The organism is Ruegeria sp. AL1, assembly GCF_056540905.1.
On sequence record NZ_JBQFXP010000002.1, the window covers coordinates 389774 to 479616 of the forward strand.

The 89843-nt window shown below is 57.8% G+C and carries 79 protein-coding genes, 1 tRNA gene and 2 pseudogenes (1 of these 82 cut by a window edge); 42 read left to right on the top strand and 40 right to left on the bottom strand.

Annotated elements, in window-relative coordinates:
- Positions 1-1251 carry the 5' portion of a hypothetical protein gene (locus ACRZ9X_RS05005; RefSeq protein WP_480516413.1) on the bottom strand. Its footprint begins 273 nt before the window's first position, so only the first 1251 of its 1524 coding nucleotides appear in the window; it begins with the start codon at positions 1249-1251; its stop codon lies off the left edge, out of view.
- Between the two features lie 218 nt (positions 1252-1469).
- Between ACRZ9X_RS05005 and ACRZ9X_RS05010 the strand changes: the two genes are divergently transcribed.
- A complete protein-coding gene (locus ACRZ9X_RS05010) occupies positions 1470-2057 on the top strand; it encodes a shikimate kinase (RefSeq protein ID WP_480516415.1) in 588 nt (195 codons plus the stop codon).
- The gene (gene aroB, locus ACRZ9X_RS05015) at positions 2058-3170 is read left to right on the top strand and encodes a 3-dehydroquinate synthase (protein WP_480516417.1); all 1113 of its coding nucleotides are present in this window, start codon (positions 2058-2060) and stop codon (positions 3168-3170) included.
- 5 nt (positions 3171-3175) lie between these two features.
- Here aroB and ACRZ9X_RS05020 read toward each other — a convergent pair whose 3' ends face one another.
- Positions 3176-4246 carry a site-2 protease family protein gene (locus ACRZ9X_RS05020; RefSeq protein ID WP_480516418.1) on the bottom strand — a complete coding sequence of 357 codons (1071 nt, stop codon included), beginning with the start codon at positions 4244-4246 and terminating at the stop codon, positions 3176-3178.
- Positions 4247-4264: 18 nt separating this feature from the next.
- Positions 4265-4753 carry a single-stranded DNA-binding protein gene (ssb, locus tag ACRZ9X_RS05025; protein ID WP_480516420.1) on the bottom strand — a complete coding sequence of 163 codons (489 nt, stop codon included), beginning with the start codon at positions 4751-4753 and terminating at the stop codon, positions 4265-4267.
- A gap of 209 nt (positions 4754-4962) precedes the next feature.
- On the opposite strand from ssb, the gene ACRZ9X_RS05030 reads away from it, so the two are divergent.
- The 3 genes from ACRZ9X_RS05030 to ACRZ9X_RS05040 all read left to right on the top strand — a co-directional run bounded on the left by ACRZ9X_RS05030 (position 4963) and on the right by ACRZ9X_RS05040 (position 7718).
- A complete protein-coding gene (locus ACRZ9X_RS05030) occupies positions 4963-5541 on the top strand; it encodes a lytic transglycosylase domain-containing protein (RefSeq protein WP_480516422.1) in 579 nt (192 codons plus the stop codon).
- A 97-nt stretch (positions 5542-5638) separates the two neighbouring features.
- On the top strand, positions 5639-6601 hold the full coding sequence (locus tag ACRZ9X_RS05035) for a LuxR C-terminal-related transcriptional regulator (protein ID WP_480516424.1): 963 nt from the start codon (positions 5639-5641) through the stop codon (positions 6599-6601).
- A gap of 85 nt (positions 6602-6686) precedes the next feature.
- On the top strand, positions 6687-7718 hold the full coding sequence (locus ACRZ9X_RS05040) for an MBL fold metallo-hydrolase (RefSeq protein WP_480516426.1): 1032 nt from the start codon (positions 6687-6689) through the stop codon (positions 7716-7718).
- Positions 7719-7833: 115 nt separating this feature from the next.
- Here ACRZ9X_RS05040 and ACRZ9X_RS05045 read toward each other — a convergent pair whose 3' ends face one another.
- The 5 genes from ACRZ9X_RS05045 to miaA form a co-directional block, all read right to left on the bottom strand.
- Positions 7834-9921 carry a dipeptide ABC transporter ATP-binding protein gene (locus ACRZ9X_RS05045; protein WP_480516428.1) on the bottom strand — a complete coding sequence of 696 codons (2088 nt, stop codon included), beginning with the start codon at positions 9919-9921 and terminating at the stop codon, positions 7834-7836.
- 91 nt (positions 9922-10012) lie between these two features.
- Complete coding sequence (locus ACRZ9X_RS05050) at positions 10013-11476, bottom strand: ABC transporter permease (protein WP_480516430.1); 1464 nt, start codon at positions 11474-11476, stop codon at positions 10013-10015.
- A gap of 14 nt (positions 11477-11490) precedes the next feature.
- A complete protein-coding gene (locus ACRZ9X_RS05055) occupies positions 11491-12537 on the bottom strand; it encodes an ABC transporter permease (RefSeq protein ID WP_480516432.1) in 1047 nt (348 codons plus the stop codon).
- Between the two features lie 121 nt (positions 12538-12658).
- Positions 12659-14329, bottom strand: a complete 1671-nt coding sequence (locus ACRZ9X_RS05060) for an ABC transporter substrate-binding protein (protein ID WP_480516434.1) — start codon at positions 14327-14329, stop codon at positions 12659-12661.
- Between the two features lie 349 nt (positions 14330-14678).
- Positions 14679-15572, bottom strand: coding sequence for a tRNA (adenosine(37)-N6)-dimethylallyltransferase MiaA (miaA, locus tag ACRZ9X_RS05065; protein WP_480516436.1), 894 nt, complete (start codon positions 15570-15572; stop codon positions 14679-14681).
- Positions 15573-15682: 110 nt separating this feature from the next.
- Between miaA and pyrH the strand changes: the two genes are divergently transcribed.
- The 10 genes from pyrH (at position 15683) to ACRZ9X_RS05115 (ending at position 27654) form a co-directional block, all read left to right on the top strand.
- Entirely contained in the window at positions 15683-16420 is a 738-nt protein-coding gene (pyrH, locus tag ACRZ9X_RS05070; protein ID WP_480516591.1) for a UMP kinase, read from the top strand.
- Positions 16421-16642: 222 nt separating this feature from the next.
- On the top strand, positions 16643-18229 hold the full coding sequence (locus ACRZ9X_RS05075) for a BCCT family transporter (protein ID WP_480516438.1): 1587 nt from the start codon (positions 16643-16645) through the stop codon (positions 18227-18229).
- Positions 18230-18359: 130 nt separating this feature from the next.
- Positions 18360-19586: an aminotransferase class V-fold PLP-dependent enzyme gene (locus tag ACRZ9X_RS05080; RefSeq protein ID WP_480516440.1), complete on the top strand. Its 1227-nt coding sequence runs from the start codon at positions 18360-18362 to the stop codon at positions 19584-19586.
- 48 nt (positions 19587-19634) lie between these two features.
- Complete coding sequence (locus ACRZ9X_RS05085; RefSeq protein WP_480516442.1) at positions 19635-21068, top strand: cryptochrome/photolyase family protein; 1434 nt, start codon at positions 19635-19637, stop codon at positions 21066-21068.
- A gap of 61 nt (positions 21069-21129) precedes the next feature.
- Positions 21130-22338 (top strand): class I SAM-dependent methyltransferase, encoded by a 1209-nt coding sequence (locus ACRZ9X_RS05090; protein WP_480516444.1) that lies wholly within the window; start codon positions 21130-21132, stop codon positions 22336-22338.
- 16 nt (positions 22339-22354) lie between these two features.
- The gene (locus ACRZ9X_RS05095) at positions 22355-22795 is read left to right on the top strand and encodes a TrgA family protein (protein WP_480516446.1); all 441 of its coding nucleotides are present in this window, start codon (positions 22355-22357) and stop codon (positions 22793-22795) included.
- 31 nt (positions 22796-22826) lie between these two features.
- The gene (locus tag ACRZ9X_RS05100) at positions 22827-23945 is read left to right on the top strand and encodes an NUDIX domain-containing protein (RefSeq protein ID WP_480516448.1); all 1119 of its coding nucleotides are present in this window, start codon (positions 22827-22829) and stop codon (positions 23943-23945) included.
- 66 nt (positions 23946-24011) lie between these two features.
- Positions 24012-25046: a cysteine synthase A gene (locus tag ACRZ9X_RS05105; protein WP_480516450.1), complete on the top strand. Its 1035-nt coding sequence runs from the start codon at positions 24012-24014 to the stop codon at positions 25044-25046.
- A complete protein-coding gene (locus ACRZ9X_RS05110) occupies positions 25046-27475 on the top strand; it encodes a DUF3772 domain-containing protein (RefSeq protein ID WP_480516452.1) in 2430 nt (809 codons plus the stop codon). The genes ACRZ9X_RS05105 and ACRZ9X_RS05110 overlap by 1 nt, the downstream gene beginning before the upstream one ends.
- An 89-nt stretch (positions 27476-27564) precedes the next feature.
- Positions 27565-27654: transfer RNA gene (locus tag ACRZ9X_RS05115), tRNA-Ser, on the top strand.
- Positions 27655-27752: 98 nt separating this feature from the next.
- Here ACRZ9X_RS05115 and ACRZ9X_RS05120 read toward each other — a convergent pair.
- The 6 genes from ACRZ9X_RS05120 to ACRZ9X_RS05145 all read right to left on the bottom strand — a co-directional run bounded on the left by ACRZ9X_RS05120 (position 27753) and on the right by ACRZ9X_RS05145 (position 33978).
- The gene (locus ACRZ9X_RS05120; RefSeq protein ID WP_480516454.1) at positions 27753-28616 is read right to left on the bottom strand and encodes a sugar phosphate isomerase/epimerase family protein; all 864 of its coding nucleotides are present in this window, start codon (positions 28614-28616) and stop codon (positions 27753-27755) included.
- A 16-nt stretch (positions 28617-28632) separates the two neighbouring features.
- A complete protein-coding gene (locus ACRZ9X_RS05125; protein WP_480516456.1) occupies positions 28633-29523 on the bottom strand; it encodes an NAD(P)-dependent oxidoreductase in 891 nt (296 codons plus the stop codon).
- A gap of 213 nt (positions 29524-29736) precedes the next feature.
- On the bottom strand, positions 29737-30918 hold the full coding sequence (gene uxuA / locus ACRZ9X_RS05130; protein ID WP_480516458.1) for a mannonate dehydratase: 1182 nt from the start codon (positions 30916-30918) through the stop codon (positions 29737-29739).
- Complete coding sequence (locus ACRZ9X_RS05135) at positions 30915-31967, bottom strand: Gfo/Idh/MocA family protein (RefSeq protein ID WP_480516460.1); 1053 nt, start codon at positions 31965-31967, stop codon at positions 30915-30917. The genes uxuA and ACRZ9X_RS05135 overlap by 4 nt, the downstream gene beginning before the upstream one ends.
- Entirely contained in the window at positions 31964-32965 is a 1002-nt protein-coding gene (locus ACRZ9X_RS05140) for a Gfo/Idh/MocA family protein (protein WP_480516462.1), read from the bottom strand. Before ACRZ9X_RS05140 ends, ACRZ9X_RS05135 begins: the two co-directional genes overlap by 4 nt.
- Positions 32962-33978 (bottom strand): Gfo/Idh/MocA family protein, encoded by a 1017-nt coding sequence (locus tag ACRZ9X_RS05145; protein ID WP_480516464.1) that lies wholly within the window; start codon positions 33976-33978, stop codon positions 32962-32964. Before ACRZ9X_RS05145 ends, ACRZ9X_RS05140 begins: the two co-directional genes overlap by 4 nt.
- A gap of 102 nt (positions 33979-34080) precedes the next feature.
- Between ACRZ9X_RS05145 and uxaC the strand changes: the two genes are divergently transcribed.
- Positions 34081-35445, top strand: coding sequence for a glucuronate isomerase (gene uxaC, locus ACRZ9X_RS05150; protein ID WP_480516466.1), 1365 nt, complete (start codon positions 34081-34083; stop codon positions 35443-35445).
- The gene (locus ACRZ9X_RS05155; protein WP_480516468.1) at positions 35446-36654 is read left to right on the top strand and encodes a mannitol dehydrogenase family protein; all 1209 of its coding nucleotides are present in this window, start codon (positions 35446-35448) and stop codon (positions 36652-36654) included. It begins immediately after the preceding gene.
- A 24-nt stretch (positions 36655-36678) separates the two neighbouring features.
- Here ACRZ9X_RS05155 and ACRZ9X_RS05160 read toward each other — a convergent pair whose 3' ends face one another.
- The 8 genes from ACRZ9X_RS05160 to ACRZ9X_RS05195 all read right to left on the bottom strand — a co-directional run bounded on the left by ACRZ9X_RS05160 (position 36679) and on the right by ACRZ9X_RS05195 (position 45288).
- Complete coding sequence (locus ACRZ9X_RS05160) at positions 36679-37560, bottom strand: DMT family transporter (RefSeq protein WP_480516470.1); 882 nt, start codon at positions 37558-37560, stop codon at positions 36679-36681.
- Between the two features lie 2 nt (positions 37561-37562).
- Complete coding sequence (locus tag ACRZ9X_RS05165) at positions 37563-38477, bottom strand: NAD(P)-dependent oxidoreductase (protein ID WP_480516472.1); 915 nt, start codon at positions 38475-38477, stop codon at positions 37563-37565.
- A gap of 50 nt (positions 38478-38527) precedes the next feature.
- Positions 38528-39538 (bottom strand): Gfo/Idh/MocA family protein, encoded by a 1011-nt coding sequence (locus ACRZ9X_RS05170; RefSeq protein WP_480516474.1) that lies wholly within the window; start codon positions 39536-39538, stop codon positions 38528-38530.
- 49 nt (positions 39539-39587) lie between these two features.
- Positions 39588-40535, bottom strand: coding sequence for a phytanoyl-CoA dioxygenase family protein (locus ACRZ9X_RS05175; RefSeq protein ID WP_480516476.1), 948 nt, complete (start codon positions 40533-40535; stop codon positions 39588-39590).
- A 10-nt stretch (positions 40536-40545) separates the two neighbouring features.
- The gene (locus tag ACRZ9X_RS05180; protein ID WP_480516478.1) at positions 40546-42168 is read right to left on the bottom strand and encodes a TRAP transporter large permease; all 1623 of its coding nucleotides are present in this window, start codon (positions 42166-42168) and stop codon (positions 40546-40548) included.
- On the bottom strand, positions 42168-43010 hold the full coding sequence (locus ACRZ9X_RS05185; RefSeq protein WP_480516480.1) for a TRAP transporter small permease subunit: 843 nt from the start codon (positions 43008-43010) through the stop codon (positions 42168-42170). The genes ACRZ9X_RS05180 and ACRZ9X_RS05185 overlap by 1 nt, the downstream gene beginning before the upstream one ends.
- A gap of 16 nt (positions 43011-43026) precedes the next feature.
- A complete protein-coding gene (locus tag ACRZ9X_RS05190) occupies positions 43027-44196 on the bottom strand; it encodes a mandelate racemase/muconate lactonizing enzyme family protein (RefSeq protein ID WP_480516482.1) in 1170 nt (389 codons plus the stop codon).
- Between the two features lie 78 nt (positions 44197-44274).
- Entirely contained in the window at positions 44275-45288 is a 1014-nt protein-coding gene (locus tag ACRZ9X_RS05195) for a TRAP transporter substrate-binding protein (protein WP_480516484.1), read from the bottom strand.
- 172 nt (positions 45289-45460) lie between these two features.
- Here ACRZ9X_RS05195 and ACRZ9X_RS05200 point away from each other — a divergent pair, with 172 nt between their 5' ends.
- Entirely contained in the window at positions 45461-46165 is a 705-nt protein-coding gene (locus tag ACRZ9X_RS05200; RefSeq protein ID WP_480516486.1) for a GntR family transcriptional regulator, read from the top strand.
- Here the strand turns inward: ACRZ9X_RS05200 and denD are convergent.
- Entirely contained in the window at positions 46128-47096 is a 969-nt protein-coding gene (gene denD / locus ACRZ9X_RS05205; RefSeq protein ID WP_480516488.1) for a D-erythronate dehydrogenase, read from the bottom strand. The two genes, ACRZ9X_RS05200 and denD, sit on opposite strands and share 38 nt — an antisense overlap.
- The gene (locus ACRZ9X_RS05210; protein WP_480516490.1) at positions 47093-47977 is read right to left on the bottom strand and encodes an NAD(P)-dependent oxidoreductase; all 885 of its coding nucleotides are present in this window, start codon (positions 47975-47977) and stop codon (positions 47093-47095) included. Before ACRZ9X_RS05210 ends, denD begins: the two co-directional genes overlap by 4 nt.
- A gap of 234 nt (positions 47978-48211) precedes the next feature.
- Here ACRZ9X_RS05210 and ACRZ9X_RS05215 point away from each other — a divergent pair, with 234 nt between their 5' ends.
- Genes ACRZ9X_RS05215 through ACRZ9X_RS05230 form a run of 4 tightly spaced genes read left to right on the top strand, consistent with a single transcriptional unit; the run spans position 48212 to position 52391 of the window.
- Positions 48212-50011: an IlvD/Edd family dehydratase gene (locus ACRZ9X_RS05215; RefSeq protein WP_480516492.1), complete on the top strand. Its 1800-nt coding sequence runs from the start codon at positions 48212-48214 to the stop codon at positions 50009-50011.
- Between the two features lie 12 nt (positions 50012-50023).
- Positions 50024-50872, top strand: a complete 849-nt coding sequence (locus ACRZ9X_RS05220; protein ID WP_480516494.1) for a fumarylacetoacetate hydrolase family protein — start codon at positions 50024-50026, stop codon at positions 50870-50872.
- Positions 50865-51788 (top strand): 2-hydroxyacid dehydrogenase, encoded by a 924-nt coding sequence (locus ACRZ9X_RS05225; RefSeq protein ID WP_480516496.1) that lies wholly within the window; start codon positions 50865-50867, stop codon positions 51786-51788. The genes ACRZ9X_RS05220 and ACRZ9X_RS05225 overlap by 8 nt, the downstream gene beginning before the upstream one ends.
- Before the next feature lie 12 nt (positions 51789-51800).
- Entirely contained in the window at positions 51801-52391 is a 591-nt protein-coding gene (locus ACRZ9X_RS05230; RefSeq protein WP_480516498.1) for a LysE family translocator, read from the top strand.
- Positions 52392-52429: 38 nt separating this feature from the next.
- Here ACRZ9X_RS05230 and ACRZ9X_RS05235 read toward each other — a convergent pair.
- A pseudogene (locus tag ACRZ9X_RS05235) lies at positions 52430-52609 on the bottom strand (SDR family oxidoreductase); the annotation flags it as partial.
- Positions 52610-52769: 160 nt separating this feature from the next.
- On the opposite strand from ACRZ9X_RS05235, the gene ACRZ9X_RS05240 reads away from it, so the two are divergent.
- From ACRZ9X_RS05240 to ACRZ9X_RS05265, 6 genes are all read left to right on the top strand, one after another.
- Positions 52770-53828 (top strand): L-idonate 5-dehydrogenase, encoded by a 1059-nt coding sequence (locus tag ACRZ9X_RS05240; RefSeq protein ID WP_480516500.1) that lies wholly within the window; start codon positions 52770-52772, stop codon positions 53826-53828.
- 18 nt (positions 53829-53846) lie between these two features.
- A complete protein-coding gene (locus ACRZ9X_RS05245) occupies positions 53847-54362 on the top strand; it encodes a redoxin domain-containing protein (RefSeq protein ID WP_480516502.1) in 516 nt (171 codons plus the stop codon).
- 10 nt (positions 54363-54372) lie between these two features.
- A complete protein-coding gene (locus ACRZ9X_RS05250) occupies positions 54373-55470 on the top strand; it encodes a mandelate racemase/muconate lactonizing enzyme family protein (RefSeq protein ID WP_480516504.1) in 1098 nt (365 codons plus the stop codon).
- A 188-nt stretch (positions 55471-55658) separates the two neighbouring features.
- Positions 55659-56693, top strand: a complete 1035-nt coding sequence (locus ACRZ9X_RS05255; RefSeq protein ID WP_480516506.1) for a catalase — start codon at positions 55659-55661, stop codon at positions 56691-56693.
- Positions 56690-57406, top strand: coding sequence for a hypothetical protein (locus tag ACRZ9X_RS05260; protein ID WP_480516508.1), 717 nt, complete (start codon positions 56690-56692; stop codon positions 57404-57406). Before ACRZ9X_RS05255 ends, ACRZ9X_RS05260 begins: the two co-directional genes overlap by 4 nt.
- On the top strand, positions 57403-58842 hold the full coding sequence (locus ACRZ9X_RS05265) for a hypothetical protein (RefSeq protein WP_480516510.1): 1440 nt from the start codon (positions 57403-57405) through the stop codon (positions 58840-58842). Before ACRZ9X_RS05260 ends, ACRZ9X_RS05265 begins: the two co-directional genes overlap by 4 nt.
- On the opposite strand, the gene ACRZ9X_RS05270 is transcribed toward ACRZ9X_RS05265, so the two are convergent.
- A complete protein-coding gene (locus tag ACRZ9X_RS05270; RefSeq protein WP_480516512.1) occupies positions 58831-62019 on the bottom strand; it encodes an ATP-binding protein in 3189 nt (1062 codons plus the stop codon). The genes ACRZ9X_RS05265 and ACRZ9X_RS05270 overlap by 12 nt on opposite strands.
- A gap of 136 nt (positions 62020-62155) precedes the next feature.
- Positions 62156-63079, bottom strand: coding sequence for an SMP-30/gluconolactonase/LRE family protein (locus tag ACRZ9X_RS05275; RefSeq protein WP_480516514.1), 924 nt, complete (start codon positions 63077-63079; stop codon positions 62156-62158).
- Between the two features lie 328 nt (positions 63080-63407).
- On the opposite strand from ACRZ9X_RS05275, the gene ACRZ9X_RS05280 reads away from it, so the two are divergent.
- Positions 63408-64457: a patatin-like phospholipase family protein gene (locus tag ACRZ9X_RS05280; protein ID WP_480516516.1), complete on the top strand. Its 1050-nt coding sequence runs from the start codon at positions 63408-63410 to the stop codon at positions 64455-64457.
- Between the two features lie 59 nt (positions 64458-64516).
- Here ACRZ9X_RS05280 and ACRZ9X_RS05285 read toward each other — a convergent pair whose 3' ends face one another.
- The 9 genes from ACRZ9X_RS05285 to guaA form a co-directional block, all read right to left on the bottom strand.
- Complete coding sequence (locus ACRZ9X_RS05285) at positions 64517-65131, bottom strand: TetR/AcrR family transcriptional regulator (RefSeq protein WP_480516518.1); 615 nt, start codon at positions 65129-65131, stop codon at positions 64517-64519.
- 63 nt (positions 65132-65194) lie between these two features.
- A complete protein-coding gene (ppk2, locus tag ACRZ9X_RS05290) occupies positions 65195-66064 on the bottom strand; it encodes a polyphosphate kinase 2 (protein WP_480516519.1) in 870 nt (289 codons plus the stop codon).
- Positions 66065-66113: 49 nt separating this feature from the next.
- Entirely contained in the window at positions 66114-67067 is a 954-nt protein-coding gene (locus ACRZ9X_RS05295; RefSeq protein WP_480516521.1) for an alpha/beta fold hydrolase, read from the bottom strand.
- The gene (gene metA, locus ACRZ9X_RS05300) at positions 67057-67974 is read right to left on the bottom strand and encodes a homoserine O-acetyltransferase MetA (protein ID WP_480516523.1); all 918 of its coding nucleotides are present in this window, start codon (positions 67972-67974) and stop codon (positions 67057-67059) included. The genes ACRZ9X_RS05295 and metA overlap by 11 nt, the downstream gene beginning before the upstream one ends.
- Before the next feature lie 38 nt (positions 67975-68012).
- Positions 68013-68885, bottom strand: coding sequence for an ATPase (locus ACRZ9X_RS05305; RefSeq protein ID WP_480516525.1), 873 nt, complete (start codon positions 68883-68885; stop codon positions 68013-68015).
- Positions 68886-68936: 51 nt separating this feature from the next.
- Positions 68937-69833: a DMT family transporter gene (locus ACRZ9X_RS05310; RefSeq protein ID WP_480516527.1), complete on the bottom strand. Its 897-nt coding sequence runs from the start codon at positions 69831-69833 to the stop codon at positions 68937-68939.
- A 103-nt stretch (positions 69834-69936) separates the two neighbouring features.
- Positions 69937-71094, bottom strand: coding sequence for an OmpP1/FadL family transporter (locus ACRZ9X_RS05315; protein ID WP_480516529.1), 1158 nt, complete (start codon positions 71092-71094; stop codon positions 69937-69939).
- Between the two features lie 116 nt (positions 71095-71210).
- Positions 71211-72116 carry a DMT family transporter gene (locus ACRZ9X_RS05320; protein WP_480516531.1) on the bottom strand — a complete coding sequence of 302 codons (906 nt, stop codon included), beginning with the start codon at positions 72114-72116 and terminating at the stop codon, positions 71211-71213.
- Positions 72117-72212: 96 nt separating this feature from the next.
- Positions 72213-73772 (bottom strand): glutamine-hydrolyzing GMP synthase, encoded by a 1560-nt coding sequence (gene guaA / locus ACRZ9X_RS05325; RefSeq protein ID WP_480516533.1) that lies wholly within the window; start codon positions 73770-73772, stop codon positions 72213-72215.
- A 90-nt stretch (positions 73773-73862) separates the two neighbouring features.
- Here guaA and ACRZ9X_RS05330 point away from each other — a divergent pair, with 90 nt between their 5' ends.
- Together ACRZ9X_RS05330 and ACRZ9X_RS05335 are read left to right on the top strand one after the other, a co-directional pair.
- A complete protein-coding gene (locus ACRZ9X_RS05330; protein ID WP_480516535.1) occupies positions 73863-74303 on the top strand; it encodes a GNAT family N-acetyltransferase in 441 nt (146 codons plus the stop codon).
- A 112-nt stretch (positions 74304-74415) separates the two neighbouring features.
- Positions 74416-75960, top strand: coding sequence for a trimethylamine methyltransferase family protein (locus ACRZ9X_RS05335; RefSeq protein ID WP_480516537.1), 1545 nt, complete (start codon positions 74416-74418; stop codon positions 75958-75960).
- On the opposite strand, the gene ACRZ9X_RS05340 is transcribed toward ACRZ9X_RS05335, so the two are convergent.
- Positions 75961-76260 (bottom strand): DUF6477 family protein, encoded by a 300-nt coding sequence (locus tag ACRZ9X_RS05340; RefSeq protein WP_480516539.1) that lies wholly within the window; start codon positions 76258-76260, stop codon positions 75961-75963. It lies immediately after the preceding gene.
- A 240-nt stretch (positions 76261-76500) separates the two neighbouring features.
- Here ACRZ9X_RS05340 and ACRZ9X_RS05345 point away from each other — a divergent pair, with 240 nt between their 5' ends.
- From ACRZ9X_RS05345 to ACRZ9X_RS05360, 4 genes are all read left to right on the top strand, one after another.
- The gene (locus ACRZ9X_RS05345) at positions 76501-77616 is read left to right on the top strand and encodes a DUF6456 domain-containing protein (protein WP_480516542.1); all 1116 of its coding nucleotides are present in this window, start codon (positions 76501-76503) and stop codon (positions 77614-77616) included.
- 48 nt (positions 77617-77664) lie between these two features.
- Complete coding sequence (locus ACRZ9X_RS05350; RefSeq protein WP_480516544.1) at positions 77665-78600, top strand: LysR substrate-binding domain-containing protein; 936 nt, start codon at positions 77665-77667, stop codon at positions 78598-78600.
- Positions 78601-78873: 273 nt separating this feature from the next.
- A complete protein-coding gene (gene lipA, locus ACRZ9X_RS05355; RefSeq protein WP_480516546.1) occupies positions 78874-79824 on the top strand; it encodes a lipoyl synthase in 951 nt (316 codons plus the stop codon).
- Entirely contained in the window at positions 79821-80969 is a 1149-nt protein-coding gene (locus tag ACRZ9X_RS05360; RefSeq protein ID WP_480516548.1) for an amidohydrolase, read from the top strand. The genes lipA and ACRZ9X_RS05360 overlap by 4 nt, the downstream gene beginning before the upstream one ends.
- Positions 80970-81132: 163 nt before the next feature.
- On the opposite strand, the gene hpt is transcribed toward ACRZ9X_RS05360, so the two are convergent.
- A complete protein-coding gene (hpt, locus tag ACRZ9X_RS05365; RefSeq protein WP_480516550.1) occupies positions 81133-81675 on the bottom strand; it encodes a hypoxanthine phosphoribosyltransferase in 543 nt (180 codons plus the stop codon).
- Positions 81676-81749: 74 nt separating this feature from the next.
- Between hpt and ACRZ9X_RS05370 the strand changes: the two genes are divergently transcribed.
- Complete coding sequence (locus ACRZ9X_RS05370) at positions 81750-82196, top strand: type II toxin-antitoxin system RatA family toxin (protein ID WP_480516593.1); 447 nt, start codon at positions 81750-81752, stop codon at positions 82194-82196.
- 37 nt (positions 82197-82233) lie between these two features.
- The gene (locus ACRZ9X_RS05375; protein ID WP_480516552.1) at positions 82234-83529 is read left to right on the top strand and encodes an MmgE/PrpD family protein; all 1296 of its coding nucleotides are present in this window, start codon (positions 82234-82236) and stop codon (positions 83527-83529) included.
- On the opposite strand, the gene pyrC is transcribed toward ACRZ9X_RS05375, so the two are convergent.
- Positions 83526-84563: a dihydroorotase gene (pyrC, locus tag ACRZ9X_RS05380; RefSeq protein WP_480516554.1), complete on the bottom strand. Its 1038-nt coding sequence runs from the start codon at positions 84561-84563 to the stop codon at positions 83526-83528. The two genes, ACRZ9X_RS05375 and pyrC, sit on opposite strands and share 4 nt — an antisense overlap.
- A 153-nt stretch (positions 84564-84716) precedes the next feature.
- On the opposite strand from pyrC, the gene ACRZ9X_RS05385 reads away from it, so the two are divergent.
- Both ACRZ9X_RS05385 and ACRZ9X_RS05390 read left to right on the top strand, forming a co-directional pair.
- Positions 84717-85625, top strand: a complete 909-nt coding sequence (locus tag ACRZ9X_RS05385; protein ID WP_480516557.1) for an AAA family ATPase — start codon at positions 84717-84719, stop codon at positions 85623-85625.
- 58 nt (positions 85626-85683) lie between these two features.
- Positions 85684-86943 carry a vWA domain-containing protein gene (locus ACRZ9X_RS05390; protein WP_480516559.1) on the top strand — a complete coding sequence of 420 codons (1260 nt, stop codon included), beginning with the start codon at positions 85684-85686 and terminating at the stop codon, positions 86941-86943.
- On the opposite strand, the gene ACRZ9X_RS05395 is transcribed toward ACRZ9X_RS05390, so the two are convergent.
- On the bottom strand, positions 86944-87444 hold the full coding sequence (locus ACRZ9X_RS05395) for a hypothetical protein (RefSeq protein WP_480516561.1): 501 nt from the start codon (positions 87442-87444) through the stop codon (positions 86944-86946).
- A 208-nt stretch (positions 87445-87652) separates the two neighbouring features.
- Between ACRZ9X_RS05395 and ACRZ9X_RS05400 the strand changes: the two genes are divergently transcribed.
- From ACRZ9X_RS05400 to ACRZ9X_RS05410, 3 genes and pseudogenes are all read left to right on the top strand, one after another.
- Positions 87653-88621 (top strand): XdhC family protein, encoded by a 969-nt coding sequence (locus ACRZ9X_RS05400; RefSeq protein WP_480516563.1) that lies wholly within the window; start codon positions 87653-87655, stop codon positions 88619-88621.
- Positions 88618-89622, top strand: coding sequence for a molybdopterin-binding protein (locus ACRZ9X_RS05405; RefSeq protein WP_480516565.1), 1005 nt, complete (start codon positions 88618-88620; stop codon positions 89620-89622). The genes ACRZ9X_RS05400 and ACRZ9X_RS05405 overlap by 4 nt, the downstream gene beginning before the upstream one ends.
- Before the next feature lie 118 nt (positions 89623-89740).
- Positions 89741-89843: pseudogene (locus ACRZ9X_RS05410) on the top strand ((2Fe-2S)-binding protein); the annotation flags it as partial.

The window sequence follows — 89843 nt, forward strand, 5'->3', positions numbered from 1 at the left end:
AGCGGACAACGCGGCAAGATAGGCATTTGCGCTGGACTGCCCGGGTGTGTCCTTCGCCGCGTCCTCGTAAAGCTCAGACAAGAGCAAAATACGCCATCGTAAATCTTCGGCCTCGGGTGTCGGTAGGCTGAGCGACGCCAGGCGCGGAGCAAAAAGTTCGGCAAAGGGTACCTCGAGGCTGACCCGGGTCATCTGGTCCCAAACTGTCATCAGTGACTTTGCAATGCGATCAGGGTCGCCCGCTTCCAGGTCACTTTCAAAGTTCTGGATTGCCGCCACCCTGTCCCACACCGCGCCGGATGCCGCGGGTTTGCGTTCCGTATACAATCCCAGCAACTGGTTTGACGTCAGTGCACCGATCCGCGTCAGCCGTTCGGCGGCTTCGATCTGGGCTTTCCAGCCGGCAACATCCCGCAAATCCGCATTGGCAAAGGCGCGCGGCAAGGAGGCCGAGGGCAGACGTTCACCAATGGCCTCGAACAGGCGAAAGGTCAGTGGATCAGGATGATCCGGCTGCGGCAGATATGCGGCGTCTTCAAACAGTTCAGGGCTGAGGAAGCGATCCAGCAGCGCCAGCTCCTCGTCGGGCAAAAGCTGCAGGGCGTGCGCGGCCTCAAGTGTCAGGGCGGCCGATGTCCAATCCCCCCGACGGGCCTTGCAGAATATCTGAGCCGCGTAGTCGCGTGACAAATGCGGCTGCGCAATCAACGCGGTGCAACTGCGATCTTCGTCACCGGTCAGCAAGGTGGCATCGAACCAGCGCTGAAACCGGTCTTGGGAATCTGTGGGGCCCGCCAGTTGTACCAGAGATTGCGCCGGGTCCGCAGCCCCCAGCTGTATCAGGCGATCCAATCGCGCCAACAGCAATTCATCCCGCACAGATGCATCCGCAGGAGCGCGCGCCTCGGACAGCAATAGCGTGAACAAAAGCCGCTGCATGGCGGGGTTCGATTTCACCGGAACGCGCGCAATCAGGTCTGCAAGGCGCATCGGATCGCTGGCCTGCCACATGTCAACTGGAAGACCGGTCACCGAAGACGAAACCAACCCAAGCGGCGGTGACAGGGTTTCCAATGGCGTAACCTGCACTTCGGGCAGTACCCCGGTTTGGGAGATTGGCGGTTCCAGCAGCACCGTTCCGGGCAAGTGTTCGGGTGGATCGCTGAGCCAGTCGATGACCGAAAGCGGTTCTTCTGCCTGAACCTGCACCGCACTGAAAACAAGTGCCAGCAGAGTGGCTTTAGTCTGCATTCAGAATTACCGGTTCGCGAATTTCATCTTGCGGTGCCGAAAAATCAGCACCAAAGTAAGGCCCGACATAGGCATATCCAACCAGCCCGATAAAACACAGGCAGATCAAGTACACGAGAAATTTGATCAGACGACCCATAGGTGAACGCTGCCTCATTTTTTGCTTTTGTCCAAGTTATAGCTAGCATTTTTGCCAAGATCACGTCATTCACGACGAAATGAGCGAAATTAAGCATAACGAGTCCCGGACAAGCACTGCGCAGAAATTAATTCTGCACAAAACGGTCGTTATGGTGGGTATGATGGGTGCGGGTAAGACAGCCGTGGGCCGTGCGTTGGCCGCGCGGCTCGGGGTGCCATTCCTGGACAGCGATGCCGAGATCGAATCGGCGGCCAACATGACCATCCCCGAGATTTTCGCCCGCGACGGTGAGCCGTTTTTCCGGACCAAAGAAAGTCAGGTGATCGGACGCCTTCTGGACAATGAAAAGGGCATTCTTTCGACCGGTGGCGGAGCGTTCTTGTCGGAACATAATCGCCGGATGATCTCGGCCAAAGGGGTATCGGTCTGGCTTCGGGCCGACCTGCAAGTTTTGTGGAACCGGGTTCGCCACAAGGACACACGCCCCTTGCTGCGCACGTCGGACCCTTTTGCGACACTGCGTGTTCTCTATGAGACCCGCGTGCCGGTTTATGGTCAGGCTGACCTGGTGGCTCAGTCGGACGGCGAGACCGCGATCGAGGATATGGTGGACCGGGTTGTTGCAGCGCTGCTGACACGTCCGGACGTATTGGAACAGAAGTAAATGCATCAAACAGTACATGTGGATTTGGCCGAGCGCTCTTATGACGTTGAAATCGGTCCTGATCTTCTGGCGCAGGCCGGGGCGCGCATTGCACCGTTGTTGCCCCGTCGGCGCGTTGCGGTTCTGACGGATGAAACGGTTGCTGATTTGCATCTGGACGAGCTGCGCGATGGCCTGGGGGCCGCCGGGATCGAGATGAGCGCTCTGGCGCTGCCACCGGGCGAGGCCACCAAAAGCTGGCCCCATTTCGAACGTGCAGTCGAATGGCTGCTGTCAGAAAAGGTCGAACGGCGCGATGTCGTGGTCGCCCTGGGCGGGGGGGTCATCGGCGATCTGGCCGGGTTTGCGGCGGCTGTGCTGCGACGTGGGGTGCGGTTTGTTCAGATCCCGACCTCATTGCTGGCTCAGGTGGACAGTTCGGTTGGCGGTAAAACGGGGATCAACGCGCCCCATGGCAAAAACCTGATCGGTGCTTTTCACCAACCATCACTGGTTCTGGCCGATACCTCGGTTCTCGGCACGCTTACAGCACGCGATTTTCTGGCCGGGTATGGGGAAGTCGTCAAATACGGTCTATTGGGCGATGCTGCGTTCTTTGAGTGGTTAGAAGAGAATGGCCCGTCCCTGTCTGCTGGTGACATGGCCGCACGGGTGCAGGCCGTAACCCGCTCGGTTCAGATGAAAGCCGATATTGTCGCCCGCGACGAAACGGAACAGGGCGACCGGGCGCTATTGAATCTTGGCCATACCTTTTGTCATGCGCTCGAAGCCGCGACAGGATATTCCGACCGATTGCTGCATGGAGAAGGTGTGGCCATAGGGTGTGCGCTTGCGTTCGAGCTGTCCTCGCGCCTTGGTCTGTGTTCTCAGGAAGACCCAAGTCGCGTGCGCGCGCATCTGCGGGCCATGGGAATGAAGACCGATCTGGCCGACATCCCCGGAGATCTGCCGGACGCACCTGCCTTGTTTGATTTGATGGGGCAGGACAAGAAGGTCATCGACGGCCAGTTGCGGTTTATTCTGGCCCGCGGAATCGGCGACGCGTTTGTGACTGCCGAGGTGCCGCGTGATGCAGTTCTGACTGTGTTGGAAGATGCCTTGAACACGCGCTAAGCCCATCAGCGTCCCTGTATCACCATCAACTCGCCGATGTTTTCACGCGTGATATAGCCCACCATCTGACCCGTCTTCGTGCAAACGGCAATTGCGGGTGCGCCCTGATGCAGCCCTTCGAGCACTTTGTTCAGACCTGTGGTCAAGCTAACCCGGGGGATATCCGTGTCCATGACCGACGTCACCGGATCCGAGCGGGGATGATCACTTGCCAAAGCGGCAAGCAGCCGGTTTCGGGGGACAAAGCCCAACAGTGTGCCATCCTGATCCAGCACCGGAAACTCGTGCTGCGTCGTGTGAATGACGGCATGGGCCGCAATCGCAAGCGTATCCAAAGGCGACAGGACGTGAAACTCGGTGATCATGGCATCGCGGGCCAGGACACGCCGGGCGACCGACTGCATGGCCACATCCTGACTTTCCGCATTGGCCGCGACAAAGACAAACACAGCGATCAGCACCAGAATTGGATTTCCTGATGTCAGTCCAAAAAAGCCCAGACCAACGGCAACGATCTGCCCGGCGATGGCGGCAAACCGAGTGGCCTTCACGCGATCCATTTTCAGACAAAGCAACGCCCGGAACACACGCCCGCCATCCATTGGAAAGGCAGGGATCATGTTGAACGCGGCCAGCAACAGATTGATGTAGGCAAGGCGGTTCAGCAGGTCGAGCCGGGGGGAGTCGATCTGGCTCAGCGTGTCCGGCTGAATGCGTGCGCCGAGGATCATCAGAACAAGCCAGATCGCCACGTTGACCGCCGGGCCAGCCAAGGCCACCCACACTTCCTGCATGGGTTTTTCCGGCATCCGTTCCAACCGGGCCAAACCACCAATGGGTAGCAGGGTGATGTCGGGCGTTCGGATACCAAACCGTCGTGCCATCAGCGCGTGCCCGAATTCATGCGCGACGACGCAGGCAAACAGGGTCAGGACAAATAGCAGGTTGTTAATGGCAGCGGGCCATCCACCACTGCTGTAAGCTGCGAACCCGACCCATGCGAGCAGCAGAAAAAAGGTGACATGGACCCTCAGTTCCGAACCGAGTAACCGGCCGAGTGAGAAGGACCATGCCATGTTGTATCTCCGTTTCGATTAGAACGGAATCTCGTCGTCATCGATTCCGCCCGATGCCGGTGCGGGCGCGCTGGACTGGCCCCCATATGGGTCGCCATAGCCGCCGCCGGCCTGTCCGCCACCATAGCCGCCGCCCTGACCGCCGCCGCCTTCGCCACGGCTGTCAAGCAGTGTCAGCTCTCCGCGATAGGGGCGCAGAACGACCTCAGTCGAATAGCGGTCCTGACCGGACTGATCCTGCCACTTGCGGGTTTCCAACTGGCCCTCGATATAGACCTTGCTGCCCTTGCGCAGATATTGCTCGGCAATACGGGCCAGTGGCTCCGAGAAGATCGCGACCGAGTGCCACTCGGTCCGTTCGCGCCGTTCACCCGTGTTCCGGTCTTTCCAGTTTTCCGAGGTGGCGATGCGCAGATTGCACACTTTGCCCCCGTTCTGGAACGACCGCACTTCGGGGTCTCGGCCCAGATTGCCGACCAGAATGACCTTGTTGACTGAACCCGCCATATATTCCCTCGTTCTTTTCTGACTGGATCGCGCCCGAATCTGACGCCTGTGTTCTCGTGCCGACCCTATACGGCCTGCGTCATGGTTAAAACATGGTTGATCGACGCAACGGGTCCGATCAAATTTTTTCGAACCCGTTTACCAAGCTTTCATTTCCATCTGGAATACCTATAATCCGTCTGGTTGTTGAGCGGGCAGGATAGGCATCTATGCGCTTTCTGGTTGGTGGTATCTCGGTTTTGGGACTGTGTCTTGTGTCTGTTGCAGCACAAGCGGAAACGCTGTCGACGAAGAACCGACAGGCTATATTTCTCAAGCAATCCAAGGTGCTTGATGGACGCGCTGCCAGTCAATATCGCGGCTCAGAACGGCTGAAGCCGAAAACAAAGCACACCGGATTTAACAAACGCTATACCGGAAACTACCGAGGCCAGTATCTGGATCACGCCCGCCGTGTGGCCCGTCAGCATAACGTCCCGGAAGAGCTTTTTCTGCGTCTGGTGCAACAGGAAAGTGGCTGGAACCCTCAGGCCAAATCCCACAAGGGCGCGCTCGGCTTGGCCCAGCTCATGCCGCAAACGGCAAGGGCCTTGGGTGTGAACCCGCATGATCCGATACAGAACCTTGAAGGCGGCGCGCGGTATCTGTCGACGCAATACCGGAAATTCAAATCCTGGCCCCTTGCATTGGCCGCTTATAATGCGGGCCCGGGTGCTGTTGAGAAATACGGCGGAATCCCGCCCTACGCCGAAACCCAGAACTACGTGAAGGTGATCTGGGGCGGGTAATCCGCCGGTGCCGCGTTGCGGCAGGACGGATTGTTGATCGCTGCTGGACCGGCATAGTAAGCTCAAGCGGTCGAAACCGCAAAAGGCGCCCCGCCAAGTGACCGTTGATCGTCCGGAAATTCCACAGGAAACCATCGAAAACTGGCAAAGCCTGGTTGATCTTGTTGCGCAACTTGCCGATGTGCCAGCCAGCCTGATCATGAAGACTGACGCACCGCAACACGCCGTTCTTGTCACTTCTGATCACCCCGAAAATCCGTATCCGGAGGGGATGACCTTTCATCTCCATCCAAAGCTATACTGTCAGGGCGTTCTTGAGCGCGACGATGAGCTTGTGGTCGAGGACGCTGATTGTGATCCGCTGTGGATGGATAATGAGGATATGGAACACGGCATGTCCTTTTACATCGGTCTACCGTTGAAATGGCCGGATGGCAGGGTCTTTGGCACGATCTGTGTATTGGACCGCAATCGCAATCGCCAAGCTTTGTTGTTCCGTAAGGGCCTTGCTCAGTTCGCACGAATGGTCGAAGCCGATTTGGCATTGTTGCAAGAGGTTTACCTGAGACGCGCACTGGAGCAGAAACTGACCGAAACGCTGTCGCATCTTGAAATCCGCGTGCAACAAAGGACCCGTGAGTTACGCGAAACAAATACCGCGCTGCGGGTTTTACTCAGCAACGTGGACGCAGACCGCCAGTCGCGAGACCAGGAAATTGTGGACCAGGTGCGTGGTATGGTCTTGCCGTATCTTGACAAGCTTCGGGACCATGTCAGCGGTAATGAAGCATCTCAAATCTACCTGGATCTTGCGGATAAGAACCTAAAGCAGATTACTTCAACCTTGTCTGATAAGCTGACGGATGCCTTTGCGATCATGACGCCGACCGAGATTGAAATTGCGCAGTTGGTCATGTCTGGAAAAACTACCAAGGACATCGCCAGGGCCTTGTCCCGAGAGACATCGACGATCGATTTCCACCGCAACAACATTCGCAAAAAGCTTGGGCTGGAAGGGCGCGACCAGAACTTGCGCAGCCATCTCCTCACGATTTCGTGAGCGGGTTATATGGGGAAAGCCCCCATATTCCCCCCGTGTTTTTCCCGTCTGAGGTTCCCCAAACGCAATTGCTAGGCTTGCCGCATTGGCCGGTAAACGCCGGTGTTGCGAATTCAAGGGAGGAACCAGAATGGATCGGAAAGATCTCAAGCCAACATTGATGAATGGAAAAAAGGACCAGCTGGCCACAGGAGTGTCGCGGCGTTCATTTTTTATGGCAGCCGGTGCTGCCGGAGTTGGGGCAGGGGCGTCACTATTGACGTCTAAACCAGCCGATGCCCAATCACAGGCGTGGCTGCAGCCGGGCAACAACAATCATGTCATCGATTTGCAGGGTTCGACCGGTACTGCCAGCAGCGGCGCAGTCGGTATCGACTATTTTGGTCACTGTGCGATCAGGATTACCTCACCCAACGGTGCTACGGTTCTGTTTGACCCATGGCGTGATGACCCATCTGGCGCCTGGGGTTTATGGTTCAGAAACGAGTTTCCGCAAATTCCGGTTGATATTACATTGTCCACACATGCGCATTTCGACCATGACGCGATTGAGCGGCCAAATTCGACAATGGTTCTGGACAGGATGGTCGGTAAATTCGAGTTCGCGGATGTGAAAATCACCGGATTTGCGGACAAGCACGCTTGTGTGGCTCCCGGTTGGTATGACTGGACGAACGCACTTGCAGAGTTTGGGGTCGAGGCATGCCCGCCGAATAATGTCGGTCATATGGATATGGTAGTTTATCTGGTCGAGACCGGGGGTATTCGGACACTGATCTGGGGTGATAACCGCCACAACCCACCGCAGGAGTTTTGGGATGCCATTGGTCAGGTTGATGTGTTGACACTACCTGTCGACGGCTCAGAGCACATCCTGAGCTATGATCAGGGCAATGACATCGTTTCTAAACTGAAGCCCAAGATTATTATTCCGACCCACTATTTGAACGAAGTCACGTCTTATACGCTAACGACGCTGCAATCTGCCGATGAATGGGTCAAGGGACAGAAAAGCCATAAGATGCTGGACAGTGCCAGCCTGTCGCTGGAAGCCGCTGAGATATCGGGCATGAACCAAGAGTTCATGCATTTCGGAAACAATGTCTTGACGGGTTGAGGTTCAGGAATGGGCTGCCTCTTGCGCGTATCCAATATTCCGCGTGTTTCCGTTACAACGCCCATCGAACGTCATAGGGCCGGTCTTGAACCGGCCCCTTTCAGTACGCTGAGCATTACTCAGCCGCGATTTTGATAACGGGCTCCATCCGGGCGAGAATATCTTCTGACAGGTGGCACTTGACCTGATGCCCATCCGCCAGCGTCTGAACTGGCGGCACATGGGACTCGCAGCGCCCGTCCGGCACTTCGGACTTCCAGCGGCATCGGGTCTGGAACGGACAGCCCGGCGGCGGGTTCATGGCCGAGGGGATATCGCCTTCCAGCACGATATGCTGCTTTTCAACGGATGTGTCCGCGATGGGCACGGCGCTCAGCAATGCCTCGGTATAGGGGTGATAGGGCGGGGCAAAGACCTGATCTGTGGTGCCCAGTTCGACCACATGACCCAGATACATCACCATCACCCGGTCGCTGAGATAACGGACAATGGACAGATCGTGGCTGATGAACAGCAGGGTCGTCTTGTGCTCGCGCTGAATTTCCATCAACAGATCAGTCACCGCCGCCTGCACTGATACATCCAACGCCGAGACGGGCTCATCCGCAACCACAATTCGGGCGTCCCCGGCAAAGGCGCGGGCGATACCCACGCGCTGTTTTTGTCCGCCTGACAATTGTCGTGGCATCCGGTCGGCAAACGCGCGCGGCAGTTTGACCAGATCAAGCAGTTCCAGCATTCGCTTCTTGCGGTCTGCCTCGGAATTCCCAACGCCGAAGATCTCCAGCGCCCGGATGATCTGACGACCTACGGTCATCGACGGGTTCAGCGTATCGAACGGGTTTTGGAACACCATCTGAACCTCGCCAACGGTTTTGGCGTCACGTTCCTCAATCGGCACATCTTCGATATTGCGATTGTCCAGCAATATCTGCCCGTCGGTTGCCGTCTCAAGACCCATCAACACCTTGGCGAAGGTAGACTTGCCGCAACCGGATTCCCCGACAATGGCCAGGGTCTCGGATTCGTGGGCCTCAAAACTCAACGTTTCATTGGCCTTCACAACCTTCTTCTCACCCCCGCCGAATAATGCATTCGCCGCGACCTCGTAATACTTTTTGAGGTTGTCCATTTTCAGAACGGCCCGGCCAATCTCACCCTTGTCTTTCCGCTCGCCCACGGTGATCGGTGCATTCCAGTCGATCTCCTGGAACTTCAGACAGCGTGTGTGATGCCGGTCATTCCCCGGCACAGCCTCCATCAGAATGTCCTTGGCGTCGCACCGACCTTCTTCGAAATAATCGCAGCGCGGGCCAAAATTACATCCCGGCGGGCGCTCATGCGGCAACGGAAAGTTTCCCGGAATGGCCACCAGCGGGCGCGCGTTCTTGTCGGCCCCCGGCAGAGGGATCGACCGGAACAGCGCCTGCGTATAAGGGTGCTGCATCTCGTCAAACACATCCTTGATCGAGCCACGTTCGACCGCCTCACCTGAATACATCACACAAAGCCGGTCACAGGTCTCCAGCACCAGCCCAAGATTGTGCGAGATAAACAGCATCGAAGTGCCGTATTTCTTGCCCAGATCCTTGACCAGCCCAACCACCGCGGCCTCAACCGTCACATCCAAAGCAGTTGTTGGTTCATCCAAGATCAACAGGGAGGGTTTAGACATCAACGCCATCGCAATCACGATCCGCTGCTGCTGACCACCTGACAGCTGATGCGGGAAGGAATTCAGCATCCGCTCTGGATCGGGCAGACGCACATCAGTGACCACCTCTAGCGCACGGGCATAGGCCTCCTCCGCGCCCACGCCTTCGTGGATCATCGGCACTTCCATCAGCTGCTTGCCGATTTTCATCGCCGGGTTCAGCGAGGCCATCGGCTCCTGATAGATCATCGCGATCTCATTGCCGCGAATATCGCGTAACTCCTCGGTGCTCATTTCACCCAGATCACGCCCTTTGAACTTGATCGAGCCGCCAACGATGCGTCCGTTCTTGCCCAAATCCTGCATGACACCCAGCGCCACAGTGGACTTCCCACAGCCGGATTCGCCGACCAGACCCACAGCCTCCCCGGGCTGCACGCTGACCGAGAAATCCATAACGGCGGGAATTTCCCTCAGCCGGGTGAAAAAAGAAATCGAAAGCTTGTCGATCTCCAGAATAGGCCCGTCATAATCCGCCAGTTTGTTCATCTTGCTTGCTCCTCACCAAATGCGGGATCCCCTTCATCTGGCTAAAAATATCCCGGGGGGTCCGGGGGGCTGGCCCCCCGGCCGCTCTCAATCAGTCCTTCAGACTTTCTTCGCGCAGACCATCGGCCAGCAGGTTCAAACCAAGAACCAGCGACAACAGGGCCAGAGCAGGCGGAAGGGCAGGGTGCAGATAGATCGACAAAAGCTTGCGCCCCTCATTGATCGTGGACCCCCAATCCGGGCTTTCCGGCGGCAGGCCCAACCCGAAGAAACCCAAAGTCCCCAGAAGGATGGTGGTATAGCCGATGCGCAAACAGAAATCGACGATCAGCGGACCCCGCGCGTTGGGCAGGATTTCCCAAAGCATGATGTACCACGGACCCTCGCCGCGTGTTTGCGCCGCCGCCACATAGTCACGGGTTTTGATGTCCAGCGCCAGCCCGCGCACGATGCGGAACACCGTGGGCGAGTTCACGAAGACCACCGAGACAAAAACAACCAGAATGCCGCCCGGAATGTCGAACAGGTCCAGATAGGTCGGAAGGCCCCAGATGCGGTAGCTGTCGGTGTTGATGATGTAGCCTCCGGTCGAGATCAGCGACAGATAGAACCAAAGCGCCACACCCAGAACCCCGATCAGCAGCGGCGTGCGGAAACTCGGGCGCGTGTAGAAGCGCGAATTCAGCAGAACGCCCAGGAAGATGATCGGGAAGATGAACAGGATCGCCGCCATATAGTTCGGCACCCCGGTCGCTACGATCTCGGGCGTGACCAGCAGGTAGAACAGCAAGATCACCGGGAAGGCCAGGATCAGGTTCGCCAGGAAGGACAGCAGCGTATCCAGACGACCGCCATAATACCCGGCGGGCAGGCCCAGCGTGATCCCGACCATGAAGGCAAACATCGTCGCCAGCGGTGCGATCTGCACCACGATCCACGCGCCTTTGACCATGCGGCTAAAGACGTCGCGGGCAAGGTTATCGCCACCCAGCAGATACCAGGAATAGACGCCTTCCTCCGCGCCTGCCAGCGGGGTGCCGGGCACCTTGTTCTTCATGCCGGAAACCTGCGACAGCGGGTCATGCGTGACGATCAGGTCCATTGCGCCGAAAATGCCGGTAAAGACCCAGAACATCACCAGACCAAAGCCGATCATGCCGATGGGGCTGTCGAACAATTTGCCATAAAGACCCAGCTTGCGTTTGAACGCGATCGACATGGCATAGAGGATGACCAGCGACAGCCAGACGGGCAGGAATTGCTGTGAAATCGCACCGATGATCCCGGCGCTTGTTCCCATCAGGATACCGAGCACGACATAGGCGACGGCAATCCCCACGCTGGCCAGAAAGCTATAGCGCAGCGCGGCCTGTATCATGTTCCGCAGGCCCGAGCTTGAGGTGAGCGTGCCATCGGGGTTCACGGTCATCTGGTCCTCGGGCAGCACGATGCTGGCCAGCATCCAGACGACGATGGACAAGGCCATCAGCGCCAATGCCAGAGCGAATAGCGGGTTGAGGAAGGCGATAGAGCCGGTCCAGGTAAGTGGTTCCATGATCTGACCCTCCCTTAAGAAATGCGAATGCGCGGGTTGAGGTAGACATAGCCGATATCCGAGATCAGCTGCGTCACCAGCACCACAAAGACCGACACGACCGAGATCGCCAATAACAGCTGGATGTCATTGTTCCCCGCCGCCTGTACCAGCGCCCAGCCGAACCCTTTGTAGTTGAATAGGGTCTCGACGATCACCACACCATTCAGCAGCCATGGGAACTGCAGCATGATGACGGTGAACGGCGCGATCAGCGCGTTGCGCAGCGCGTGTTTCATGACGATATTCGGGAACGAGACGCCTTTCAGGCGCGCGGTTCGGATATATTGCGCCGTCATCACCTCGGTCATCGAGGCGCGGGTCATCCGGGCGATGTAGCCCATGCCATAAAGCGCGATTGTCAACACAGGCAGGAAGAAGTTTTCAAATGTCGGGTTCTCCATCGCCTGCGTGGCTGTGCCCTTGAACCATTTCAGCCCTACGGCAGAGGACGTGAAGATCGCAATGAAGATCACGCCTGATACGTATTCCGGTGTCGCGGTGGTTGTGATGGCAAAGGTCGACAGCGTGCGGTCCGTGGCCGAACCTTCTTTCATCCCCGCCAGAATGCCAAGGATCAGGGCCGAGGGGACCATCAGCAGCATCACCCAGAACATCAGCCTGCCCGTCAAAGCTAGCCGGGTGCCGACGACGGTTCCGACTTCCTCTTTGAAGACGGTCGAATAACCCCAGTAGCCCTGAAGGATGCCGCAGAAATTAGGAGACTCTTCGGCGGTTTTGCCCGGTAGAATGCATCGGCCCTGAACAGTGCCGTCCTCATTCGTGTGCCGGTATGAGGGCAGAACGCCCAGCCATTCGCCGTATTTGATCGGCGTTGACTGTAGATACCCGCCTTTTTCCAGAAAACTCTCGACCTGTTCATCCGACATCCGGAAATTGCCCTGCGTTTTCGCAAGCTTTTCCAGGTTCGGGTAGAGATTGGTGAGAAAGAAGACCAGGAATGTCAGGCACAATGCTGTGATCAGCATGATCCCGACGCGCCTTAGAATGAAAAGTCCCATGTTAGCCCCTGTTGGTCGGCTGGCGTTGGGCGCAACTTGCCCGACGCGTTGCTATTCTGCTGGTCGCCGTATTGAGGACGAAGGGCCGCGCCTGTGTGGCGCGGCCCTTATTTGTTGCGGCTCAGGATGTCAGGCCGAACTTGTAAAGCTGCGGCAGGTCCGCGATATGCTTTTCAACACCGACCATGTTGTCGCGATGGTGACGCATTGCCGTCCGCCAATAGGGCTGGATGACCACACCTTCTTCGATCATGATCGCTTGTATCTTGCCCATCACTTCACGGCGCTGGTCCACATCCGAAAGTGAATTTGCTTCGGCCAGTAATGTGTCGAATTCTTCGTTCGAGAAAGCAGACTCATTCCAAGCCGCGCCCGACTTGTAGGCCAGGGCCAGGATCTGCGTACCCAGCGGACGGTGGTTCCAGTTGGTCGACGAATACGGGTACTTGGTCCAGTCGTTCCAGAAGGTCGAGCCCGGCAGAACCGTGTGCTTGGCCTTGATACCCGCGTCATTCAGCTGGGCCACAACGGCGGCGGTGGTGTTCCGGCGCCAGTCATCGTCGATGGACTGCACTTCGTGCTCGAAATCAGCCATGCCCGCTTCTTCCATCAGGGCCTTTGCCCCGGCGGGATCATAGGGGATGCGGGTGACCGACGAGTCATATTCGGGGTGCATCGGACCAACATGGCAGTTGTCCGCGGGGATGCCATAGCCGGACATGCCCAGTTCCAGACAAACCTCGTTGTCCACCGCCATGGCAAGCGCCTGACGGACTCGCTTGTCCGCATAAATCTTGTTGCCATCGGCGTCCTCGGCCAGCTGGTTTGGACGGATAACAATGGTAAAGCCCGACGGGATTTCCGAACGCACAAGGCCGATGCTGTCAAAGATATCGACGAATTCACCGACCGATTCCCAGTTCATGTCGATTTCTTCGGCCTCATAGGCGGCCAGGAACGCGGCCGGGTCGGTGCCGTAATCGATGAACTCGATCCGGTCGATATAGCCGCCTTTGCCGGCCTCGTAGCCCCACCAGTCATGGTCCTCGTTGCGCACCAGAACGCCTTTGACGCCGACCTCGTGACTTTCGGGCTTCATAAAGCCGGTGCCGATCGGGTTGTCGAGCATCGTGTTGGCATCAAAGCTGCTGTGAACGATTGCGCCGGGATAGTCGGCCATGCCCGGAATGATGGTGATATCGGGCGCGTTACATTTCAGCTTGACGGTGTGGCTGTCCACCACGGTGATCGCGCCCTCGGAGGCCTGCTGGGTCGCTTCGTCAACCAGCGACGCCATCCTCGAAGCCATCGAGTTGCCTTCGAGCGTTGCGTCGCACCAGCCGGTGATGTTGCGCGCGACGTCTTCGGCGGTGAAGTCATCGCCATTGTTCCACTTGACGCCTTTGCGCACGTTCAGCGTGTACTCGGTCGCGTCTTCGTTCGCTTCCCAGCTTTCCAGCAGCATGGGCTTGAACGAGCCGTCATTGTTGTATTCAACAAGATACTCCAACCAGCCCGCCGTAAAGGTCGCGATTTGCGTCCAGTCAAAGGTGCGTGGATCTTTGAGCGCGCGTACTTCCATCTGATAACGAATGGTGCCGCCTTGCTGCGGTTCGGCTGCTGCCGCGGGTGATTGCAGACCGATCATGCCATATGCGGTCGGAACGGCAACGCCCAGCGCGGTGACGCGGGCCAGAAACTCGCGACGGCTCAGATTGCCTTCGCGGTATTCCCTGGCGTGCATCTCGGCCGCCCAATGCATCGGCTTTCCATTGATTGTCTGGTTTTCCATAGATGTCTCCCTGTGACACTGAATTCTTTTGATTGCGATCTGCGTTACCTGAACAGGCTGCCGCCGGTCAGCTGGACCAAGAGCTTGTTATTCTCGTTGTGGTCATCCCCCATGACGGCATTCCGCACCAGATTTGAATATAGGTCAATGTTCGGAATCGTCATAGATCATCCAAAAACGACATCTCTCGTGAAAGTAGTGCAGGCGATGTCGCAATCTGAAACCTAACAACGCCAGCGATTCTGCATGCGGATTTGGATCGCGATGGCATGGCGCGCGGGACGCAAGCGGATGAACCCATGCGCCTTTGCGCAATCAACCTTCCGCAAAGTCGGGCGGACTGTCACCGTCAGGGCGTGGCATCGATCCAGTGCCAGTTCTTCATGCGCGCGCGAAACCAGGTGCGCTGGCGTTTGGCGAATTGCCGGGTTGAAATCGTGGCCCGCTCTCGCGCGTCATCCAGGCTGAGACGACCGTTCAGATAATCCATAATCTCTGGGACGCCAATGGCCTTGCAGGCTGGAAGGGCGGGGTCATACCGGTCCCGCATGGCCTTGACCTCGGCCAAGGCCCCCTGTTCCAGCATCTTGTCAAAGCGTTGGTTGATGCGGTTCAGCAACCAGGTCTTGTCGGCGTTGAAGACAATGGGAACGGTGTGTTCGAGTGCAAGAACCGGGGGGCGGGTTTGGGCCTGCCATTCGTGCAGGGGGCGACCGGTTGCCTTCTGTACCTCCCATGCGCGCTGAACTCTGGCCCGGTTTTGCAGGTCCAGACGCAGCAGCGTTTCATCGGCAACTCCGGCGATCAATTCTGCAAGCGGCATATCATCCGCCTTTGCCCGAATGTCGGCTGGCGTTGGCGGAATGTCGGCCATCCCTTCCGTCAGCGCGGAATAATACAGCCCCGTGCCGCCCACGATGATCGGGCGGGAACCTGCGTCGAGCATGGGCGTGACTTCGCGCAGCCAATGGCCGGTGGAATAGCTCTGGTCATAAGCGATGTGGCCGTAAAGCCGGTGGGGCGTCCGGGCCTCTTCTTCCGCAGACGGTCGTGCCGAGATGATCCGCCAGCAATCATAGACCTGACTGGCATCCGCATTGACGATGACGCCACCCAGACGCGCGGCGATCAGCAGCGCCAGTGCTGATTTTCCGGACGCGGTCGGGCCGGCGATCAGCACGGGTTTGTCGTCTGGAATGGGCGGCAGGCGATCCCAAAGCCGTACGGCAGAATTGTCGTCCATATAGTTTGCCAGTTCCTGACTATCCGCATTGAACCTGAAGCGGTTTTGCTCCATTTTGCGCCGGAAAATAACCCCGTCGCAGCCCGGAGCGCAACATGACCCTTTCCCCCATGACCGAGACAACAGAAGCCCCCAAAACAGCGTATAAACGCGTGATGTTGAAGATCTCGGGCGAGGCGCTGATGGGGGATCAGGGATTCGGTCTGCACCCACCAACCGTTCAGCGCATCGCGCAAGAGGTCAAATCAGTGCATGATCTGGGGGTCGAGATCTGCATGGTGATCGGCGGTGGTAATATTTTCCGGGGCCTCAGCGGCTCGGCACAGGGGATGGAGCGGACGACGGCTGACTATATGGGAATGCTGGCCACCGTCATGAACGCGCTGGGGATGCAATCGGCGTTGGAAGGCGAGGGGGTCTTTACCCGGGTTATTTCCGCCATCCGCATGGACGAGGTATGCGAGCCCTATATCCGTCGCCGCGCCGTGCGGCACCTTGAGAAGAAGCGTGTCTGTATCTTCGCTGCAGGCACAGGTAACCCCTATTTCACCACTGATACGGCTGCGACCCTGCGCGCCAATGAAATGGCGTGTGAGGCAATTTTCATGGGCAAGAACGGTGTCGATGGTGTTTATGACAAGGATCCGAAAACCAATTCGGATGCCGTACGCTATGATACGATCTCGTATGACGACGTTCTGACTAAGCGCCTGCGCGTCATGGATGCCTCGGCCATTGCGCTGGCGCGGGACAATAACTTGCCTTTGATCGTTTTCGGTCTGGATGAGCCCGGCGGGTTCCGTGGAATCCTGGCGGGCGAGGGGACCTATACCAAGGTTCAGGGCTGACGCTGACCCGTGTTGCGGGTGCTCGGTACAAGTTCATATTCCGATAATTAAAGGCGTGGCGTGATTCCCGGAGCAGAGTGTCGGGCTCACCGATCCGTGATGTCGGAAATCTGACAAAACTGTGCAAGAATGTCGTTTTTTGTCATCGGACGGTCTCAGCAGTCGTGCCGCTTTCAACTTCCTTAACCGAAGACTGTCGTACGTAATAAGAAAGGAAGAGAAATGTCCGATAATACGGATACCGACTATGAAGTCGGTCAGGACAATGTTCAGATTTTTGGTCTGGACGTCCACAATCCGGTCTTTGTCGTTTCGGGTCTAACCGTCATTGCCTTCGTGTTCTTCTCGCTTGTCTTCCGCGAGCAGGCGTCGGAGTTCTTCGGTTGGCTTCGTCCGGCATTGACCAGCAACTTCGACTGGGTGTTCATGATTGCAGCCAACATCTTTGTGTTGTTCTCGCTCATGCTGATCGTCACACCATTTGGGTCGATCCGACTGGGTGGTGATGACGCAAAACCTGATTATTCCTACGCAGGTTGGTTTGCGATGCTGTTTGCGGCAGGCATGGGGATCGGCCTGGTGTTCTGGGGTGTTGCAGAACCGATTTCGCACTACGGTTCGTCCGTCGGCGGTATTGCCGTTGGCGAAGACGGCGTGCGCACGGACTGGGCCCCGCTGGGTGCGGGTCTGGAGGACCCTGAGGCGTCGAAAAAGCTGGCCATGGCTGCAACCATCTTCCACTGGGGGATGCATCCTTGGGCGGTTTATGCGGTTGTCGCTCTGGCGCTGGCCTTCTTCAGCTTCAACCGTGGCCTGCCGCTGACCATGCGGTCGGTGTTCTATCCGATCTTTGGCGAAGCGACATGGGGTCCGCTGGGTCACATCATTGATGTTCTTGCGGTTTTCGCGACCATCTTTGGTCTGGCAACCTCGCTGGGTCTGGGGGCGACGCAGGCGCTGGCCGGTCTGAACTATCTGTTCGGCGTACCGGTGAGCGATGGGATGAAGGTACTGCTGATCGGTCTGATCACCGCGTTTGCTTTGGTCTCGGTCGTGGCTGGTTTGGACAAAGGCGTGAAGCGTCTGTCCGAGGCGAACATGATTCTGGCCGCAGCCCTGCTATTCCTGGTTCTGATCCTTGGTCCGACGATCGCGATCCTGACCGGGTTCTTTGACAGCCTGATCGCTTACGTGGTTGCGCTGCCTGCCCTGTCCAACTGGGTTGGCCGTGAAGACGTCAACTTCATGCAGGGCTGGACCACCTTCTACTGGGCGTGGTGGATTTCCTGGTCGCCGTTCGTTGGTATGTTCATCGCGCGTATCTCGCGCGGTCGCACCATCCGCGAATTCGTGACCTGCGTGATCCTGATCCCGACCGTGGTTGGCGCATTGTGGATGGCCGTCTTTGGCGGTGCCGCACTGGATCAGGTTCTGTCCGGTTCCGGTCAGGCCCTGTCGGACGCGGCGCTGGAACTGAAGATGTTCACCATGTTCGAACAGTTCCCGATGACCTCGCTGCTGTCTTTTGTCGGCATCATCCTGGTTGTCGTGTTCTTTGTAACCAGCTCTGACTCGGGCTCGCTGGTGATCGATACGATCACCGCTGGCGGCAAAACCGACGCTCCGACTGCACAGCGTGTGTTCTGGTGCGTTCTGGAAGGCGCGATTGCCATCGTGCTGCTGCTGGGCGGAGGCTTGGGTGCGCTGCAGGCTGCAGCTATTGCGACCGGGTTCCCCTTCGCGATCGTTCTGGTGCTGATGTGCGTTTCGCTTTTCATTGGCCTCATGAACGAACGTCGCCGCAGCTGATCTGAGCCGACGGTTTGAAAACGAACAAGGCTCCGGTGAAAACCGGGGCCTTTTTCGTTGACGCGGCAGGCGGCTATGGGCTTACTGCCCCGGACAATCAGTGGAATTGAGACGTCAGGAGGTCCGCGCGATGAGCGGTTTGGATATTGAGTTCGTGCGCGCGCAGTTTCCCGCATTTTCCGAACCCAGCCTGCAAGGTCAGGCGTTCTTTGAAAATGCAGGTGGATCATACACTTGCAAGCCGGTTCTGGACCGGTTGTTTCGCTTTTATCATCAGCGCAAGGTACAGCCCTATGCTGCCTATGAGGCCAGCCGGCTGGGCGGTGAAGAAATGGACGAGGCCCGCACCCGTTTGGCCGCGTTGATGGGCGTGGCCACCGATGAGCTGAGCTTTGGTCCATCGACCACGCAAAACACGTATGTGCTGGCGCAAGCTTTTCGCCAGTGGATGCAGCCCGGTGATGCAATCGTGGTGACAAATCAGGATCACGAAGCAAATTCCGGTCCCTGGCGCCGTCTTGCCGAGGACGGCGTCGAGATACGGGAATGGCAGATTGACCCGGATACCGGCTCGCTGGACACTCAGGCGCTTGAAGATATGCTGGACGACAAGGTGCGCCTAGTCTGTTTTCCCCATTGCTCCAACGTGGTGGGAGAGTTGAACCCCGTTACGGAAATCACCGCCATCGCCCATGCCGCGGGCGCGTTTGTTTGTGTGGACGGCGTCTCGTACGCGCCGCACGGGTTGCCCAATGTGGGCGATCTGGGTCCCGATATCTACCTGTTCTCGGCCTACAAGACATATGGGCCGCATCAGGGCTGCATGGTGATCCGGCGGGCGTTGGGACAATTGCTGCCCAATCAGGCCCATCATTTTAACGGAGATGCGCTTTACAAACGGTTTACACCTGCGGGCCCCGATCATGCCCAGATTGCCGCCTGTGCCGGTCTGGTCGACTATGTCGATCTGCTGAACGATCACCATGGCGGGCCAGCCTCTGGCGCGGCGGCGCGGGGCGCGTTTGTTCACGATTTGATGCGCGCCCGGGAAGTCGCATTGCTGCAACCCGTACTGGACGCCGTAAAGTCCCGCAACGCCGTCCGCCTGATCGGACCGTCGGATGCCGAGCGCCGGGCACCAACTGTCGCTCTGGCCCTGAACCGACCAGCTGAACCTGTTGCTGCCGAACTGGCAAAGTACGGGATCATGGCCGGAGGTGGGGATTTCTATGCCGGTCGGCCCTTGCAGGCCATGGGTGTTGACGAGGCGCAGGGTGTGTTGCGCCTGAGCTTTACGCACTACACCTCAAAGCAGGAAATTGATCAGCTTTTGGAGGCGCTTGAACGCGTTTTGTGATCCGCAGATTTAGCTGCTGCGTATACTGAAGAAAAGCAGCAGGCTTTCATGCACGGCAACGATAAAGCGATCCTACTCTGGTTCAGGCGTGATCTGCGACTAAGCGATCATGTAGCCCTGGACGCGGCGGTTCAGACCGGGCGTCCGGTCATTCCGCTGTTCATTGTGGACGAACAGGCGGAAAGACTGGGGGCTGCGCCGAAATGGCGTCTGGGTCTGGGGTTGGATGCTTTTGCCGACAAGCTGAAGCAGATTGACAGCCGTTTGATCCTGCGCCGAGGCTCGGCAGGTGCCGTTCTGGCAGATGTGCTGGCCGAGACCGGTGCAACTTCCGTTTATTGGACGCGGGCGTATGATCCCGACGCCATCCGGCGTGACCGGGCAATCAAGGCGGACCTGATCGGGCAGGGCGTCGAGGCCCGCTCGTTCGCCGGTCACCTGTTGTTTGAACCATGGGAAATCGCCACAAAATCGGGGCAGCCGTACAAGGTTTTTACGCCGATGTGGCGTGCCGTCCGGTTGCTGGATGTGGCGCCCCCGGCACCCGCCCCGGTTCGGCTGCGGCCTCCGCATCGCTGGCCACGTTCCGATGCGCTGGATGTCTGGCATCTAGGAAAGCGGATGCATCGGGGCGCGGAGATCGTGCGAGCCCATGTTCTGCCGGGTGAGGATGCGGCGCATGACCGTTTGGACGCGTTTCTGGATCACATCAGCCATTATGGAGAACGGCGCGATCGACTGGATGTGGACGGCACCTCGAACCTCTCTGAATACCTGTCATTGGGCGAAATCGGTCCGCGAACGGTTTGGCACAGGGTGCAGCATGCGACGGATTTGGGTATGCCGGGCACCGAACCATATCTACGGCAACTGGTCTGGCGCGAGTTCGCCTATCACCTGATGTATCACTGGCCGCATCTGTTGTCGGCGAACTGGAAATCGGAATGGAATGATTTCCCCTGGCGCACGGATCCCGATTCACCCGATGTCAATGCCTGGTGCCGGGCACGAACCGGTGTACCGGCGGTTGATGCTGGGTTGCGGCAGATGTACGTCACCGGTCGGATGCACAACCGTGCCAGAATGATTGTCGCAAGTTACCTGACGAAACATCTGCAAACACACTGGAAAATCGGTCTGCAGTGGTTCGAGGACTGCCTGATCGACTGGGACCCCGCCGCCAACGCGATGGGATGGCAATGGGTTGCGGGCTCGGGTCCGGACGCAGCACCGTATTTCCGCATCTTCAACCCCGCGACGCAGGCCCTGAAGTTCGACCCTGAATCGCAGTATATCCGGCGCTGGATCGCCGAAGGACAAAACAAACCTTCGGCAACGGCGCTGGCCTATTTTGACGCCATTCCACGTCGTTGGGGCCTTGGCCCAAGCGATGCCTACCCGGGACCTGTCGTGGATCTGGCCGAAGGGCGGCGGCGCGCGTTGGCTTTGTACGACTCCAGAAAAAAGCCAGTAACGAATTGAAAACTTGCCATAAACGGAATCCCGCCCTAGCTTTGAGCTGCGACCGCAGAGGGGAGAGCGGATGTATCTGACAAGCACAGATGGGCAGAAAAACCTGCCTCGATATTTTACACAGGTCTTCAAGATGCTGCGCAAGATGGATTCGGGCCGTCTTGACATTGCATTGCCGGACGGCCGGGTGTTTCGCGCCGAAGCGTCCAAGCCCGGGCCCATCGCGCATGTGGACATTCATTCCGAAGATGTGTTTGCCCGACTGGTCCGAGAAGGCGAGTTGGGGTTTTCAGACGGGTATCTGGAAGGGGATTGGAGCACCCCGGACCTGCGCGCCTTTATGGATCTGGTCCATTTGGGAACTGAAACCGTTTACGATGATTTCACAGGCCAGTTTCTTGTGCGAGCCTACGAGCGCCTGCGGTTCTGGTTGCACCGCAACAATCGTACGCAAGCCAAAAAGAACATCTCGTACCATTATGATCTGGGGAATGAATTTTATGGGCTCTGGCTGGATGACACCATGACCTATTCCAGCGCTATTTTCGAGACCGGACAGGAGAGCCTGGAAAAGGCCCAGACTGCGAAATACGCCAGCCTCGTTGATGAAATGGGTGCAAAACCGGGTGACCACATACTCGAAATCGGATGTGGCTGGGGCGGGTTTGCCGAATATGCCGCCAAAGAGCGTGACTTAAGGGTCACGGGTCTGACGATCAGTCAGGAGCAGTTGAAGTACGCGCAGAAACGTATTGAAAAAGCGGGACTTTCTGACAAGGTGCAGTTCAAATTACAGGACTATCGGGATGAGCGGGGTCAATATGACGGCATCGCTTCGATCGAGATGTTTGAGGCCGTCGGGCAGAAATACTGGCCGGTGTATTTCGAGACTGTTCGCGATCGCTTGAAACCCGGAGCCAACGCAACCCTTCAGATCATCACAGTGGCCGATCATCGCTGGGAGATTTACAAAAACGGCGTTGATTTCATTCAAAAATATATCTTTCCCGGTGGTATGCTGCCCGCACCTTCGGTCCTTAAGGAACAGATTGCCGATGCCGGACTGAGCGTCGTGCGATCCAAGGAATTTGGGCCCAGCTATGATCTTACCCTGCGCCGGTGGTATGAGACATTCAACTCTAAGTGGGACCAGATTTCCGACCTTGGCTTTGATGAGCGTTTTCGCCGCATGTGGAATTATTATTTGACCGCTTGCGGCGCGGCCTTTGACACCGGCAATTGCGATGTGACACAGATCACAATAGCAAAACCAGGGTAACAGACGGAAAGATTAAATGCCTACTGCTTCACGACTTGTCGCCGCTTTGTGCTTGTTGGTGGTGGCGTTTCTTGTGTCGACGATGGTCATCGCAAACGGGGAAGAGGGCAAAAACTATGGCTACTTCACCTATGTGAACATGGCGTTGGGTGTCGCGTGCGGTTGGGCCATCATGGGCAAACGCGCTGGACGAGGCTGGACGGCCGCAATCAACAACGGACTGACTGGTGTTGCGGCCTTAGTGTTCTGGGGGCTGTTTGTCCAAGGCACGTATGAGATGTTCGATCAGGCGATGGGTCACAAATTCGGCGGGCCGTTCGAGGCCTTGCTTGCAATCTTTGAGATCGGTCTGGATTTCAGCCGACAACTCATGATTTCTGAGATTTTGTGGACCCTTGCGATCGGAGCACTGATCACTGGCCTGTTCACCGAAGTTGCCGCGCGTCGCTGGAGATAGGGCGACAGCGCCGATCAAGAGGCTCTGAACCTTGTCCGATCTGTTTTTCTACGGCACCCTGCGCCACGTGCCATTGCTGGAGCTTGTTCTGGGACGGGCGTCGGGTGATTTGCCCGTGCTTGAGGCCAGTTTGGCCGATCATGCGGTCTACGAGGTAAAAGATCAGTCATTTCCGATGATCGTTGAAGAAGCCGGAGCTTGGGCCTCCGGCGTTCTGGTGCGTGATCTGACGACGACTGATCTTGAAAGGCTGTCCTTCTATGAGGGGGGCTTTGACTATGATCTGCGAGATCAGACTGTCATCCTGAGCGATGGCTCGGTTCATTCAGCGCAGGTGTTTTTTCCCACTCCGGGCGTGTGGATGCCCGGGTCACTCTGGTCTCTGTCCGACTGGCAAGAGACCTGGGGGGCGCTGACTCTGTTGGCCGCCGAAGAGGTGATGGCCTATTTCGGACGAACCGATGCCACCCGGATTGAGCGCAGCTTCCCGGCGATCCGGGGACGTGCCTGGGCGCGGCTTATGGCGCGGAGGCGCAAATCCGATGAGGTTCGGCAAACAGCGCGCGATGTCGTGCTGCACAACCGCCATCACGGCTATGTCGACTTCTTTTCGATGGAAAGCGTCCAGCTTCAGCACCGACAGAACAGCGGTGAAATGAGCCCCGTTCTTAGCCGTGCCAGCCTGGTCATGGGCGATGCGGTGATTGTTTTGCCGTATGATCCGGTGCGCGACACGGTTCTGCTGATCGAACAATTCCGCGCTCCTCTGTACATGATCGGCGATCCCGCGCCGTGGGTGTGGGAACCTGTGGCCGGTTTGATCGATCCTCTGGAAACGCCGGAACAGGCTGCGTATCGTGAAGCGCAGGAAGAGGCGCACATTGCTTTGAACGCGCTGGAATATGCCGGGGGCGCCTATACAACCAGCGGGTCTTCGACTGAGTTTGTGTATCTTTACATAGGCATAGGAGATTTGACTCACACGGTGGAAAACGGTGGGCTTGAGTCCGAGGGTGAGGATATTCGCAGCAGAATATTACCGTTTCAGGAATTCATGGACATGGTGGACACGCATGTTTTCAAGGATTTGCCCATGCTGATGCTGGCGAACTGGCTGGCGCGTAACAGGAAACGTTTGCGCGCCGGGTGATCCCGGCTTGTGGTTGATGCGGCGCAACGGTAAATCTGTCGCGATACCAAATGACAAGAGGGCGCCATGCGCATTGCAACAGACCTTGCCGACGCAGTCGGAAAAACACCTCTGATCCGCCTGCGCCGCGTCAGTGAAGAAACCGGGTGCGAAATTCTCGGCAAGGCCGAGTTCATGAACCCGGGCCAATCGGTCAAGGATCGCGCTGCGCTTTATATCATCCGCGACGCCATTGCGCGGGGCGAGCTTAAACCGGGCGGCACCATTGTCGAAGGTACGGCTGGAAACACGGGGATCGGTCTGGCGTTGGTTGGGGCGTCGATGGGCTTCAAAACCGTAATCGTAATTCCGGAAACTCAATCGGAAGAGAAAAAGGACATGTTGCGCTTGGCCGGCGCACAATTGGTGCAGGTTCCTGCCGCACCATACCGAAATCCCAACAACTTCGTGCATTACTCGCGCCGACTGGCAGAAGAGCTGGCGCAAAGCGAACCCAACGGTGCGATCTGGGCCAACCAGTTCGACAACGTCGCCAACCGTCAGTCGCATGTGGAAACCACAGGCCCTGAAATATGGGAGCAGACCGGCGGCAAGGTTGATGGATTTGTGTGTGCCGTGGGCTCGGGCGGGACGCTGGCCGGTGTCGCCGACGCGCTGCAGCCCAAAGGCGTCAAGATCGGTTTGGTCGATCCGATGGGGGCCGGGCTTTATTCCTACTACACCACCGGTGAAATCGCGATGGAGGGCAGCTCGATTGCCGAAGGTATCGGGCAGGTGCGTATTACCAAAAACCTTGAAGGGTTCACGCCGGATTATGCCTATCAGATGACGGACAATGAAGCGTTGCCTTATATCTTCGATTTGCTGCGCGAGGAAGGTCTCGTCATGGGCGGGTCGACCGCGATCAACATGGCCGGTGCCGTGCGTCTGGCCAAGGATTTGGGGCCGGGCCATACGATTGTGACCATCCTTTGTGATTATGGCACGCGCTATCAGTCCAAATTGTTCAACCCCGAATTCCTGCGCGAAAAGGAATTGCCGGTCCCCGACTGGATGACCGAAGCACCCCGCAGCATTCCCGGCGTGTTCGAGGACGTGTGATGCTGCGGCAGGTCCGCTGGTTTCTGGCCCTTGCCCTGATTGCGTTTGTTTGTCTGGGGGGACCTGCAGCCGCCCAGCTGACTGATCGACAAAGCGAGTACTATCAGGGCTGGGTCAAAACGGCGGACCGTGCCGAAGCGGTGATCGAGGCGAACAGAGCCTCAAACGCTGCGTTGGAAAATTTGCGCGCCGAAATAAACTCTTACCGAGAGGATTTCAATCGGGCGAGGGGCGCAAACACCGAACGTATTCAGACGTTGGATGCGCAGATTGATGCGCTTGGGCCCAAGCCCGAAGGTGACGCCAACGAACCCGAAGACATTGCCAATCTGCGGACGCTTCTCGGAGAGCAGCTGAACGCGCTTCAGGTGCCTAGGATCATCTCGGAAGAAGCGTTTAGCCGGGCCAATGGTCTGATTGCCGAGATCGATCAGTTGCTCAGAAACCGGCAGGCGAGAGAGCTGCTGGAACGAGGCCCGTCCCCGATAAACCCGGTCTACTGGGCACCGGCGTGGGTGGATGCGACGGAAGCCGCGCGCAGCCTATTTCATGAAGCGCGCAGAAATCTGCAAACTGACGTCGTGCATGAAAAGCTCCGGGATCAGGGGTTGGGTATCTTCCTGCTGGTACTGGTGGCGGGAATATTGCTGTTCTACGGGCGGCACTGGTCTGAACTGGCTGGCAATTACCTGCGTCAACTTGGGGGGCAGGGCAGTGGGGTTTGGACCTTCCTGACCTCACTGTTACGTATTCTGCTGCCTTGGCTTGGGGTCTGGCTGATCGTCCAGGCCACGGTCATGGTCGGTGTGCTGGGCCTGCGTGGTACATTGGTGATCCAGAACGTACCCTATTGGGCGGCTATCATCCTGTATTACGATTGGATCGGTCGGCAAGTTTATGTTTTGCAAGCGGCACAGGGGTTCAAACGTCTGGCGGCGAAACGTGTCGCCGAATTGCGGGTCTATCTGGATCTGTTGGCCTGTTTGCTGATCCTGCACGAGTTAGTGAACCTGTTCGATCAGATCGAAAACGTGTCGGATGCAACCCGTGCCGTGGTCGGTTTCCCGGTCACTGTCGCGACGGCGCTGGTGTTGTTGCGTGTGCGTCAGGTGCGCACCAGCGAAGTCGCGGTCGATCCCGATGATCCCTCGGCCAAGACGCGTGGCGCCGGATTGGGGCAACTGATTGAGTTTCTGCGCCGTGCGCTGTTCCTGCTTGGCATGGCTAGCCCTGTGCTGGCTGTGGCGGGCTATACCAACGCCGCCGAAGCCATAGTTTATCCGGCGGTCAGATCGCTGGTTCTGATTGCGGCATTGATCATCGTGCAACGCTTTCTTACCGCGGTTTATGGCTGGATCAGCGGACAGGGCGATGCGGCGAAGGATTCGTTGTTTGCCGTTCTTATCGGCTTTGTGATGGCGATTTTGGCCCTTCCGGTTCTGGCGCTGTATTGGGGGGCACGGGAAACAGTGCTGATGGAGGCCTGGTCGCGTCTGCTGCTGGGATTTGACATCGGTGGCGTGACCATCTCGCCCAGTAATTTCTTCACCTTCCTGGTGATCTTTGCCATCGGTTATGGCCTGACGCGGCTGCTGCAAAGCGGATTGCGCAGTTCGCTTTTGCCGAAAACCAAGATTGATCCCGGCGGGCAGAACGCCATTGTCGCGGGGACCGGCTATGTCGGTATTTTCCTTGCGTCTCTCTCGGCCATTGTCGTGGCGGGATTCGATCTTTCATCATTGGCCATTGTCGCCGGTGCGCTGTCGGTCGGCATTGGTTTTGGGTTGCAGACCATTGTGTCGAACTTCGTCTCAGGCATCATCCTGTTGGTTGAGCGTCCGATTTCCAAGGGTGACTGGATCGATGTGAACGGGATGATGGGATATGTGCGCGACATCTCGGTGCGCTCGACCCGGATCGAAACGTTCGACCGCACGGATGTGATCGTTCCGAACTCTGATCTGATCAGTGGTGTCGTCACGAACTACACGCGCGGGAACACGATCGGTCGGGTCATTGTGCCGGTGGGCGTCGCCTATGGCACCGATACCATGCGGGTTGAACAGATTTTGGATGAGATTGCGAATGCTCATCCGATGGTTCTTGCCAACCCGGCACCCAGCGTTGTGTTCCAGGGGTTTGGGGCGGATTCGCTTGATTTCGAAATCCGCGCCATCCTGCGGGATGTGAACTGGGTGCTTTCGGTGAAATCGGATATGAACCACGAGATCAATCGCCGCTTTGTTGAAGAAGGCATCGAAATTCCGTTCGCGCAGCGCGATGTCTGGTTGCGCAACCCCGAGGTCTTACGCGCTTCCGAGATGGCGGAGGAGCCAAAACCCGAACCTGTCGCAAAAAGAAAGCGACCATCGTCGCCGACAGAAATGACCGAGGGCGATTTGTCCGATGGGGACGGAGACGAGGTCTGACCCTGATCACTGTTCCAGATGCAAGGGGCGATTTTCGCCACAATCGCCCCTTGCAAATCCCCAGGCGATAGTCCAAACATCGCGCGCACGGAGAGGTGGCCGAGTGGTCGAAGGCGCACGCCTGGAAAGTGTGTAGGCGGGAAACCGTCTCCAGGGTTCGAATCCCTGTCTCTCCGCCACCCTATCCTGACATTTCGGTACCGGCCTCATGCCGCCTGTACGGCGGTCACGGCATGGGTTCACCACGCGTGGTGTTAGACCATGGATGCTGCGCCAATCAGCCGAAAACCTCTTTGAACCTGTTAACACACAGACGGAAGCCGTCTTCAAAGTTACCGTTTCCGGGATGGTAGACGCTTTCGAAGGAGATGACACCGTCATAGGCATCCCTCCGCAAGGTGTCCGCGATGGGTTGGAACAGATCACCCAATTGGCCTTCGCCCATGCGCCGCACCTCGAGAGTCGCTCTTGGCGTGTCGACCTGAACATCCTTGATGTGGATATGCCCCAGATAGCCACCGCGCAGTTCTTCGTAACCATCGGGATAGGCAAGCTCGTGGCACCAGCAGTTGTTGCCGGGGTCCCACAAAACCTTCAACGTGTCCTTTGCGTCCAGTTCGTCAATCAGTTTGCGGGCGGTGTAGTTCGAATTCACCAGCGTCCCGTTCCCCGTCTCAACGACCAGCACGACGCCTTCGGCTTTGGCCAATTCGACCGCAGGGGCAATCATCGGGGCCATCGTATCCCAGATACCGTGGGCCACATTCCATTTTTCGGCGCCGTTTTTGCCCCACAGAATCTGCTCTTTCCTTTGGGTCATGATACGCACCAGGGGCGAGCCCACGACGTGGGCCATGTCGATCACCCGTTTCAGCGCATCCATATGTTTGGTGTGCAGGTCATCGCCCGGACGGTTTGCGGCGGTCATACCGGCGAAGACATGGCGTGACAGGCACGAGACGGGTTTGCCCCGGGCCCGCAGCAACGCATCGATCTCGGCGATTTCAGAATTTGAGTGGTCACCAACCTCGGTATCTCCGACGAATTGCAACTCGGCATATTCCAGGTCGAATTCATCCATGACATCGACGGCGTGGCGCAGGTCGCGGCTGATGCCGTCGCAAATTACTCCCAGTTTCATGTGGTGTTCCCTTGGCTTAGCGATGCAGTTCGGCGCCGACGATCTCTTCGATCACGCGGGTGCATATCCAGTTGTCGCCATCGGGGTATTTGGTTTTCCCGGCGTGAAACACCTGCATGGCTGAGGCGGCGGTGTGCATCGGAACCCCCAGTTCGCCGGCGACCGCCAACGAGATCGTCAGATCCTTATGCATGGTCGCGATATGGCTGCCGGTGCCGACAAACTGCCGGTCGATGATCTTTTCAAGCGCGTTGTTCACGATCCCGCAGCCTGCGCTGGAAGTTGAGAAGACATTGAGCAGGACCTCTCCGCTAACTCCGGCTTTAGCGGCCAGTGCTGCGGCTTCGAACGTGGCCGAGAACATCGCTCCGATCAGGGATTGCAGACAGGCTTTGACGGTCTGGCCGTCCCCGACCTGCGTTCCAACGCGGTGAATTGTGGCCGAAACGGCCTGCATTACTTCGGCATTCTTATCCAATACATCCGGCGGGGCAGCGGCCATCATGGTAAGGGTGCCACCTTGCGCGCCAGGAAACCCGCCCGAAACAGGTGTATCGATCATGTCAATGCCAGACCCGTCCATGTCGGCCGCAATGGCGCGGGCTTCGGACGGTGTGATTGTGGCCGACAATATAACTGTGCTGCCCGGCTTCATGTTGGCGACAAGCCCGTTTTCGCCCAATATGACCTCGCGTGCCTGATCGCCATTCATGACCATGACAAAAACACTGCTCGCATGGGCTCCGACTTCTCCGGCAGTGGCTTTGCCCAAGCCGCCCATATCCGTAAACGCGCTCATACGCTCGGCGCTGAGGTCGAAGCCTGACGTTTCAAAACCGTTCTTGATCAGGTTTTTGGCCAGACCGCTGCCCATATCACCAAGACCGATTACACCTGCGGTTTTCATAAAAAACCTCCCGTTTTTTTCGACCTGGATATAACCGGGCCGACGTTTCGAAAAATGATGCGACTGCATCGGTTTTCGCGGGGATTTCACACGTCGGTTGTCAACGTCGGGCGAGTCCGGAAGACACCCCGCTGCCCGTTTAGGTAAAACCAGTAAACGGCGCTTGGCGCCGTGACGCAAGCATAGCTTTCTGGGCGCTGCAATCTGCGGGGATCAGGCGCAAGCTGCCATGATACCGCGTAACTCGGCCAGGCCGCGCATCCGCCCGATCAACGGGTAACCGGGCGTGCTGTGCCCGTTCAGGTCGCTCAGCAATTCCTGCCCGTGGTCGGGGCGCATCGGAATTTGCCAATCGGCGCGGCCTTCAACCTTGCGGCGGCGTTGTTCCTCCATCAGGGCGCGCACCGTTCCGACCATGTCGGTGTCACCCTGCAGATGCGCGGCCTCAAAGAAACTGGGTCTTTGCGGGTCTGGGCTGGCAAGGCGTTTGGTGTTGCGCAGATGGGCGAAATGAATGCGCGGGCCGTGTTGTTTTACGAACTCGGCACCGTCAAAGTCGATCGCCACGCCCAGCGATCCTGTACACAGCGTCGCCCCGTTTGCGGGCAGATCCACCGCCTGCAAGACCGCACCGTAATCTTTTGCGCTGGACATCACACGCGGAAGGCCAAGCAGAGAAAAGGGCGGGTCGTCCGGATGACAACACAGCCTTATTCCCAGTTCTTGTGCCAGCGGCGCAACCTCGGCCAGAAAATCGACAAGATTGGCGCGCAGGCGATCCGCGTCAATGCCGTCATATGTTTGAAGCAGGGCGCGGACGTCATCGATGCTCCACTGATCGTTGGCGCCGGGCAGACCGGCGGTGATGTTGTGTTGAAGCTGGGTTTTCTGGGCGTCGGTCAATGCGGAAAAGCGCATCTTTGCGTCGTCCAGCACCGGGTCAGGATAGTCATCCGGCGCGTTTGGACGGTTCAGAATATGCAGGTCGAACACGGCGAAATCAGTCAGATCGAACAGCATTGCATTGCCGCCATGGGGCTGACGCGCGCGCAGAGAGGTACGCGTCCAGTCCAGGATCGGCATGAAGTTGTAACACACGGTCTGAATGCCCCGGGTCGCCAGCGCGCGCAGGCTGATCTTGTAGGCGTCCACATGCTGCGCCATATCTGCGGATTGGGTCTTGATAGCCTCGGATACCGGCAAGCTTTCAACCACGTCCCAGCCGTACCCGCTGGCGGCCAGCAGGTCTTGCCGGGCCTGTATGTCAGCCTCATCCCATGGTGCGCCGGGCGGGATGTGATGCAGCGCAGTTACGATCCCCTGAACGCCAACCTGATGCAGGTCGGACAAGGCAATCGGGTCGTTCGGGCCGAACCAGCGCCAGCATTGTTTCACGGTTGCCATCCTTCATAAAGCGGGTGATCCGGGGCGAGGGGCAGGGAGACGCGCGCGCCCGTTCGCGCAGCATGGTAGATCGCAGTCACCAACGCGACCGAGGCCGCGCCATCCTCTAGCGTCACGGCCGAGTTGCCTTGCCCCTTAAGCGCTTTGGCGATCTCGGTGAAAAACCCGGCAAAGCCAACGGGTTCGTCGGCGAGGTTTGCAAGCTCGGTGTCGATGGCACTCTGCTGGTCCGGATGCCGCGCCTTGAACGTCCAGTGTGCTGCGCCCGGTGCATAAGGTTCAGTTCCCGAGGTGGCGGTCAGGTGTTCAAACACGATCCGCAAGCGGGTTTCATCGGTCGCCGCCCCCAATGTGATGTTGCTGGTACACAGGGCACCCGAGGTCATTTCGAATGTGATTGCCGCGCAATCCTCGGTCTCGATCGGGTTGACGCGGGTTGTGGCAAAGGCCGACAGCGCCGCGACCTTGCCTGCGATATGGGTCAGCAAATCATGGTTGTGAATGGCATGGCCCAGAACCGCCCCGCCGCGTTCCCCGGCCCAGGTGCCACGCCATGGAACTGCGTAATAGTCTGCCCCGCGCGACCAGTGCGTTTCCAGCGACGCGACCTGCACCGCGCCCGTCAGACCCTTTGCCTGCAGATGCCGCAACTGGTTCAGCGACGGGCCCCAACGGTATTGAAACACGGGAAAAACCTGACGATTTGCCGCTTGCGCTGCCGCGGCAATCCGGTCCACATCCGCCAGGGAAGTGGCAAGTGGCTTTTCACAGACAACATGTTTGCCCGCAGCCAGTGCTTTCAGGGTGACGGGGACATGCAGATGTGGCGGCAGGCAAATGTCGATGACATCTATGGACGGATCGGCCAAAGCCAAATCCACGTCAGAAAGCGCCGCAAATTCAGCTATATCCCGCAGGCTCTCGATACGTGACAAGTCCTGATCAACCACAGCGGCGACCTTGAAGTGGTCGGGCAGGCTCACCAAGGCGCTCAAATGCTGAGCACCGATACCAGCCCCCAGGATTGCGACATTGATCATCTGGTCTCTGCCATCTGTTGCGCGCGGAGGGCCAGTTCCATCACGGTAAAGCAATGCGCCTGTGTCATCGCGGTTTCGGTGCGGTTTTGTATGTCCTCCGCCAGGCGCGCGAAATAGGGCAGACCCGCGCCCGAGGCGTCGATCTTCTCGCACCTGTCACCGTTCACCAATATCAGATGGTCGGTTCCGCTGGCCCCGCCGACATCCACGTATTTGCGCAGCTCGATATACCCTTCGGTGCCCAGCAGCGTCAGCCGTCCGTCCCCCCAATTGGGCAGGGCGTCGGGCGTGTACCAGTCAACGCGGATATAGCCGGTTCCGGCGTCACTGCGAAGGTTGAGTTCGCCAAAATCCTGCAGGCCGGGATCACCCGGGTTGGCATAATTGGCCACATAAGCATTGGTCACCTCGGCCGAGGCCGACCCGGTATAGTGCAGAAACTGATCGATCTGGTGCGAGGCGATATCGGCGAGGATGCCGCCATATCTGTCGCGCTGAAAGAACCAGTCGGGGCGCGTTGCGCGGTTCAGGCGGTGAGGGCCAAGGCCGATTGTTTGCACCACCTTGCCAATCGCGCCCAAGGCGACAAGTTCGGACGCGCGGGTACTGACCGGAGTTTCGAACCGTTCCGAAAAGTTCACCGACCAGATGCGCCCGGTTGCTTTGACGGCAGCGCGAATTTCTGACAGCTGATCCAGTGTCGTGCATCCGGGTTTGTCGCTCATGACATCCATACCGTGATGCATGGCCTGTGTCGCCAGATCGGCCCGATCCGCAGGAATGGCCGAGATCAGCGCCAGATCAGCGCCTGTATTTAACGCGGCATCGAGGCTACTCAGCCGGGGGATATCGGGGAAGCGTTTGATAAAGCCGGGTAAGGTTTGTGGCGCGCCCTGCGTCCAATAACCGATACACTTAACCCCGACTTTCTGCATGTTCTCGGTCATGCCGTAGATATGGCGGTGATCCAGCCCGATGGCGACGCAGGTTAGGCTCATGTCGATACCCTTTCTCGGGTAGCCGACTGGTTGGCGCGTTCCATGGCATCAATCACCGCATGCGTGCGAAGCGCGCTTCGCCCAGTGGCCATTGGAGGGCGGTTGAGTGTGATGGCCTGCGCAAAATCTTCAATTACGGTTTGGTGCCATTCATGGGTGAACGCCATTGGATCGGCCCCGCCGCCGGTCGAGGCGATTTCGCCGAAAACAGTTGTTTCGCCGGTCAGGTCCGTCAAGGTCAAAACGCCCGATCCAAGATGCGCCTTCGCTTTGGTTCCTTGGATCGTTATAGTCTCGGCCGCGCCCGGGAATTCGGCAGTTGTGGCCATCATCGTCCCAACGGCGCCATTTTGCAACTCGAACAAAGCGCCGGCCCAGTCTTCGGCTTCAAGCTGATGCAGCGCTGTGGTCCGCATCACGGCCTGAACACCAGTGATCGGGCCCAGCAGCCACATGGCTAGGTCCAGCGTATGAATGGCCTGAGAGATCATGACCCCGCCACCATCCCGCCCATACGTGCCACGACCGGGCGCGTCGTAATAACTTTGATCCCGCCACCACGGCACCCGGATTTCGACGGTTGCGATATTGCCAAGACCGCCTGCATCCAGCAGAGATTTCAGCCGCATGGACGCCGCACGCGCGCGGTGCTGAAAAACGATCCCCAAAGGCACAGATGCCTGTTCGCAAAGTTCGACTATCTGGGTCGCGGTCGCCAGATTGCGTTCGATGGGTTTTTCCATGAGGATCGGTTTGCCTGCATCGGCCATCGTCTGAACCAGCCCAAGCCGTTGGTCGGGTGGGGTGGCGACAATGACGAAATCAACCTCGGGATCATCGGCGATCTCTTTTGGCGACGAAAACACGCGTGTGTCGTGACGCGTCGCAAAGGCGTCGGTGCGCGTGGGGTCGCGCCCCAGCACGCCGGTCAGGTTCAGATCCCGGTCCGAGGCTTTAATTGCGGCCACATGTGTGCCGGCAACCATACCTAAACCTATCAACGCGATGTTCATGTGCCCCCCTTGCCTGAAAACTATTCTGGGGGTGGTCGGCTAAAAGATGCAAGCGACAAAAAACATGTTAACAAAAGTACGGAACACGGGGTGGAGGTGCGAATGACATTGCAGTTAAACGGAATGGCGGATGATCTGTATCAAGGCATCAAGGCGCTGCCGATCGTGTCACCACATGGCCATTGCGATCCGCAGTGGTTTGCCCGCGACGAGGCTTTTCCAAACCCCGCACAGTTGCTGGTGGTGCCCGATCACTATGTGTTTCGGATGCTTTATGCGCAGGGTGTTGCACTGGCCGATCTTGGAGTGGGCGAGAGCGGACAAGATGCTGACCCGCGCGAGGTGTTTCGGATTTTTGCGGCCCATTGGCACCTGTTTCTGGGCACTCCTACGCGGATTTGGATCGACTTTGTGCTACGCGAAACGCTGGGCGTTCAGACCGCGCTGTCTGCGCAGACAGCGGATCGTATCTATGATCAGATATCTGAACGGTTGACCCAAAAGGCCTTTCGCCCGCGTGCCCTGTTCGAAGCCTTCAATATCGAGGTTCTGGCCACCACCGACGCCGCGCTCGACGATCTGAAACACCATGCCGAGATCGGTCAGAGCGGCTGGGCGGGGCGCGTGGTGCCGACTTTTCGGCCCGATGGTGTGTTGGACGGAAGCGACCCGGCGTTCCGCCAGAATCTGACGCACTTGCAGGCGATTACGGGTTGCGACGTCGGGACTTATGATGGCTATATCGCTGCGTTACGCGCGCGGCGGGCTTTTTTCGCTCAGATGGGCGCGACGGCCACGGATCACGGTGTCGAGGTTGTGCAAACTGAATGGCTCTCTGACCCTGACCAACTGTATCAGCGCCTGCGAACCGGAGGCGGATCGGCAGACGACGCGCGGCGCTTTTATGGTCATATGCTGATCGAGATGGCTCAGATGTCGGTTGAAGATGGCCTGACGATGCAAATCCACGCGGGCAGCAAACGCAATACCAACAGTGCTTTGATGCGTCAGTTCGGGCGCGACAAGGGCGCGGATATTCCCATCGCGATGGACTGGGTTCATGGTCTGGATGCGCTGTTGAATCGGGTCGGGAATATTCCTGATCTGCGGATCGTTCTGTTCACACTGGACGAGGGCACCTATGCGCGCGAGCTTGCCCCGATGGCGGGGCATTGGCCGTGCCTTAGGATTGGGCCGCCATGGTGGTTTCACGACAGTGCCGCAGGCATCACGCGGTATTTCGATCAGGTGGTGGAAACTGCGGGGTATTACAATCTGGCAGGGTTCAACGACGATACGCGGGCCTTTTTGTCGATCCCGGCGCGGCATGATCTGTGGCGGCGCGGCGTGGCGCAACATCTGGCCGCGCAGGTCAAGAATGGCTATTTCGGTCGCGCCGATGCCGAGACGTTAGCGCGGGCGCTTACCACCGATCTGGCCCGCGATGTTTACAGGCTGGGCAGATAGATGCCGTGTATCCTGCATTTCGGGCTGGGCAATTTCGCGCGCGCGCATTTGCTGGACTACACCCAGAAGGCGGGCGACTGGGAGGTGATCGGCGTCAGCCTGCGCTCTGCCGCGATCCGGGATGGGCTGTCCCGGCAAGGGTTTGACTATGATTTGTGCGTTCAGGGGCAGGGGGTCTCACGCATCACCGTTCTGCGTGATGTTCTAGTCGCGCCCGAGGACCCGGCCGCCGTGCTGGACGCCACGTCGCAGGTCGAGATCATTTCGGCCACGGTCACCGAAAAAGGGTATCATCTGAACACGTCTGACGAATTGGATGTGGCCGATCCCGCGATTGCGGCCGATCTGGCGGGGCAGGGCCCGTCGACCCTGATCGGGTTTCTTGCGCACGGCCTTGCCTCCCGTGATCGCCCGGTCACGGTGCTGAGTTGCGACAACCGTGTCAACAACGGCGCTGTCTTGCAGGCCGCAGTGTCTAAGTTTGCGGCCATGGCAGGATTGACGGTGGATTGGGACAAGGTGCGGTTTCCGAACTCGATGGTCGACCGGATCACGCCCGCCACGACCGATGCTGTACGCGCTATCAGCGGCGACCCCATGGCCGTTCCGACCGAGGCGTTTTCGGAGTGGGTGATCGAGGGCGATTTCGCCGGACCTCACCCGGATTGGCCCGGGGTTCAGCTTGTGACGGATGTGGCGCCCCATGAACTTCGGAAACTGCGTATGTTGAACGGGGCGCACTCGTTGCTGGCCTATGGTGGGCTGATGCGTGGGCACAGTTATGTACATCAGGCGATTGCGGACCCCGAGCTGCGCGCCTTGGTGCAACAACTGATGTCGGATGCGGGGGCAAGCCTGCCCGAGGAAGTTCGTGATCAGGTTCCACATTATGCGCAGGCGTTGGTTGCGAGGTTCGAAAACCCGGACCTGAAACACCGGCTGGATCAGATCGCGATGGATGGCAGCCAGAAATTGCCCTATCGGTTTCTCGATACGCTGCGCGCGACTGGGTCGCGTGCGGCGATTGAAGGGGTGCGCGCTTGGATAGCCTACTGCATCGACAAGGCTCAAAAGGGCGAGACGGTGAATGACCCCAAGGCGGATGAAATCAGGGCAGCGGCGCTGTCGCATGATCCCACCGGCGCGCTTTTGGCCCTTGTTCAAGCACAAGATGTTGCACCCTTGGTGCGCGAAACGGATCGCACCTGACCAAAGAACAGAGAGGGCAGAGCTCTAGCGCTGCTCGCGCTTCCAGATGATAAGGCCCGCCCCCATGATCAGCGCGGCCCCGGCCAGAGTGCCGACATCAGGGACCGTGCCAAAGAACAGATAACCCCAGATCGCGACATAGATCAGGAAGGAATAGGTGAACGGCATCAACTGGTTCGCGGTGCCGAACCGATGCGCGTTGGTCAGCAGCTGGTGACCGGCCCAGCCCAGAACGCCCAGGCTGATCAGAACAATCATTCCCCAGGTTGTGCCGGGTTGCACCCAGGACCAGACGGCAAAGGGCAGCAGCACGCATGTGCCGGTCAGCCCCATGTAAAACTGCATCGTGTCCACGGCGACGATGCCGGACAACCTGCGCGTCATCAGGGAATAAAGCGCCAGCGCCGTGGCGTTATAGACGATCAGCAACATGGTGGGATGGAACGTGGTGCCGAACGGACGCACAACAACCAGAACGCCGACAAATCCAAGCAGGATTGCGGCCAGACGCCAGGGGCCGACGCGTTCTTTCAGCACGAAAACCGACAGAAAGCACACGATCACCGGGCTTGAGAACATGATGGCCGAAACCACTGTCAATGGCAGAAACCGAAGCGCGTAGAAATTCAGGACCGTGGCCGAGATCAACAGCAAGGCGCGGCTGATCACCTGCCAGGGATGGTCTGTCTTAAAGCGGTGCAGGTCCAACCCGCCTTTGGCAATAACGCCGATCGAGATCACGAAATGGCCCGCGTAACGCATGAAGGCCAGTTGAAACGCAGGCAACCCCGCAACGGCTAGCCATTTCGCGCCCAGATCCACAACGGAAAACAACAACCACGCCGTCAGCATCAGGACAATGCCGAGGCGTGGTAGGTCCGCGGTGGATTTGGCCGCGACGGCCACGGTTACGCTTTGAACCGGTTCACGTAATAGTCAACCATCTGACTGACCATGTCGTCGGCCTGGCCCGAGTTTGTCGCGTCGTTCAACGCTGCCAGCGTGCCTTTGGACATGACACTGTCCACACCGGCATCATGGGCCATTCGGTCGTAGTAGCCGATATCCTTGGCCGCGTTCTTGATCGCAAAGGCCAGCTGGTTCGGATCATCGTTAACGCCATAGGCGGTCACAAAATCCATCATACCCGAATGCAGGGGACCCGCTGCCATGACATCATACAGCTGCTTACGCTCGACACCTGCAATATCGGCCATCGCAAAGGCCTCGGCCATCGCATTTGCGACGGTCATGCCAAAGAAGTTGTTGATCAGCTTGATCGTGTGGCCAGACCCCGTAGCCCCCAGATAGAATACGTTTTCTCCGAGGTCCTTCAAAACCGGCTCCACCGTGTCGAAGGCCGCCTTGTCGCCTGCTGTCATGATGTTGAGCTGCCCGTCCAGCGCATGTGACGGCGTACGCCCCAGCGGGGCGTCCAGATACTGACCACCTGCTGCAGCGACTTCGTCGGCGAGGGCTCGCGTGCTGCCGGGCAATGAGGTTCCGAAGTCGATGACCACCGTGCCGGGGCGCAGTCCGGCGATCACTCCGGTGTCGCCGCGCATGCGTTCCTCGACCTGATCCGAGGTGCCCATGCACAACATCACGATGTCGCTGGATTGCGCGACTTCCTTTGCATCGGCAGCCTCGGTCGCGCCACGTTTTATGGCGACATCCAGATGGGTACGGTTGGTGTTTCCGAGCACGGTCAGGGAATAGCCACAGTCCTGTAGGCGGTTGACCATCGCGCCACCCATCAGTCCGAGGCCGATGAATCCGATTGCTGGTTTGCTCATGGGTTGTCCTTTCAAATCAATCTTCATGTCTCAATGACGCAAAGGCGCCTTGTCCCTCGGCCCGGTACAAGCGTGTTTCAGGCGCTGCTCAGGCTGGGTTTCTTCGTGTGTTGATCGGCCAGTTGTGCCTCGATCTGCGTGGCAATGGCCAGGGTGCGGGCAGCGTCGGCAACATCAATCAGCGGACGCGCGCCGTCAATCACGTCAAGAAAATGATCCAGCTGTGCCACAAGAGGTTTGCGCGCATCCGTATGTTTTTCCAAGGGCACTTGCCGGGCCGGTGTTCCCCATTCCTTCCCGCGCCACAATGTCATCGAGGGATAACTAATCGCACCTTTGGTGCCGGAGATCCACATCATGTCCTGTCGGGTGGTGCCAATATTGGGATTTTCGCCGGTTCCGGCTTCAAACCCCCATGGGCTGGGCGCGGTGTCTGCAAAGCTGATGGTGCCGGTCGCCCCGTTTTCAAACGCCACCGCCACTGCGCCGCTTTCGATGCGATCCGATCCGCGCACGGACGTGCCGCGCAGGGCTTGAACCCGGGAAATCTCGCCGATCACAAAGCGCAGAAGGTCAATGTCATGGACAAGATTTATCATCACCGGGCTGCCGCCGGATGTTCTCCAATTCTGCTGAAAATACGCGTCGGGCTTGCGCATCGCCCAGATCAGAGAAGCTGTGATGACGGTACCAATCGCCCCTTGTGCAATTATGGTTTTCAACTGTTGCAGACAGGCATGATACCGGCGGTGATGCCCGACCAATGTATGGACTTTTGCCGAGGCGACCGCGTTTTGCAGCATCATTGCGTCCTGGACAGTGCCTGCAACAGGTTTTTCGATCAGCATATGCCAGCCTCGGGCCGCAGCGCTTTTTCCATGAGCGGCATGCAGATGTGTGGGGGTAGCGATGATGACCGCATCGACTGCATGATCTACATCTTCGATGCTTTTGAACCGTGGCACATCCACCGCGATGGACATGTCGGGATCGGCCAGCCCGACCAGCTTGCACCGGTCATGCGCCTGAACCGCCTCGACATGGCGGATACCGATCAGCCCGCCGCCGACGACAAGGATGCGTTTCACGTTATCTCTCCGTCACTTGTCGGCATCCATGTAGGTCCAGGGGTCGGCATCAGGCACAAAACGGCGAGTCCGAGGACCATCGGTGAATATCGATATGCGGTTGTGCAGACAGTCGTGCGCGGGCCTCTTCCCATTGGGTTCTGCAGACCCTCCAGTCTTTAAGCTCAGTCTCTGGACGCGCGCGCGAGCGGGCCACGAAATCCGGAAAATGACCGCGCCCGGTCGGCTGGCCGGTCGCGCTGTAGCGAATGTCGAAGGACCACCGGAAATCGTTGGTGGTGTTGATTAATGATGCGTGCGGGGTCAGCGGGTGGAACAACACGATGCCGCCCGCCTTGACCGGCAAGGGGACAGCTGCGGCTTCGTCGACAAACCCGTCGGCGATGCCCGTTTGCGTTCTGGCGCAATGGGGCAGGATATCCTGATCCGGGGTCTTGGCCTGAACCTGCAAACAGCCGTTCTCGACAGTTGCATCATTCACCGCGATCCAGACGGTGACCATCTCGGTCTGATCGGCATCTTCAAGCGCAACCGCCCGATCCTGATGCCAGTCTGTTGCTGTGATATGCGCGCGGATTTCATCCGTGGCCAATTTCCGCGACGGTGGTTTCAGGCGGACATGCTGAATAGGGTTGCTGGTCAGCTCGGGTCCGATCAATTGCTCGACCACATCCAGAAGCGGGGCGGCGGTCAGCATGTCGAACACGGCAGGTCCGATGTGAAAGGGCGTCTCCGCCTGAATGCGATCCCCGGGCAGCGAAATGTCCATTGGCTGAAAATAATCGCACCCAGCCTCATACGCGGCCAGCAACTTGCCCCAGAAATCCAGACCGTCAGGTTTGGGCACGCGCCCTTGCGCCACCCATTCGGCATAGAGCCCGTCCAGAAGCGTCGTGTATTCTGCGACCACCCTGTCCAGAATGTCCTGCGGAATGACATCGGGCACAACCAGATAGCCATCTGAATTGAAGCTGGAGATTTGGGTCGGCGTCAGCATTGGTCTTTCCTCACAACAACAACGCGATGATATTGGGCCAGATCAGCAGCACCGAAAGGGCCAGAATCTGAATGCCGATAAAGGGCAGGAAGCCACGGAAAATGTCCGTCAGGCTGATATGCGGAGGCGCGACGGATTTAAGGTAGAACGCAGCCGGACCGAAGGGCGGCGACAGGAAGCTGACCTGCATGTTCATACAGAACACAACGCCGAACCAGATGGCCACATGGCTGGGCTGCAGCTGCCCGATCAGACCGATTTCCTCGATCGGCAGGCGCAGAACGATGGGCAGGAAGACCGGAATGATCAGAAGAACGATCCCGACCCAGTCCATGAACGCGCCCATGAACAGCAGGATCAGCATCATCACAAGGATGACCAGCATGGTCGGGAGATCCTGACCCACGATCAGGTCAGCCACGTATTGCGGCCCGCCCGCGATGGTATAAGCCCCGGCCAGCGATGCTGCGCCGATGGTCACCCAGATGATCGTTCCGGTAGATTTGAGTGTACGCATCAGGCTGTCCCAGACCAGTTCGAACGACCCTTCGCCGCGCAGGATGGCGATGATCAGAACCGCAAATGCACCCATCCCGGCTGCTTCGGTGATGCCGGTGATCCCTCCGTAGATCGAACCCAGAACAACACCGATCACAACCAGAGGGGCGACAAGCCCTTTGCCCATGTGCCAGCCGGTTCTTGCACGTTCCTTGCCGAACACGAAAAAGATCAACAGAAGCGCCACGATGGTGATGCCTGCAAACCATGGCAGGTAGTCCGCTGTGCCAAATCGCGCGGGCTCTCCCTGGCTGGCCGCGTTGGAACCTGACAGTTCGAAAAACGCGGCGCGGATGAACAGCGTGGTGGAAAAGCCCGCAACGACGATGCTGAGGAACGCGGCAAAGAGCTTGCGTTTCTCGGCTGGCTCGGGGTCATCCGGATCAGGCTCGGGCAGGGGCGCGTCATCAGGGTTCAGGCGGGTGCGGATGACGATGTAAAGAATGATCATCGAAGCCAGCATGAAACCGGGAATGAACGAGGCTGTGAACAACGCCTTGATCGAGGTTTCGGTGATCAGCCCGTAGATGATCAGAACAATGGAAGGCGGGATCATCGTACCCAGCGAACCCGATGCGCAGATCACGCCGATCGCGAGGTTCTGGTTATACCCAAGCCGCAACATCTGGGGCAGGGCGATCAGACCCAAAAGCACAACCTCGCCCCCGATAATGCCGGACATGGCGGCCATGATGACCGCCATGATCGACGTGACAATCGCAATGCCCCCCCGTGTACGCGACAACCAGATGTTCAGCGACGAATACATGTCCTTGGCGATGCCAGAACGCTCCAGCAGCGAGGCCATGAAGATGAACAGTGGCACGGATATGAGCACATAGTCCGTTAAGAGCCCGTATATTTTCTGCGCAAGGATATAGAGCGGCCCGGTGCCGGGGCGTCCGGTCAGAATGCCATCTCCGAACGAGAGCGGATTGACCAGCAAGTTTGGCTCGAACTTAAGAACTAGCACCAGCACCGCCAGCGAAGCTGAAGCGAGGCCCAGCGGCATACCAATCGCCAGCAGCACGATCAGGGCGACCATCAGGATCAGTGAGATTGTTCCAATATCCATCAGTCTTGTCCCACCGCTTTTTTCAGCATTTCGATCTCTTCTTCATCCGGTTCATCCGTGTGTATCTCGGGTTCCTTGTTCCAGTCCGAGATCAGGTTCATGACCGCCTGAAACGCCACCAGCGTAATGACGATCAAGACCATCGGTTGCAGCGTCGCAGGTATCGGGGGATTGAAGGCCGAGCCGTAAAGTTCCCATTTATAAAGCTTGTTGACGAAGACCTGCTTGTAGCTGCCGTAGACCAGAAAGAAGGCAAACAGGACGATCAAAACGGTCGAGATCGTATCGAACACCCGTTGCAGCCAACGGGGCACTACGTCGTAGAGCAGAAATATGCGGATATGGCTGCGTTGTTGCATGGCATAATAGCCGGACATCAAAAATACGAAGCTGGCAAACCACAGGGTCATTTCATTGGCCCATTCTGTTGGTTTCTCAAGAATGTAACGCATGAACACTTCGTAAAGCATGACGATCGTCATGATTGCGATCATCATCATTGTGACGCGGCCAATGAACAGGGCCATACGGTCAATGGCGCTGGTGCCGCCATATTCCATTGCCGCCGGACGCACCGTGCGGGCACCGGCAATGGCCAGGATTGGAGTCAGGATAAGCGCCAGTATGTCGAGATAATCCAGATGTCCGCCGAAAATGCCGTTTGCATTGGGTGTCAGGTCACTGCGCAGATAAATCTCCTCGACCTGAGATTTCAGGGACTCGGATGTGTAGGGCAGCCAATCCAGAAGAAACGCGGGCAGGTGCCAGACAACCCAACTGGCTGTACCGACAAAGGCCAGAGGTATTAGCCATTCAATCAATCCGCCTGTTGATTTCTGCATCTCTTGCCCCTTGCCGTTAGTCTTCGATCCGGAAGTGATCAATAAAGTCCGGGTCGGGTTCCACCCCGAGGCCCGGACCCGTTGGAATTGCGACGCGGCCCGCATTGGCCTTGACCTGGCCCTGGATATCCAGCGGATCGGTCAGCAAATCGTCGCGAAACTTGTTGTCGGTGGTGTCGAATTCCAGCATCGGCTCCCACGGGTGCAGTCCGCCCGGAATGGCGGGCATCGCAGCAAGCAGTTGCAGGTTCGTCGCAACAGCAATGGCGCTGCCCCAGACGTGGTTGATGACCGGCGTGAAATGCGCATGGCACAGCGACAGCACGCGCAGATATTCCGAAACTCCGCCCAGCGCACAGACCTCGGGCTGCGCAATATCCAAACCCCGATGCTCCAGAAGGTTGCGCCAGGCCCAGCGGTTATAGACGGCCTCGCCCCCCGCAATGTTGGTTTTCAAACCCTTGCGCAGTTCGCGGTATCCATCGGTATCTTCGGGCGCGATGGGTTCTTCGAACCAATACGCTCCAAGCTCGTCCAGCGCACGCCCCACATAGAAGGCATCCGACGTGGTATAGGCGTGGTTGGCATCGACCATAAAGCGATAGTCATCGCCCACACCGCGCCGAACCGCCTGACACAGCTTGACGTCTGGTCCGGGTCCCAAGCCGGTCTTCATCTTGGTCGCGACAAAACCCATCTGTTTGATGGCGGCTGCTTCGTCAGTGAACCGCCGCGCCAGATCATTCACAGGCTCGTCGCGCAGCATCATTCCATAGCCGTAACAGGGCACCGAGGTCCGATGTGCTCCGCCAATCAGCTTGTGCAGGGGCAGGCCCGCGACCTTGCCCGCGATGTCCCACAGGGCGATATCGACACCGGACAAGGCCTGTATCGGCATTCCGCCTTGCCCATGATCTCGCAGAAGGTTGTAGACCTTGTGCCAGATCACGTCGCGGTCCAGCGGGTCCGCGCCCAGCACCATGGGCTGAATGACCTGCTCAACGATGGATCTGTTGGCAATGGCAACGTTGCCGGGGCCAAAACACTCGCCCCATCCGGTGACGCCTTCATCGGTCTGCACTTCGACCAGATGCGCGGTCCGCTTGTCGTAATACTGCTGAGAATATCCCAAAACCTCGGGCATGTCGTACAGCAGGACGTGACTGATGATTTTGGTGATTTTCATAAAACAAAGGGGCCTGAGATGCGTTCGGAAAGGCCACCGGGGCAGCCTTTCCGACAGGTTGTCTCAGCGAAACGCCGGTTATTTCATCGCGCCCAGATCTTGCAGGAACGCGATGTGGCTTTCCAGCAGCGCCTTTGCTTCCGGAGTGGTGGCAAACTCGGTCCAGCCAACCTGTACGGCATCACGGTATGCGGCCAGGTCTTCCGGCGACCATTCATACAGCTGGATGCCCTTGGCGCGCAGTTCCTTGGCGGTCTGTGCGTTCTGGACTTCGTTAATGGTTGCGTTGTGCAGCGCCAGGCTGTCCATTGCGACCTCGATGATCTTGCGGTGATGCGCGGGCATGGACTCCCAGACATCCTTACGGCAGGCCAGATGGTCGGCCGGCATCGAGTGGAAGCCGGGGAAATTGGTGTGACCCGCGATCTCGTACAGACCCAGACCCACATTGTTGGTCAGGTTTGCTGCATCCGCACCGTCAATGATGCCGGTTTCAAGCGCGGTGAAGATTTCGTTGAAATCCATCACGATGGGCGAGGCCCCAAGTTCGGCAAACACTTTCGTGGCAAGGCCCGGGGGTGAACGGAATTTCCAGTCCTTGAAGTCTCCGACGGTTGCGATTGGCTTGGTCGAGGACAGCGATTCAGGGCCCGGAATCCACCAGCCGATGAATTCCATGTCATAGCCGTTATACAGCTCGTTCAGAGCATCGCGCCCGCCGCCGTGCAGCAGCCATGCCATTTGCTGATAAGGGTTCTGATAACCACCCAGAAGGTCGCCAGCGAACTGGAACGCAGGGTTCTTCCCGGTCTGGTAGCCACCCCCGGTCATGTCGCAATCCAGAATACCCGTCGCCGCCGCGTCGAATGTTTCCACCGATTTGACGACGGACGAAGAATAGAACATCTCGACTTCGATCTCGCCATTGGACATCTCGGTGATATCTTCGATGAACTTGGCCGCCATCTTGCCGGACAGCTGTTCCGGAGAGAAATGGGTTTGAATGCGCAGCTTCGTTGTTTCGGCCGCCGCGAATGTTGCTGCCATAGTCGCTGCTACGGCCACGGCAGCCGCTGTCGTCAGTAATTTCATATTGTCCTCCCAGACGTTGATCGTGTGTGCTGAAGGTCTTGGTGCCTTCTCTTAAACGACGTGATTTGACGTTAGGACGCCGAATCGAATGCGACAAGTAAAATTTGAAATTACAGAAAATTTCGAGATTCTTGCCTAGAAACGATTTTCGCGGTAGGAGAAATCCAAAGCAATGTTCGGGGCCCGCATTGAAATGACAAGCGATGTCGATATTTATCAGGACCTTAAGACACGATTGGTCTCAAATGGATTCGAGCATGGGGCCAAACTCCGGGCCGAGGATTTGCGGAAGGAGTATCATTGTTCGGCCAGCACGGTGCGCGAGGTTCTGTTCCGTCTTGCCGCCGTCGGCCTTGCCGATTTTCAGGAGCAGCGCGGGTTTCGCGTGCCGCAGCGCGCGCCTCAGAAACTGATCGAACTAACCCACCTGAGAATCCTTCTTGAGAGCGAGGGCACAGCGCTGTCCATCCGCAACGGCGGCGTCGATTGGGAGGCCCGGCTGACCGCGGCGCATCACAAGCTGAGCCATATCGAAAAGCGTATTCATGCCCAAAGCGACCCGAGCAACCTGGTGGATATCTGGTTTGCGTCGGAAAATGAATTCCACCAGACACTGATCTCAGCCTGTGGGTCAGACACGCTCAAGCAGATGCATGGACAGATTTATGCGCAGTTCCGGCAACAGTTGATGGTCGCTGACCGGAAGTTTGAGTTCATTTCCGACAACATCCAGCATCACGCCAACATTCTGGATGCCGCACTGTCTGGCGACGAGCAATTGACCCGTCAGAAAATCCACGACCACCTGAAACGGCATCTGACCGGAAATACCTTGGACGTCAGCGCGCCAAGTCCTGTTCCAGATACAGCCGGATAATCTCTTCAAAACTCTGTTCCGCCTGAAAACCCAGGGCACGCGCGCGTTGGGGGAGAAAGTCACGCGGCCAGCCGGCGACGATCTTTGCAATCTTCGGGTCTGGTTTCAGTTTGATCAGATCGACCACGTCCTGCCCGGCGACTGTGCGAAGTGCTTCGATCTGTTCGGCGACAGTACAGCTGAGCCCGGGCATGTTCAGCGCCCGGCGACCTTCAAGCCGTTCGGTGTCCAAGGTTGCGGCGTGGGTCATGAACCCGGCGGCGGACCAAGGGCTTGCGTGCCAGTGGCGCACTGTGTCCGGTACGGGCAGGATCGCTTCCTGACCGTTCAACGGTTCGCGTATGATACCGGAAAAGAAGGACGAGGCGGCGAGGTTGGCCTTGCCCGGACGCACGCAAAGGGTTGGGAGACGGAGCGATATCCCGTCGATAAACCCTTTGCGGCTGAAGTCTGTGATCATCAGCTCGCTGGCAGCTTTCTGCGCCCCGTAGCTGGTCAGAGGTGCCGACAGGAACGCATCGTCGATCTGGTCCGGATAGGGTCCGCCGAACACGGCAATGGACGAGGCGAAGACCAAGCGCGGGCAGTATGAACCGCCCGAACCCTCGTGTTCATCTTTCAGTGCATTCAGAAACGCCCAGTTGGCCATCATGTTGACATCCCAGCCTAACGCAAATTCGTCTTCGGCCTGTCCCGAGACGATTGCAGCAAGGTGAAAGATCACATCCGGGCGAGTAGCAGCCAATGATTTTGCACTCTCGGGTGACGAGACGTTGCCAAGGACGGCGTTGTCCGAGTTGTGGTTTTCTGGAAAAGCCATATCGAACAGAGTCACCTCTGCGGCTGGTCCAAACGGTTTTTCGGACTGGATGCGGCGCGCCAGTTTCTGACCCAACATCCCGCCGCCACCGATGATCAGAATACGTGTCATGTCAGGTTGTTCCGATTTCTGAGTTCGAGATACAGGGCGGCATGATCGAGGTCCGCGCCATCCATTTCTTCGATCAGATATTCAAAACGGTCACGCACGGATTGAGTGGAGGGCAGTGCAAGTCCAAACGATGCGGCTTCGGCCAGAGTGTTGTCCAGATCCTTGAGCTGGAATTTCGACAGGCCGCCCGGCACGAAATTTCTTTCGGACATGCGTTCGCCGTGTTGTTGCAGAATGACGCTGTCGGCGAACCCGCCTTTGAGCGCTGCGCGCAGCGCTTCGGGGTCGGCACCACCTTGTTCCACCAGCAATGTGGCCTCGGCCACGGCCGAGATCGTCACGGCAACGATTGTCTGGTTCGCCAGCTTGCACAATTGTCCGGACCCGCTGGGACCAACATGCACAGGGCGGCCCATAGCGGACAGGATATCTTTGACCTCTTCAACCACCTCGGCGTCACCCCCGGCCATGATTGCCAGCGTTGCAGCCTCGGCCCCTTTGGTTCCACCAGATACGGGGGCATCGATGTGGCGAATGCCTTTGGTGGCCAACAGCGCGGATTGCTCGCGCGCATGTTCGGGTTTGGCGCTGGACATGTCGATCCAGATCATTCCGGTTTCAAGAGCGGCTGCAAAGGCGGGATCTTCCAAAAGCGCCTGCGTGGCGTAGCCATCCGAAAGCATCGTGATGATGACCTGCGCGCCATTTATGGCATCTGCGGCCGAGGGCGCGGTCGCTGCGCCCAGATCGACAAGCGGTTGCGCTTTACCGGCGCTGCGGTTCCATACTGTCAAAGGGTGCCCCGCGCTTAGCAGGTTGCGGGCCATGGGAGCACCCATCAACCCGGTCCCGATCAGTGTAATTCGGCGGTTCCTGCTCATGCCAAGTGGTCCTTCCTGAAGGAAAATGCGTCGTGCAGACGTTCATATAGAGACGATTTCGAACCAGTCACGCGGTCCCAAAGCATATCAGCGCGCACCGTGGATTTATCATGCCAAAGTTGATTCGTGACTGTAATCTCGAAAATAAGTCAATTTTCGAGATTGACCCTCTGGCCCGATAGCGCGAGGTTAGCGGGGAATTTTCACTTACCATCGACGGGACGAGCCTGGCTCATGGCACATAAAATCACCAAGGATCAGTTGCGGTCGCGCAAATGGTTCATGAACTCCGACAATCTGGAAATGACAGCGCTTTATCTTGAGCGTTACCTGAACTACGGCCTGACGCGCGAAGAACTGCAGTCGGGTAAGCCGATCATCGGCATAGCACAGACCGGCAGCGATCTGAGCCCGTGCAACCGGCATCATATCGAATTGTCGAAGCGTGTGCGTGACGGTATTATCGCCGCCGGGGGCACCTGTATCGAGATTCCGGTGCATCCGATTCAGGAAACCGGCAAGCGGCCCACCGCGTCGCTGGATCGCAACCTTGCATATCTTTCGTTGGTCGAAAGCCTGTTCGGGTATCCGTTGGATGGCGTGGTTCTGAACATCGGCTGTGACAAGACCACTCCGGCCTTGTTGATGGCGGCAGCAACGGTGAACATACCGGCAATTGCCCTGTCAGTCGGACCTATGCTGAATGGCTGGTGGAAGGGCGAGCGTGCGGGGTCCGGCACCGTGATCTGGCAGGCCCGCGAGGATCTGGCAGCTGACAAGATTGATACCAACGAGTTCATGGAAATCGCGGCGGCTGCGGCTCCGTCGGTTGGCTATTGCAACACGATGGGCACTGCGACCACGATGAACTCGCTGGCTGAGGCGCTGGGGATGCAACTGCCCGGATCAGCTGCGATTCCCGCGCCATATCGGGAGCGTGGGCAAATCAGCTATGAAACGGGCAAGCGCATTGTCGAAATGGTTTGGGAAGATTTGCGCCCAAGTGACGTGATGACGCGCGCTGCGTTTGAAAACGCCATCGTCATCAACTCGGCCATCGGCGGATCGACCAATGCGCCGATCCATCTCAACGCGGTTGCACGCCATCTGGGCGTGCCACTGAACAATGATGACTGGCAGGCTTTGGGGCATGAAATTCCCCTGTTGGTGAATATGCAGCCCGCTGGGAAGTACCTGGGCGAAGATTATCAGCAGGCCGGGGGTGTTCCTGCCGTCGTCGGTGAGCTGATCGCGGGTGGTTTGCTGCCGCATCCTGACGCGCCAACGGTCAACGGTCGGACCATGGGTGAAAACTGCACGGCCCGGCGGACGTTGAACGAAGACGTGATCAAACCCGCCGGAGAACCGGTGAAAATGCAGGCGGGGTTCATCAACCTGTCGGGGAACCTGTTCGAAAGCGCGATCATGAAAACCTCGGTAATTTCGCCCGCGTTCCGCGAGGCCTATTTGTCGAACCCCGATGACCCTGACGCGTTCGAAGGCCGGGCCGTTGTGTTTGACGGGCCAGAGGATTTTCATCACCGGATCGATGACCCGGCGGAAAACATTGATGAAAATTGCATTCTGATTATGCGTGGCGCGGGCCCGAAAGGCTATCCCGGCGCAGCCGAAGTGGTAAATATGCGGCCGCCGTCCTACCTGATCAAGAAAGGGGTCGAGGCCCTTCCGTGCATCGGTGACGGTCGGCAATCGGGAACATCGGGCAGCCCTTCGATCCTCAACGCATCACCCGAAGCGGCAGAGGGCGGCGGGCTGGCGTTGGTCCAGACGGGCGATCGGTTGCGTATCGATCTGGGTAAGGGCACGGCGGATATGCTGGTGTCACTCGATGACTTGAACACGCGCGCCCGCGCGCTTGAGGCGGCAGGCGGCTATGACGTGCCGCCCAATCAGTCGCCGTGGCAAGAGATTTTCCGTGAAAAAGTTGATCGGCTTGATCGGGGCATGACTCTGAAAGGGGCCGATGAATATAAGGATATTGCTCGGCAATACCTGCCTCGAGACAATCACTGACAGGACCCCAATATGAAACTTGTTCGTTACGGTGAGGCGGGCGCCGAAAAACCCGCTTTGCTTGATGATGCCGGCCTGCTGCGGGACCTTTCGGAGCATGTGGCCGATATTACCGGGGATGTGCTTGGCGACGCGAGCCTGGATACGCTGCGTGCACTTGATCCCGCCAGTCTTCCCATTGTCGAAGGAAAGCCCCGGATTGGGGCGTGCGTCGGGAATATCGGCAAATTCCTGTGCATCGGTCTGAACTATTCGGACCATGCCGCGGAAACTAGCGCGACGATACCCGAACACCCGATCCTGTTCTTCAAGGCAAATTCCGCCATTGTCGGGCCTTACGATGACGTGATCATGCCGCGCGGCTCGACTCGTACCGATTGGGAATGTGAGCTGGGTGTGGTGATCGGCAAATCGGCCAAATACGTCTCGAAAGAGGACGCTTTGGAACATGTTGCCGGGTACTGCATCGTCAATGATGTCTCTGAGCGGCACTTTCAGAAACACCTGTCCGGTCAATGGACCAAAGGAAAATCCTGCGACACCTACGGACCGACCGGTCCTTGGCTGGTGACCCGGGACGAGGTCGGCGATCCCCAGAACCTGAGTATGGAGCTGGATGTGAACGGCACGCGGATGCAGACCGGCAATACGGCAACGATGATCTTTACCGTGGCCGAGATCATTGAGCATCTGAGCCATTTGTTCACCTTGCACCCCGGCGATGTGATTACGACCGGAACACCTCCGGGCGTTGGGCTGGGCATCAAGCCCAACCCGGTTTTCCTGAAGAAAGGGGATGTGATGGATTTGCGAATTGAAGGGCTGGGTCATCAACGTCAAGTGGTCGGTCAGGATGGTTGATCTGCTGCAGATCGGTAATATTACCGACCCGATGCGCGCGCGTCTGACGGATGCGTTCACCATTCACCAACTGGATGACTACGATCCTGCGGCGATCACGCATGTCGTGACCAACGGCCATGCCGGAGTGCCACCCGAGGTGATGGCGGCGCTGACCAATCTGAAAATGATCAGCGTCTATGGCGTGGGGTATGACGCGGTGGACGCCACCGAGGCGGCCAGACGCGGGGTCATGGTAACGCATACGCCCAACGTGTTGAATCAAGAGGTCGCGACCACCGCTGTTCTGCTGATGCTGGCCTGTTACCGAGAGCTGGTCCGCGATGACGCTTATGTCCGGGCCGGTCATTGGGAATCCGAAGGCAACGCGCCTTTGACCCGCACGGCGGATAACCAGAAGGTCGGCATTCTGGGACTGGGCCGGATCGGTCAGGCAATTGCGGGAAAGCTGGCACCCTGGAATGCCGAGATCGTATATCACTCACGATCTCGGAAAGATGTGGAATATCAGTATTTTGCGGACCTGACCGAAATGGCGGATTACGTTGACACGTTGATCTGCATCACGCCGGGCGGGCCGTCGACCAACAAGATCGTCAATGGCGAGGTGTTAAAGGCGCTTGGGCCAAACGGAACATTGGTCAATGTCAGCCGCGGATCGGTGGTGGATGAGGCGGCTTTGATCCAGGCGTTGAAAGACGGAACGCTGGGCTGGGCCGGTCTTGATGTGTTCGAGGCGGAACCGGCGGTGCCGCAAGCCCTTCGTGATCTGCCCAACGTTACCTTGCTGCCGCATGTCGGCAGTGCCACTGTTGAAACCCGCGCTGCGATGGGAAATCTGACCGTGGACAACCTGTTGCAGCACCTCAAGGACGGCACGGTTCTGACTGCCGTTCCGGAATGCGCGGACCTGTAGGGGGCAGGCGACGTGATTGAGTTCATCGTCGCCGTGTTCTTTTTGCTGATTACCCCGGGACCGGGTGTTCTGACCACGGCGGGGATCGGTTCGGCCTTTGGCTATCGGGCCGGGTTTGGTTTTGTTGGCGGTCTGATGCTGGGCGGTTTTGTCAACATGATGCTTGTGGTTTCGGGCGTTGCTGCAGTGGCATTTGCGGTACCTGTGCTTCGGTCCGTTTTGCTGTTCGCCTCGGCCCTGTATCTGGTCTATCTGGCGTGGCGCATTGCCAGTGCAGGGTCCCGGATCGGGTTTGCTCCTGCTCAAGCACCGTTGGGATTTCGCAACGGTTTGATGCTGCAATTCATCAACCCCAAAGCCTACGTGGTCAGTACCACGCTGTTTTCCGGCTTTGCCTTTATGCCGGACACACCGGCCTGGGAGGTCGTGTTAAAGGTCATTATCTTCAATGCGATCTGGCTTCCAGTTCATCTGATCTGGTTGGGTGCAGGCACGGCGCTAGGTCGACTGGACCTTGGCCTGAGGACGCAGCGCCTGATCAATATCGGTATGGCTGCGTCCTTGCTGATCGTTGTCGCCATCGCCGTGGTGTCGACGCTATGAGCCTTCCACAAACAACGTGGACAGCACTGACTGGCCTCAAGCGAGGCGGTGATCCCGCCATCCACACACAGGGTGCGGCCATTTACAAAGCTCGACGCCGCAGACGACAGGAAGATTGCCGCCCCGACCAGTCCCTCGGCATCGCCCCGACGGCCCGCAGGTGTGCGTTTGGCCAGCCAGGCGCTGAACTCGGGGTCAGCCACGAGCGTGGCGTTCAGTTGCTCTGCACCCGCGTTCAGCTTACCTTCGTCCCGTCGGCTCCGAACGATTTCGGCCTCGGTGGTCAGGTTAAACATCTGAAGTTTCGTATCAAAAATCCCTTGGTGCATGGCACTGACTATCCGTATCTTTTGCGGGTCCGTAAGAGGAGAAAATGCAATGCCGACGAGCAATGTTGCGGTTGTCCTTCACGCAGCAATGGATTTACGTCTGGAACCGCGCGACACACCCACACCCGGTGTCGGCGAGGTTCTGGTCGATATGCAGGCGGGCGGGATCTGCGGCTCGGACCTGCATTACTACAACCATGGCGGATTTGGCACGATCAGGGTGAAAGAACCGATCGTTTTGGGTCATGAGGTGTCGGGCGTGGTGTCACAGCTCGGCGCCGGGGTCGAAGGATTGAAGCCCGGTCAATTGGTGGCCGTTTCGCCATCTCGTCCGTGCCAGACATGCGAATATTGCTTGCGCGGGCAGCCGAACCATTGTCTGAACATGCGATTTTACGGCAGCGCAATGCCATTCCCGCATATTCAGGGGGCGTTTCAGACGCGGCTGGTTGCTTCGGCCAGCCAGTGCATTCCCGCCGATGGGTTGAGCGCGGGACAGGCGGCAATGGCCGAACCGCTGGCAGTGTGCTTGCATGCGATCCGGCAGGCAGGAAATCTGGTTGGAAAAACGGTTCTGGTGACAGGTTGCGGCCCAATCGGCTGTCTGAGCATTCTGGCCGCAAGACGGGCAGGGGCTGCTCATATCGTCGCTACGGATTTGTCGGACTTCACTCTGGGCAAAGCCCGAACCAGCGGCGCGGATGAGACGATCAACGTGGCATCCCATGCGGAAGCTCTGACGCGGTATCAGGTCGGGAAAGGTCAGGTTGACGTGCATCTGGAATGTTCCGGCGCGGCGGCCGCGCTGAGCACCGGTGTCAGCTGTCTTCGACCCGGCGGTACTTTGGTTCAGCTTGGCATGGGCGGCGACATGACAGTGCCTTTGCAGATGATTACGGCCAAGGAAATCATCATGAAAGGGTCGTTCCGGTTCCATCCGGAATTCGAGACGGCCGTGCAGATGATGCAACAGGGTCTGATCCAGGTGGATCACCTGATCTCGCACCGGTTCGATGTGCCGGATGCCAAGACTGCGTTTGAAACAGCCGCAGACCGCACCTGCGCCATGAAAGTTTTGCTGAACTTTCAGGGGTCGGATACGACATAAACAGGAAAGGACATACCAGTGAACAGATCCAGACCAGAGGCGGGGGCCGCAGTGACCCCGACAGAATTCCCGCATGTTGACGGTGGTCACCGGCAGATCGGTGGAAACCGGGATCGGTGGAGCATGGTTTTTGTCTATCGCGGTCGCCATTGCCCGCGCTGCAAACGGTTCCTCAGCAAGCTGAATGCGCAACTGTCCGAGTGGACAGACAGGATGGACGTTCTGGTTGTCTCGACCGATCCTTTGGAAAAAGCACAGGCTGATCGGGCAGAGTTCGGCTGGTCCTTTGACCTGTGCTACGGAATGACCATCCCGCAAGCCCGCCAGCTTGGCCTGTATGTATCCGAGCCCCTGTCCGAGGCTGAAACAGACAGCCCCTTTGCCGAACCCGGTGCCTTTGCTATCCGCCCGGACGGATCATTAATGCTGGTCGATATCTCAAACGGCCCCGCAGCGCGTCCTGACCTGGACGAGCTTTTGGACGGCATGATTTTCAACATCGACAATGACCGTCCGGTCCGGGGCACCGCTTGAAGGGCACGATATGAGCTTGATCGAATCCGTCGAGGCCCAGCTGTTCAACGTCCCGCTGGCCGAGGTTCTGGTGGATGCCAAACACGGCGACCACACGTTTTTTCAGCTGATCACAGTGACCGTGCGCACGTCTGACGGGGTGGAGGGGACCGGCTACACCTATACCGGAGGCAAGGGAGGTCACGCCATACTGGCGATGATCCGGCACGATCTGACACCCTTTCTGATTGGCAAGGACGCGCGCCATGTCGAAGACCTGTACGACCAGATGCAGTGGCATGTGCATTACGTCGCGCGCGGCGGGATCGCCTCATTCGCGATCTCGGCGGTGGACATCGCGCTTTGGGATATCCGGTGCAAATCCCAAGGTCAGCCCCTGTGGAAAGTGGCCGGTGGGGCGTCGGACCGGTGCAAGGCGTATGCGGGCGGGATCGACCTGAACTTCTCGTTGGAGAAACTGCTGGCGCAAACTCGGGGCTACCTGGACCGCGGTTTCAACGCGGTGAAAATCAAGGTAGGCCAGCCTGATCTGGCGGAGGATCTGCAGCGCGCAAAGGCCGTGCGGGATATGTTGGGGCCGGACCGTTTTTTCATGGTTGATGCAAATTATTCGATGAGCGTTGATCAGGCCATCACAGCGGCGCGCGGTTTTGCTGAATGCGACATCCTTTGGTTTGAAGAGCCAACCATCCCTGACGATTATAAAGGGTATGGGCGCATCGCCACCGAATCCGGTGTGCCATTGGCGATGGGCGAAAACCTCCATACGATTCATGAGTTCGAATATGCGTTTGAGGATGCAAAACTCAGCTTCGTTCAGCCGGATGCGTCCAATTGCGGTGGAATTACCGGATGGCTGCAGGTTGCGGCGCTCAGCCAGGTGCACGGAATTCCTGTGTGCAGTCATGGCATGCAAGAGCTTCACGTCAGCCTTGTCTCGTCGCAGCAGAATGCCGGTTGGCTGGAAGTGCATTCGTTCCCGATCGATCAATACACCAAACGTCCGCTGGTGGTCGAAAACTGCCTTGCCGTGGCCCCGGACACGCCGGGCATTGGTGTGGAATTCGACTGGGACAAGCTGAATGCCGAACACGCAGAGATGACGTAATCAGCCGATTGTATCGCGCTGTGAAACGGTCTGCCGCTGACTGATTATCAGGCAGGGTCTTGGTGTGCATGCCCGCAAGTTAGCCGATTCAAAAGTTAATTTTCCGAAGGGATGAGATTTAGTTCACAGCGTGTTATGAGGAAAGTGTTAACAATACGAAAACAATTTTAAGATTCTGGGGGGAATCCATGTCAGATCCGAAACTGGTTGAAGATATTGTGCACGCTTTGGACGTGCCGGGTGGCAGTACCAAACGGCGGCCAGTCCACACCGTCGGCATCGGAGCGACCGGTCATTTCAAGGCCTCTGCGATTGCACAGGAATTCTGTACGGCGGCGCATTTTACCAAACAGGCGGAAACGGTTCCTGTTGCGGTGCGTTTCTCGAACGGAATGGGAGTTGTCGCCGAACATGACGGTTGGTCGGATGTGCGCGGCATGGCCGTGCGGTTCGATCTGGGCGCGGGCAAAAGCACGGACCTGATCGCCATGACCTTGCCGGTATTCTTTGCACCGGACCCAGAGAAATTTCTGGAATTCGCCCTGCATGCACGCCCTGCGCCCTGCGAAATCGAAAGCGCCTGGAGCAAGATACGCAGCTACCTGAAGCTGCAACTGCCTATGCCCGACCCGTATCCGGGGCAGGACGAGCGTCCCAACGAAGGCGCGACGGCTTTCGCCGACAAACACGCATGGGCGCAACCTGCGGTGCTGCAGGCCTCGATCATCGGCGCGCCGGTCAGCTATGTGCGCGCCTCCTATCACGCGGTGCACACTTTCATCGTCACCGCGCCGGATGGCACAGACCGATATGTGCGCTTTCACTGGGCCCCCATTGCAGGCGTGTTGCGCACAGACCCGGAAGAGCCGCCCGAGGACAAATACCTCAAGAAGGACCTCAAGGATCGGCTGTCCAAAGGGATCGAGCGGTTTTCGCTGATGATGACTATCGGTGAGACAGGCGATGATTTTGAAGACTCGACCAAGCAATGGCCGCCACACCGTAAGCGGGTGATGATGGGTACTCTGACGTTGGACAACGTTCCCGAAGATCAGGAGGCGCATAACGAAAAACTCAGCTTCAACCCGACCCACCTGACCGACGGGATCAGGCCGTCCGAGGATACGATTCTGCGAATACGCAGGGATGTATACGAGTTTTCAAGCAAACGGCGCGGGGGAATACCCTGCCCATTCAGTGGCACGGGGGGGACCGAAGAATGAGCAAGGAAAGCGGAAAGCTCAACGAGTATATCAACAGTCTTCCGGAGCGGGGCTGGTTTCAGTTCCTGTCCAGATACGTCGTGGTGCCTTATTGGATTTGGCGCGATCCGAAACCCAAGCTGCCCGGCGGTCCCCGGATCACCACGCAGCCCAGCGACAGCACGCAACGGATGATGAACCTGTTGATGCCGCTGAAAGACCCGTCGCCCGTTGGACGGGCAAAGGCGGTCATGGCATTGGCGGCGAATGTTGACGAGGTGTTTGCAGGGCTCGACAATGTCGGCACCGTTCATTCGGCCCGGTTCCTGCTGATCGGTGACCATATCTGCATGATTTCGGTCTATGACGGTGATTTCAGCAATTATATCCGCGATTTCATTTCGACCATCGGCAGCGTTTTTGATGCCCTGATGCATTTGGTCGAGGGTGGCGAAAACCTGTATCCCTGTGAGGAAAATGTCGAAACCTTTATCGACTGGGTGCGCGATCACGACCTGTTTCAGGCGCCGGATTATGCCATTGATCTGTTTGGCGTTCAGGATGAACAGGCCGGTCGCAAACCGAACGATCCGCCGCATGAACTGATGGCACTGCCGCGTGATCTGATCCTGCAGTTACATGCAAACAAAAACATTTCGCTCGGAGGTGGCTATCGCGGCTATCCGGGATATTCGGCGGCGCAAATTCGTCGCAAGTTGGGAGTGGGCTGGTGAACGAAGTTGTAAAAGACCCCGTATTCGATCCTGAAAAGATTCAGGGCAACATTCTGCGCGGATATACGAACAATCTGGTGCGCCATATCGTTCTTGAGGTCACCGACCGCGCGGCTGCGCGACGGTTTCTGGCGGCGTCCGCGGATGGCACAAGCGACGATGTCCCGGCCATTACCCGGTCCGCGAAGTGGAAGGTAAAACCCGAAGTTTGCTTTAACATCGGCATCACCTTTCAGGGCCTGCGCGCGCTAGGCGTGTCGGAAAGCGATTTGGCGACGTTTCCGCTGGAATTTGCTGATGGCATGGCTGAGAGGGCCGAAAAGCTGGGTGATTTCGGTGAAAGCGCGCCCGAAAATTGGCCGGCACCGTTCGACAAGCCCGACAGGGTTCATATTATCGCCTCGGTCTATGCCAATGATGACGCGGGATTGGACGCGACCGAGAAGATGGTTGCCAAGGCCTTCAATGTTCTCGGGGTGCGGAATGGTCGAAATCTACCGGAAGGCAAGGTGTTCTTCGGCTACCGGGACAGCATCTCTCAGCCCAAGTTCAAAGGCATTGTCGATCCTGAACAGACGCTGGTTGAAGAGCCGCTGGATCCGCTGGGCACGGCGCTTTTGGGATATCAGACCCATTTCGAGGGGCTACGGTTCAGTATTCCGACACCCGAAGCTCTGGGGCTGTTTGGATCATTCAACGCTTTCAGAGTGTTGAAGCAGGATGTTCATGCGTTCGAGGACTATCTGACCGAAGCAGCAACCAAGCTGATGGATCATCCCCTGGTCGACAAGTTACTACCGCCCGGATGTGAAAAGGACGTCGGTGAAGGTCTGGATCGACATGGCGCATTGCGAGAGGTTGTGGCGGCGCAAATGTGTGGGCGCTGGCGCAATGGCGTACCGTATGAGCTGTCACCCAACGCTCAATGGCCTGACGATCGTGTTTCGCTGACCAATTACGACTATACGCGTGAATCGCGCTGCCCGGCGGGATCGCATATGCGTCGGGTCAATCCGCGCGGAGGGCCGATCGTACAACGCATTGCCAACCGGTCGCGTCGTCTGGTCAGACGTGGTATGTCCTATGGCCCCGATTTTGATCCCGCCGCAAAGCGCGACAACGAGGAACGCGGATTGCTGGGCAACTTCATCGGTGCAAATTACGGCGCACAGTTTGAGGCCGTAGTTTGTGACTGGCTGAACTTTGGCCTGCAAGACCCTGAGATCACAGGGACAAATGATCCGCTGCTTGGCGCGAACGTTCCGGAAACCAGCATGTTCGAGATGACCATTGCCGGGTCCGAGGAACGTATTCGCCTCAGCAATTTCCCTCGGTTCGTCATCACCAGAGGTGGCGCGTATACCTTCCTGCCCAGTCTGGATGCGATCCGGTATCTGTCGAAACTGGGTGAGCAGGAAGAGGCTTCAGGCAGCTAATTCGGCAAGCGCGTCCTCGATCCGTGTCAGCATCGGGGACGTGCCTGTGGGTGCGATCAGATGATGTGCCCGGTTCAGGTGTTCCAGCGCCTTGGGCTTCTTTTTCTTCAGTTTGTAAAGAAGCCCAAGGATCATCTCGCCACGCGCGAAGTAGTGGCCTTGCGGGTCGAACTGAGGATTTTCGCGCGTCTTGTCGATCAATGCGACAATGCGCTTTTCGCCGTTCAGCATGACGCCCAGCAACGTCCGCAGGTTCCGCAACAATACACCCAGCGAGGCATCTCCGTCGCCAGACAGGATTTGCAGGTATACCTCGCTCAGGAACAGGCGGTTCCAGTCGGCGGCGGTAAAGGCGCCCTCGGCTTCACGCTGGGCGATTGTCGACTCGATTTGCTGCAGCCCTTCGCCCACGCGGCCTTCCATGGCAAGAGCCACACCCAGCATTGTCTGAGGGACGCCGGCAAAAAGAGTACTGCCCTTGGTGTGCATTAGATCGACATATTCCTGCACGTTTTCCCGGGCATCCGGTCTTTGCAACGGCACCAGCGCCGCAACGCGAGAGGATTCGGCGATGGCAAGCTCAAATTCGGCGCGCGACAGATGCAGGGCCTCTTCTGACAGGTCAAAGGCGGCCTGATGATCGTCGGTCACCACCGCCACCAGTGCTTTCATCGCGGTGCCGTACCCAAGGGCGCGGGGGTCGTTCTTCTGTTCACCAACGGCCACCATACGTTCAGCGGTTTCGCGTGCCTTGACCACACGTCCACGGGTCAATTCGTTCCAACCCACGGTTGCCAGATAGAAGTTCTGCAGATACGCGTCGTCAAACTTGGCCAGGGCCTGTTCGATCTCGATCTTCTTGGCCTCGAATTCCGCGTTTGGCAGGGGCGCGCAATAGATTGACACCGATAATTCGTTGACCATGGCGTAGGCCACGGATTTCGGATCGCCCAGACGGTCCGCCATGGCCGTGAGTTCCTTTTGAACACGCAGCGCTTCGAGGAACTTGCTGTTGCAGACCAGGCAAGAAACATAGTGGTGCAGAAACAGCGCGTGGTCCTCGCTGTCTCCGATTTTGCCAAGGATGGGACGGATGCGCGGAGCCAACCCGATGGTGGTCATAACGTCCAGCGAGATATTGGAACACAGCGCGTAATTCGCCAGAAAACCCGCAAAGGCAGTATCGCTGGCGCAGTCCGGGTCTTTTTCATACAGATCCATCGCTGCTGCGAAATACTGGTTGGCCTGATCGTGCGAGAACACCCCAAGGCTTTTGGCCCCGGCAAGTGCGGCGTATTCGAACGCTTTGTCTGTGCGCTCGGTCCGCGCATAGTGATGCGCCAGCGTTTCCGCCGCCTCGGGCAGGCGGTTGGCGTTGCGCTGTTCCAACGCGGTGGCAATGGCAAGATGAAGCTCGGTTTTGCGTGCGCTGACAAGGCTTTGATATACCGCGTCGCGCAGCAGAACGTGCTTGAACATGTAATCCGACGAGTTGGCCTTGCGGTACACGATATCGTGCGCCTGCAGCCTTTGCAGCGCCGCACCAATCTCGTCCGGGCTGGAGGCGACCAGAGACAGCAGACCGGGATCAAACCCGCGACCAATGGCCGAGGCCGCCTGTAACAGAAACCGATCCTCGGGTTGCAACTGCTCGATCCGCGCCAACAGCAGGCTTTGCATACTGGCGGGCAAACCTTGATCCTGCGGGCTGGTGTCGAACAGCACATGGCCCGATTCCACGCGCAATGCGCCTTGTTCGATCAGAAAGCTCAGGACTTCTTCGGCGAAAAGGGGGTTGCCTCCGGCGCGTTCACTAACCTGCCGGACCAGTTCATCGGGCAAAGAGCTGACACCCAATCTGGTCGAGGCCAATTGGCGGAAATCCGTTTCGTCCAGGGGTTTCAGCGCCAGGGTGATCGCGGCTCGGCTGCCCAGCCATCCGGGCGCATATTCGGGCCGCCTTGTGTGCAGGATAAGCAGGTTCGCGGTATCATCTTCATCAATGAGCGTCTGCATCATCTCGGCTGATGCACCGTCGATCCAGTGAATATCCTCGACCAGCAAAATCACTTTGGTGCGCTTGCATTGGGCCTTGAGCAGGGCAGGCAACAAATCCCGTGTGCGCAAACCGATCAGAACCCCGTCTAGGCCATCCAACGAACCTTTTGGCGGTTTCTGACCCAAAAGGTTCATCAAAAGCCCGATATTCTCGGGTGTTTCAAGATCGGATCGAGCCAAACCGGCCCGTAGTTTTTCAGCGATTTCATCCGGTTCGTCCTCGTCATAAATGTTGAACGAGTTCCGGATCACCTCAAGAAACGGCATGAAGGGCATTTGCTGCCCGTCGGCGGTGCAGTGGCCGCGGTAAATGATTGTCTCGGCTGTTTTCACCCGGCCCAGAAATTCATGTACCAGGCGGGTTTTGCCGAGGCCCGGCTCGGCGACCAGATCGACGACTCGCATGCTTTCATGGCAGTTCTCAAGCGCCTGGGTCAGAGCGGTCAGTTCATCATCGCGTCCAACATACTGACTGAGCCCCCTCGCGAGGGACGCATCGAACCGGGATGCCCCGGCGTGAATGGCCTCAAGCAACCACAGCTTTTGTTCGCGCGGGACACCCTTGATCTTATGTTCGCCGTCAAAGCTGAGATCCACAAGCCATTCCACAAGCCGTCGGGTCGCATCGCAAATCAGAGTTCGCCCTTCGGGGGCCAAATCCTGAATGCGTGAGGCCAGATTGACGGTGTTGCCCACGGCGGTCATCTCGGCCCCTTCGCCTTCGACTTTCGCCATAACGACTGAGCCAGAGCTGACCCCGACCCGCATTACGGGCCGGACGCCAAAGCGGGATTCGATATCGTCGCCTGCGTCTTCGAAGGCCGTGTGTATGGCCATACCGGCCCGGCAGGCACGCAGGGCCGCGTCTTCCAGTGCTTCGGGGATGCCAAAGACGGCCATGATGCTGTCCCCGGCAAAGCCGCGCACCACGCCGCCATGGTCTTCGACGATGCCTTTGAGCATTTCATAGACCATGCGCGTAAACTGAACGGTCTTTTCACCGCCCAGGCTGTCCACAATCGCGGTATACCCAACCATATCGGTGAACAGCACCGATACCAGGCGACGTTCGCCCAAATGCGTCGACGACGACACCGAATTTTCAGCAGCCTTTGCCATGGTACGACTTGCTTAACACAACTAAAATTGAATCGGCTAGCGCCTGACGTGAGGTTAACGCAACCGGAATCGCCGCATCACACCTTAGGGCTGTGCTAAAGTGTAAGGCATTCAATTTAAAGTATTAGATCGACGTCTAAGCCGTGAAATTCAACTTCAGCCCCGGGCGCGGCCACTTTGTCTTGTAGATCTTTCCAGTACCCGAGGCTGTGATCCAGACGTCATCCATGTCCGCACCACCAAAGCACAGGTTGGTTGTCATCGGGTCGGGGACCTGTAGATGTTCAGTGCTTCCATCAGCACTGAAGACGGTAATACCCCCGGTGAACAAGGTCGCGACACAGACACGCCCGTCGGCCTCGACCTTGAGGCTGTCGAGCCACTGGAAACCGTTCAGGGTTTGCACGACGTTTCCGGGGGTTCCCGGCAATGCGCCGGGTTTCAGCTTGCCGGGCCCTTCGATATCCATAACCCAGAGGCGGCCAAAAACGGTGTCGGACACGAAAAGCTTTGTGCCATCTGGCGACAACCCGATGCCGTTCGCCGTCGGAACTGTGGCCGCGTGGATCAGCTTTTTTCCGTCGATGGTGGCGTAATAAACGGCCCCGAACTCACTGCTTTCGGCATGTTGCATGCCAGTATCGGTGAACCAGAAGCCACCTTCTTTGTCGAAAACAATATCATCGGGTGATATCAAGCACTTGCCTTTGTATTTGTAATAAAGATCCGTGACCTCGCCGGTTTTTAAATCGACACGCTGGATTGATCCGCCGATATAGTTTGGCCGGTCAGACGACGGGACTGTGATTTTGAGGGTCGGCTCTTCGACAAAAGTGTAGACCCCGCCATTGTTGCACACATAGGCCGCGCCATCGGGCCCAATGGCAGTTCCGTTGGGACCACCCGGAAGATCCGCCACCTTGACCAGAGATTGGTCGGGCATCAATCGCATCAGGGTTTCGTTCTTGATATCGACATAAAGAACCGAGCCATCATTCATTGCCACGGGACCCTCGGGGAATCCCAGACCGCTTGCGACTTCTTCCAACTGTAGTGCCATTGAACTCTCCCTTCGGCGTGTGCCGGTTCTATAGTTTCAAGAATAATTAGGATATTAAGGACTGTCTTGCGTGAAAAATGAAGCGGCCTTGCGGCTTTGGGATCAGGTTATCTAGTAGAGTTCACTCGGGCAACAGCGCTGTTTCTCGTGTAATAATTATGAATTGCAATGTATTAAACGTCATTCTTTACGTATGTCAAAGCCAGCGCATGGCGTTCTTTGCCACGCAAGTATTTTGAGCGTGGTGCAGATTTTATCCTTTTCAGGCCCGAATTCCTGTACCACAACATAACAGTTGTCCCGATTTCATTAGAGCATTGGAGTAGCCATGACATTTAAACTTGTTTCCTGTGATGGGGGCGGAATTCGGGGCTATCTGACATGCCTTATCCTCCAGGGATTGCATGAAGAGACCGGTTTTCTGGACAGTGCGAACGGATTCGCCGGGACGTCGACGGGCGGTCTGATTTCCGTGGTGCTGGCTGATGGCCGGACACGCGGTAAAAACATGTCGGATTTGGTGAAAGAACTCATTTCGCTTTACCACGACAAAGCCGAACAGATTTTTCTGGAAAACGAGCGTTCTCTGTTCGACAAGGCGCTGGATGAGGTGCTCAAACGGTTTCATCTGACCGGCGGCCCGGGTGTCACCGCCGCGCAATTTTCCTCAGCTGGGCTGGAGAAGATCGGCTACGAGCTGGTCGGGGACCGCACCATCGGGTCTATTTCCAAAGATATCATACTGGCCGTGACTACGGTTTGCCTTCATCTGAATGACAAGGTGGGATGGGCACCGTTTACGATGACAAATCAGATGGTTACCGAAGGCCCCTGGATTGATATGAGCGATATCAAGCTGCTGGATGTGGCGATGGCAACCTCAGCGGCGCCGACCTATTTCCCGCCGCACCGGATCGAATCTTCCGGTCGCGATTACGGGTATTTTGCGGATGGCGGTATGTTCGCCAACAACCCGGTTCTGAATGGGATCAACATCGCGGTGGCCACGCAGAAAGGGGTACATCTGGATAATATTCAGGTGGCCTCGGTCGGGACGGGCCGCCAGCCCACCGCCATTGCAGAGGATACGTTCAAGACGCCCGAAGACTGGGGTCTTCTGAAATGGTTCGGCGTTACCTCTGACGTGCCGACTGGCGCGCTTTTGGAACTTGGCCTGTCGACATCCGCCGAGAACCAGTTCTGGATTGCCCATCTGGTGCTAAAGGATCAGCTGGCCCGTCTTGACCCTCCGTTGTCAAAAACAGTCGGGCTGGCAAAGATCGAGCCCCGGAGCTTTACCCTGATGGACGAAGCTTACGAGATCGCGCGCAATAGTAAGGAATGGACGCGTACGGTCGAGATGTTGCACACTTGGTAGGTCGCGGTCGGTCAGCATGGTTTGCGGAACCAGCAGACGCTGAAACGCGTCTGTTGCGATCAGTCGTCCTGTGCAACCAGCCCCAAACCCCGCAGGTAAATGCCGATACCGGATTCCAACAGATCTTCGGGCGGGAAGGGCGACGTTGCGCCGGTGTTACGGGCATATAGTTCTACCACACCATGGCTCATGGCCCAGATATGGGCGCTGAACATGGATGCCGGTGGGCGTTTTTCCGGCGGGATATGCTGCGACAGGTCCGAGGCCGCTTTCTCAAGAACCTGCTTGGCGCGGTTGGCGGCCAGGGCGAGTTCGGGCGTACGGTTCACCGAGATACCACTTTCAAACATCGCGATGTAATGCCCGGGATGCTTACGCGCGAAGGCCAGATAGGCCCGGCCCGTCGCTTCGAACGCGGCAAGGGCCGAGGGTTGGCCCTTGTCATAGGCATATTGCATCAGATCGGCGAACATCTCGAAACCCTGTCGCGCAGCCTCGGCAATCAGGTCCTCGCGCCCGTGATAATGGCGATAGACAGCCGCTGGCGTGACACCAGCGGTCTTGGCTGCTTCTGACAGGGTGAACCCCGTTGGTCCTTTTTCTTCGATCAAAGACAGCGCAGCTTCGATCAACGCCTGTTTCAGATTGCCATGGTGATAGCCGCGCTTGGTCATGCAGGTCTCGGGCCCGTTTGGTGATCTGATCGGGGACGAGCTAGACAGTACGTTTCGGTCACCCTACGCATCCCAAATATCCGGCCCGCCGCAGATTTCAGGGTCAGGCTGCCCAACCGCCTTGGCGTCTTTCTCGTCATAATCCACGGCGCTTAGAACCGTGCGGATCGCGGCCAGACGGGCCCGTTTCTTGTCGTCTGAACGCACGATTGTCCAAGGACATAAATCGGTATGCGTACGGGTCAGGGTTTCGTGGATCGAGTCGGTATACTCGTCCCATTTATGCAACCCAGCAACATCAATCGGGCTGAGCTTCCACTGTTTCAGCGGATCGGTCTCGCGCGCCAGAAAGCGGTTCAATTGTTCTGCCCGACCAACGTTGAGCCAAAATTTGAAAAGCAGGATTCCGTCATTTACAAACCCGGTTTCCAAAGGCAGAACCTGACGAAAAAAACGCTCACGTTCCTTTGTGGTGCAAAAGCCAAAGACATTTTCGACAACGCCCCGATTGTACCAGCTGCGATCAAAAAACACGACTTCGCCCGCCGAAGGCAGATGCTGTATGTATCGCTGGAAGTACCATTGGCTGCTTTCCGCATCCGACGGTTTGCTCAGCGCGACATTGCGCGCGCCCCTTGGGTTCAGGTTTTCGCGGAACCGTTTGATCGTGCCACCTTTTCCGGCGGCATCCCGGCCTTCGAACAGAATTGCAACCCGTTTGCCCGAGGCTTTGACCCAGGACTGCATCTTGACCAGTTCGATCTGCAGCGCCTCCATCTGCGCCAGATAGTCCTTGGTCTTCATCTTATCGGAATAGGGATACGAAGGATTTAGGATTTCGCCTTTCTTGGCATCTTCAATCGCGGTTCGGATCGCTTTGGGCGCGTCTTTCTGAAAGTAGGCCTCAATCGCGCCTTTTTCTGAACGGGTCATGTCCGGCCTCGTCATAAAATCCATAACTTACTATGGATTACCGATGGGTTTAACGCAAACCCGCGCGTTCGGCAGCGCGTTGGATGGCCGCTGCGACCTCGGGGGCCGCCACGACCTGTGGCATATGCCCGATCCCGTCCAACTCGATCAGCTCGGCGCCCTGAATTTGTTCCAGAAGCTTGGGCACATGCCAGTCCAGTTTGACAGTCGTATCCGCATTTCCGAAAACGATCTCGGTCGGTACTGAAATTTCGCTGTAGCGCGGTTGAAGTGCGGTGACCTCATCCAGCAGATTGGCCCGCTGCTTGGCGTTGGCGTGCATGGAGGCGCGTCGCATGGTCAGACCCGGTCCGAAATGTTCGGAATAACCTTCGGGCGCCTTTTGCGGGGCAAACACGCGGTCCAAAGCCTTGTCCACGTACCAATCCGGTACAAACGCGCCAATCACGGGCAGGGCGAAGGCGTTGCCTGCGCCCGTTGATGCAATGGAATTGAACCCGTCCAGCGGGGTCTCCCACGGGATCGCTGCCGGTGCGATAAGCACCAGGGCCGAGATATTGTCGGGTCGCGTCACGGCCCAGGCCAGAGACACCGAACCACCGTAACTCTGACCGGCTACAATCGGCTTGTCAGCCCCAAGCTGGGCTGCCGCCTTCTGCAGAATGTCTGCTTGTTCAACAATAGTTTCACCCTTGGGGTTGAAGCTTTCGGAATAGCCCAAACCGGGGCGGTCGAAGACGATCACCCGGAAATACTCGGCGAGTATCGGAGCCAGCGCGAAAGTCATATCCCGCGTATTGCCGCTGGAGCCGTGAATCAGGACCACATCGGGGCCTTCGCCCATCACCACCGCGTGAACGGCGACGCCATCGACCTGCAATATCTCGCCCTCAGGCGGAAAGGCGGCCTCGGCCCGGGATTCGCGCTGGCGGTTTTGCCACACCACCACGACCGCCAGGCCAAAAAGGAAGACACATAACGATATCAGAATTTTACCGGCCAATTTTATCCATCTCGAATGGTGTGGACTGATAGATAGCGTTGATCCAGTTGCCGTAAAGAAGGTGGGCATGACTGCGCCACCGGTTTTGCGGCTCGCGGTTTGGGTCATCATCCGGATAATAGTTCATTGGAACGTTTATCGGCGTGCCGTTGCTGATGTCCCTATCATATTCCTGTTTCAGCGTGTCGCTGTCATATTCGAAATGGTTGAAAATATAGAGCGCACGGTGCGCCGTGTCTTGGACCAGACAGGGGCCGACCTCATCACTGCCCAGCAGGGTGGTCAGACCCGGGGCTGCATCAATCTCGGCCTGCTTCATCTCGGTCCAGCGGCTGACGGGGATAACGCAGTCATCGGAAAATCCACGCAGAAACGGAGAGGCCGGATCCAGATTCTGGTGCCGGAAACACCCAAAAGCCTTGGCGTCCAGCATATGCTTTTTTACACCGTGGAAGTGATTGATCATGGCCATGCCACCCCAACACACACCTAAGGTCGAATGCACGTTTGTCTGTGTCCAATCAAAGACTTCTCTGATTTCATCCCAATAGGTGACGTTGGAAAATTCCAGATGTTCGATCGGAGCGCCGGTAATGATCAGGCCGTCGAATCTTTGATCCTTGACCTCCTGGAACGGGTGATAGAATTCGGCCATGTGTTCGGCAGCAGTGTTCTTGGTCTGGTGTTCGGTCATCCGGATCAAGGACAGCTCGATCTGCAGCGGGGTTGCACCGATTAGTCGGGCGAACTGGTTCTCGGTCTGGATTTTCTTGGGCATCAGATTCAACAAACCGATCCGCAGGGGGCGGATATCCTGCCGGGCCGCCTGATCTTCGGCCATGACCATAACGCCTTCCTGCGTCAGGACGTCAAAGGCAGGCAGGTCGGAAGGAATCTTGATGGGCATGGGAGCACGCTGCTGAGTATATGAATGAATTCTGGAACTTAGGCGCGGTTTGCACGGTGCTCAAGGGTTTGTTCGATCAACTCATCGAAATCCCCCGCATCGCGCACTTTTGCAATGTCGTTTGCCGTGACTTTCACGCCCCAGTTTTTTGCCATAGCGGCATATCGCGGCTTCCTGTGGTTCAGCGCCCGTGAATAGGTCCAGCGAATGAAAGCGTCGGGGTCGACCTCATGCGCGGCGCATCCGTTTTCGGCCAGATAGCCGTCCCAGGCCGTGGTCAGAAACTCGGCCTGATAGGACATCGGCTTTGGGGCTCTGTCGAAACGTCGGATCAATTCCTCTGTATGTGCCTCATCGCCTTCGATCCAGATCATCAATGTGTGGCGCGAAAGCTCTGAAAGGACCTGATCGTTTGGATCGTTCGGTTCGACCCATTCACAGATCGATCCCCCGGTGTCGCAGATGAAATTCGGATATTTGTAAAGCCGTTCGGCACGGTCGATGAAGTACTTCGTGTCCAACAACGCATGAATCTCGGCCAGGCGGAACTGTTCCTGACGGTTGCGGTACTCGGCAATTTCCAGACCGCCTTGATCCGGGTTTCCCGGTTTGCCCAGATAGGCGGAAACGGGGGTCAGGTTCTCGAACGAGATGTTCGAACCGATATAAATTGAATCTGACAGCAGAAGCTCGCGCAGAAACGGCACCTTCATCGCCTCGGCCTTGGCGTTGTCGGTGATGTATTCCCCCATATAACGCGTGCCGATACGGTAATCGATGGAGTAGTGAAACCAGTTCCCGGAATCGCGCAGGATATTGGACATATAGGTTTTACCCAGTCCGGACATGCCGAAAAACAGCACTTTTTTGCGCGCCGCGTCGCGCCAGTCCTTTGCCGAGTTGTAGATCATAATCCGCCATTCCTTGCTTTTTGCCCTAGCTAAATCGGGCAGGCCGTGTCGTCAATCACGGCGCCCGTATCGGCTGAGAATAAGCAGCCCGAGGGCCAGAATGGCAAAACCCAGGTAAGCATATGAGGGTAGCGTTTCGTTGCGGATCAACGCACCCAAAACGATGGCAACCGGTGGGATGATCAGCGTGACCAGCAGCAGATTGCCACTGCCCGCCCTGACCAGAACTCGGTAATACAGCAGATAGGCCCCGGCTGTTGCGATCAGAGAATAGTAAGCGATCGCGACCCAGGTTTTGAAGGGTAAGACCAGATCAGGTGGGCCATCGATCATCAGGGTGATCGGCACCATCATCACTGCCGAGGTGGTCAGCATTCCGGCCGCCGCAACTTGGGGCGCGAGCCCGGACAGGTGGCGACGGGCCCAAACTGCGGCCAGTGCATAGCTGACGGTGCCAGCGAGGATGGCGATCTGCGCCAGACTGCTCGGGTTGAATTCCGTGAATTGACGCAGACCGATGACGATGGACACGCCCAGAAACCCCAACCCGACCCCCGTCAGACGAGACAGGGTCAGTCTTTCATCCTTGAAGAAAAGCGCTGCCAGCAGTACGCCGAAAATTGCCGTCGCCGCGTTCAGGATCGAAGTCAGACCCGTAGAAACGAATAGCTGCCCCCATGCCATAAGCGAAAACGGCAGAACGTTGTTCAAAAGCCCCATAACCAGAAATGCGCCCCAGATTTGAGGTGTGATGGGGATTTTCTGCCCCTGAATCCAAATCACCATCCACAGCGCCAGTGACGCCCAGAACACCCTGTGAAAAACCGAGGTCATGACGGGGATATCATCCAGTGCGATGCGAATGGCCAGAAACGAGGCACCCCAGATGACGCCGAGCAAAACAAGTTCGAACCAGACGCGGCGGGATAGGGCAATCGGAGTGTTCATGAGACCGTCTTTTCAGACTATCAGGTTTGACGCGACCCGAAACATGCGAAAAGCCCCGCCGACGGTGGCAGGGCTTTTGCAATTTGAAAGTTATGCTGCGCGTTTAGTTCAGCGCGTATGTGATCTGAATGCCGACGCTCCAGGCTTCGTTGCCGCTGAACTCGGCGCCCTGGTTTGTGGTGGCGTCGCCAATATCGGTGTAGCGAATACCGCCAGAAATCTGCGCATTTTCAAGCGAGTAGGTCCCGCCGACCCCAAAGCTCCAGAAACCGTCGGTCGGGCCGAGGTCCGACACGGTCGAACCTTCGGAGGTTTCATACCCGACCGTAAAGGCACCGGCGAATGCATCGGTAAACTGATAGCCCATACCCAGCGAGTATGTGAACGTGTCGTCATCATAGTCGACGAGGTTGGTGCCGGTGATACGGAAAAACTCCGGAGGCTGCACGACAGTCTGAGGCCAATCCACCCAGCGAACCGAGCCGAAAACCAAGGTGCGCGGTGCGACGCCGGTCTGAAAATCCAGGTTGATCGACTGCGGTGTTTCCACCTCGGTCGTTGTGCGAACATTCTGCCTCTGGACCGATGTCGGAACTGGTCCGATGCCCGGTATCACGATGATGCCTGCAGGATCGTCAAATGATTCACGCGCCCGAATGTCATGCGTGATTTTCGAGTTATAAACCAGCGAAACGCGCGCGGCGATTTCCGGCTTTTCCCATGCGACACCGATCAGGTAACCAAAGTCGACCTCGGCGTCGGCATCAAATTCATAACCGGTGGCCGCGGGCACGGTTACGTTGGAATCCACACGCTGCGCCCGAATGCCGCCGATAGCGCTGAACCCGTTGTCGAACTTGTAGCGGAATACCGCTGACAACGCATCAACATCCGCCTCTGCTGCCAGCACACCGGGTCGCCCCCCAATAGCAGCCAACGGGTTTTGAGAGAGCGGGTAATTCGCGCCATAAGATACGTCCGCGCCAAAGGGCTGGTCATAAATCAGGGCGAAATCCAGTTTATCGGTCAGCGCACGTTTGTATCCAAGGCCCGGCGAAAAGAAGTTCTCGGTGACGTTGCCCGAATCTACGCCGCCCAGTGTCCCGCTGACGTCCGGTGTCGTGTATCCAAGGCTGAATTGAACCGCTGATCCTTCTTCGAAGATCAGGTTGATTCCCTGCCCGCTGCGATCAAGCCCCCCGGCTTGCGCAGCTGTTGCCCCAGCACACAACGCGCAAGCGCTCAATAGCGCTTTCCTCATTTCCTTCTCCCTTTACCTGTCCACCTGCCCAGACATTCACGCTCGTGAATGCTCAAGCGAGTTCCCGGGTTGTTACTCGCGCAATTGTTAATTTACCGTCAACCGGTGACGGCGCGTTACTTATGTGCAGGGTGGTTGGAAAGTGTTGCTAAACTGTTACGATTCTCGGCGCGAACATTCAAAAAGATACCTGAGAAGATCACGGCAGCCCCAATGAGCGTCCATTGGTCCAGCGGCTCGTGATAGAGAATCATCCCGACAACGGCAATTGTCGGCAGGCGAGCAAAGTCGAACGGCACCACCACAGTGGCTGGGGCGATGGCCAACGCGTTGGTGATACAGAAATGCGCCAGCAGTCCCGCCAGACCCACAAGCAGCAAATAGGGGGCCGTGCTCGGATTCGGCAAGGTGATCTGACCATCCAGCCCGGCAGCCGCCAGTCCCATGAACGATTGCATCACCGTTAGCCAGAACAGGATGCAACCGGTGCTGGCAAATCTGGTCAGTGATTTTGTCGAGATGGTCGTGAGGGCGAAAAAGATCGCCGACATTGCCGCCGTCATGACGCCCAGACTGATCGGTGCCGCGCCTGGACGTGCGACGATCAGAATGCCGGCAAACCCTATTATGGCGGATGCAAGCCGCACCGCGGTGAGCCGTTCGCCTAAGAACAGCGGCGAGAGCAAGATAACCCATAGAGGGCTTGTGAATTCCAGCGCAAAGACCTGCGCAAGGGGGATCACGCTGACTGCGTAGAACCACAGGTTTTGACCGGTAAAGTGAAGGATGTTGCGGACGCCATGAAGGCCCAGACGCTGGGTAGACACCTGATTCCATTTACCGCTGAGGGTCAAAACCAACGAGACGACACAGACTCCAACAAGACTGCGGAAGAACATGATTTCAAAGGTGTCATGGGTCACGCTCAGCTCGCGCCCGGCAACGGCCATGGACGAAAACGAGGCAATGGCCCCTGTCATCCAAAGCGCGGCCTTGCCGATTTGCGTTTTGCCGCTGTCCATGATCGCCCTTGTAAAGATTGCGTCTTAACCCGCTGAACTAGAACGAGTATTGCCTGCGCTGTAAACAAAAAAGCCGGGTCTTGGCCCGGCTTGGTTTCATTCCCATTCGATCGTTCCGGGAGGTTTCGACGTGATGTCATAGGTGCATCGGTTGATGCCTTTGACTTCGTTGATGATGCGTGTGGCGGTCTCGCCCAGAAATTCGTGACTGAAAGGGTAATAATCCGCTGTCATCCCATCCACAGAGGTCACCGCGCGCAGGGCACATGCGTAGTCATAGGTGCGGCCGTCGCCCATGACACCGACCGTGCGGACGGGCAGGATCGCGACAAATGCCTGCCAGATGTCATCATACAAACCATGTTTGCGAATCTGGTCGATGTAAACGGCATCGGCTTCGCGCAGGATTTCGAGCTTTTCGCGAGTGATTTCGCCGGGGCAACGGATTGCAAGGCCGGGGCCGGGGAAGGGGTGCCGACCGATGAAGCTTTGGGGCAGGCCCAGTTCACGGCCCAAGGCGCGGACCTCATCCTTGAACAGCTCGCGCAAGGGTTCGACCAGTTTCAGGCCCATCTTTTCCGGCAGACCGCCCACATTGTGGTGCGATTTGATCGTGACCGAGGGGCCGCCGGAAAAGGATACGGATTCAATCACATCCGGGTACAGCGTGCCTTGTGCCAGAAACTCGGCGCCCTCGATGGTGTCGGCGTGTTTCTGGAATACGTCGATGAACAGCTTGCCGATAATCTTGCGTTTGGTCTCGGGGTCGGACTGGCCGTCCAACTCGCCCAGAAACAGCTCGCTTTCATCGGCGTGGATCAGCTGGATGTTGTAATTGTCGCGGAACATGCCGACGACTTCCTGCGCCTCGTTCTTGCGCAGCAGGCCGTGGTCGACGAACACGCAAGTCAACTGATCACCGATCGCCTCATGGATCAGAATCGCCGCCACCGAGCTGTCGACGCCGCCGGACAGGCCGCAGATCACTTTCTTATCGCCGACCTGTTCACGGATCTTGCGGATCATCTCGTCGCGGTAAGCGCCCATCGTCCAATCACCGGCAAAACCCGCGAGTTTGACAAAGTTCTCATACAGTTTCGCGCCTTTGGGGGTGTGGTGCACCTCGGGGTGGAACTGGACCGCATAGAAGTGGCGCGAGGGGTCTGCCGTGATCGCGAAGGGCGCGTTGGGCGAGGTGCCGAAAACCTCAAATCCCGGCGCGATTTCGCTGACATGATCGCCATGGCTCATCCAGACCTGCTCGTCGCCCTCTGCGAACCAGCCGTCCAGAATATCGAGGCCGGATTGAGGGGTGACGAAAGCCCGGCCAAACTCGGCCGTGCCATGGCCGCTTTCCACCTTGCCGCCCAATTGATGCATCATCACTTGCTGCCCATAGCAGATGCCCAGGATCGGCACGCCGAAATCAAAGATTTCCTGCGGCGCTCGGGGCGAACCTTCGCGGGTGACACTGTCGGGCCCGCCCGAGAAAATGACAGCCTTGGGCGCCATTTGACGCACAAAGTCCATCGTGACGTTCTGATAGGGGTGGATTTCGCAATAAACATTCAGCTCGCGCAGACGGCGGGCAATCAGCTGGGTTACCTGGCTGCCGAAGTCGATGATCAGAAGGCGGTCATGGGTGTCTTGGGTCATGCTTGGCTATTAGGTCGCAAGCCTTGCTTGTGCAAGCGGAATGACGTCAAATAAGCCATTGTATTCGGCAATTTTGGGGGGAATCACTAAATGGCCGAAGTGGGTATTAGACCGGCCAGGGTTCAGGACACAGATGCGATCCGCGACTGTATTTCCAGCGCATACGCATCCTTTGCAAAAGATATTCCGGACTTACCGGACGTTACGGATGGCATTCGCGAGGACATCGAAGCCCGCGACGTCTTTGTTGCCGAACAGGACGGTCGTATTCTGGGTGTGGTCGTGTTCGGTGAAACCCTTGAGGCCCTTATGGTTTTCAACCTTGCGATTGCGCCTCATGCGCAGGGGCAGGGCCTGGCACGCGCGTTGATGAACGAGGCCGAGGCATCCGCCGCAAATGTTGGTCTGTCCCTTCTTCGGCTGCGAACGCATCGTCTGATGACGAAAACCCGCCACATGTACCAGCATCTGGGATGGCAAGAACGTGATGTGGTTGAAAACACTGTATTGATGGAAAAGTATGTCGATTAGCGACCTGACCGTGTTCATGTCGCTTTTCCCCCTATTTCGCCGTAAATTACCGGTCGGCGGGCGACCATTCCTGTAGCTACATATAAAATCAACCAACCAACGGGATTTTCTCATGGCAGAGGCAAACACCCGGCGCCGGGCGCGTGGTGGCGGCGGTGCCGCCCGCCGGGCCGAGCGCACCGCGGTCCGTATCGAAACCGCAAAATACATCGAACGCAACATTCCGAATTTCGAAGTCCTGAATGAAGAGGCTTTGGAAATCATCGAAACCAACGCGGAAACCGTGCTGGCGGAAGTAGGTGTCAACTTTGTCGACAATCCTGCCGCGCTGGAACGTTGGCGGGATGCTGGGGCCGATGTAGATGGCGAGCGTGTACGTCTGCCGCGCGGTCTGGCGCGTGAGTTGATCAAGACTGCTCCCAGCCAGTTTACCCAGCACGCCCGGAACCCCGAAAAATCGGTGGTGATCGGTGGCCGCAATCTGGTATTGGCCCCGGTTTACGGCCCGCCATTCGTAAGGGATGCGCAAGGTGGCCGTCGCTATGCGACGATGGATGATTTCAATAAGTTCGTAAAACTGGCTTATATGTCCAAGTGGCTGCACCACTCGGGCGGCACGGTATGCGAGCCCACGGACATCCCGGTGAACAAACGTCACCTGGACATGCTGTTGGCGCATATGACCCTGTCGGACAAACCGTTCATGGGGTCGGTGACCGATCCCAGCCGGGCGCAGGATTCGATTGAGATGTGCGAGATTCTGTTCGGCAAAGAGTTCGTGCAGGAAAACACCGTCATGACCTCGTTGACCAACATCAACTCGCCGATGACCTTCGATGATGTGATGATGGGCTCGCTTGAAGTCTATGCGAAGAACAATCAGGCCTGCATCATCTCGCCCTTCATCGTCGGCGGCGCGATGGCACCGGTTTCGGTGGCCGGTACGTTGACGCAGGTTCTGGCCGAGGTGATGGCCGGTGTAGCCTACAGCCAGATCATTCGCCCGGGCGCTCCGGCGATCTTTGGGGCATTTGTTTCTTCGATCGACATGAATTCTGGTGCGCCGACCTTCGGCACACCCGAAGCGTCTCTGGTAACCTATGGGGCCGGACAATTGGCGCGTCGGCTCGGGCTTCCGTTCCGGTCTGCCGGTTCCTTCTGCGGTTCGAAACTGCCGGACGCGCAGGCGGCTTATGAAACTGCGAACTCGCTGAACATGGGTTTGATGGCGGGCGTGAACTTCATGCTGCATTCTTGTGGATGGCTCGAAGGCGGTCTTGTGGCCGATTTCGAAAAGTTTGTCATGGATGCCGATCAGCTGGGTGTGTTGCACGGGCTGGCCAAAGGTGTGCCCTACGACGAAAACGGACAGGCGATGGACGCGATCCGCGAGGTCGGCCCCGGCGGGCATTATCTGGGATGTGCTCACACTCAGGCGAACTTTAAAGACGCATTCTGGAAATCCGAGATGCTGGACTACAAACCCTTTGAAACCTGGGAAGAAGAAGGTGCGCGCGATACGCGAACCCTGGCCACGTCTCGGGTAGAGCATCTGTTGGCAAATTACCAGCAGCCGCAGATCGATCCTGATATCAAGACGGCGCTTGATGAGTATGTCGCGGCGAAAAAGGCATCCATGCCGGATGCCTTCACCTGATCACTGATACAGCTTGGCGCGGCTGGCCTGAAACAGCTGCGCCTCGCCGACCAGCGCGATCAAAAGATCAAGATGCCGAACCAAAGAGTATCCGGCATCTTCTTCTTCCCGCCGGGAATTGATCTCTCGCTCGAGATCCATCAACCGCATCAATGCGGCACCCGGACCCGGCAACCCGCCATATCCCAGAATACGCTGTAGGTGGCGGTCCCTGTTGTAATCGCGCGCTCCGATTTTTGCGGCGCGGGTCAACAGGCGCGGGCGTTTCAGGGCGGTGACCATGGTCATGAGATCCTGCACAGGGCTTTCCTTTCGTTCACAACGTGTTGTCTTAGTTGTGACACAACCTTAGCGGGTGTTGCCCTATTTGCTTTCGCGCCGAACTATGGTTTCACCACTGTTTATCTTTTTTAATCGATTCTGCTCTCCACCGTCCGTCATTAACGAACGAGTAACAAAACCGGCTCTAGTTAGGTTTGGTTAACCAAGATTCCGACGGCGGACATGGACAAATTGTGTAGTCGACGAGGGCGAAAGACGATGAACAACAGCGTGGCATTTAACGTTCCGACATGGGTCCCGGAAGGAGCGCAGCGGTATCTGGATCATACCGAATCCGGTCGTTCGATCCGCGATATTGCCCGGTCTGCGGGATGCCATGCCTCGACAATCCTCAGACAGATCCGCAAGATCGAATTGCGTCGGGATGATCCGCTGGTCGATGCCGCGCTACAGGCTCTGGCAGCGGACCATACCCCGGCACCGGATGGCGCGATGTACCCCGATGCGGGCCGTTTTGCCAGTCCCGGAGGGGGTGAGGCGCAGGAAGCGGATTCTTTCAACGACAAAGCGTTGCGTGTCTTGCGCCGGCTTTGTGAAACCGGGGCTGTACTGGCTGTGGCCGAGGATATGGACAAAGCCGTTGTGGTGCGTGACAGCGGCGAAAAGCAAGCCACGAAAACAGCTGTGGTCGAATGTACGCTGGCGCAGGCCCTTGCCTTGAACGACTGGATCACCTGCGACAAACCCGGCCGGATTTCACGGTACCGTATTTCGTCGGCAGGTCGGGCGGCGCTGGGACATCTGATCGCCGAGGCGGAAAACCGGGCGCGGGCGCAAAGCGAATTCGGTATGGCCGAGGCGCAGGCATCCTTCACCTCGTTCGCGGCCAAACCCGACAGCGCGGCAGTCGCACAAAAGCGACCGTTGCGGATGCGCTACAGCGCGTCCGAGAGCCCTCTGATTGCGCTTGCACGCCGGAAGGACCGGGATGGTAGGCCGTTTCTGGATGAAACGCTTGTGAGGGCAGGCGAGCGCTTGCGCGAGGATTTTGAACTGGCGCAGATCGGCCCGCAGGTGACACAAAACTGGGAACGGTTTCTGACCGGCGGCGGTCGCGCGGGCTTCGCGCCCGATTCTGGGTTCGGCAAGGGCGCGTCCGGCGCGCGCGACCGAGTTGCCCGCGCGCTTGCGGATCTGGGGCCGGGTCTCAGTGATGTGGCATTGCGGTGCTGCTGTTATCTTGAAGGGCTGGAACTTGCAGAAAAGCGCATGGGTTGGTCGGCCCGGTCCGGCAAGATTGTGCTGCGTATCGCATTGCAACGGCTAAAGCGGCATTACGAAGAACAGACGGAAAAAGACCGTTTGATTGGTTGAATCATAAATAAAACTTGCGGCTTTGAAATTTGGCAATAACTTGGGATTATGAATTTTTCTCTCAGGCAATTGCAGTATTTCAAAGCCGTGGCCGAACAACGCAATTTCGGTCGTGCAGCGCAGGTATGCCACGTGTCTCAGCCTGCGCTGTCGGTTCAGATCAAAGCGCTGGAGGACATAATGGGCGGGGCCCTGTTCGAACGGCAGGCCCGCGACATTCTGCTAACCCCGCTCGGGCGCGATGTTCTGGAGCGGGCACATCAGGTTTTGGACGCTGCAGGGAAACTGGATCGCTTTGCAAAGGACCATTCCGAGGGGCACAGGTCGCTGTCCATCGGAATTATCCCGACTGTGGCCCCTTATTTGCTGCCCGGAGTTCTGGCAGGTCTTCGGGCCGGTGACGTGTCCTTGCGCGTGTCTATCCGTGAGGCCAGAACGGAACACCTTCTGATGCTGCTGCACACGGGTGAGGTTGACGCAGCTGTTCTGGCCCTGCCGTCTGGCGAGAACGCGTTGTACGAAGAGCCTCTGTTTCAAGACCACTTCCTGCTGGCTGGCAACCAGTCCAGGCTTGACCGCCTGACCGTTGGGCCCGATTCCCTGCGGCCTGTGGATTTGAAGGATGTTCAGTTGATGCTGCTGGAAGACGGTCATTGCCTGACAGATCAGGCGCTGGAGGTGTGCGGTCAGGACAGAACCAGCGGTCAGATCAATATGGGGGCGTCGTCACTGGGAACCTTGTCGCGGCTCGTGGCCGAGGGCTTCGGTTTGACGCTTATGCCCGAACTGGCGTCCCGCGCGGAATCCGAGGCGGTGCCGGGGCTCAGATTGTTGCGCTTCGACGCGCCGCAGCCGTCGCGAACAATCGGGCTGGTACGGCGGGCCTCGACCAGCGGGGATGAGTGGTTCGAACGTCTGGTAGAGGTCATCCGAACAGTGGGTGAGGGCATTGTTGCCGAGAGCCGCCGGAAAGTTGCGCCTTAAAACTGCGATCTTTCGCAATCGGCCCATTGTAAGCTCGAAACTGTGGGTGCCACCAAAGCGACCGTTTTCCTTCCGCAGGGTTTACACCTCTATTTGCTAAGAGGGACGGGCTTCAAAAGGGATTTTAAAACAGACAATTACGCGCTTTCATGCGGTCGCATCGGCAATATCCTGTGGGGGCTGCGCATAGCGGCTATGCGCCACAGGTCTAGAGAGGGAACATGGATTATGTTACAGGCAATCCAAATTGACCCAAAGTCAGGAACCCCGCCCGTGCGTGATTTGAAGATCCCCGAACAAAGACACCCTGAAAAGGCACATCGGCCCGACAATTCGCAGCCGAAAAAGCCCAAATGGATTCGGGTCAAAGCACCGGGTGGAAAAGGCTATGCGGACACGCACAAGATCATGCGGGAAAATGGTCTTGTGACCGTGTGCGAAGAGGCGGGCTGCCCCAATGTCGGCGAATGCTGGAGTCAGGGCCACGCCACCATGATGATCATGGGCGAGATTTGTACCCGGGGTTGCACCTTTTGCAATATCGCAACCGGTCGCCCCGACGCACTGGATGCATTCGAACCGGGGCGGGTCGCGCATGCCGTTGAAAAGCTGGGTCTGAACCATGTGGTCATCACGTCGGTGGACCGGGACGATCTGGCCGATGGCGGGGCCGAGCATTTTGCTCAGACGATCCGTGCGGTGCGTCACAGGTCGCCGAAAACCACGATTGAGATTTTGACGCCTGACTTCCTGAAATGCGATCCGTCGGTTGTGGAAACAGTGGTCGAAGCCAAACCCGACGTGTTCAACCATAATCTTGAAACTGTTCCGGGGCTGTATCCTCAGGTACGGCCCGGCGCGCGGTATTTCCACTCGTTGCGTCTGTTGCAGCGTGTCAAGGAAATGGATCCGTCGATCTTCACCAAATCCGGCATCATGGTCGGGCTGGGTGAAGATGAACAGGCCGTGCGGCAGGTGATGGATGACATGCGCGCTGCGGATATCGATTTCCTGACGATTGGTCAGTATCTGCAGCCAACGCCAAAACACCACGGGGTCGACCGCTTTGTCACCCCCGAAGAATTCGCGTCTTATGAGAAATCGGCCTATGGCAAAGGCTTCCTGATGGTGTCGGCAACCCCGTTGACGCGGTCCTCTTACCACGCGGGCGATGATTTTGCCCGCCTTCGCGAGGCGCGCCAGAAGAAACTGAGTTTGGGGTGACCCCTGACGTTCTGAACCAACTGACGGAGCTGCGCCACGCGCTGCACCGGGTGCCCGAAATCTCGGGTCAGGAAAAGGACACCGCAGCCAGAATTGCGCAGGAGTTGCGCGCTTGTAACCCCGACAAGGTTCTGACGGGCATCGGTGGACATGGGGTTGCTGCCATCTATGACAGCGGTGTGCCCGGACCAACGATTGGCATCCGGTGCGAACTGGACGGCTTGCCGATTCAGGAGATCAACATAGTTCCCTATGCGTCGGAAAATCGCGGCAAAGGCCACCTTTGCGGGCATGACGGGCATATGGTCATGGTGCTTGGTGTGGCGCGCGCCTTGGGGCAGAGCAGACCGTCGCGCGGGTGCATTTTGTTGATCTTCCAACCCGCCGAGGAAACCGGACAAGGTGCGGCTGCGTTCCGTGCCGACCCACAGTTTCAGGAACTGGCCCCGGATTACGTGTTCTCGTTGCACAACCTGCCTGGGCTGGATCTGGGACAGGTTGCGTTATGTTGGGGACCCGCCAATTGTGCCTCTCGCGGGATGCGGATCGAGATGCAGGGCAAGACCTCGCATGCCGCTGCGCCTCAGGACGGGCTGTCTCCGGCCAAGGCGTTGACAACTTTGATTCCGGTTTTGGATGGTTTGGGACAGGGCGGAGATCTGGATGAGGGCTATGTGCTGACCACTGTGACTCACGCCAGTCTGGGCGAAGCCACGTTTGGCATCTCGCCCGGTTACGCACAGCTTTGGGTGACACTGCGCACGGTCTCGGATCAGCGTATGGCACGGCTTGTTGCGGATGCAGAAGCTGCCGTAACCAAGATCTGTGACGCCGAGGGGCTGGGGGTGGCGATTACCTATGACGATATCTTCGAGGCATGCACAAACAATGAGGATGCGGGGGACATTCTGCAGCAAGCCTGTGCAGGGCAGGGCGTGCCTTGTCAGTTCAGCCTTGAGCCGCAGCGGTTTTCCGAGGATTTCGGGCAATTCGGAAAGAGCGCGAAAACCGCCATGTTCTGGCTGGGCGCGGGGCGAGATCATCCGCAATTGCACAATCCCGATTATGATTTCCCCGACGCACTGATTCCGATTGGCACTGGGGTATTTCTGAATGCGATAGAGATCGCGCTGCTCAAGGCTTGAACCGGGTCCATTCTCCGGTTGCCCAGTCAGGCCACCACCCCATGTACTCGATAGCTCCGATCCCCAGACAAACCGCGATGACCGAAAACACGAAAACCACCCGTCTGGTTGAAGGCGGGGTCCTGGCCCATTGGGACATGCGCAAAAGATGTCGGGGATTCATTTAACCCTCGGTGAAGCGAACCTTGCCTATATATGGCAGGTTGCGATTGCGTTGGGCATAGTCGATGCCATACCCCACAACAAATTCATCCGGAATTTCAAACCCGATCCAGTCTGATCTGAAATCAACTTCTCGCCGGCTGGGTTTGTCTAGCAGAGCGATGGATTTCAACCGCTTGGGTTCGCGACTTCTTAGCAGGTTGGTAACGTGGTTCAGTGTATGACCGGTATCGACGATATCTTCGACAACCAACACATCGCGCCCTTCAATTGCACCACGCAAGTCTTTGAGAATGCGAACTTCGCGGCTGCTCTCCATGGAATCACCGTACGAAGACGCCTCAAGGAAATCGACTTCGATCGGCAAGTCCAGTTCGCGTACCAGATCGGCGATGAACACAAAGCTTCCGCGCAAAAGACCCACCACAACCAGTTTGTCGGTTGCGTCAAATTCGTCCGTAATCTCGCGACACAGCTCTTCGATCCGGGCGGCGATGGCTTTGGCCGAGATCATCTCGTCTATCACATATGCGCGGTCGGTCATCACTGCCCCCTTGATCTTTGGCGCGCAACATACGACATGACGCGCCATTGTCACCTGTAAATACCCAAGTCATCATGCCGACGCACTCCGAAACCCGACACCTGCCATATACCGCTCAGCAGATGTACGATCTGGTGGGTGATGTTGGGAAGTACCCGGACTTCCTGCCGTGGTGCGCGGCAGCGCGCGTGCGTCGCACCTATGTTGACGGCGATGCAAAGGTGATGGAGGCCGATCTGGTCATTTCGTTCAAAGTCTTCCGCGAACGGTTCGGCAGTCGGGTCACTCTGTTTGACGGCCAAAAGCGGATCGATACCGAATATCTCGACGGCCCGTTCAAATACATGAAATCTGATTGGCATTTCGAAGACACGGCGGATGGCGGCTGCGACGTCTCATTCCATGTTGATTTCGAATTCAAGAATGCGGTTCTGCAAGGCATCATCGGGGTCGTGTTCAACGAGGCGATGCACAGGATCGTCAAGGCGTTCGAAGCTCGCGCGGCGGATTTGTACAGCTAAGTCTTTACCCTGATCGGTCGCGCGCTAGACTGCGGTCATGGCCGAATTTACCTCTGCACTTGCCCGCTTTGCTTCGGGTCCGATTTCGACGACGAAACAGGCGCGGATGATCGCGTCGCTCTCAGTTCTGGATTGGCTGGCGGTTGGGCGCGCGGGGGCGGCGGAACCTGTCTCATCCATTGTGCGCGACATGGTCGCAGCCGAAGGCGGTGCGGGACAGGCTCATCTGTTCGGCGGCGGTTTTGCCCCGTTGCGTGGTGCTGCACTGGTCAACGGCACTGTGTCTCATGCTTTGGACTATGATGACACGCATTTTGCGCATATCGGCCATCCATCGGTGGCAATTCTGCCTGCCGCCTTGGCCCTGAGTGAATGGGATGAACGCATTCTGGTGGATTTCCTCGAGGCAGCGCTGATCGGGATGGAAGCCTCGATCCGTGTGGGCCTGTGGTTGGGGCGCGATCACTATCAGGGTGGTTTTCACCAGACGGCCACCGCAGGTGCTTGCGGTGCGACACTTGCGGCGGGTCGCATCCTTGGGTTCGATGCCGATCAGATGCAAAAGGCGCTGGGGCTTGTCGCCACCCGCGCCTCGGGCTTGAAGGCCCAGTTTGGCACGATGGGCAAACCTTACAACGCGGGCCTTGCCGCGTCGAACGGGGTCGAGGCCGCGCTTTTGGTGTCACGGGGGTTCGAACCCAATCCGGATGCTCTGGAAGGTCCCTACGGTTTTGCCGCCACGCATATGGGTGCCGCCGACAATGCCACAGCATTGGAAGGGCTTGGGGATGAGTGGCTGTTCGAACGCGTCAGCCACAAATTCCACGCCTGCTGTCATGGTTTGCACGCCGCGCTTGAAGCCGCCCGTGAATTGGATATCGCGGAGCCGGAAGTGGCCGAGATCAAGATCAGGACTCATCCGCGCTGGATGAGCGTGTGCAATCAGCTGTCTCCTGCAACCGGGCTTGGCGCCAAATTTTCTTACCGCACCGTGATTGCGATGCAGGCGCTGGGGTATGACACGGCGTTGCCCGGCAACTTTTCCGCAAAAAACTGCGGTGATCCACGTCTGCAATCCCTGCGTGATCGGGTCAGGGTCGAGCAAGACGAGACATTATCGGAAACACAGTCCAATCTGACCCTGCTGCGCCGCGACGGTGCGCGGCTGGAGGCGACGCATGACCTGCTTGCCCCCATAAGCCTGCCGGATCGCGAAGACCGTGTGCGCGGAAAGGCCGCCAAACTCATCGGGAAGGACGAGGCCGACGAAATCTGGTCGATGCTGCGCACCGGCGGCCATACCAGCGATCTGGCCTTAAAGCTGAGCGGCTAGCTTACGCGCCAATGCAGCGGAAAGCCGGGGTCAAACACTGTCACCGGTCCCTCGCCGGTGTCGATCTTGTCGGGATAGTTCACCGGGTCGCCCTTGATCAGAGTGATCACGTCTTCATTCACCGGCAACCCGTAGAATGCAGGCCCATTGCGCGACACAAACCCTTCCAGCTTGCCCAGCGCCCCGGCGCGATCAAACATCTCGGCGACCAGAGACATCGTGTTCGTGGCTGTAAAGCACCCGGCGCATCCACATGCCATCTCCTTGTTGGCATCGGTATGCGGCGCGCTGTCCGTCCCCAAAAAGAACCGCGCATCGCCCGAGGTGGCCGCCTCCAGCAACGCTTTGCGATGCTCTTCACGTTTGGCGACGGGCAGACAATAATAATGCGGTTTGATGCCACCGACCAGAATGTGGTTGCGATTGATGATCAGATGATGCGCCGTAATCGTTGCGCCCAGATCGGTCGCATTGGCTTTCACATAGTCGACACCGTTCGCGGTGGTGATGTGTTCCATCACCACGCGCAACCCGGGCGTGGCCTTGCGGATCGGATCCAGCACACGGTCAATGAACACCGCCTCGCGGTCAAAGATATCTATCTCGGGATCGGTGACCTCACCATGCACGCACAGGGGTAGGCCGATCTCGGCCATCTTCTCAAGCACCGGGCGGACCGTATCAAAATCCCGCACACCGGAGGCCGAATTCGTCGTCGCGCCTGCCGGGTACAGCTTGACCGCAGTGATCAATCCGCTGGCATGGGCGGCGGCAACATCTTCGGCATCTGTATCCTCGGTCAGATACAGGGTCATCAGCGGCTCGAATTTCATACCATCGGGCAGCGCAGCCATGATCCGATCGCGATAGGCGGCGGCCTGATCGCCGTGCACCACCGGGGGCACGAGGTTCGGCATGATGATCGCGCGGGCAAAGTCACGGGCGGTTTCGGGCAGGACGGCCTGCAACATCGCGCCATCGCGCAGATGCAGATGCCAGTCGTCGGGGCGGCGGATGGTTAATGTCTGGTTCATGTCATCGGGCTATCACAGCCAATCCGCTGGTGAAAACCCCGGATTTTCGCCCCAGGCCTTGTCAACTTGTCGGAACGTCGTAAGTCCGGACAAAACCACAGGCTTGACGTCCGCGCGCCGCCATGACCTGTTGAGCCCAAGGGAGAGTTCGCCATGCCGCAGCCACAGTCCATCGACTCCGTTCAGTCCATGCTGGGCACACAAGGCTATGTCTGCGGGCGGGCTCTGGCGACGGTTGTCTTCCTGTCGCTCAAACTCGGACGACCTTTGTTTCTCGAAGGCGAGGCCGGTGTCGGCAAAACTGAAATCGCCAAGGCTCTGGCCGCCGGTCTCAACCGCCGCCTGATCCGGCTGCAATGTTACGAAGGGCTCGATGCGTCCTCAGCCGTCTACGAATGGAATTTCCCGGCGCAGATGGTGGCAATCCGCACTGCCGAAGCCGCAGGAGGTGCCGACCGGTCATCGCTTCAAATCGAACTTTTCTCTGATGACTTCCTGATCGAACGCCCCCTGCTGCAGGCCATGCGCGCGGACGAGAACGGCGCCCCGGTTCTGCTGATTGACGAGCTTGACCGAACCGACGAACCCTTCGAAGCCTTCCTGCTCGAAGCGCTCAGCGATTTTCAGGTCACCATCCCCGAACTCGGCACGATTGTCGCGCCCGAGGCACCCATTGTCATCGTCACCTCGAACCGCACGCGCGAAGTGCATGATGCCCTGAAACGCCGCTGCCTCTATCATTGGGTGGACTACCCCGATTTCGACCGCGAAATCGAAATCCTGAACGCCCGCGCACCACAGGCCGCCGAAGCGCTCAGTCGGGAAGTTGTGGCCTTTGTCCAGCAACTGCGCACCGAGGACCTGTTCAAGAAACCGGGCGTGGCCGAAACAATTGACTGGGCGAAATGCCTGTTGGCGCTGGACGTGATCAACCTCAGCCCCGAAGTCATCGGCGACACACTGGGTGCCATCCTGAAGTATCAGGACGACATCCAGAAACTGCAGGGCTCCGAAGCCAAACGCATTCTCGATCAGGCCAAAGCCGCACTCGAACCCGCGTGATGCTTCATCTTTTCAAAAATACTCCGGGGGTGTGGGGGCAGAGCCCCCACCAGATGTAATGGCCGAACAGCTTCCAATCGACATCCCCGACAATCCCAAACTGGCCCAGAACATCACGCATTTCGCCCGGGCCTTGCGAAAAGCCGGTTTACCAATCGGAACAGGACGGGTGGTCGATGCGATCCGCGCGGTTCAGGCCGCAGGTTTTACGCAAAAGCGTGATTTCTATTGGACATTACATGCCTGTTTCGTGAACCGCCCCGAACATCGCACCGTGTTTGCGCAGGTCTTTCGCATGTATTGGCGCGATCCGCGTTATATGGAGCATATGATGGCCATGATGCTGCCCGCTATTCGTGGCGTGCAGGAAGAACGCAAGGCAGATGCCGCAGAAAAACGCGCGGCCGAGGCCTTGCTGGACGGTATCGAACGCGACGCGCCCGAGATCACTGAATCCGAAGGCGAAACAGAAATCGAGATTGATGCAACTCAGACCGCATCTTCCGAAGAACGTCTGCGCAATCTCGATTTCGAACAGATGAGCACGGCTGAGATGGCACAGGCCAAACATCTGCTGTCGCGCCTGTCCCTGCCGGTCAAACCCATCGACTCTCGGCGGGGGCAAGCCAGCCATCTGGGTCACCGCATTGATCGGGCGCGCACTCTGCGCGCGGCCATGCGTCAGGGCGGAGAGGTGCGAGACATTGCCAGCCAGCGCCCCAAACCGCGATGGCCCAACCTTGTTGCGTTATGCGACATTTCCGGCTCGATGAGTCAATACAGTCGCGTCATCCTGCATTTCCTGCACACTGTCTCGAATGCCAAAGGGGCGGGATGGGCTCGGGTGCATGCATTTACCTTCGGAACCCGCCTGACCAACATCACCCGACATCTGCACCAACGCGACGTCGATGCAGCCCTGGCAGCGGCAGGCGCGGAAGCTCAGGACTGGGAAGGCGGCACGCGCATTGGTGACTGCCTGCATCAGTTCAACCGGGACTGGTCGCGCAGGGTCATGGGGCAGGGGGCTGTGGTCCTGTTGATCACCGATGGTCTGGAACGCGGTGATCCCGGGCAGCTCGAAAAGGAAATCGAGCGCCTGCATCTGTCCTCCCGCCGTCTGATATGGCTCAATCCGCTTCTCAGATGGGATGGGTTCGCACCCAAGGCGCAGGGTGTTGCGACCATGCTGCCTCATGTGGACAGCTTCCGCGCCGGGCATTCTATCGCGTCGCTCGAAGATCTGGCGAGTGTAATCTCGCGGCCCGACGATCAGGGGCAGAAAGCGCGGCTCTTGGCCGCGCTGTCCGCGGGGTAATCACCCCAGCTGTTCTTCGTTGCACTTACGCGCCATTTCCATGGCCTTGAACGTGCCGGTCAAGTCGACGGTAAAGGCGAATTCCTTTTCGGGAAACACCACCATCACCTTTTGCTTGGCCAGGTCCTCGGCAAATTGAGGGCTGTCGGACAGGACATAGCCACCGGAATATCCTTTGGTGATGTTGCCCTTCATGCCGGTCGCTTCACCCAGATAGATGTTCTCGCCCAACAGAATGGCCACGGCTTCTGTCTCGCCCCGTTTAATGTCGGTTTCAGCCTTGGTGAAAACGCCGACATAACCGACACCGCGATCTTCGGTTAAACCCATCTGAACCACATTTTCCGAGTCGTCCACGGCTTCGATCAGGCAGGATTTCTTTTCGTTGTCGATGAATACTTTCCACCCTTCGACCTCGCCGTAGCGCAGAAAGGTGTCGGCCACAGCGGCCGTGCTGGCCAACATGCCAATTGCGGCTCCCAGTGTAAGAATGCGTTTCAACTTTTTGTCTCCGTTTTTAAATAGGCAGAGGGGTTGGTTCGGGTTATCGCAGAACATGAACACAGGCTAGAACCCGGGGCAAGAACAATCAATATTTGGTTTTGTGAATACGATATCGCGCAGGTTACAACCCCGCGTGAGACTTTTGACCCGCTTTTCATCGCGCCAATCCTCCCTATGTTGAACTTCAAGAGGACCGGAGGTCTCAATGGAACGATTCGACAACAGTCCGGAAACCGCGTTGCGGTGGCACCGTGCCGGAAAAGGCGCGGCCTTAGCCACGGTGGTGCAGACCTGGGGCAGCGCCCCGCGCCGCGTCGGGTCGCAACTGGCCATCTCGGGCGAGGGTCGGATCGAAGGATCGGTTTCCGGGGGATGTGTAGAAGGCGCGGTGATCGTCGAGGCGCTGGAGGCCATTGACGAAGGCGAGGCGCGCCTGCTGGAATTTGGGGTCAGCGATGAGGACGCGTTTGCCGTTGGGCTGGCCTGCGGCGGAACGATCCGAGTGCTGGTTGAACCGGTCGGCGGTGTGATGACCGAACCCATGTTGGCTGATCTGGTTGCTGCCCGTGCCCAACGTGAACCCATCGCCTATGAGGTCAATGTCGATACCGGCCATCGCGCCCTGCGTCGCAATGCCCACCCTCAGCGGATGCGTATGGACCGCTCGGGCTTTGAGGAAGATGAAAAGACATTTGTGGCGGTTCACAACCCGCCCTTGCGACTGATTGTTGTCGGAGCAGTCCATATCGCGCAGGCATTGGTGCCAATGGCGCGGATAGCCGGATATGATCCAGCCATTGTTGACCCGCGCGACGCCTTTGCCTCAAGCGCGCGGTTTCCGGATCAGACGATCCTGACGGACTGGCCGGATGAGGCAGTGGCCAAGCTGGGCATGGACACCCGAACCGCCGTGGTCCTGCTGACCCATGACCCAAAGCTGGACGATCCGGCGCTGCAGGCAGCGCTTGAGGCGGATGTCTTTTATATCGGCGCACTGGGATCGACGCGTACGCATGCGAAGCGGCTGGAGCGAATGAAAACTGCCGGATTTACCGATGAGCAACTGGCGCGCATTCACGGCCCGATCGGGCTCGACATTGGTGCGGCGGACCCGTCTGAGATTGCGGTCGCGATTTTGGCGCAAATGACAGCTGTCCTGCGGGGTAAGGTGTGAAATTCGGACCGATCCCGATCAACCAGGCAGGTGGTTCCATCCTCGCTCATTCGATTCAGACCCGCGCGGGAAAACTGCGAAAGGGCCTGGTGTTGACGCCAGCGCATTTGGAACAGCTGGCGGCTTCGGGTTTCGACACCGTTGTTGTTGCCCGGCTGGAGCCGGGCGACACCCATGAAGACGAGGCGGCAAAGATGCTGGCCGACGCGTTGGCCCCGGATCCGGCAAAGGCTGGGTTGCGGGTGACCAAACCTTTTACCGGTCGCGTCAACTTGCTGGCCGAGGCACCGGGTGTTGCGGTTCTGGATGTCGATGCCCTGCACGCGTTCAATCAGGTCAATCCGATGATTACGGTCGCTACCGTGCCGCAATATCAGCAAATGAGTGCCGGAGGGATGGTTGCTACGATCAAGATCATCTCATACGCGGTGCCGGGTAAGGATGTTCTGCGGGCTGCCCGACTGGCGCAAAGTGCGATACGTCTTGCGGTTCCGCCCCACAAGACAGCCGGGCTTGTCGTCACCGATATTCCCGGTGGGCCATCGAATGAAAAAGGGATCGCATCAATGCGCGGACGTGTCGAAGCGTTGGGCATGGAGCTATGCGATGTTCAGATCGTGCCACATGAAACTCAAGCGCTGGCGCGAGCGCTTTCCGAGGTCAAGGGCGATATCGCCATGATCCTGACGGGGTCCGCGACATCCGACCCTTACGATGTGGCCCCCGAGGCGGTGCGTGCCGCAGGGGGAAGCGTAGATCGGTTCGGTATGCCCGTCGACCCGGGCAACCTGCTGTTCCTGGGTGCGCTGCCAGAGCGTCCCGTGATCGGTCTTCCGGGCTGCGCACGGGCACCTGCGCTCAACGGCGCGGATTGGGTCCTGTCGCGCGTGGCCTGCGGGATTGTTACGACCCATGCAGATATCGCAGGCATGGGAGTGGGCGGTCTTCTTAAGGAAATTCCCACGCGCCCGCAGCCTCGGGCAGGCAAGAGAAGCTCTTAATACACTCCTCGTTCCGGGCTTGGGGCGGATGGTGTCCATTTGGTAAAGTTTTCTATTCTCAAAAGAATTTTCCCGTGTTTAACTCGGGCCAAATAAAAACATGAAATGGGAGGAGCTTATGGCACAGGTCTCTATGACTGTGAACGGATTATCTGTGAGCGGTGATGTTGAGGGTCGGACGTTATTGTCTGGATTTTTGCGTGATCAATTGGGTTTGACGG

Bases quoted from the DNA above. Each gene is read 5' to 3' on its own strand.
- ACRZ9X_RS05045 (WP_480516428.1), bottom strand. From the start codon at position 9,921: ATGAACAAACTGGCGGATTATGACGGGCCTATTCTGGAGATCGACAAG.
- ACRZ9X_RS05180 (WP_480516478.1), bottom strand. From the start codon at position 42,168: ATGGATATTGGAACAATCTCACTGATCCTGATGGTCGCCCTGATCGTG.
- ACRZ9X_RS05220 (WP_480516494.1), top strand. From the start codon at position 50,024: ATGAAACTTGTTCGTTACGGTGAGGCGGGCGCCGAAAAACCCGCTTTG.
- ACRZ9X_RS05305 (WP_480516525.1), bottom strand. From the start codon at position 68,885: ATGATCTACAACTCGGCAAAGGACTGGCGCGACGCGGCGCGCAAAAAA.
- ACRZ9X_RS05280 (WP_480516516.1), top strand. From the start codon at position 63,408: ATGACATTTAAACTTGTTTCCTGTGATGGGGGCGGAATTCGGGGCTAT.
- ACRZ9X_RS05285 (WP_480516518.1), bottom strand. From the start codon at position 65,131: ATGACCAAGCGCGGCTATCACCATGGCAATCTGAAACAGGCGTTGATC.
- ACRZ9X_RS05210 (WP_480516490.1), bottom strand. From the start codon at position 47,977: ATGAGCAGGAACCGCCGAATTACACTGATCGGGACCGGGTTGATGGGT.
- ACRZ9X_RS05345 (WP_480516542.1), top strand. From the start codon at position 76,501: ATGAACAACAGCGTGGCATTTAACGTTCCGACATGGGTCCCGGAAGGA.
- ACRZ9X_RS05125 (WP_480516456.1), bottom strand. From the start codon at position 29,523: ATGAAAACCGCAGGTGTAATCGGTCTTGGTGATATGGGCAGCGGTCTG.
- ACRZ9X_RS05095 (WP_480516446.1), top strand. From the start codon at position 22,355: ATGCCTACTGCTTCACGACTTGTCGCCGCTTTGTGCTTGTTGGTGGTG.
- ACRZ9X_RS05225 (WP_480516496.1), top strand. From the start codon at position 50,865: ATGGTTGATCTGCTGCAGATCGGTAATATTACCGACCCGATGCGCGCG.
- aroB (WP_480516417.1), top strand. From the start codon at position 2,058: ATGCATCAAACAGTACATGTGGATTTGGCCGAGCGCTCTTATGACGTT.
- ppk2 (WP_480516519.1), bottom strand. From the start codon at position 66,064: ATGACCCGTTCAGAAAAAGGCGCGATTGAGGCCTACTTTCAGAAAGAC.
- ssb (WP_480516420.1), bottom strand. From the start codon at position 4,753: ATGGCGGGTTCAGTCAACAAGGTCATTCTGGTCGGCAATCTGGGCCGA.
- ACRZ9X_RS05140 (WP_480516462.1), bottom strand. From the start codon at position 32,965: ATGAGCCTAACCTGCGTCGCCATCGGGCTGGATCACCGCCATATCTAC.
- ACRZ9X_RS05250 (WP_480516504.1), top strand. From the start codon at position 54,373: ATGAGCTTGATCGAATCCGTCGAGGCCCAGCTGTTCAACGTCCCGCTG.
- ACRZ9X_RS05335 (WP_480516537.1), top strand. From the start codon at position 74,416: ATGGCAGAGGCAAACACCCGGCGCCGGGCGCGTGGTGGCGGCGGTGCC.
- ACRZ9X_RS05110 (WP_480516452.1), top strand. From the start codon at position 25,046: ATGCTGCGGCAGGTCCGCTGGTTTCTGGCCCTTGCCCTGATTGCGTTT.
- ACRZ9X_RS05165 (WP_480516472.1), bottom strand. From the start codon at position 38,477: ATGAAGATTGATTTGAAAGGACAACCCATGAGCAAACCAGCAATCGGA.
- ACRZ9X_RS05120 (WP_480516454.1), bottom strand. From the start codon at position 28,616: ATGAAACTGGGAGTAATTTGCGACGGCATCAGCCGCGACCTGCGCCAC.
- ACRZ9X_RS05010 (WP_480516415.1), top strand. From the start codon at position 1,470: ATGAGCGAAATTAAGCATAACGAGTCCCGGACAAGCACTGCGCAGAAA.
- ACRZ9X_RS05055 (WP_480516432.1), bottom strand. From the start codon at position 12,537: ATGGGACTTTTCATTCTAAGGCGCGTCGGGATCATGCTGATCACAGCA.
- metA (WP_480516523.1), bottom strand. From the start codon at position 67,974: ATGCCCATCAAGATTCCTTCCGACCTGCCTGCCTTTGACGTCCTGACG.
- ACRZ9X_RS05030 (WP_480516422.1), top strand. From the start codon at position 4,963: ATGCGCTTTCTGGTTGGTGGTATCTCGGTTTTGGGACTGTGTCTTGTG.
- ACRZ9X_RS05270 (WP_480516512.1), bottom strand. From the start codon at position 62,019: ATGGCAAAGGCTGCTGAAAATTCGGTGTCGTCGTCGACGCATTTGGGC.
- pyrC (WP_480516554.1), bottom strand. From the start codon at position 84,563: ATGAACCAGACATTAACCATCCGCCGCCCCGACGACTGGCATCTGCAT.
- ACRZ9X_RS05105 (WP_480516450.1), top strand. From the start codon at position 24,012: ATGCGCATTGCAACAGACCTTGCCGACGCAGTCGGAAAAACACCTCTG.
- ACRZ9X_RS05320 (WP_480516531.1), bottom strand. From the start codon at position 72,116: ATGGACAGCGGCAAAACGCAAATCGGCAAGGCCGCGCTTTGGATGACA.
- ACRZ9X_RS05135 (WP_480516460.1), bottom strand. From the start codon at position 31,967: ATGATCAATGTCGCAATCCTGGGGGCTGGTATCGGTGCTCAGCATTTG.
- ACRZ9X_RS05155 (WP_480516468.1), top strand. From the start codon at position 35,446: ATGCCGTGTATCCTGCATTTCGGGCTGGGCAATTTCGCGCGCGCGCAT.
- ACRZ9X_RS05175 (WP_480516476.1), bottom strand. From the start codon at position 40,535: ATGCTGACGCCGACCCAAATCTCCAGCTTCAATTCAGATGGCTATCTG.
- ACRZ9X_RS05195 (WP_480516484.1), bottom strand. From the start codon at position 45,288: ATGAAATTACTGACGACAGCGGCTGCCGTGGCCGTAGCAGCGACTATG.
- ACRZ9X_RS05255 (WP_480516506.1), top strand. From the start codon at position 55,659: ATGTCAGATCCGAAACTGGTTGAAGATATTGTGCACGCTTTGGACGTG.
- ACRZ9X_RS05350 (WP_480516544.1), top strand. From the start codon at position 77,665: ATGAATTTTTCTCTCAGGCAATTGCAGTATTTCAAAGCCGTGGCCGAA.
- hpt (WP_480516550.1), bottom strand. From the start codon at position 81,675: ATGACCGACCGCGCATATGTGATAGACGAGATGATCTCGGCCAAAGCC.
- ACRZ9X_RS05145 (WP_480516464.1), bottom strand. From the start codon at position 33,978: ATGAACATCGCGTTGATAGGTTTAGGTATGGTTGCCGGCACACATGTG.
- ACRZ9X_RS05215 (WP_480516492.1), top strand. From the start codon at position 48,212: ATGGCACATAAAATCACCAAGGATCAGTTGCGGTCGCGCAAATGGTTC.
- ACRZ9X_RS05075 (WP_480516438.1), top strand. From the start codon at position 16,643: ATGTCCGATAATACGGATACCGACTATGAAGTCGGTCAGGACAATGTT.
- ACRZ9X_RS05375 (WP_480516552.1), top strand. From the start codon at position 82,234: ATGGCCGAATTTACCTCTGCACTTGCCCGCTTTGCTTCGGGTCCGATT.
- uxaC (WP_480516466.1), top strand. From the start codon at position 34,081: ATGACATTGCAGTTAAACGGAATGGCGGATGATCTGTATCAAGGCATC.
- ACRZ9X_RS05020 (WP_480516418.1), bottom strand. From the start codon at position 4,246: ATGGCATGGTCCTTCTCACTCGGCCGGTTACTCGGTTCGGAACTGAGG.
- ACRZ9X_RS05190 (WP_480516482.1), bottom strand. From the start codon at position 44,196: ATGAAAATCACCAAAATCATCAGTCACGTCCTGCTGTACGACATGCCC.
- ACRZ9X_RS05185 (WP_480516480.1), bottom strand. From the start codon at position 43,010: ATGCAGAAATCAACAGGCGGATTGATTGAATGGCTAATACCTCTGGCC.
- ACRZ9X_RS05400 (WP_480516563.1), top strand. From the start codon at position 87,653: ATGGAACGATTCGACAACAGTCCGGAAACCGCGTTGCGGTGGCACCGT.
- guaA (WP_480516533.1), bottom strand. From the start codon at position 73,772: ATGACCCAAGACACCCATGACCGCCTTCTGATCATCGACTTCGGCAGC.
- denD (WP_480516488.1), bottom strand. From the start codon at position 47,096: ATGACACGTATTCTGATCATCGGTGGCGGCGGGATGTTGGGTCAGAAA.
- ACRZ9X_RS05330 (WP_480516535.1), top strand. From the start codon at position 73,863: ATGGCCGAAGTGGGTATTAGACCGGCCAGGGTTCAGGACACAGATGCG.
- ACRZ9X_RS05385 (WP_480516557.1), top strand. From the start codon at position 84,717: ATGCCGCAGCCACAGTCCATCGACTCCGTTCAGTCCATGCTGGGCACA.
- ACRZ9X_RS05240 (WP_480516500.1), top strand. From the start codon at position 52,770: ATGCCGACGAGCAATGTTGCGGTTGTCCTTCACGCAGCAATGGATTTA.
- ACRZ9X_RS05090 (WP_480516444.1), top strand. From the start codon at position 21,130: ATGTATCTGACAAGCACAGATGGGCAGAAAAACCTGCCTCGATATTTT.
- pyrH (WP_480516591.1), top strand. From the start codon at position 15,683: ATGACCGAGACAACAGAAGCCCCCAAAACAGCGTATAAACGCGTGATG.
- ACRZ9X_RS05310 (WP_480516527.1), bottom strand. From the start codon at position 69,833: ATGAACACTCCGATTGCCCTATCCCGCCGCGTCTGGTTCGAACTTGTT.
- ACRZ9X_RS05050 (WP_480516430.1), bottom strand. From the start codon at position 11,476: ATGGAACCACTTACCTGGACCGGCTCTATCGCCTTCCTCAACCCGCTA.
- miaA (WP_480516436.1), bottom strand. From the start codon at position 15,572: ATGGACGACAATTCTGCCGTACGGCTTTGGGATCGCCTGCCGCCCATT.
- ACRZ9X_RS05370 (WP_480516593.1), top strand. From the start codon at position 81,750: ATGCCGACGCACTCCGAAACCCGACACCTGCCATATACCGCTCAGCAG.
- ACRZ9X_RS05275 (WP_480516514.1), bottom strand. From the start codon at position 63,079: ATGGCACTACAGTTGGAAGAAGTCGCAAGCGGTCTGGGATTCCCCGAG.
- ACRZ9X_RS05060 (WP_480516434.1), bottom strand. From the start codon at position 14,329: ATGGAAAACCAGACAATCAATGGAAAGCCGATGCATTGGGCGGCCGAG.
- ACRZ9X_RS05200 (WP_480516486.1), top strand. From the start codon at position 45,461: ATGTTCGGGGCCCGCATTGAAATGACAAGCGATGTCGATATTTATCAG.
- ACRZ9X_RS05315 (WP_480516529.1), bottom strand. From the start codon at position 71,094: ATGAGGAAAGCGCTATTGAGCGCTTGCGCGTTGTGTGCTGGGGCAACA.
- ACRZ9X_RS05260 (WP_480516508.1), top strand. From the start codon at position 56,690: ATGAGCAAGGAAAGCGGAAAGCTCAACGAGTATATCAACAGTCTTCCG.
- ACRZ9X_RS05085 (WP_480516442.1), top strand. From the start codon at position 19,635: ATGCACGGCAACGATAAAGCGATCCTACTCTGGTTCAGGCGTGATCTG.
- ACRZ9X_RS05390 (WP_480516559.1), top strand. From the start codon at position 85,684: ATGGCCGAACAGCTTCCAATCGACATCCCCGACAATCCCAAACTGGCC.
- ACRZ9X_RS05080 (WP_480516440.1), top strand. From the start codon at position 18,360: ATGAGCGGTTTGGATATTGAGTTCGTGCGCGCGCAGTTTCCCGCATTT.